Source organism: Vibrio sp. HM8-C, assembly GCF_058630515.1.
On the sequence record NZ_JBMMKS010000002.1, the window covers coordinates 288,358 to 390,301 of the forward strand.

The following is a 101,944-nucleotide window of genomic DNA, read 5'->3' on the forward strand; positions in this document are numbered from 1 at the left end:
TTTCTAAATCCTGCGCAGAAACTTTTGGCTCGTCAGGTTGATGGCGTTCAAAACGCGACGGATCTAAACGTGGTTTACGTTGTTCACGTTTCGCTTCTTCTTCCTCAGCCCAACGGCTCAGCTTAGATTGTTGCGAACTGGTATTTTCACGCTGACGTTGCAATAACGCAGATAAAGAATCTTCGTTTTCTGCTCGGGGATCGTCTTGCTCAGGCATAGTTCCATTACTGTATTGCTTGAGCATATTTGCAAAGCGTTGCGTCATAGAACGACCTTCCGCTGCACTCGCCTGTAAGCTGACACGATCTTCTTCCAGTTCACGACGAGCTGGCTGCCTTGTCAAAGACTGAGAAACCTGAGTGTTACTGAATCTTGGTTGGGAGCTGTAAGGTTGTTGAGTTCTCTGCTGTGATACAGCTGGAGCTGCGGATGGTTCGCCATCCACTGCCGCCACGATTTCGACACCACCAGCGACTTTTTTATTCGACATGATCACCGCATCCGCACCCAACTCTTCTTTCACTTGGAGCAGCGCTGTTTTCATGTCTTTGGCAAAAAATCGTTTTATTTTCAAAGCTGATATCCGTCTTTAACGTGAGGCGAACTAATTATCTACAACAGTTAATTACCCACCGCCTGCACAATTCGAATTTGTTTCTCGTCAGGTATCTCTTGGTACGAGAGGACACGCAAGTTAGGAATGGTATTCTTCACAAACTTAGCCAGTGTCGAGCGGAGAACACCTGAAGTGAGCAATACTGCTGGCTCACCTTTCAATTCTTGTTCTTGTGTTGCGTGGCTTAATGCCATCTGCAACCTTTCTGCAAGTCCCGGTTCAATACCCGCAGACTCGCCACCTGAAGCTTGCATGGTTTGATGCAATAATTGTTCCAATTCAGGTATCAATGTAATAACGGGTAGTTCAGGCTCTATACCATTGATTTCCTGAACGATTAGACGTTTCAACGATATGCGCACCGCGGCTGTAAGGATGTCAGGTTCTTGACTCTTACTTGCGTATTCAGAAAGCGTTTGAACGATAGTTCGAATGTCTCGAATTGGAATGGCTTCATTCAACAGGTTCTGTAGAACTTTAACCACCACACCAAGTGAAAGCTGGTCAGGTACAAATCCTTCCACCAATTTCGGCGTAGAACGTCCCAACATTTCAAGTAGGTTTTGAACTTCTTCGTGTCCAAGAAGCTGGGAAGCATTATTTGTTAACAGCTGACTGAGGTGTGTTGCCAGAACTGTCGATGAGTCAACTACGGTATAGCCCAGAGCCTGAGCATGTTCACGTTGATCCTCACGAATCCAAACAGCTTCTAGACCAAACGCAGGGTCAAACGTGCGCTCACCATCAATCATCCCATAAACCTGCCCTGGGTTTATGGCGAGTTCTTGATCTGGACGAATTTCGGCTTCACCAGCTGCAACACCCATCAGTGTTATACGGTAGCTATTTGGCGTCAGTTCTAGGTTGTCACGAATATGAACGGCTGGGATAAGGAATCCAAAGTCTTGCGACAGTTTCTTACGCACCCCTTTGACTCGCTCAAGCAGCTCGCCACCTTGGTCTCTATCAACCAGTGGAATCAGGCGATAGCCAACTTCTAAACCGATAATGTCGACAGGTTGTACATCATCCCACGAGAGCTCTTTCTGTGAAGGAGTATCACCATCCAATGTCGCTGGAAGATTGGTTTTTTCTTCTTTTGCCACTTTCTGCTTACGCTGAATCCAATACGCAGCGCCACCAGCAATACACGCCAACAGCAAGAACGAAAAATGTGGCATGCCCGGCACGATACCCATAACACCGAGTATCGCAGCAGTAATCATGAGTGCTTTCGGATTATCAAACAGTTGGAAGATAACCTGTTCACCCATATCTTCATCGGTATTTTGACGCGTTACCATAATCGCTGCGCCAATCGATAGTAAGAGCGATGGGATCTGAGCAACCAAGCCGTCACCGATAGTTAATAGGGTATAAATCTCAATGGCATCCCCGAAACTCAAACCATATTGAGCCATACCGATAGATAAACCACCGATGATGTTGATAAATAGGATAAGGATACCAGCGATGGCATCCCCTTTTACGAATTTAGAAGCACCGTCCATAGAACCGTAGAAATCCGCTTCTTTGGTCACTTCAAAACGACGAGTACGAGCTTGTTCTTGGTCGATTAGACCTGCGTTCAAGTCAGCATCAATCGCCATTTGTTTACCCGGCAAAGCATCCAAGGTAAAACGAGCGCTAACTTCTGAAATACGACCCGCACCTTTGGTAACAACCATAAAGTTGATGATCATCAGGATAAGGAACACCACCAAACCGACGGCATAGTTACCACCTATCACAACGCTACCGAAAGCTTCAATCACGTTACCAGCGGCATTTCCACCTTCATGGCCTTTCAGCAAAACCACACGTGTTGAAGCTACGTTCAACGCCAAGCGAAGCAAGGTTGCGATAAGAAGAACCGTTGGAAAAGCTGCGAAATCAAGTGGTCTACGGGTATAGACTGTAACCAATAACACTACCATTGCCAAAGCGATGTTGAAGGTAAAGAACAAGTCCAACAAAAACGCAGGAATGGGTAATACCACCATGCCCAATGTCGCAAGCACCATAATCGGCGCGCCAATCGCTGGCATGCTGCGTTGAGGGATGGAAGGTAATTTATCCGCAAATGGCAGAGTAAACTTCATAGGCCTATAAACTATTCGCTAATACTAAAATTCAGAATTCGGTTTGCAGCATTCAGTGTCTGTTTTACATATTACAAAGCGCTCGTAAAAATCACTAAATGACAATATTTTAGCCTGAGGATGCAATTTTTAGTCCATGCTGATGCGCCAATTTTATGGCTGCACTAACGACTTAAAATGCTAACGCACTGTTTGCACAAAAGAGAAAGAAAATATAGACGGGCGAATACAAAAAAGGCCACCTTGCGGCAGCCTTACAATGTTTCATTTTGTTATGGATGAATATTCCAAACAACTTCACCTTTTCGAGTTGCTGCATCATATTCAATGCAAACCAATCCCGACGTCGGAAACATGGGTGCAACCATGCCCGGAACAAATTCTGACACCAAATATCCCACCAGCGGCAGGTGAGATACTAGCAACACAGATTGCAGATTCTCCGACTCCACACAAGCCGACACGTATTCGAACACTTCTTCTGATTGGCCATAAGGCGTGATGTCCTCACACACTTCAACCATGTCTGCAGAAAAATGGCGAGAAATCTCTTGCCAAGTTTGTTGAGCACGCAAGTACGGGCTGACAAATACTTTGTCTATATGAGAGATATTTTTTTGAGTCACACCGGCTCTTGCAACAGCGACAGACTCATTCCGACCTCTATCCGTCAAGGCTCTCTCTGCATCACTTGCAGCATAATGCTGGGCTTCTCCGTGACGCATAATAAAAATTTTCATCTTTTTTACCTTAGTTTTAAATGCAGTCTGTTGCTGCTTGGCGGCGATTATAATCGTGTTTCACCCAACTTCGCGACCACTTTTGCAGCAATTTGTGAATCCCTTATATAAGGCAACTCTCATGCCACCTATCGGCTCTATATTGCTTTTCTAGCCTTGAGTTTGTTTTTCAAAGTCCGAAAATTAGCGTTAATTTCAAAACTATCAGTCTGTTAAAAAGCTGGTGAAAAGACTAAACTAACGGTGAGTCACAAAATGCTCCTTTTCTAAAAGCTCTCGTTTAAAAATATCTAGTTCATAAAAACCCGATCTCGTATTTGCGGTAAGTAGTATCAGCGCCATACTTAAGATCCCGTGCTACTTCGGAGATTCTCTGTGCACATAAGTCCTAATGATTCAAACCGCTATCGACACTTTACTCTGCCAAATGCGCTGAGAGTTTTGTTGATCCAAGATGAAAGTGCGCAAAAGTCTGCAGCGGCACTGGCGGTCAACGTAGGGCATTTTGACGATCCTATGGATAGGCAAGGTATGGCTCATTATCTTGAGCACATGTTGTTTCTGGGTACAAAGGCTTATCCGAAAGTTGGAGAATTTCAAAGTTTTATTAGCCAACATGGGGGCAGCAATAACGCTTGGACAGGGACAGAGCATACTTGCTATTTCTTCGACGTCACCACCAACGCGTTTGAAAAAGCACTCGACCGATTTAGTCAATTTTTTGCCGCGCCGCTATTTAATGAAGAGGCTTTGGATAAAGAGCGCCAAGCGGTCGATTCTGAATACAAGTTAAAACTGAACGACGACTCCCGCCGTCTCTATCAAGTTCAAAAAGAAACCATCAATCCGAATCATCCGTTTGCGAAGTTTTCCGTTGGCAACATGGACACTCTGGGCGATCGTGGCGGCAAATCAATACGCGATGAAATTATCGCTTTTCACTCCGAGCAATATTCATCTGACATCATGACTCTGACGCTAATGGGGCCGCAAAGTCTGGATGAGATGCAGCAATGGGTTAACGAAAAGTTTTCCAGTATTGAAAACAAGCACAGAAGAGGAAAAACAATTGCTCAGCCTTTTGTTACTCCAGAGCAAACGGGGATAACCATTCGTGTCGAGCCATTAAAAGAAATTCGTAAGCTTGTGATGAACTTTCCAATGCCTAATGTGGATGCTCATTACCCTTACAAACCATTGTCTTATTTCGCGCATTTAATCGGTTATGAAGGCGAAGGTAGCCTGTTACTTGCATTGAAAGACAAGGGATGGATCACTTCTTTATCTGCAGGTGGTGGTGCAAGTGGCAGCAACTATCGTGAGTTTTCCATCAGTTGTGCTCTGACTGCTAAAGGCCTGAAGAAGACCGACGAAATCATTCAGTCGCTATTCCAATATATCCGACTTATTGAAGAGCAAGGGTTGGATGAGTGGCGTTACCTCGAAAAACGAGCAGTTTTGGAATCGGCTTTTCGCTTTCAAGAGACCAATCGCCCAATGGATATTGTGAGCCATTTAGTCGTTAACATGCAGCATTACGCTGCGGAAGATACGATTTATGGTGATTACCTAATGAGAGGTTACGATGAGAGCTTATTAAGAAGTTTTCTCCCTTACCTTTCTCCCGATAATCTTCGAGTCACACTGATTGCTCAAGGGCAAAACTACGACCAAGAAGCTAACTGGTATTTTACGCCTTACTCGGTTGAAAAATTTACGGATGTCCAAGCCAGTATATACCGCGCAAATGATAAAACGTGGCCATTGACACTGCCGCCTAAAAACCCGTTCATTTGCTACGATCTCGACCCAAAACCTGTCGTAGATGCGCAGCCCAAGCCGCAAATTCTTCAAGATTTGCCCGGCTTCCGTTTATGGCATATGCAAGATGCAGAGTTCCGTGTACCAAAAGGGGTTATTTACATAGCTATCGATAGCCCTCATTCCGTAGCGAACGTACAAAACATTGTGAAAACACGCCTCTGTGTTGAAATGTTTTTGGATTCTCTAGCAAAAGAAACCTATCAAGCTGAAATCGCGGGCATGGGTTATAACATGTATGCCCATCAAGGTGGCGTAACCCTTTCCATCTCTGGATTTAGCCAAAAGCAGCCTCAATTAATGGAAATGATTTTGTGCAAATTTGCCGAGCGCAGTTTTAGCCCAAAACGTTTTGAGACCATCAAACAACAATTGTTACGTAATTGGCGTAATGCCGCTCACGATAAACCGATTTCACAATTGTTTAGCAACATGACGGGGTTACTGCAGCCAAATAACCCACCTTATCCGGCTTTGCTTGAAGCCTTAGAAACCATAGAAGTTGATGACTTAGCTGAATTTGTCGATTTAATTCTCGCCAATTTGCATGTCGAAATGTTTGTTTATGGTGACTGGCAAGAACAAGATGCTCATAACATGGCGGAAATGCTCAAAGATGCATTGAGAGTAAAAAACCAGACTTATGAAGAGTCACTAAGACCACTTGTCATGCTCGGTAACAGCGGCACTTTTCAACGCGAACTCAATTGTGACCAAGACGATTCTGCCGTAGTGGTGTATTACCAAAGTGAAGATACTGAGCCTCGCAATATCGCTCTTTTTTCACTGGCGAACCACTTAATGTCAGCGACCTTCTTCCATGAAATCCGTACCAAACAGCAATTGGGTTACATGGTAGGCACGGGCAATATGCCAATGAACCGTCATCCAGGGCTAGTGCTTTATGTACAGTCGCCAAACGCTGCACCAACGGATTTGGTTTACTCTATTGATGAGTTTCTAAATGCTTTCTACATGGTGCTTCTGGAACTTAATGAGTATGAGTGGCACAGCAGTAAAAGAGGTTTGTGGAATCAAATTGCAACGCCCGATCCGACACTCCGAACCAGAGCACAACGCTTATGGGTTGCTATAGGCAACAAAGACTGGAACTTCAATCAGCGAGAAATCGTACTGGACGAACTCAAACAGCTGAGCAGAACAGATATGATTCGTTTTGTAGTTAACACTCTTAAACCAAGAACAGCAAACCGATTGATCATGCATACATTGGGTAATGCTCATCAGGATTGCGAACCGTTGCACTTAGGTCTGGAAATTGGCTCAACCGAAGAATTTCAACTCAGACCAAAAGCGTATGACATCGGTTAATATCAGTAAAAATTAGACAGGAGTTGCTATTCGAATACAGAGTAACAAACTCCTGTCTGTATCTTTATCGGAAATACTGCCGACTAGAACTCTGATTCAATGATCGTTTTCAACGAGTGTGGATGGACTTTAATACACACGCCTTGCCACTTGAACGCTACCGTTGGGTTATTCAAACGTTCACCCTCGCCTTTAGGGCTTGATAGCTTCACTTTTATTCCTTTGTCAGCAAGATCTCCCCAGCTAGATGCTAGGGTTGGGAACAACTGTTTCAAGTACTCTAAATACTCATCCGCAGTTTGTGCTTCAGAAGGAATCACAAACTCAACATGTTCCCAACTTTGCTCAGGATAAATTTTACCTTCTGCAGGATAAGGCAGTTCCAAACACTCAATTTGCCAAGCGTTCGCAACCAAAGGCTCGTTAAACGCGATAACAATAATCGGACGACCGTTAATCTGTGTTTGCGAAATCACTTCACCTTCTTGAGCCCAAGCTTGATGCACCAATTTTGCCAACCCCAACTCGTTAATCCGCATGGCAATATGATCAAGTTGATAGACCGATAAATCTATCTGCAATACAGCCGTTAGTTGCTGTATTTTTTCGATAAAATTTTCTAAGTTTTGTTTCATCTGGTTAGGATGAAGACCTGCATCTAGCAATGGCTGAAGCATTTTACGCGTCCAAAATAATGATTTTTCACCGATACTATCAAAAGCGCGCGGAAAAGTAGTAAATTTCCCAATTTCTTCCCTATAAGCGCGCTAATAAAATTGCTATTATGTGCGCCAATTTATGAACTAGATCAAGATATGCATTCACTACTGTTTGGTATTTGTTAACCTTTTAGTGATTTTTATGCATACGCAACCAATTCCCAGAATTGAAGGACACCCGAGTGAATATTCAAGCACTGATTAATGACAAAGTATCTCAGGCTCTTGAAGCCGCTGGCGCACCAGCAGGAAGCCCTGCTGCCGTTCGCCAATCTGCAAAGGCACAGTTTGGCGATTACCAAGCCAACGGAGTAATGGGCGTTGCTAAACAGTTAGGTACAAATCCGCGAGAATTCGCACAAAAAGTCTTGGATGTTCTCGATCTCGACGGTATCGCAAGCAAAACCGAAATTGCTGGCCCTGGTTTCATCAACATTTTCCTAAGCGAAGAGTTCCTAGCAGCACAAGCTGAAGCGGCACTCGCTGATGAGCGTCTAGGTGTGGCTGTTGAAGCACAACAAACTATCGTTGCAGACTACTCAGCGCCAAACGTTGCAAAAGAAATGCACGTAGGTCACCTACGTTCAACCATCATTGGTGATGCTGTCGTTCGTACTCTTGAATTCTTAGGCCATAAAGTTATCCGTGCTAACCACATCGGTGACTGGGGTACTCAGTTCGGTATGCTTATCGCAAACCTTGAGCGTATCCAACAGGAATCGGGTGAAGTATCAATGGAGCTTTCTGACCTAGAAGGTTTCTACCGTGAATCGAAAAAGCTTTACGACGAAGACGAAGAGTTCGCTGTAAAAGCTCGTGGCTACGTGGTGAAACTTCAAGGTGGCGACCAGTTCTGTCTAGATATGTGGAAGAAACTGGTTGACGTAACTATGGTTCAAAACCAGCGTAACTACGATCGTCTAAACGTCTCTCTTACTCGTAACGATGTAATGGGCGAAAGCATGTACAACGACATGCTGCCAACTATCGTTGCTGACCTGAAAGAAAAAGGTTTGGCACAAGAAGACGACGGCGCTCAAGTTGTGTTCCTAGACGAATACAAAAACAAAGATGGTGAGCCAATGGGCGTTATCATCCAAAAGCGTGACGGCGGTTTCCTTTACACCACAACAGATATCGCATGTGCTAAATACCGTTACGAAACTCTAGGTGCTGACCGTGTGCTGTACTTCATCGATTCACGTCAACATCAACACTTGATGCAAGCTTGGACGATTGTTCGCAAAGCCGGTTACATCCCTGAAGAAGTTTCTTTAGAGCACCACGCATTCGGTATGATGTTAGGTAAAGATGGTCGTCCGTTTAAAACTCGTGCTGGTGGTACAGTGCGTCTTGCTGATCTGCTTGATGAAGCTGAAGAACGTGCAGCAACGTTGATTGATTCTAAGAACCCTGAGCTATCAAGCGAAGAGAAAGCAGAGATCGCGACTACAGTTGCAATGGCAGCGGTTAAATACGCAGACCTATCTAAACACCGTACTACTGACTACGTGTTTGACTGGGACAACATGCTAGCTTTCGAAGGCAACACTGCACCATACATGCAATATGCTTACACTCGTGTTGCTTCTATCTTCGCCAAAGCAGGCTTGTCGATGGATGAACTGAGTGGCGATATCAAAGTTACTGACGAAAAAGAAAAAGCACTGATCGCTAAACTACTTCAATTCGAAGAAGCAGTACAAGCGGTAGCTCGTGAAGGTCAACCACACATCATGTGTAGCTACCTATTCGAGCTTGCAGGTCAGTTCTCTAGTTTCTATGAAGCATGCCCAATCCTAGTGGCTGAAGATGAGCAAGTGAAACAAAGCCGTTTGAAACTGGCTGCACTTACAGCGAAAACCATCAAACAAGGTTTGTCACTGCTAGGTATCAATACTCTAGAGCGCATGTAATACAGCAAGTTAATACAAGCAAATTGAAAAAAGGTTGGCGAGATGCCAACCTTTTTTGTTTTGCTTACCGTATAATCATTTTCAGTTTCTATCATGGATGTTCTATATGAGTTTTCACCTTCACCCACAACTTGCCAAAGATACCGATGTGATTGGCCATTTCCCACTTTGTGTTGCTCTACTCCATAAAGACAATGCTGTCCCATGGGTTATCTTAGTTCCGAAGAAAGCCAATTTAAAAGAACTGCACCACTTACCAATGAAAGAGCAGCAACAGTTTCTTGTTGAATCTCAAGCAGTAAACCAAGCGTTAGAAGCACTGTTTCAACCAACAAAATTGAATCTCGGCGCATTAGGTAATATGGTTCCCCAACTGCATATCCATCATATTGCTCGCTTTGAAGATGACGTAGCTTGGCCAGGGCCAATCTGGGGAAATACCAAAGGCATTTTTCGAGATGAAGAACTGCAAGAAGAGATGTTAGTGAAACTACGTAGCTTACTGTCGATGAGCAAAATTTTTGTCACCGCTTAATACTGTCTAGCTCTACGTTTAGAATCCGTTAATACTCAAAATAAAGCCGCGTAATTACGCGGCTTTATTCTTATTTCGAAGATTACATGGTCACGGTAACTGAAAGGCTATCGGCTCGGTTCATTACATAACGTACTCTTGTTACGTATTGAGCGACATTGGTATCGATTAGACGAGAAATAACTCCCTTCTTAATCCATATTCCAAGCATCGCATCAACCCCATCTTCACTCATCGAAAAACGTTTCGCGAGATCCTTTCGAGTGATGCTACCTTGCTCTTCAATAGCCTGTTTCAGTTCCGTTAAAATCATGCCACTTGAACCTCTAGAATCTGTTGTTTACGCCCTGCTTTCTTAAGCATTTGGAATACAGCGTAGTAGACAGCAATGATAACGACAATCCAACTGATACTTGATACAGGGTGACTTGTAAAGTTCGCAGCTTGATAGAAAATTGCCGAACATCCGTAAGCTAATCCCATTGTCCAAGCAGCAATAAAGTACGAATACTTTTTACCAAATTCGCGAACATATGCACCCATCGCTGCCACACACGGAGTGTACAGAAGGATCATAATCAGGTAAGCAAACGCTGCACTGCCACTTTCAAAGTGTGAGTTTAAGTTACCAAAGATTGAAGAATCTACTTCTTGTTCTTCCGCTACAGCTTCGTTATCAGACAGGTCACCAATTTCAATGCCTAATGGGTCAGAGAAGCTTAATCCCATCAAGTTTTCAGGAATTGACATCACCGCTTCTTCCAAACTTGCCATCAAATCAAATTCAGCTTCTTCCTCATCACCTACAGAGGTGTAAAGGTTGTTCAACGTGCCTACAACAGCCTCTTTGGCGAAGATACCAGTGATGATACCCACCGTCGCAGGCCAGTTATCTTGATTTACACCAATAGGTGCGAATATTGGTGTCACAACTTGCGCTGCTTTCGATAACACCGATGCTTCACTATCTTCATTACCAAATGAACCGTCTGTACCCACAGAGTTCAAGAAGCTCAGAATAGCAACCACCAAAACAATGGTTTTGCCTGCACCAAGAACGAAACGGTTTAGCTTTTGCCAAGTTTTGATCAATACGTTTTGCAACGTTGGTAGCTCGTAGTCTGGCATTTCCATCACTAAACTGTCGCTTGAACCTGGATACAGTGTCTTCTTCAAAACCCAACCAGTGAATACGGCAGCAACGATACCTAGAATATAAAGAGCAAACACGATGTTTTGACCACTTTGCGGGAAGAAGGCCGCCGCAAACAATGCATAAACAGGTAAACGTGCACCGCAAGACATGAACGGAGCCATAGACGCAGCAAGCTTACGTTCGCGCTCTTGGTCTAAGGTACGAGTTGCCATGATAGAAGGTACGTTACAGCCAAAACCAAGCACCAAAGGCACAAATGCTTTACCCGGAAGACCGATTTTTTGCATCACTTTATCAAGCACAAATGCGGCACGGGACATGTAACCAGAGCTTTCCAAGACAGCTAAGAACAAGTACAAACAAGCAATAACAGGAATAAAGGTCGCTACGGTTTGGATACCGCCGCCAATACCATCCACCAGCACTGTCACAAGCCAAACTGGTAGATGATCATCCAGCAAATAGTGTCCACCATCAACCAGAAGAGCTCCAACCCCGATATCAAAGAAATCGATAAATGCGCTACCAATGTTGATGGAGAACATGAACATCAAATACATGACCACAAAGAAGAAGGGCACACCAACCCATTTATTTAAGATGATTTGATCCGCTTTCTCCGTAAAACTATGGCTTAGCTTGCCTTCGCTACAACGAATTTGTTTACATTGCTCATGCAAGAATGTGTATTTGATATCAGCGACATGCAGGTCAATATCCAGACCACACTCATGTTGCTGCTTATGAACCTCAGCACGATCAGCTTCTGACAACCCATTAATCACCATCAAATCGTTTTCAAGCGAACGAATCGCTAATGCGCGAGCCGAAACATCTTGTTCTTTAAACAAAGGCATTAAGTTTTGAATGCAAGCTTCAAAGCTTTCTCCGTAATTCAATTCAATCTCTTTCAGAGCAATGCCCTGAATAAGCTGCTTATGCAGTTTTTCTTTGAAGCGGCGAACTTGATCTCGGTTATTGGCGGAAAGCGTAAATACAGGGCACCCCAACATTTGCGCTAACAGTTTTGTATCGATACGTTGGCGCTCGCGTTTCAAAGCATCCATTTTATTCAGCACAACCACCATCGGACGGCCTAACTCACGCAGTTGTAATGTCATATATAAGCTGCGTTCGAGACTGGTGACATCAACAACGTTAATAATCAGATCTGCCGGATGTGTTAACACCGCTCTAGATGCAATCGATTCATCAATACTGTTACTGTCATTGCCGCTATCTAAAGCGTAAATCCCAGGTAAATCCGTCAGTCTAAAATCATCACCTGAATGCGAATAACGTCCGGTCTTCTTTTCGACAGTAACGCCAGCCCAGTTACCGACTTGTTGTTTTGCACCTGTAAGACCATTAAACAGGGTTGTTTTACCGCTGTTTGGGTTACCAACTGTAAGCACTTGATATTGCATTATGCTCTCTCCACTTCTATGGCCGAAGCAATGCTCTCGCGCACTGCCAAAGATATCCCTCTCACTTCAACCTGAAGCGGATCACCCATAGGTGCTCTACGAATTAGCTTCACTTCTGTATTTGGCAATAACCCCATCACCATAAGCTTCTTCCTAACCTCATTAGACAAACCGTTCATAGTCAGAACAGTGCCTCGGTCGCCATCATTTAAGTCAGATAGTTTCATGATTAATTTCGCCAATCGTAGTGTTAATGAGAAACATTTTTATTTGATGTATTGAATAATACGCCCCAATAACCCAACAAATATTGCGTGAAATCAAACATTGCTAAAATGATAACTCCGTCCAATGGTTCCCCTTTCTCGTTAAAAACGTCAATTTCAGAAATAACACTTTGATTTACATGTCTTAACAGCTTTATTTAAAACAAACAAAATTTCATTTAATTTTTTAAAAATCATAAGTTTAATTAAGTATTTTTTGTTTGTCGGTTTTCTTATGCAAAATTGTCGTTAATTTTATAAGGGTATAAGTACGGTTTGATTATAGTCAGCCCGTCTTCACACATTCTCGAAGACATTTATTCCAGAAGTGATGCTATGTCACTCCGGCAGCAAGCGAAGGTGTCTTTGGCACCCGTGGTATAGTCCCCCGGCTATACCACGGTTTTTTTTATCTGCTAGATTTTCGACTAAAAAACCACCCCACATCTAGAATCTTTTCCCTTAACTACGCATCAGTTAAATAAAGTAAACGTTACGCTCAGTTCTCGCTTTCTATAAACCTATTGAGAAGAATGAGTATGAAATGGCGTGCAGCAAAAAAGCCACTCCGAAATATCATTCAGAATGGCTTAGAAAGTGCGAATTCTTTAGATGACAATCACCATCAACTAATCTTGGTGTTCATCAATGAACTGTGTAGGTGATAAGCCAAAATGATGTTTAAAACGTTGACTGAAGTATGAAGGGTCATTGAAACCACATTCGAAGGCAACTTGGGATACTTTTTCACCACTTAGCAAGCGTTGGCAGGCTTTCTCCAATCGAACTTCGTTTAGATACTCTTTAAAAGTTTTGCCTGTCGCGGTTTTAAATCGTCTCTGGAAACTTCGTTCAGACATGTACAGCACTTTAATAACATTCGCGGTACTAAACTCAGCGTCAGAGAAATTATCCGTAACAAGTTGTTCGACTTTGTTAAGCCAAATAACCTCAGAATCATCCAGAACATTTCCGTTAAACTCTTTAGTAAAAGTGCTTATATCACTATCTAAAGATTCTATTTCTGCCTTTGGCCAAGACATCTGTACTACGTTTTGCTCTTTAGATACATAAACATGTATTTCTCCACCAGCCTGTTCTACAAGATCGCTAAGCTGGTTTAATGCAAATCCCGATGTTGTCGTCATCGTCTGCATTATATTCTTCGCACTGACACCTTGATCAGTCATGGTAACCAAAACACGGTCATTAGCTTCATAGCAGCGCACAAAAAATGTCTGGTTTTTATAAAGTCGCTTAATGGCTTCGGCCAACAGAGCATTGAAAATGACATCGAGGTTAAACTGCTGCAGCTTTACATAGTATCTTCTGCTTTCAATCTGCGAATCCAGATTCATTCCCGCAATTGAAAACTCGTCTTGCCAGCTGGTGACGACAGATTCCAGAACCAAAGATAGATTATGAATGAGTAAAGTCGAGTCGCTATCTGAGCGTACGTTTTTAACTTGTTCGAGTTCGATTCGTGCTTCTTCAGCCAATATTTCCAACTCGGACTGTTCAGCTTGGCGAGCACCAAGCTTTAGCTTTTCTAATCTAGGTTCAATAGTTGACAGTATGTTCTCCAACAGAGCATGGCGAACTTGAATCTGCTTTCTCAATTGCAGGTTGTTGCTAAGCACAATCTTACTCTGGTGTCTAAGTTGGCTGGTTTTTAAGTCAACTTGCTCTTTAAGTAGACGGTTAGCTTTCGTCATCATTCTAGAACGCCACCAGACAATCAATATCAGTAGAGATATCAAACTGCATACGTAGGCAACAAAGGCTGCGATCGTTAAATACCAAGGCTCTATAATGTGAAATACTAAATGACTTTCCAGTTTATTACGCTGCTCTGCTGTCGAACTCCGTAAATGTAGTAAATAGTTACCAGGACGTAACCCTTCAAGTGTAAGTTGAGAACCATCTATCGGCAGCCAAGGACTACTTTCAGACAGCTTATACTCTAAGTTCAAATTTACCGTTTGAGGTAAAGCGCCAAACGTTAAGCTAAGTGATCGCCCATATTCAATACTAAACATTGAAGGACTACCCACGGACAGTAATTTATCATCAACTTTCACTTGGCTGATAATGACCGGAGAGTGAGGCAAATTAGATACTGATAGCTCTTCGGATGATACCTTAACCAAACCAAGGGACGAACCAATGGCTAGCTGCGGATACGGAGAGCTTCGGCTAGACGAACAAATACCGGGTAGAAATTCGTTATTGATCAATCCGTAAGGTTCACCAAAATGCTTCTTTACATCCCCAATGAGGCTGTAAAGTGTTAATCCTCTTGAAGAGGATAACCATATTCCTTCCGATGTTTCCATCAAACATTTAGGGCTGATACTGTCTTCAGCCAACGCTATTGGTTGAAGTTCATTTCTTCCAACTGACTGCTTGTAGACACCATAATCACTAGCGAACCAAACATTACCATCACTGTCTTCTATAACCGAATGGGTTTGCCCATACTCATTACTGGAAATATTAAAGGTAATCCTCTGATCTTTGATTGAATACGTACCATGTTCTGTACCGATAATAATGCCGTTATACCTTGTCGCCTTTAAAAGTGTCACGTTAGCAGGCAAGTAAGCATCAACAATCCAGTCATCACCATATTCAACAAATGCATGACTATTGGGATTATAAGACCACAACTTATTACCAGAAACGCCCCAAAGTTCGCCATTACTATCAATGTCTATTCTATCTACTTTGGCGTGACTTAATAAAAGTGGCAGAGAGACATTTAATATTTTTCGCTTAGCGACGTCAAAACTCACTAAACCTTCATCAGTAGCAAGCCATAAATGATGACCTTGTAAGATGGAATCATTAACCTGACCTTCAAAAATGAGTGTCTGCAGTTTCTGATAACTATTATTAAACTTCGCCACACCGGTATCAGTTGTCAGCAAAAACTCATCACTGTCAGAGAGATAGGCTAGATTTTGAATATCTGAACTCAAAGCATCCTTGTTGAGTTGTTTAGTCAACACGCGGCTAAACTTTTGACCAAACATTGAGTAGTAAAAAACGCCTTTCTCTGAAGCAATCCATATTCCACCTTGCGAGTCGTTCACAAGAGAGAAAATCTTATGACCTTTTAGCGAGTAATTACTATGAACGTTGCTTTTTAACTTGGTCGTACTTTGATTCAACAGTGAATGCACGAACAACCCGTTTTCAGTGCCTATCCAGTATTCATTTTCTGTTTCAGCAATAGACAATACGTGAGACTTAGCTATTTTTTGTGGATCTTTCGTCTTGTTATTCAGGTCAATAAGTAAGACGCCATCTAACTTCCCTACAAGCATCTCCCTGCGTTTTTCAGAAAAAAACAAAGTTTCAACGTAGTCATCCCCCGAGCGAGGAACATGGTTGAAGCTATGATTTTCAGATAAGAAAACACCAGAATTGGTTGCCAATACCCATTTTGAAATACCGAAAGTTGCATCGTTAACAACTACCCTCTTTGATTTATCAAAGTGAGTGAGCATTTTGAGGGAGTAAGATTCAAGCAACTGTGTTTGCGTATTATAGGTATAAAAGTAATCTTGGCTGACTAGCCAAACTGAATTCCCCGAAATACCAATTTTGTCTACCACAGTCCCTGCAGCTAGAGAAATGACAGCATTTTTCTCATCGTTCGTTGATATCTTAGTAAGGCTGCCGTCAATAACCGTCCAGAAAGCGTTATTTAAATAGACCAGTTGTTGGTAATCATTTGATAAGAGTGAACCCTGCCTTGGCAGTACCGCTTTTCCGTCGAAGAAACGTACTTTTCCATGCACATCATGCAGCCATATTCCACCTGCATCTCCAACAAACAGACTTTTCGCTGCATACACCTTACCTTGAGTTTGTGTTGGGAGCGGATAAAAGACAGAGGGGGATTTTTCAATGGCATTTGCTGAAAAAGAGCCAAAATAAACAACAGCGAAGATAATAGACAGTAAGCGATACAAAATAAGCCCTTTCTACGACCGAAGAGGTTTTCGCAAGTTAATTCGCGATGTAAAAGAACGGGTATTGTATAGAAAAAAGACAATAGTTGTAGAAGGAATTGAAATTAAATTTGCTTTCGCAGTCTGTATCACACATGAAAGGCTGCATATCTACGCCTTTCATGGTGTAACGCTCTTTAAACGCCATTCCTAGCAGTCAGGCTTTATAACACTACTTCGATAAACAATTGTAAAAGCTGTCGCTCATGGAATTTAGAAACGCAAAGTAACTGCCTTGCTTAACAGGAATATCCATCCCTAGAGGATCTAACACTCCCGTTTTAGCATCACTGCCTCTAACTACACTTTCAATCACCGCTGGCTGAAATTGTGGTTCAGAGAAAACGCATTTTGCTTCATTGGCAGCTAAAGCTTTACGTATGCCAATAAGGGTTTTCGCACCTGGTTTTCTATCTGGGCTAACTGTAAAGTGACCGATATTATTTAGCCCATAATGGTGCTCAAAGTAATCATACGCGTCATGGAAAACGTAGTATGGCTGTTGTTTTACACTTTCTAATTTCGCTGCGATTTTTTCATCTGTCATATGCAATGAAGCAACGAATTCATTCAAATTCTTGGCATAAATGTCTTTATGCTCTGAATCCATATCAATCAGTTTTTGTACAATCGCGTTTGCTACTTGCTCAACTTGCTCGACACCTAACCAAAAGTGGGGATCATGCGTTCCATGGTCGTGACCATCATCATGGTGATGATCCTCTTCACCATAGGCGCGTAGTTTTAAATTAGGTATCTGGCTCAAGGTCAAAACATGATCTTGCTGGCTTAGTACTTTATCTAGGAATGGTTCAAGATCTTTACCGAACCAAATAACCAAATTGCTGCTTCGAATTGTCTTCACATCTGAAGGTCGAAGAGCATAATCGTGGGGTGAAGCATTTTCTGACAGCAATACCTGTGGCTCAGTGACTCCCAGTGTCAGTTCATGTGTAATCATCTGGATAGGTTTAATACTGGTCAGAATGGTATTTGCCCAACCAGAAATAGGTAAGGCAGCAAGACTCAGTAATAGAAAGATTCTAGAAAACATGGGATGTGGTATATCCTGTAGCGTTAAATTTGGATAAATGTTACATTATAACACCTATCAATTGCAAATGAGTTCCATTAATGTCAGCGCTTATTGAGTTGCAAGATATCTGTGTAGATTTCAACCAACTCCGAGTATTAGATCGCGTCAATCTTGTTCTCTCTAAAGGAAAGATTACGACCCTTATAGGTCCAAACGGAGCTGGGAAATCCACTTTAGTAAAGGTGTTATTAGGCCTTCATGCTCCAAATTCAGGCAAGGTCCTGAAATCCAAAAATATTAAGATTGGCTACGTCCCACAGAAACTCAAACTAAATGATACATTACCGCTGACTGTTGAACGTTTTCTTAAACTTGCAGGCAAATATAGCCGCCAAGAACTGGCTGAAGCGTTGAGATTGGTTGGTGCAGAACATTTGGCAAAAAATGATATGCACAAACTCTCGGGTGGTGAAAACCAGCGTGTGTTACTTGCACGGGCACTGCTACAAAGACCTGACATCCTTGTATTAGACGAACCAGCTCAAGGCGTTGATGTCCAAGGCCAAATTGACCTTTATGACCTTATCAATACCATTCGTCAGCGTTTTGGTTGTGCTGTGTTTATGGTTTCCCATGACCTTCATCTGGTGATGGCAAAAACCGATGAAGTGATCTGTTTGCATCACCATGTATGTTGTTCTGGTACACCAGAGCACATTACTAAACATCCAAGTTATATTGCATTATTTGGTGACCGTAGCCGCGAAACATTGGCGTTTTATCACCATAACCATGAACACCATCATCATGATCTTTCTGGTCAGCCAGTTAAAGGCGATGCTGGTACATGTTCACATCATTCCCATGGTCATCATCAACATGATTGAATTTCTACTTCCATCGATTCTTGCTGGTATTGGTATCGCCATTATTGCAGGACCATTAGGCTCTTTTGTCGTTTGGCGTAAAATGGCCTATTTTGGCGACACTTTGGCCCATGCTTCACTAATGGGGCTAACGCTAGGTTTCTTACTTGATATCAATTTGTATTTTGCTCTTCTTATCTGTTGTCTTGGATTGGCATTTGTTTTGGTTACCCTACAAAAGCAACAACTCGTAGCTACAGACACTCTATTAGGTATTTTGGCCCACAGCTCTTTGTCTCTAGGCTTAATTGCAGTTAGCTTTCTAGACAACGTGCGAATTGACTTAATGAGCTACCTATTCGGTGATTTACTTGCTGTGAACCCTGCAGATTTAGTCTTTATATGGAGTGGTGTTGTAGTTGTAGGTGCAATTCTTTACCTATTTTGGCGACCATTACTTTCAAGTAGCGTCAACGAAGAGCTTGCGTCTGTAGAAGGTATCAATATCGATTTAATGCGTTTGGTTTTGATGTTGCTAGTGGGCTTAGTAATTGCCGTCGGTATGAAATTTGTGGGTGCATTAATCATGACTTCACTGTTGATCATTCCTGCAGCGACTGCTCGTCGACTTTCTAAAACACCAGAACAAATGGCGCTGTTTGCATCGCTTATTGGCATTATCAGTGTACTGTGTGGTTTAACCTTATCATGGCATTTTGATACGCCAGCTGGCCCATCTGTTGTAATTAGTGCAAGCAGTATGTTTATGCTCAGCCATATTGCTAAAAGAAGCTGATACCATCTTTATCTAAAAAATAAAAAACCCAAGCCTAAGCTTGGGTTTTCTTTAACCACAGGTAATGATATTACCAACCTGTTACTTCACGTAGAGCTTTACCGATGTCAGCTAGGCTCTTCACGGTTTTCACGCCTGCTGATTCTAAAGCAGCGAACTTCTCTTCGGCTGTACCTTTACCACCAGAAATGATTGCGCCAGCGTGGCCCATACGTTTACCTGGAGGAGCTGTAACACCAGCAATGTAAGAAACAACCGGTTTAGTTACGTTTGCTTTGATGAATGCTGCAGCTTCTTCTTCAGCTGTACCACCGATTTCACCAATCATTACGATTGCTTCAGTCGCTGGGTCTTCTTGGAACAGTTTAAGAATATCGATGAAGTTTGAACCAGGGATTGGGTCACCACCGATACCAACACACGTAGACTGACCAAAGCCTTCGTCTGTAGTTTGTTTAACTGCTTCATAAGTTAGAGTACCAGAGCGAGATACGATACCTACTTTACCTTTCTTATGAATGTGTCCTGGCATGATACCGATTTTACATTCATCTGGAGTAATAACACCCGGACAGTTCGGACCAATCATACGTACGCCAGTTTCTTCTAGCTTCACTTTCACATCGATCATATCGATGGTTGGAATGCCTTCAGTAATTGTTACGATTAGCTGAATGCCTGCGTCGATAGCTTCTAGAATTGCATCTTTACAGAAAGGTGCTGGAACGTAGATAACTGTTGCTGTAGCGCCAGTTGCTTCTACTGCTTCACGAACAGTGTTGAATACAGGCAGACCTAGGTGAGTTTGACCACCTTTACCTGGAGAAACACCACCTACCATTTGCGTGCCGTAAGCGATCGCTTGCTCAGAGTGGAAAGTACCTTGACCGCCAGTAAAACCTTGGCAGATCACTTTAGTATCTTTGTTAATAAGTACAGACATTATTTGCCCTCCGCAGCAGCAACAACTTTTTGAGCAGCGTCAGTTAGCGACTCAGCTGCAATAATATCAAGACCAGAACTTGCAAGAACTTCACGACCTAGCTCCGCGTTCGTACCTTCTAGACGAACAACAACTGGAACATTTACGCCAACTTCTTTCACTGCTCCGATAATACCTTCTGCGATCATGTCGCAGCGTACGATACCACCAAAGATGTTTACTAGAACGGCTTTCACATTGTCATCAGATAGGATGATCTTAAATGCTTCAGCAACACGTTCTTTCGTAGCGCCGCCACCTACATCTAGGAAGTTAGCAGGCTTGCCACCGTGTAGGTTAACAATATCCATTGTACCCATTGCTAGACCCGCACCGTTAACCATACAGCCAACGTTGCCATCTAGAGCTACGTAGTTTAGTTCCCATTGTGCTGCATGTGCTTCACGCTCGTCTTCTTGAGACGGATCGTGCATTTCACGCAGTTTTGGTTGACGGTACATAGCGTTTGAATCGATGTTAATTTTACCGTCTAGGCACAGTAGGTTGCCTTCGCCGGTAATAACAAGCGGGTTGATCTCAAGTAGAGCTAAGTCGTACTGTGCGAACATTTGGCCAAGACCCATGAAGATCTTAACGAATTGTTTGATTTGGTCACCTTCAAGACCAAGTTTGAACGCAAGTTCACGACCTTGGTAAGCTTGTGGACCGACTAGCGGATCAATCGCAGCTTTGTGAATTAACTCTGGAGTTTCTTCAGCAACTTTTTCAATCTCTACACCGCCTTCTGTTGAAGCCATGAAAACAACTTTACGTGTAGCACGGTCAACAACTGCACCTAAGTACAGTTCATTTGCGATGTTTGATGCTTCTTCAACCAGAATCTTAGCAACTGGCTGACCATTTGCGTCTGTTTGGTATGTAACTAGGTTTTTACCTAGCCATTTTTGAGCGAACTCTTTTACACCTTCTTTAGTATCATGAAGTTCTACACCGCCCGCTTTACCGCGACCACCAGCGTGAACCTGACATTTAACTACTTTTTTCGCTGTGCTAATACGGCCAGCAGCTTCGAAAGCTTCTTGTGGCGTATCACATGCATAACCTTCTGGTACAGGCAAACCGAATTCTGCAAACAGCTGTTTGGCTTGGTATTCATGCAAATTCATTGTGTTATTCCGTTTGTTTATTTTTATCCTATAGAGCTCTTTGTAGCGTCTTGAGGCTGAGCTTTACGTACGTAGGGTCACTCTTGAGCGAGCGGCCAATTGGCCAAAAAGCCAGGCTAGATGTTGAGCGTATCTAGCCCTGTTGCGAAAAGGCTTAGAAAACTAAGCCTTTTACACATTACACGTCTAGCAGTAGACGTGCTGGATCTTCTAGTAGTTCCTTAACGGTTACTAGGAAACCTACTGACTCACGACCATCGATTAAACGGTGATCGTAAGATAGAGCTAGGTACATCATTGGCAGAATTTCAATCTTACCGTCCACTACCATCGCGCGATCTTGAATTTTGTGCATACCCAAAATTGCTGCTTGTGGTGGGTTAATGATTGGCGTAGACATCAGAGAACCAAATACACCACCGTTAGTGATAGTGAAGTTGCCACCCACTAATTCGTCTACTGTCAACTTACCGTCACGACCTTTAAGTGCAAGTTCCTTGATACCTTTTTCTACTTGAGCAAAGCCAAGCGTATCAGCATCTTTAAGAACTGGAGTCACTAAACCACGTGGCGTTGATACAGCGATGCTGATATCAAAGAAGTTGTGGTAAACAATGTCGTCGCCGTCAAGAGAAGCATTCACTTCTGGATAACGTTTTAGAGCTTCTGTCACTGCTTTAACGTAGAAAGACATAAAGCCTAGACGAATACCGTGACGCTTCTCGAACTGGTCTTGATACTGTGCACGAAGATCCATAATTGGCTTCATGTTCACTTCGTTGAACGTTGTCAACATAGCTGTGCTGTTCTTTGCTTCCAACAGACGCTCTGCGATACGCTTACGAAGGCGAGTCATTGGTACACGTTTTTCGCTACGTGCTGCAACCGGAGCAGGTGCTGCTGCTTCAGCAGGTGCTGCTGGTTTAGCCTTGTTCTTAGCTAGATGCGCATCGATATCTTCACGAGTAATACGGCCACCTACACCAGAACCTTTCACATCGCTAGCTTCTAGGTTGTGCTCTGCAAGTAGACGACGAACAGCTGGGCTAAGTGCATCGTTAGTTTCTTCAGTCAACGTCGCTTTGTGGCGTTTATCTGGAGACGCTTCACTTGAATCGGCAGTATCTTTCGTTGGCTCACCAGCTACAACCCCAGGAGTTAGGCGCGCAAGTAATTGCTTAGATAGAACGGTCGCACCTTCTTCTTCTAGAATCGCTTCTAGAACACCTTCTTCTGGTGCTGGTACTTCCAAAACAACTTTATCCGTTTCAATTTCAACAATCACTTCATCACGAGCAACCATGTCACCCGGTTTTTTGTGCCAAGTCGCAACAGTTGCGTCTGCTACTGATTCAGGTAAGTCTGGAACCAGAATTTCAATTGTCATATCTGTGTCTTCCTTTTACTTCTAGTTCTTAAGCTATGTTCAGAGCGTCATCGACCAACGCTTTCTGTTGCTTCAAGTGTACCGACATGTAGCCTACTGCAGGAGATGCAGAAGCAGGACGGCCCGCATATTTCAAATCGGCACCCGCTGGGATTGCCGCACGGAAATTGTGTTGACTACAGTACCAAGCACCTTGGTTTTGTGGCTCTTCTTGACACCAAACGTAATCAACTGCATTTGTGTACTGTTCGATAGCTGCTTGTACTTCATCGATAGGGAATGGGTACAACTGTTCAATACGAACGATAGCAACATCATCTTGTTCGTTACTACGACGTTGCTCTAGCAAGTCGTAGTAAACCTTACCTGAACAGAACACAACGCGTTTAACATTCGCTGGATTCAAGTCGTCAATTTCACCGATAGCTGGCAAGAATGTACCTTGCGCAAGCTCTTCCATGCTTGAAACACACAGTGGGTGACGAAGCAATGATTTAGGTGACATAACAACAAGAGGACGACGCATCTTACGTACGACCTGACGACGCAGCATGTGGTAAACCTGTGCTGGTGTAGACGGTACGATAACTTGCATGTTTTGTTCTGCACATAGCTGCAAGTAACGCTCTAGACGTGCAGAGGAGTGCTCTGGGCCTTGACCTTCATAACCGTGAGGTAACAGCATAGTCAAACCACATAAACGAGCCCATTTCTGTTCACCAGAAGAGATGAACTGGTCAATTACAACCTGTGCACCGTTTGCGAAGTCACCAAACTGAGCTTCCCAAATGGTTAAACCACCTGGTTCGGCCGTTGCGTAACCGTATTCAAACGCCAGTACCGCTTCTTCAGACAGCACTGAGTCCAGAACTTCAAAAGGACCTTGGTTATCATGAATGTTCGCTAGCGGAATATAAGTGCTTGCATCTGTTTGGTTGTGTAGAACCGAATGACGGTGGAAGAAAGTACCACGGCCTGAGTCCTGACCAGAGATACGAATACGCTTACCGTTATCAACCAATGTTGCGTAAGCCAACGTTTCTGCCATACCCCAGTCAAGCATCTTCTCGCCAGTGATCATAGACTTACGGTCGTTGTAGATTTTCTCTACACGGCTTTGAAGTTTATGACTTTCTGGGTGTGCGCACGTACGGTTTGCAAGCTCTTTTAGGCGGTCAAGGTCAATTTGGCTGTCCCAATCTATGTTCCAGTCGTGACCTAGGTAAGGCGACCAGTCAACAGAGTGCATTGCCATAGGGCGCCACTCTTTAACAACCACTTCACCACGATCTAGAGCATCACGATATTCATTTACCAACTGAGTGGCTGTTTCAATATCGCTCTCTTTACGATCGATCAGAACGTCTGCGTAAAGCTTACGAGGCGTTGGGTGTTTTTTGATTTTTTGGTACATCAAAGGCTGAGTTGCATTTGGCTCATCTGCCTCGTTGTGACCATGGCGACGGTAACACACTAGGTCAATCACGACGTCACGTTTGAACTCGTTACGGTAATCCAAAGCAATACGTGTCACGAATGCAACAGCCTCTGGATCGTCAGAGTTTACGTGGAAGATTGGTGCCTGAACCATCTTAGCGATGTCAGTACAGTACATGGTAGAACGTGTATCGCGTGGGTTTGAAGTAGTGAAACCAACTTGGTTGTTCACTACAATACGAACCGTACCACCTACACAGTAACCACGAGCCTGAGACATGTTGAATGTTTCAGCAACAACACCTTGACCAGCAACCGCTGAGTCACCGTGAATAGTGATAGGAAGTACTTTGCTACCATCTTCATCGCCTAGGCGATCTTGACGAGCACGCACTGAACCCATAACTACTGGGTTTACGATCTCGAGGTGAGAAGGGTTAAATGCTAGTGCTAAGTGAACATCGCCACCTGGAGTTGCAAAGTCCGCTGAGAAACCTTGGTGATATTTAACGTCACCCGTACCCCATGTTTCATCGTGTTTGCCCGCAAACTCATCAAACAAGTCTTGAGGCTTTTTACCCAACACGTTGACAAGCATGTTCAAACGACCACGGTGCGCCATTCCAATAACCACTTCACGCATACCGTTTTTACCAGCATGACGGATCAGTTCTTTTGTCATTGGGATTAATGCGTCACCACCTTCCAGTGAGAATCGTTTCGCGCCTGGGAATTTTGCGCCTAAATAGCGCTCAAGGCCTTCCGCTGCGGTTAATTCATCAAGGAAAGTACTCTTCTCTTCAAGAGTAAAAGATGGCTGACCGACAACAGACTCTAGACGTTGTTGGATCCAACGCTTTTGCTCTGTGTCTGTCATGTGCATGTATTCTGCACCGATAGAACCACAATAAGTCTGTTCTAGAGATTTGTAGATATCCTTTAACTTCATTGTTTCTGCGCCTACGGCAAAAGAACCAACGTTAAAGGTTTCTTCCATATCGTCTTCAGTAAGATTGTGGAATGCAGGTTCCAATTCCGCCACTGGTGGGCGTTTCCACAAATTTAGAGGGTCTAGTTTTGCAGCTTCATGTCCGCGGAAACGGTAAGCATTGATAAGCTGTAATACTTTTACTTGTTTTGCATCGACTTCGGGGTCACTAACTTGGACATTGTAATGCTTTGTCTCTTGAGCGAGTCGTCGGAAGTAATCACGGACACGTGAATGCGGCTGTTCAACCACATTTTCAGGTTGAGCAGGCAACCCATCAAAAACACGTTTCCACTCCTCACTTACCAGATCGGGATCACTTAGATACAGTTCGTAGATATCTTCTACGTAAGTTGCATTGGCGCCAGCCAAGTGTGAAGACTCGAGCCATGCCTTCATCACGCCGTTGTGCATTATATTCCCTTAACCAGTAGTTTCACGTTTGCTGCGGTCTACGCCGAGCTACAAAGGCAGGCCCTAAGGCCTGCAATCTTGTGACTATTTTAAACAGAACGATTAATCAGCATAGATTTAATATGGCCGATTGCTTTCGTCGGATTTAACCCTTTAGGACAAACACTTACACAGTTCATGATGCCATGGCAACGAAAAACGCTAAATGCATCATCAAGATTAGATAAGCGTTCATCTGTAGCTGTATCACGGCTATCAATTAACCAGCGGTAAGCGGCTAAAAGACCTGCAGGACCAATAAACTTATCAGGGTTCCACCAGAACGAAGGACATGAGGTTGTACAACATGCACACATGATACATTCGTACAGACCATCTAAATGAGCACGCTCTTCAGGAGACTGTAAGTTTTCACGTGAAGGTGGCAATTCACCTTCAGAGATCAGGAACGGTTTTACTTTTGCGTAGTTGTCGTAGAACTGGGTCATATCAACGATCAAGTCACGAACAACTGGCAAACCAGGCAGTGGACGAATCACAATTTTGCTGCCTTTAAGAGCAGACAATGGAGTGATACAAGCCAGACCATTTTTACCATTCATGTTTAAACCATCGGAACCACAAACACCTTCACGACATGAGCGGCGGAAAGCGATTGTAGGATCTTGTTCTTTCAGCAAAATAAGTGCATCGAGAACCATCATATCCGAGCCATCTTCGACTTCAAGCACATAGTCTTTCATATACGGCTTGTTGTCTACATCTGGATTGTAACGATACAAAGAGAAGTTCAATTTCATTGGTTAATCCTCCCTTAGTACGTACGGATTTTTGGAGGGAACGCTTCGCGATGTACAGGCGTCATGTTTACATCACGCTTGCTCATCTGTTCCGTCTCTGGGTTGTAGATAGAGTGGCATAGCCAGTTAGCATCATCACGATCTGGGAAGTCAAAACGAGCATGTGCGCCACGGCTTTCTGTACGGTAGTTCGCTGCAACTGCTGTAGAGAATGCTGTTTCCATCAAGTTATCTAGCTCTAAACACTCGATACGTTGGGTGTTGAACTCAGAAGACTTATCCGATAGATGTGCATCTTTCAGACGTTCACGAATCACTTTCAGCTCTTCTAGGCCTTGTGCCATTGCATCGCCTTCACGGAATACCGAGAAGCTGTTTTGCATGCAACGTTGTAAATCTTTACGGATTTGGAATGGGTCTTCGCCACCTTTGCTGTTTTCCCAACGCATAGTACGAGCGAGAGATGCTTCGATATCCGATTGCGTTGCTGGACGAGCTTCAGTTTGAGCTGCAAGCGTTTCACCTAAGTGAAGACCTGTTGCGCGACCGAATACCACTAAGTCAAGCAGTGAGTTACCACCTAGACGGTTTGCACCGTGAACGGATACAGACGCAATCTCACCACAAGCAAACAGACCTTGAACTTCCATATCTCGACCAGAAGCATCTTGTTTGATCGCTTGGCCAGAAACTTGAGTTGGTACACCACCCATCATGTAGTGACAAGTTGGGATTACTGGAATTGGCTCTTTCACTGGGTCAACGTGAGCGAAGGTACGAGACAGCTCACAGATACCTGGTAGACGAGACTCAAGCACGTCTTTACCTAGGTGATCCAGTTTCAGTTTAATGTGCGGACCCCATGGACCATCACAGCCACGGCCTTCACGAATTTCAATCATCATTGAACGTGCAACAACGTCACGACCTGCAAGGTCTTTTGCGTTTGGAGCATAACGTTCCATGAAACGTTCGCCGTCTTTGTTTAGAAGGTAACCACCTTCACCACGACAACCTTCAGTAACTAATACCCCTGCACCAGCAATACCGGTTGGATGGAACTGCCACATCTCCATGTCTTGCATAGGAACACCAGCACGTAGTGCCATACCTACGCCATCGCCCGTGTTGATGTGAGCGTTAGTAGTAGAAGCATAAATACGGCCTGCACCACCGGTCGCAAGGATCGTTGCTTTAGATTTGAAGTAACAAATCTCTCCGGTTTCCATGCAAAGAGCAGTACAACCTAAGATAGCGCCATCTTGGTTCTTCACGAGATCCAGTGCGTACCACTCAGAGAAAATCGTAGTCTTGTGCTTAATGTTTTGTTGGTAAAGAGTATGCAAAAGTGCGTGACCAGTACGGTCAGCTGCAGCGGCAGTACGAGCAGCCTGCTCACCGCCAAACTCTTTTGATTGACCACCAAACGGACGTTGGTAGATTGAGCCATTGTCGAAACGAGAGAATGGTAAGCCCATACGCTCTAGTTCAATCACTGACTCAGGACCATTTTTACACATGTACTCGATAGCATTTTGGTCACCGATGTAATCAGAACCTTTAACGGTATCGTACATGTGCCACTGCCAGTCATCTTTGTGTGAGTTACCTAACGCTACGGTAATACCACCTTGCGCAGACACAGTGTGTGAACGAGTTGGGAATACTTTAGACAGCAAAGCACACGATAGGCCTTGCTCTGAAATTTGCAGTGCTGCGCGCATGCCAGCACCACCAGCGCCGATTACTACGGCATCAAACTCACGAACAGGAATAGTCACTTACGCACCCCACAAAACAAACAGGCCAGAGAAGAAGTATCCAAATAGAATTGCAATGACGACTAATTGAAGTCCGCCACGAAGCTTTGAACACTTCACGTAGTCAGTCAGTACTTGCCATAAACCAATCCAGCCATGAATAAGTACAGAAACTAACGCCAACATTGTGAAGACTTTTGTAAACGTACCCCCAAAGAATGCTGTCCATGAGGTGTACGAGATATCAGTGAACGCACAGAAGCTCACTAAATAGATCGTATAAAGAGTCATGATGATCGCGGTAGCGCGAATAAGTAAGAAATCATGAACTCCATTGCGACCGAATGAAGAAACGTTTTTTACCATACCAAAATCCCCGCCAATACAGATAGAACGGCCGTTGCACCAAAGGCAACTTTCGCACTCATTGCCCCAGACTCAAGTTCCTCGAAATGACCTAGATCCATCAATAGATGACGAATACCACCAGCAATGTGGTAGGCCAAAGCGGTTAAAATGCCCCAAAGAATAAACTTGGCAAAGAAACCACCAACAAGATGACTCGCGTCCATGAAGCCTTGTGGCGAAGATAATGATAAGGATAATAACCAAAGCAGGATGCCGACTGCTACAAACGTAATAACCCCAGACACACGGTGAAGGATTGATGCGATTGCGCTAATCGGAAAGCTAATGGTCTGTAAATCTAAATTAACAGGTCTTGACTTTCTTTCTTTCACGGGCTTGCTCACTCAGCTCCATTGAGCATTTATAGTTATGAATGTTTTTTGGTTGCAAAAGCTACAAAACTTAACATTTACTTAACAAATTACCGCTATATTCGACGCTTAAATTGTAAAAAAAATGTTAACACCAAGATTAAAAACGTCTCGTTCTATTTGTTTCTAGCCTTGAATTTATAAGGTTTCCACCAAAAATAACTGCGCCAATATACGGCTGGCAACATTCTAATACAATTGATGTAACAATTTTTGCTACATAGAACAGATTTTTAACTTTATATGTATAAAAAATCAAAGAAAGTGCACACATCAGATGAAGAAAATTGACTTTGATGTGGATCAGACGTAAAAAAAGGCACACAAAACATCCTGGACGGATTAAATAATAAACAAAGGAGATTGTTATGGCAGATAAGAAAGCGACCCTTCATATTGAAGGCAAAGCGCCAATTGAACTGCCGATTATGGACGGGAGTATCGGCCCACAAGTAATCGACGTTCGCAAACTTGGAGCAAATGGTTACTTCACATTTGACCCGGGTTTTCTTGCCACTGCATCCTGTGAATCTCAAATCACTTACATCGACGGCGACAAAGGTGTTCTTCTACACCGCGGTTACCCAATCGATCAATTAGCCAATAACGCCGACTATTTAGAAGTGTGTTACATCCTTCTTTACGGTGAAGCCCCTACTCGTGAAAAATATGAAGAGTTCAAGCAAATCGTAACTCGTCACACTATGGTTCATGAGCAAATTGCGAGCTTCTTCCACGGCTTCCGTCGTGATGCTCACCCGATGGCAGTTATGTGTGGCGTAGTTGGTGCTCTTGCAGCCTTCTACCATGATTCTTTAGACATCAATAATGACCAACACCGTGAAATCGCGGCATACCGTCTACTGTCTAAAATGCCAACCTTGGCAGCAATGTGTTACAAGTACTCTGTAGGTCAACCATTCATTTACCCACGTAATGATCTTGGCTATGCAGAAAACTTCCTACACATGATGTTTGCAACACCATGTGAAGAATATGACGTTAACCCTGTGGTTGCTCGCGCGATGGATAAAATCTTTACCCTTCACGCTGACCACGAGCAAAACGCATCAACTTCAACAGTGCGTCTGGCCGGCTCTTCTGGTGCTAACCCGTTCGCATGTATTGCTGCTGGTATCGCATCTCTATGGGGTCCAGCTCACGGCGGTGCAAACGAAGCATGTTTACGCATGCTTGAAGAAATTGGTTCTGTAGACAAGATTCCTGAGTATGTTGAACGTGCTAAGGATAAGGATGACCCGTTCCGTCTAATGGGCTTCGGTCACCGTGTTTACAAAAACTACGACCCTCGTGCAACTGTTATGCGCGAAGCATGTCACGATGTGCTTAAAGAGCTAAACATCAAAGATCCACTATTGGATGTTGCGATGGAGCTTGAGCGTATCGCGCTGTCTGATGAATACTTCATCGAGAAGAAACTTTACCCTAACGTAGACTTCTACTCAGGTATCATTCTGAAAGCTATCGGCATTCCAGTATCTATGTTCACTGTAATCTTTGCGATGTCTCGTACTATCGGTTGGATTGCACACTGGAACGAAATGCACAGCGACCCACAAAACCGTATCGGCCGACCACGTCAGCTATATACTGGTCTTAAAATGCGTGATTTCGAGCCTCTACACGAGCGCGAGTAACTCCGTATTAATACGTAATAAGAAAAGAGCGAGAATTTATCTCGCTCTTTTCATTTCATCTAAATAGGTTCGTGATCTGTTAGACCGGATTATCAATATCGATAAAAGTCACATCAAATCCGTGTTGTCTTGCTAGCCATTCACCAAGCGCTTTAATGCCATAGCGTTCAGTTGCATGATGACCTGCAGCAAAATAGTGAATGTTAAGCTCTCTTGCTGAATAAGTTGTTCTTTCGGAAATCTCACCAGAAATAAAAGCATCCATTCCTTGCGATGCAGCCAGTTCAATAAAATCTTGACCACCACCAGTGCACCAGCCGACTTGCTTGATTGTTTTATCCGCCAATTCTGGAGAAATATGCATTGGTTCGCGATTAAGTACAGTTGCAATACGCTGCGCGAGTTCAGTACCTGTCATTTCGTTCTTCAACGAACCATACATCGCAACAGATTGCGGATGCCCTTCTAAACCACCTAGAACTTCGATATCTAACAGCTGTGCCAGTTGTGCGTTATTGCCTAACTCAGGGTGAATATCGAGCGGTAAGTGATAGGCAAATAAGTTGATATCTTTTTTTATTAACGAACGAATGCGTTCACCTTTCATGCCTCGAATCGCTTCACTTTCACCTTTCCAGAAATAGCCGTGATGAACCAAAATAGCATCCGCATTAAGCTTTATCGCCTCATCAATTAGCGCTTTCGATGCTGTCACGCCCGTGACTATTTTTTTGATTTCTTTTCGACCTTCCACTTGAAGACCATTAGGACAATAATCTTTAATTAATTGCGGAGAGAGAGTCGCGTTCAATAACGCTTCAAACTGTAAATTATTCATCTCAAATTCCATTGCTTAATGGGTATGACGAGGTTATAACAATTTCAGAATAAATTGTCGAAATATGTGCGGGTAACTATATGGATATAACACCATGGATATAAAACCGTTAATTGATTGGGTAACGACAACTCCGTCAATATTTAAGGCTTCACCACCGATAGCTAGCAAAGTGCCGTTTTCTAAACCGACACAAACAAAATGGTCAGCATATCAAGGCAATCAAAGACTCGGATTTATATACCAACATCTGTGTTCAGAGCTTTTCAAATCAACACCAACTTACAGTGCGATTGCGGAAGAAATACAGCTTGTTCACGAAGGCAAAACTTTAGGCTCTGTTGATTTCATTCTCAAAAACCGCAAAACAGAACAATTTGAACACTGGGAAGTGGCAGTAAAATTTTATTTGCTCCACCAAGGACTTTGGTTCGGTCCGAATGCTGAAGATAGACTGGACTTAAAACTGTCCCATATGCTTAACCATCAGTTGCCGCTATCAAGCACAGAGCAGTTCTCACAGATTCACCCACTGTGGTCGAATGCCTCTCAACATCTGCTTATGCAAGGGCGCTTATATATCAATCCATTTACGCCAGAATCGATACCAAATGAATGCTTAGGATTTACTATCAATCCTGACCAGATTCAAGGTCGTTGGTGTTATCAATCACAAGCTCACTTGATTGAAGAGCCACTTTATTTACTCGATAAAGCTCAGTGGTTAACGGGCAGAAATGAAACCTCAAAACCTTATTCTGATATGCAAGATGGATTCGTACATTGCCAATCAGAGTCCGGAGTATTTTGGTTTATTTTGCCAGAGACTTGGCCAAAACAAGACCAACCCAATTAACGTTCCATTTCTAAATGTAAAAAAGAGAGGCGCACTAGTCGCCTCTCTTTTTTAATCACTATAGAAAAATCACAAACCTGCGGCTTTAAACACCTGATTCACAATTTCTTGTGCTTCTTTTTCAATCTGAGCTAAGTGTTCAGTTCCTTTAAAGCTCTCACAGTAAATCTTATAGATATCTTCTGTACCTGACGGACGAGCCGCGAACCAGCCAAAATCAGTTGTTACTTTCAAACCACCGATTGCCGCACCATTGCCAGGAGCATGAGTAAGACGCGCGGTAATTGGATCGCCAGCCAGTGTTTGCGCAGCAACCATTTCTGCCGACAACTTACTTAATACATCTTTCTGCGGGCCGTTTGCTACGGCCTGAATACGGTTGTAGCTAGATTCACCGTGTTTAGACGCTAACTCATCGTAGTACTGTTGAGGATTCTTACCGGTTACCGCAGTAATTTCAGCAGCTAACAGACACAAGATGATGCCGTCTTTATCTGTTGACCAAGGTGTACCATCTTTACGTAAGAATGAAGCTCCAGCACTTTCTTCGCCACCAAAGCCAAATTTGCCGCTGTATAAGCCATCAACAAACCATTTGAAGCCAACCGGTACTTCACACAGTTCACGACCAAGATCCGCCACCACTTTATCGATAATGGCACTTGATACTAAAGTCTTACCTACCGCAACGTCTTTACCCCAGCCTTCACGGTGACGGTATAGGTAATCAATACATACTGCCAAAAAGTGGTTTGGATTCATTAAACCTTTTGGCGTCACAATACCGTGGCGGTCGTAGTCTGGATCATTACCAAATGCCAGATCATATTCATCTTTAAGTGCAAGCAGACCTGCCATCGCATAAGGAGATGAACAGTCCATACGAACAACGCCGTCTTTATCTAAAGACATAAACTGGAATGTTGGGTCAATCGCTTCACTAACCAGCGTTAGATCTAGATTGTAGGCTTTGCCAATTTGACGCCAGTAATCAATGCCGCTTCCGCCTAATGGATCAACACCTATTTTTAGATTCGCTTTTTGAATCGCTTCCATATCGATAACATTTACAAGGTCATCAATATAAGGTTTAACCAAATCCACTTGCTTAAATAGCGGTGATTGTTTCGCTTCGCTAATTGCTACACGCTTAACGTCAGCCATGCCAGCAGCGATGATTGCGTTTGCGCGATCTTCAATCGCTTTTGTTAACTGACCTTCCGCAGGGCCACCGTGCGTAGGGTTATATTTGATACCGCCATCTTGCGGTGGATTGTGAGAAGGAGTGATCACAATACCGTCTGCTTTCGCATCATGCTTCAAGTTGTAAGTCAGGATTGCGTGGGAAACACCTGGCGTCGGAGTATAACCATTGTTCTCTTGAACAATCACTTCAATGCCATTGGCAATCAAGACTTCAAGCACAGAGCTGAACGCAGGCTCAGAAAGAGCGTGTGTGTCTTTACCAACAAATAATGGACCCGTTGTTCCTTGAGCAGCACGCACTTCAACTACGGCCTGTGCAATCGCTAAAATATGATTTTCATTGAAGGTTGATTTATCCGCCGTACCGCGGTGACCTGATGTACCAAACTCGACCTTGTGGGCAGGATTGCTTGGATCCGGTTGAAGTAGGAAGTAATTTGCGACTAGCGCCGGAATGTTATGTAAATCTTGCTGTTGCGCTTTCTGTCCTGCACGAGGGTGCATAGCCATTGTGACATCCTTTCTAAAATTCAGACAAAATAAAACCTCATAATACGAACTTTGGATTGTGCATTATGAGGTTTAAATCAGACTTTTTTGTTTTTCAAGTTCGAGAAATCGATCGCGCTTTTCTCGTTAAGCAACAACTCGTCTTAAATAGAGTTAGTCACTTTCTCGATAATGTCTGCAGGGAAATTCATCAGCGTCATCACTTGCTCAACCATTTGCTGCTTGCGGCTAGTGTTGTTGTTAGTGATAACCCAGAATGGTGTGTTTGGAATCGCTTTTGGCTTAGTCGTTTGACCATTCGCCAGCAAAGTCTGTTCGTTATCTGCAAAATAAACACGTTTGCGACCTTTCACCGACATCGCATCCGAGAAGCTTGCTGAGTCAATACGGTAAAGTGTAGACAGCACCAACATAAAGCGATCTACCGCTTTCTTCAATTCTGCAAACTCGTCAGAAATAAGTAGAGTGCGCATCTCTTTTACGCTATCCACTTTGGTTTCTTGCACTGCATCTTTACTTACAATTGTACCTTGTTGAACAGGGATACCTTGTTGAGCTGGGATACCTTTCGGTTCAGCAGCCATAACAGGAGCTTCTGGCTTTGCAGAAGATGTACTCTTGCTATTTACATCCAACAGACGGCGCAAAATATCAGACGCGCTCTCACCGATATGAAGGGTTTGACCCGCGATGTAGCGGTATAGATCCTCATCAACCTCTATTGTTTTCATTCGCTTTTCACAATCTCAATGTTTAAACTCTGGGGGATTATAGCGAGATCTTCGCCGAGACTCTACGTTAAACCAATCACTAATAAGATAAAATGTCAGCACTTCTAAATTATAAACTCGAAGGTGAGGGTCACACCGTTGTTTTGATCCACGGCTTGTTCGGTAACTTAGACAACTTGGGGCTACTCGCGCGTGATCTGAAAATCGATCACCAAGTGTTGAGTATTGACTTGAGAAACCATGGACAATCTTTCCATAGTGACGAGCATGACTACTCATTGATGGCTGCCGATGTAAAACAGCTTCTAGAATCACTTAACATCGACAAATCGATTGTCATTGGTCATTCTATGGGTGGCAAAGTGGCTATGAAACTCGCGGATATCTCCCCCGAAAAAGTGGAAAAGCTCATTGTGCTGGATATGTCGCCAGTTAAATATACTAAGCGTAAACATGATGCCGTCATTGCAGGTTTAGATTCCGTTCTTGAGAGCAAACCAACATCTCGCAGTGAAGTGATGGACCTGTTAGCTCAGCACATAGAAGAAGATGGCGTACGTCAGTTTTTGGGTAAGTCTCTCACCAAAAAAGATGATCATATGACTTGGCGGTTCAACGTACCGAGCATCAAGCAAAATTACTGGAATATTATTGGTTGGGAGCCAATTGAACCTTCTGATGTTCCAACACTCTTTATTAAAGGTGGAAATTCGGATTATTTGACGTCCGAGCATCAACCGCAAATTCAAGCGCAATTTAAACAGGCGAAAGCACATGTTATTGCTAACACAGGTCACTGGCTACACGCTGAAAAGCCGGCTGAAGTGCTACGAGCAATTCGTAAGTTTATTGACTAAAGAGCAATTAATAACCAATAAGCAAGGTAAGTGTGAATTCGGTAATGTTGCATCCATTAACTTTGCTTAATAACAGTGGTATAGTGCGCGCAAGCAAATTGGCATAAAGGATACCCATGCTGTACGACTACATGAATGTGCTCGAATCAATCGGGCTCGACTTGCTTTTTGCATCTATATTTTTCTTAATCGGGATGGCGATTAAAGATGTTTTAAAACAAGGCAACGTTCCCGTTTTTGGCCGTCGTATTGTTTGGTTAGTTCTATTTTTAGGTTGTGCCGGATTTATCGCGAAAGGTCTTATCCAACTCAGTTGGGAAGGCACAGGTCTGGGTTAATTCATCCCAGCTTTTCGATTTCCCCGCAACCCATAACAATTTAAAGGTAAAGGCTCTATGGCAAGTGTAGGTATCTTCTTTGGTAGCGATACAGGTAACACCGAAGCGATTGCAAAGATGATTCAAAAACAACTCGGTAAAAATCTGGTTCATGTTCAAGATATTGCTAAAAGCAGCAAAGAGGACATCGATAACTTCGATCTTTTACTTCTAGGTATCCCTACTTGGTACTACGGTGAAGCTCAGTGTGACTGGGATGACTTTTTCCCAGAACTAGAAGCCATTGACTTCTCAACTAAGCTGGTGGCAATTTTTGGCTGTGGTGACCAAGAAGATTACGCAGAATACTTCTGTGATGCGATGGGTACAGTACGTGACATCATTGAAGCTAAAGGTGCAACTATCGTAGGTAACTGGTCTACAGCAGGCTATGAGTTTGAAGCATCAAAAGCACTTGTTGATGAAAACCACTTCGTTGGTTTATGTATCGATGAAGACCGCCAACCTGAATTAACAGAAGAGCGCGTAACCAAGTGGGTACAACAAATTTACGAAGAGATGTGTCTTGCTGAACTTGAAGACTAAGTATTTCGCTTAATGCTTAATGCTTAATATGAAGCCCCTGCATATGCGGGGGCTTTTTATTTTTCCTTTTTAAAACAGTTTTCCGTCAACTACCAAAGCAACTGCCCTATAAAAGGTGCTAGCAATACTGTCACCATTCCAGCAATCATCATCGCAACACTAGAGACAACGCCTTCAGACGATCCCATTTGATACGCTTTCGCAGTTCCGGCACCATGCGCAGAAGCACCTAAACTCGCCCCCTTTCCCATCCGAGTACGAATCGCACATACAGTTAATATCAATTCGCCCATCGCCATGCCGATCAAGCCTGTGATCACCACAAATAATGCCGTTAGATCACTTTGACCACCAATCGACTTTGATGCTTCCACAGCAAAAGGCGTAGTCACAGAGCGCATTGCTAGGCTTCTTTGTAGCAACTCAGAAAGATTAAGCCAGCGAGCCAATAACACGGTTGAACTTACGGCCACAAAAACTGAGACCAAAACACCGACGGATAAAGACAGCCAATGACGCTGAATCAAATATCGGTTGTCATAAATGGGGACAGCGAAGGCAACAGTTGCAGGTCCAAGCATCCACAATAGCCAGTGAGAATCCGTCATGTAATCTTGGTAAGGAATATGGAAACCAATGACGACAGCAACTAACAATAACGGAGCCAGCAAAAGGGGCATCAACAAAATGGTGCGCTTTCGCTTATAGAGCAGCTTACTGGCGTAATAGAAAACAACCGTTAACATCAAGCATAGAACGCCCAATAACGAACTATTCATGAGCATTTACCACGGTGTTAAGGTTGCTTTTTTGACGAGCTCTTTTCAGTTCAAAACGATATAGCTTTTCTACTACCCACGCCGTTGAAGCAATCACTAATACTGTACTGACAACCAGCACAGCCATAATTCTCACCCCTTCTTGCTTTAGCAAATCCTGATAATTGACCACTGCCACGACCGCCGGTACGAAAAACAACAGCATTTCCGCCAACAGCCAAGTTGCACCTTTTCTTAACCATTCAACATTGACGACTTTGCTAAAAATCAAACCAAGCAGTAAAACCAACCCGGTTAAATTAGCTGGTATAGGAAAATGAAACGCTTTCACTAGATAGTCAGAGACTAACCAAACCAAAGCTAATGCAAAGATTTGAAGTAAAGTGAGCAATAAATCGCTTAACTTTTTCATCCGACATTCCTCTACCCTAAAATAACTGTTCTCAGTATATGAAGAGGCAAAACCTTCATAAAATGACTTTTTATTATTAAATTTATGCCATTATGGAATAGTAAAAATCATCGGATAGATATCATGGACATAAAAGCACTGAGATACTTTGTAGAGCTCGTAAATGAAAAAAGCTTTACTCGGGCGTCGGAGAAACTCTTTGTCACTCAACCGACCATCAGCAAAATGATTCGAAGTTTAGAAGAAGAGGTAGATCAACCTCTGCTTCACAGACAGGGAAGGCTCTTCTCTCTTACTGATGCAGGCGAAATTGTTTATCAGCGGGCTCAAGAAGTTCTGGCTCAAATGTCTCAGCTAGACGCGGAGTTGGTCGATCTTAATCAACTAAAACGAGGGCATCTTAAACTCGGCATTCCTCCTATGGTAGGCCATGTCTACGCAGGTTTAATTCGCCAATACCGCCAGCGCTATCCAGAAGTAGAAATGACCATAGTGGAATACGGCGGTAGAAAAATAGAACAAGCTGTCATAAGCGGCGAGCTAGATGTGGCAGTTACTATGCTTTCACTCAATCCAGCTGTAGAGCTCAATGCACTACCACTCGATACCTATCCTATCTGTGCAATATTGCCAGACAGCAAACCTTGGCGCGAATTATCCAGTGTTCACTGGCAGCAAATAAAAAATGAACCCTTTTATCTCTATACCGAAGACTTCACATTAAGCGACTACATAGATCAGATATGCAAAAGTGAAAATATCGTTCCACATATTGCAGCCCGTAGCAGCCAGTGGGACTTTCTTGTAGCGCTTGTTAAGAGTGGTGTTGGCGTTGCCTTCTTACCTGAGCCTTTATGTCATCGCATTCAAGGTGAAGGCATCATAGTTAAAAATATGACGCCGAGTATCGACTGGAAATTAGGTGCTATTTGGCATTCAGAGAGATATGTGTCGCGAACAGCAGAAGCATGGTTGGATCTATGTAGGGAATATTTAACTAAAGTCGGCTCTAATTAGCCGACTCAGTACACGCCTCTTCATCTTCTTCGGAGCGATACTTTGGTTTTTTACGAACATAGAGTTTTCGGTGAACTTCTGACACCACTTCACCTCGAGCGTTCTTCACATGAATGATGAACTCAGGAAAGCATTTATCACCGGTCGCTGTCATTTTAAGAATGGAGTTTAACTGTTCATCGGTAATCATAAATTCCGCAAATAGATCGGAGTGACCCGGTTTTATGAAGTTAATGCTTGCCTCTTTGTCCCACACATAATATTGCTCGCCAAGAATACCCATTAACATCAAAGAATAAACAGGGTCGGTAAGAGAAAAGATACTCCCGCCATACTGGCTACGGTTGGCATTTTTATTCCACCAGCGCAATTTCAAACGCATTTTCGCTTCGCGAAAATCTGCACTGATAGACTCAATTTTTATACCAGCGCCCCAGAAAGGAGGCCAACTATTCAATGCATACTTCACAATATTAGGTTTATATAGCTTCGAGAGTATTTTATTCATGCTATCCGTGCCTTAGACTCTAGATTGCTTTGCGCCTGCGCCCGCAAAAGGAATCGCATACGGCGTCAATAAAAAACAGAATTAATGTTAAATAATTGTAACTGGTCTAATCACTTTTATCAGTGACATAGCACGACTTTAAGAGAAAACACTAGTAACCCTCTGAACTTCGTGGTTTATTGTTCAGTGCGAGTAACCTATAATGTTGAGCAACATTGAATTCTGTTATTTACTGCAGATCATCAACGGGAAGATATATGTCAGACAATAACCAAGCGCTAAAAGATGCTGGTCTTAAAGTAACCCTACCACGGCTAAAAATTTTAGAAGTTTTGCAACAGCCTGAGTGCCAACATATTAGTGCTGAAGAGCTCTACAAAAAGCTGATTGATCTTGGCGAAGAGATCGGTCTTGCAACGGTTTATCGAGTTCTAAACCAATTTGATGATGCAGGTATAGTAACTCGCCATCATTTCGAAGGCGGCAAATCAGTATTTGAATTATCAACTCAACACCATCACGACCATCTTGTATGTCTAGATTGTGGTGAAGTGATTGAATTTTCTGATGAAGTTATTGAACAGCGTCAAAAAGAGATTGCACAGCAATACAACGTTCAATTGACTAACCACAGTTTGTACTTGTACGGAAAATGCGGTGATGGAACTTGTAAAGAGAATCCAGACGCACACAAACTGAAAAAATAATTCCGTTTGTCAGTACAGAAACCTAAACGAGAAAGCCGAGTGAACCAATCACTCGGCTTTTTTATTTCATATTAGATAAAAAATCGCAGATCACTATTAACTTGCAATTCATTTCAGCGACATCATTTCAACTTTGACTTAACTCACATGCCTAATTTGGCAGCATTTTTATGCTGCTCGCTTTAAGTGTGATCCCGTAATTATTTCTCCCAACAATTGATGGTCATTTTGTGATCTCTTGTCGTTTTCAAAACACTAATAATTATTAACTAATAATATTAGCTATATTATTAATCAGAACAAAAATACAACACCCTATAAGAATGAATTCAAAGGACGAACCCATGGCAGCATCGATTGAGATTAAAAATCTAACCAAAGCATATGATGGTTCAATGGTTTTAAATGACATTAGTTTTCACATTAAAGAACGCGAATTTATTGTATTTCTTGGTCCATCAGGCTGTGGTAAATCGACCCTTTTACGAATGATTGCGGGACTAGAAAGCCTTAGTGAAGGCGAAATCTGGATGGATGGAAAACGTCTGGATACCCTTGCTCCAGGTCATCGTAATATCTCTATGGTTTTCCAAAACTACGCGCTTTACCCACACATGAGCGTAGAAGAAAACATGACTTTCGGTTTGAAGAATATCGGCACTGAAAAATCAGTGATCGAACAGCGTCTATCTGAAGCTGCAAGAATTTTAGAAATTGAACACCTTCTCAACCGCAAGCCTGCAGAGCTTTCGGGTGGTCAACGTCAACGCGTAGCAATCGGCCGCGCTATCGTTCGTGAACCAAGCGCATTCTTGTTTGATGAACCGCTATCTAACCTTGATGCTGCGCTTCGCAGCCGCACTCGAATTGAACTTGCCCAGCTGCATCAGCGCGTAAATACCACCATGATTTACGTTACTCACGACCAAGTTGAAGCGATGACCCTTGCTGACCGTATCGTCATTCTCAATAACAAAGGTATTGAGCAGATTGGTACACCTATCGAAATTTACCAGCGCCCAGCGAGCAAGTTTGTTGCAGGCTTTGTTGGCTCTCCAGCTATGAATTTCTTTGATGTCGATAAAGTTGAAGAGACCAATGGGAAAGCGGTTATCTACATTGATAAGTTCGCACCGATTCACTCAACCATTAACACTCAAAGCTTACCTCTGACTCAAAGATTCGAGATGGGCGTAAGAGCGGAAGATATAGTCATTACCGAAGGTGATGAAGCCGCTCACGTAACAGGTAAAGTGACCTTTATCGAACGTTTAGGCGACCGTACTTTAGTTTACGTTTCATTAGAAAACGGCAAGATGTTGATCGCAGAAGCAAGTAGTAAACGTTACTTAAAGACAAATCAACAAGTGGGTTTAAACATCGGCTTCGATTCTGTTCATCTATTTGATGAGAGCGAAAAAGCCTACCACGGGGGTGAGCTATGAGTTTAATGAGCCCCGCAACGAAAGACCGTTGGGGAAACTTCCTCTTCATCACCCCCTACTTGCTAGTGTTCATCTTTATGATCGCACTGCCATTGTTTTGGGGAATTTACTTAAGTTTTCAGAAAGTTGACCTATTTGGTCCAGGAAAATTTGTCGGGTGGAATAACTACATCCGCCTTTTCGACAACAAGATATTCATCCAAACCGTTTGGAACACTTGTTACTTCGTTTTACTTACCGTACCAGCCCTCGTTGTCATTGGGTTAGGTTTGGCAATGGCGCTGAACCAACAAACCAGAACCGCGAATATTCTGCGTGGGGTATTTTTTGCGTCGACTATTCTATCCGTGACAGTGGTAACACTGATCTGGCGCATTATTTTTATTCCGAATGATGGCTTTATGGCCATGGTATTCAAGTGGTTCAATTTAGAAGCGATTCCGTTCTTATCAAGCCCTGATTGGGCATTAAAATCTATCGCTATCGCGACTATCTGGTGGTGCTTGGGTTTACCAATGATTCTGTTCACCGCTGCGCTACAGCAAATCCCAAAAGATTTGTACGAAGCGGCACAGCTGGATAACGCGAGCAAGTGGACAACATTTCGCAAAATTACCCTGCCTTCAATCACGCGCACCATCATTTTGGTCACCATTATCGAAATCGTTATGCAGTTCCAATTATTTGGCCAAGCACTGTTAATGACCAACGGCGGCCCAAATAACACATCACGCTCCATTGTTATGTTTATTTATGATGCTGGATTCCGTCGCTGGGATATAGGTATGGCTGCTGCAGCCTCGCAAATCCTATTCCTGATCATACTAGTGGCCGCTGTCGCGCAATTTATGATTAGCCGTAAGAAAGGATAACTTTGATGAGTGCAACGAAAATGAACCTATCTTCAGAGATTGCCGACTCATCTTCGGCGAAAAAACAGATGACTTATCAACCAAACTCTCAGAAGACTAACCGAGCGATTCTGTGGCTCACATTAGTACTGTCATTAATCATGGTCGCACCATTTTTATGGATGGTTGGTCTGAGTTTAAAGGACAACCAAGAGTTGATGCTGGGTACAGATGCGGTGTTCCGCTTCCCTTATACCGTGCAAAACTACCTCGACATTTTCCGTAACTCGTCGGTTTTCCACTGGCTAATGAACAGCTTGATCGTATCAGGATGCATGACTTTAGGTGTATTGACGCTTTCTTCTCTTGCTGGGTATGCCTTCGCACGCTTGGAGTTCCCGATGAAGAAAACACTGTTTGTCATAGTACTTATGGGATTAGCCGTGCCAGAGCAGGCAGTCATTATTGCTCGACATCAGTTATTTAGTGAGTTCCATCTTCACAATACTTACTTAGGTTTGATCCTTCCTGGCTTATCGGCGCCATTTGGCGTGTTTTTGATGACCCAGTTTTTCAAAGCCATCCCTAAAGAAATTGATGAAGCAGCAATGATGGATAACGCCTCAAAATTCAAGATCTTTTGGAAAGTGTTGCTACCACTCACCATCCCAGCGCAAGCAACCTTGGCGATTCTGACGTTCTTAACCTCGTGGAATGATTACTTCTGGCCGTTGATTTCGGCGACAGACAAGTCGATGTACACCATCACCATTGGTATCGCATCGTCACAAACCAACTTCGCACAAAGTGAAGGTCTAGGCTTCTTGAGTTCGCAAGCCATATTCTCGGCGATACCCATCATCCTAGTTTACATTTTCTTCCAAAAACACATCGTTACCGCTGTAGCTGGTGGTGCGGTTAAGCAGTAATTCCCTGTCTGAAAGAAGAAGATAGAAAAGGTCAAAAAAGAGAAATAAAAGATTCGAATAAGCTTTACCGTTACATAAACCGCCTACTCAATTGAGCCGTATGAATGGGCAAACATTAAACAATAAAATAATAAGGCTTTTAGATATGAAACCCTACATCTCTACATTGTCATTAGCGATCGGCTGCCTTTTGTCTGCCGGCAGTGCTATCGCGAAAACAGAGTTGAACGTTCAACGCTTTTTCGGTGCTTGTGAAGCAGAATACGCAAAATCTGTGGATGTCAGCGCTGCAAATGGCGAATGTGGAATTATGACCACTCTGCTCAACAAATTCGATGCAGAAAACCCAGACATTGATGTACGAGTCACTACCGTTGAATGGCCGGGATATGACCAGCTAACAGCGCAAATGGCTTCTCGCACTCCACCAGATGTTGTGACTATGCATAACTCTGTGATTTCCGACTATCAGTCGCGTAACTTGATCGTTCCTATTGACGACTTCTTGAAAATGGAGAACATCGACAAGTCTAAATTTACGCCAACTGCGGCTGATGGTGTAACACGTGAAGGCGAGTTTTACGGTCTACCAATCGACACATGGACCATGCTCTATCACGTAAACATGAAGCTAATGAAAGAAGCAAAACTGGTAGATGCTGACGGAAAACCTATCATTCCAAACTCTCCAGAAGAACTATTAGCTCAAGCAAGACAATTTAAACAAGCAACAGGTAAACCTTATTTCATTCAGATCCTATCGAATGAAACTGCCGCTTATACGCGCCTTTTCTATACCTACCTGTTCCAACAAAACAGTGACTTCTTTGCTAATCCAGAGAAAGTATCACTGCAAACACCTGAAGCAAAAAACATCGTCAATCTATTTAAAACGATTTACGAAGAAGACTTAACAACCAAAAACATGGACTACCCTGCGACAGTGTCTGCATTTAGCAACGGTCAAGGCGGTATCTTGCTAAACGGTAACTGGTTATTAAGTTCTTATGACGAACAGGCGGCACAAGCGGATAGCCCATTGTACAAGGCTTATGAAGCCGTACCTTACCCATTCCTATACAAGGGTGCGAAAGCTCACTATGTTGATGGACACTCATGGGTAGTGCCAAACAAACGTCGTGATGACGAGAAAGATGCTGCAATCGCAAAACTGTTTAAATTCTTCGCGGAAAATGATGGTCAATGGGCTCGTACCGGCCATCTACCAAGCGTTGCGAGCGTGCTAAAAGATGAGAAATTCTTATCTCTACCACATCGCTCAAACATTTTGTCAGTGACTCAAACGGGGCGCGGCCTTCCAGCTGGCGTTCAGCGTCAATGGGCACTGCAAGACATCATAGGTGAAGAGTTAGCGGCAGCTATCATGGGTTCAAAAGGCGTAGATGAAGCACTCGCTGATGCAGAAGGTCGCATCAATGACGTATTGAGTAATCTATAACGTCTTACCCGTGAACCTTTGGAGTTGAGTTCTTTAACCGAACTCAGCTCCAGAGAACAGTTCAGTAAAGACTCGTTAAAAAACGATAAATGCTCCAATGAACTAAAAATGACTAAAAAGAAGTAGAGCTATGCGAAAGAAGAAAAAAGTCACCATGTTAGATATCGCGACCGCTGTTGGCGTGTCACAACCGACTGTGTCTGTGATTCTTAACGGTTCAGACAACGTGAAAGTATCTGACGAGACCAGAGAAAAAGTGCTTAGTAAGGCGAGAGAGTTGAACTATAAGTTCAAATCCAACGTGTTACACACTCAATCTCATCGTCGCATAGCACTACTGACGAACAGTATGAACATGCATGATCCGTTTATCAACGCGATCACTGCTGCCAAGGTTAGAGCCTGGGAACTCGATGCCATTCTTACGGTGTTCGACTATGAAGATAACGACGAGCTTAAAAACAGTATGCTGACTGTTATCGACAATAGCGGATATGACGCTTTGATTGTTGCTTCTAACACGCCAGCTCAGATTGAAGGCACGATCAACTCTCAGTTACCAATGCTGTTCTTGAACTGTACTAACCCTCTTTACCTTCAAGATGTACCCAGTGTTTTAACCTCAGATTTTTTAGGCGGTTATCGCGCTGCCGAGTATCTCATCAACAAAGGATACAGAGATATCGCCATGATTACGGGTGAAAGCTGGTCTGATTCATCAATCCAGCGCTTGCGAGGTTTTCGTCAAGCACTCACCAATGCGGATATCTTAGTTAATGAAGACTGGATTAAAGCGGGCAACTGGTCTGTAAAACAGAGTTACCGCGAAACTGAACAACTGCTTTCTCAAACTAGCCGTCCTCGCGCTATTTTTTGCGCCAGTGACTTGATGGCGATTGGTGTCTATCAGGCACTTGCTCATCATAATCTCAGCATTCCAGAGGATGTCGCGGTTGTCGGATACGATAACCAGCTCTTGGCTAGTGAACTGACTCCTTCGCTCACATCTGTCGATTTACCTTACGATGAAATGGGGCGAGTTGCGGTGGAAACTCTGCTTTCATCAACCCCTCCAGAGGTTTCGATGATGAAAATAGAGGGCGATTTAATTCCACGAGAGTCGGCATAACCGCTATCCGTTTAACAGCTATCCGTTTAATCGATATCGGTATAACCATCTATTTCGTATAAGCATTCATAAGATTCTAAATTTGTATCGCCATGAGATTCATGGCTAGGAGCCACGATGATTATTAAAAACCCACTGGTTGAGCAAAGAGCCGATCCGTTCGTCTATCTACATACCGACGGCTATTATTACTTTACTGCGTCAGTGCCTGAATATAACCGCCTAGAACTGCGTAGAGCCGAACATATCCATCAATTGGCAACAACGTCTGAAATCGTTGATGTGTGGCATAAACCAGATACTGGCGCTTACTCCGATCTGATATGGGCTCCTGAAATTCACTACATTGATGGCACATGGGCAATATATTTTGCAGCCGCGCCAAACCGTGAAATCGTTAATAATGCGTTTCAGCATCGTATGTATGCCATCACGACTCAGAGTGAGAACCCTTTGACAGGCGAATGGAGCGAACCAACTCAAGTAGATAGCGGTCTTTCAACTTTCTGTCTGGATGCAACCTGCTACAAACACAATGGCCAGTGGTACTACATTTGGGCTCAGAAAGATGCTGTTATTCCTGGCAACTCTTGTCTTTATATCGCGACAATGGATTCACCGACCACCCTTTCAAGCAAGCCAGTTCTTCTGACTAAACCGGAATTTGATTGGGAAGTGCGTGGTTTCTTAGTCAACGAAGGTCCAGCAATTTTGCATCGCCATGGCAAAATCCATCTGACTTATTCTGCCAGTGCGACCGACGAGCGTTACTGCATGGGTGTACTTTCTATTGATGAAAATGCGGATTTGATGGATGCATCGAACTGGGCTAAATCGCCAACACCTATCTTTGAAACGGTAGAAGAAAAAGAAATCTTCGGGCCTGGTCATAACAGCTTTACCACCAGTAAAGACGGCAGCAAAGATTACATGATTTACCATGCTCGTAACTACAAAGGTATTGAAGGCGACCCGCTGTGGGATCCAAACCGCCACGCATGCGTGCAGCCAATTGAGTGGTCTGAAGATGGTTTGCCTATTTGGGGCACACCACAAAAAGAAGTGGAATGGACTGATTAATTACAAATCGAAAACGAAAAGGGAGTGTTTAAACACTCCCTTTACTATTTTCAGAGCTAACAACGCTTAGAAATAATCGCGAATCAATACTTCTGCAATTTGTACTGCGTTAGTTGCTGCGCCTTTACGTACGTTATCAGCAACTACCCATAGGTTGATACCGCTATGGTGGCTAATGTCGTTACGGATACGACCAACCAACACCTCATCAATACCGCCAGCATCACGTACTTGAGTAGGGAAATCATTGCCTTCAAATACACGAACACCTTCGGTTTGTTTCAGCAGTTCAATAACTTGGCTTGCGTCAATCGGTGAACTGGTTTCAATGTGAACCGCTTCGGCATGACCGTAGAATACAGGTACACGAACACATGTCGGGTTAACCATGATAGAAGGGTCGTTGAAGATTTTTTGTGTTTCCCACACCATCTTCATCTCTTCTTTGGTGTAACCGTTATCCATAAATACGTCGATTTGAGGAATACAGTTAAACGCGATTTGCTGACTAAAAGTATCGTTTTCAGCGGGTATACCATTCAACAATTTCGCTGTTTGACCAGCAAGCTCGTCAATACCAGACTTACCCGCACCTGAAACAGACTGATAAGTCGATACGTTGATACGTTCAATACCTACCGCATCGTAAATCGGCTTTAACGCCACCAGCATTTGAATGGTTGAACAGTTCGGGTTCGCAATGATATTGCGGTTACGGAACTCAGCAATGGCTTCTGGGTTCACTTCAGGAACAACCAGCGGTACATCGTAGTCGTAACGGAACTGTGATGTGTTATCGATAACCACAACACCCGCTTCAGCCGCGATAGGCGCCCATTTTGCAGATAAATCACCACCCGCAGAGAAAAGAGCGATGTGCGCTTGAGACCAATCGAAGTTCTCTACGTTTTGAACTTCGATTGACTTACCGTTGAAACGGTAAGTCTTGCCTTCGCTACGCTCACTTGCCAACAAAAACAGTTCATCAACAGGAAACTTACGTTCCTTTAGAACTTCTAACATTGTTTCACCGACTGCGCCTGTCGCGCCGAAGATTGCTACATTAAATTGCTGGCTCATTGGTTACCTCAATTCTAAAACCTAATTTTTCAAGCGGTGCTAAGTTGGACTGTTCATCACCCACTAAGGTGATTGCGCTGTATTCGCGTCTGTCCCAATAATTCTTGCGCATTAAGTCAAACGCACCCGGTTGACCGATTTCACGACGAAACTGCGCATCGTCTTTTCTTACATCGTAGACGAGTTGAATCAAATTAAATAATGTTGCTTCGTCCCAAGCGCGTTCCAGTATCACTTTAGGCACTGGTGCAATAGGAAGCAAAGCTGAAGGATTTGCCCAAGCGCTTGATTCAATATACTCACAGTAACTATTGAAAATCATTGTTGTTCCGCGCGCTTTACCTTCCAAACCATAACCTGCGACGTGCGGTGTGGCGAATGCTAATAGCGGCAGCAGATCCATATCCACTGCTGGCTCAAACTCAAATACGTCCAGAGCTGCGATGAAACCGTCTTGTTTTTGCAGGCGCGCTTTCAGTGCTGCGTTATCCACGATAGGACCACGAGCAGCATTGATCAGGATCTGGTCGCTCGTCAGGTTTTCTAGCACTTGTTCATTAATCAGATGATGCGTTGGCCATTCACCGTCAGTGGTAATCGGCGTATGCAGTGTAATCACATCGGCTTTGGTTAGAAGCTCATCCAATGGCGTAAATTCGCGTGTATCCCCTTCTGCTTGTTTAGGTGGATCGTTAAGTAAAACGTTAATCCCCATTCCCATTAAACATTCAGAAAGGTAAGTACCCACTTGCCCTGCACCGATAATGCCAACGGTCTTTTCAAAAATCGAAAAGCCATGTTGTTGCGACAATACCATCAGCACACTAACTACGTATTCAGCAACGCCAACTTTGTTACAGCCCGGTGCAGCGGTAAAGAAAATACCACGCTGTTCAAGTAACGCTTGATCAACATGGTCCATACCTGCCGTCGCAGTACCAACAAAACGCAACTTGTTTGCTTTGCTTAATAATGCTTCGTCAACTTTAGTCACGGAGCGGATCATTAACGCATCGACATCAACTAAATCATCAGCCGTCAGTGTTCGACCCGGTTTAAGAATCACTTCGCCTAACTGACTGAACAACTCTTCAGCGTATGGCATGTTTTCATCGATTAAGATTTTCATTGCAGAATTTCGCCCGGAAGTTAACCCCGAATAGAATCATTGGGGAGATGTTGACCTTGGTTAGCAGGCATTGTGCTAAAAAGAGCGTAAAGTGTCGAGGATAATAGACATTGGGTTCCAAAATAAAAATACCCAGTGGCCATGATAGCCACTGGGCAATATCCAGAACAAAAGGATCTTGTCCCGCTCTCCATGGGACAAAGTCAGCGTCTGTTTGATTAGGCTAGCTAATCGGTTCTGGAAACCTCTTACCTTACGGTATTCGGGGTCTCTTAAGCTTCGTACTTCTTGATGACTAGAGTGGCGTTAGTACCACCGAATCCAAAGCTGTTTGACATAACTGTTTTCAGCTCTTGCTCACGCATTGCAGTAACGATATCTAGACCAGCAGCAGCTTCGTCTAGGTTATCGATATTAATGCTTGGAGCTATGAAGCCGTGGTGAAGCATAAGCGTTGAGTAAATCGCTTCATGTACACCAGCTGCACCTAGAGCATGACCAGTCATTGCTTTAGTTGCAGAAATTGCTGGACTGTTGCCACCAAACACTTCTTGGATAGCACCAAGTTCTTTCACGTCACCTACAGGCGTTGAAGTACCGTGAGTATTCACGTAATCCACTTTGTCGATGCCTTGCATTGCCATCTTCATACAACGCACAGCACCTTCACCTGATGGAGCAACCATGTCGTAACCGTCAGAAGTCGCGCCGTAACCTACGATCTCGCCGTAAATTTTCGCGCCACGAGCAAGTGCATGTTCAAGTTCTTCGATAACAACCATACCGCCGCCACCAGAGATAACGAAACCATCACGGTCTGCATCGTAAGTACGAGAAGCTTTATCTGGAGTTTCATTGTATTTGGTTGATAGTGCGCCCATTGCATCGAACATCATAGTCAATGACCAATCTAACTCTTCACCACCACCAGCAAATACGATGTCTTGTTTGCCTAGTTGGATAAGTTCCATCGCATGGCCAATACAGTGTGCAGATGTTGCACATGCAGAACTGATTGAGTAGTTCACACCACGAATTTTAAATGGAGTTGCCAAACATGCAGAAACCGTTGAAGACATTGTGCGAGGTACCATGTATGGACCAATACGCTTAACGCCTTTCTCACGCAGAGTATCTACCGCTACTACTTGGTTAAGTGATGATGCACCACCTGAACCTGCAACGATACCAGTACGATCATTAGAAACTTGCTCGTCAGTCAAACCAGCATCAGCAATTGCTTGTTCCATTGACAGGTAAGCAAATGCAGCCGCATCACCCATAAAGCGCATTTGTTTACGGTCGATATGGTCGGCAGGGTTCATTTTTAAGTTACCCCAAACCTGAGAGCGAAGACCTTGCTCTTTGAATTGCTCAGAGCCTGTGATGCCTGATTTGCCAGCTTTAAGAGACGATAAAACTTCTTCGACGTTGTTACCGATACTTGAAACAATACCCATACCGGTGATTACGACTCGTTTCATGTGACATTCCTATTATTCAATATTTCGCTAAATCATAACGAAGATGGACTTCAAAAGTGGTCAGCTTTCCCATAAATCCGTACAATCTCGGCAATATTTCGCCGAATTTGAAAGAATATTCCTAATATGACATCCATTACTAACGCTCAGCTTGGCTGGAACGATGCCGGAACACCCGTTTCTGACCAGTTCGATGATGTTTATTTTTCCAACGTCAATGGACTGGAAGAAACTCGCTATGTGTTTCTAACACAAAATAATCTTCCCCAAAGATGGCAAGATTATGACCAAAAGCGTTTTGTCATTGCCGAGACAGGATTCGGTACTGGATTAAACTTTCTCGCAGTATGGCAGCTGTTTGAACAGTTTAGACAGCAAAACCCTGATGCGATACTCCAATCCTTACATTTCATCAGTTTTGAGAAGTTTCCGTTGAGTAAAACGGATTTGGTCAAAGCACATGAATCGTGGCCAGAACTCGCTCAATATGCACAGCAATTGCATGAGTTCTACCCGATAGCGGTACCCGAATGTCACCGTATTGTGTTGGCAGACGGTTTGATCACACTGGATTTGTGGTTTGGCGATATAAAAGACTGCATGCCTAAAGTCCCTACCCTTGATCATGGAGTGGTTGATGCGTGGTTCTTAGATGGCTTCGCTCCAAGCAAAAACCCAGAAATGTGGAGCCAAGAGCTGTTCAATGGCATGGCAAAACTGGCTAAACAAGATTGTACCTGCGCAACCTTCACCGCAGCGGGCTTCGTGCGCCGTGGGCTGATCGACGCTGGTTTTGATATGAAGAAAGTCAAAGGTTTTGGCACAAAGCGAGAAATGATTGCGGGTAAGCTGAAAGAGAAAGTGGCATACAGCAACATCAAACCTTGGTTTCATATTGAAGCAACGGAAAACTTACACGACGTTGCTATCATCGGTGGTGGCATAGCTAGCGCGACTCTTGCTAAGACCTTGACTGCTAGAGGTATTAACGTCTCTATCTACTGTAAAGATGAAGCACCAGCGAATGGCGCGTCAGGCAATCGACAAGGCGCAGTATATCCACTGCTAAATGGTGAGCACTTCGGCGTATCACGCGTGTTTGCTCCAGCATTTCTGTTTGCCCGTCAGTTTATCGACCAAGCAGCGAAAACAATTTCTTTTGACCATAACTGGTGTGGCGTGACCCAATTAATGTGGGATGACAAATCGGCAAACAAATTAGACGCGATATTTAAAGCTGACTTTTCATCAGAGCTGGTTTGCAAGCAAGGCATTGAACAGACTAACCAGACTGTTGGGTTAACCGTCAATGTTGAAAGTGTTTTCTACCCTTTAGGCGGTTGGCTGTCACCGGCTCAACTCACTCAGGGCTTGATGGATAACTTAGCGCACCAAGGCAAGCTCAATATCCATTACCAACACAAGATTGATGCACTAGAGTGGCAAAGCGAAGATAAGCAATGGCTATTGAGTTATAGCGATAGCTTGTCAGGTGATAGCTGCTCAGATGAAACAAAGCTAAAACACCAAGCAGTAGTGATCGCTACCGGACATTTGTTTGATGGTTTTACTCAGACTCAATATGTACCACTTGGTAAAGTGAAAGGTCAGGTGAGCCATATCCCTACCAATAATGAACTTCAACAGTTAAATACTGTGCTTTGTTATGACGGTTATATGACGCCATGTAACCCGAATAATCAGCATCACTGTATTGGCGCTAGCTACGACAGATCTCATTTAGATCAAGAGTTTGACCCACAAGCACAAATTGAGAACGCTCAGCGTTTGAAAAACTGTTTACCTGAACAAACATGGCCAAACAGTGTTGATGTGAGCGAAAACCAGTCTCGACAGGGAATTCGCTGCGTCAGCCGAGATCATCTGCCGTTTGTGGGAAATGTTGGCAAGTTTGAAGCCATCACTGAGCAATACGCTGAACTTAGTATGCAGGACGAACACAGCGCCCCTACTGTGGCTCAATACCCACAGCTGTATTCATTTATCGGCTTAGGCTCTCGTGGTTTAAGTTCAGCACCGCTAATGGCAGAACTGCTGGCATCTCAAATGGCTGGAGATCCGTTACCTCTACCTAATGATGTGCTTGAAACTCTTCATCCAAGCAGAATGTGGGTAAGAAAGCTGCGTAAAGGCAAAGCATTAACAGAAAAGTAATTCGTTGGTGTTAAGATTTCGCCTGCTCTAAAACGATCACCATCTTCACAGAAGGTGGCTTCGGGATAAAAACAACAAAGCCTCGCAATTGCGAGGCTTTTTAATGGATGCGCTATTTGAGATTAAGCTGCGATTTTCGCAACGGCATCTTTAAGTTGAGCTGCCACTGTTTCGTTTGTTACAACGCCAGCTGCTAAATCAAAGTTATCGTAGAAGCTTGGTACTGAAACCGTTGCTTTCACGTTGCCACCAAAATATGCCGCAGAGCCAGAAGCTGCTGCCAACACAGATGTTGCACCACCAGGGCCCGGTGAAGTTGCTAGATAAACAGCAGGTTTGTTTTTAAACACTTCGCGGTCGATACGAGTCGCCCAGTCGAACAAGTTTTTATATGCTGCTGGATAGTGGCCATTGTGCTCTGCGAAAGAGATAACAAAAGCGTCAGCTTGTGCTAAATCACGTAGAAAACCTAATGCGCCTTCTGCTTGACCAATCTCTTTTTCTAGATCTTCGCTGTACATTGGAACGTGGTAGTTGTTGATATCTAACACTTGCACTTCAGCACCATCAATCAAATTTGCTGTATAAGTTGCCAATGCTTTGTTAATAGACGTTGAGCTAGTGCTTGCTCCGAATGCGATAACTTTCATGATGATAATCCTGTGTGCTGTTTCGATGTAGCTAGATTAATATTTGTACACACCACCAACAAGCAGAATAATTGCATGGGATCATTCAAAAATTTTGAATAAGATTAAATATGAATAACATCTCATAAAAAATTATCACAAAAAAAATAGCAGCGTTATCGCTGCCATTTTTGATCTTTTACTTTCTAATTATTGTTTACGCTTGGTTCGCTAACTCGTTCCATAAGTCTGAAACAATAATACGGTCTGCCGGAGTTAACTCGGTGCGAGCATCTTCTAAGCTTTTCTCAATACGAACTTTTAGCTCAGCGATATCTTCAATACCGTCTTCTTCACACGCAGCAGCAGACAATGAGATATGTCCACGTAAATAGCCACCAGCAAATAATTCATCATCAGACGCCGTCGCAATACGTGCATCAATCAGCTCTAAAAGTTTTTCTTCAAATTCAATAATCATGTCTATGAATGCCTAGTTATCTGGTTTCTCACTGCCGTTTAATTGCGAAATTCTATTTAATCTCAAACTGTTCGGCAGTTAATTCTGGTGTCTGATAAAACGACTGTAGCGCTTGTGAAAGCATTTTCACTCGTTCAGGTAACCCATGTAGCAAAATACTCAACACTTCTTGATGAACTTTCGCCATGAATGCCAGACGGTCTGGTTCAAAATCGCCGCTAAGGTTGTCACAACTCACCGTAAAAGGAAACCCTGCACTGCGCGACAATATCCACTCGTAAGCTTGAGGACGGATCTCAACTTTCTCGAACTCCGCCTGAACTTGCTCTGAGCGGCCATCAGGATGATACCAGTAACCAAAATCCTCGATCAAACGTCGCTCAGGACCTGCTACACACCAATGAGCAATCTCATGCAGAGCAGAAGCATAGAAGCCTCGAGCGAAGATAATTCTATGGTGAGCCACCGTTTCATCTGCTGGTAAATAGATAGGCTCATCTCCGCCTAACTCCAGCTTGGTGTTAAACGACTTAAAAAAGGTCTGGTTAAAGATGTCGATCAAATCAGTGTATTGGTGAGACATAACAACTTTGTCTTATAGGGCCATATGTAAATGGATAAAAGGGTAAATGGGCAATGCTTAATAAATGGATAATATTAAATACATGGATAGCGGGTGCATTTTCGCGGCTTTTTGCCCTGAGGTAAAGTGTAGGAAATCGCGTATTAGTTTTATTTATCTGTAAAACTGATGTCAAAACACCAAAAAGCTGTCGTATTCAGATAATTCTGATACTACACTGCGCACCTTTCTTAGCGCCCTCACTTATCCAACACTCATTTATAGGTCTAAGACTATGCTCCTTAGCGTTTTGTATATTATCGGAATTACCGCAGAAGCCATGACAGGTGCACTCAGTGCGGGTCGTAAAAAAATGGATTGGTTTGGCGTCATGTTGGTATCAAGTGCAACTGCCATCGGTGGTGGCACTGTGCGAGATATTCTATTGGGACACTACCCACTAGGTTGGGTTAAAAATCCTGAGTTTTTAGTCATCACTTGCGTTGCAGGTGTGGTGACAACTGGCATTTATAAATGGGTAATCAAACTTAAAGGGCTTTTCATCCGCTTAGATGCGCTTGGCCTGATTGTGTTTAGCATCATAGGAACAAAAGTAGCGATGAGCATGGGTCTGCATGAAGTGATTTGTGTGGTTTCGGCTTTGGTCACAGGAGTATTCGGAGGTCTATTACGCGATCTTATCTGTCGTCAGCAGCCACTAGTTTTGCATGATGAGTTGTATGCTTCTGTCGCCCTAGTCGCCTCGATACTCTATTTAGCATTATTAAAATTTGGGGTAAACGACGTCACCAGCACAATCATCACTTTGGTCGTTGGTTACGTGCTGCGTATGGCTGCGGTAAGGTTTAAGTGGCGTCTGCCTTCATTCCACCTTGAAACCGAAAGCTCTATTCACTAATTCCTGATAACTCTATTCATAAGTTCTAGATAGCTTTCGAGCGTTAGTTTTATTCGAGACAAAAGAAAACGCCCTCACTTGAGGGCGTTTTTAATTCATAAATCCGAGATTAGATGTGTGGTGTCTCTGTTGTCACACCGTGGTTTTGACCACGATGACGTAACAGATGATCCATCAACACAATCGCTAACATCGCTTCCGCGATTGGTACTGCGCGAATACCAACACATGGGTCGTGGCGACCTTTAGTAATAAGCTGCGTCGGTTCACCAGTGCGGGTAATAGTGTCACCCGGCACAGTAATGCTCGATGTTGGTTTAAGTGCAATATTTGCCACAATATCTTGACCAGTTGAAATACCACCTAAGATACCGCCAGCATGGTTGCTCCTGAAACCTTCAGGAGTCAGTGGATCGCGGTGCTCACTGCCACGTTGATTCACAACATCAAAACCATCACCGATTTCAACACCTTTCACCGCGTTAATGCTCATCAAGGCATGTGCGATGTCTGCATCTAAACGATCAAATACTGGTTCACCTAATCCAACAGGAAGATTGGTTGCTACCACCTGAATTTTGGCACCGATAGAGTCGCCTTCTTTTTTCAGGTCACGGATAAGCTGATCAAACGCATCTACTTTGTCGACATCTGGGCAGAAGAAAGCGTTGTTTTCGATTTCATTCCAATCCACTTTATCAATCGAGATATCACCCATTTGTGACAAGTAAGCTCGGATTTCAACGCCAAACTCTTGTTTTAGGTATTTCTTCGCAATACCACCAGCAGCAACACGCATTGCCGTTTCACGTGCCGATGAACGACCGCCGCCACGATAATCGCGGATACCGTATTTCTGATGGTAGGTATAATCGGCGTGCCCAGGACGGAATTTGTCTTTGATATCGGAATAGTCTTTTGAACGCTGATCGGTGTTTTCAATCAGTAAACCGATAGACGTACCTGTGGTTTTACCTTCAAAAACCCCAGAAAGAATCTTCACTTCATCCGGTTCACGACGCGCAGTGGTATAGCGCGATGTTCCCGGGCGACGACGGTCTAGATCGAGTTGTAAATCCGCCTCGCTAATTTCTAGTCCCGGTGGGCATCCGTCTACGATACATCCTAGTGCGATACCGTGACTTTCTCCGAATGTGGTTACTCGGAAATGTTGTCCGATACTGTTTCCTGCCATTACTTCCTCAAACTCGTGTGGTGAAAATGAGAACGAACCACTTCCAACATACTGATAGCTATTCTTCGTGGATTCATAGTGGCTTTATTACGTTTTGATGTAAAGCCCTTAACTGCATCAATTTGGACAAAAATAATCTGCTAAAAATGAAAACGCCGACACTAAGGTCGGCGCTTTGCGAGTGTTCGAAATTAATCGATATAAAGTGCGAAGTCTTGCGCGCAATCCAGCAATTGCTGACGCGTTAACATGAACACACCATGACCACCATTTTCAAACTCTAACCAAGTGAATGGGATATGTGGATACTGATCTATCATATGAATCATAGAGTTGCCCACTTCACAAATCAGGATGCCGTTTTCTGACAGGTAACGTGGCGCATTAGCAAGAATACGACGAGCCAGTTTCAAACCATCAGTACCAGCAGCAAGGCCTAAAGCAGGTTCATGCTTGAACTCTTCAGGCAGGCTGTCCATATCTTCCTGATCCACATACGGTGGGTTAGTCACGATAATGTCGTATTGCGATTCTGGTAAATCACGGAACAGATCAGAACGAATTGGGAACACTTGTTGCTCCAGACCATGATCCTGAATATTTTGCTCCGCGACTGCTAGTGCGTCCGTTGAAATATCAATCGCATCCACTTCAGCGTCAGGGAAAGCATACGCACAGGCAATCGCAATACAGCCACTACCGGTACACAGATCCATAATGCGAGTTGGTTCTTCAACTAACCAAGGTGAGAATTGCGCTTGAATCAGTTCACCGATTGGTGAACGAGGCACAAGCACACGTTCATCAACGAAAAACTCTAAACCACAGAACCACGCTTTATTGGTTAAATAAGCGGTAGGAGTGCGATCTTTAATACGTGCAATAACACGTTCAACAACACGTAAACGCTCACTAGACGTTAGACGAGAGTTCAGAGCATGAGGAGGCACATCGATTGGTAGATATAGGGTTGGCAGCACAAGTTGCACCGCTTCATCCCACGCATTATCCGTTCCATGACCATAAAATAAATTGGCAGCATTAAAACGGCTAACAGTCCAACGAATCATGTCCTGAAGGGTGTGAAGTTCCGAAACGGCTTCTTCTACAAAAATCTTATCCAAAATTGCCTCCGAAAAGCGCTACAATACTGCGAATATTGATTAGTTACAGATTATCCAATCCTAATGAGCAAAAAAGACACCGATTTCAACGACAATGATTATTTAGACGCTGACGACGATTTTGCAATGTTTCGCGATGCAGTAAAGGGCGTAAAAAAGTTAACGCAGGATACCATAGTCCAGCAGCCAAACAGAAATGCTAAACAAAAAGAAATCATCAGAGGCTCACGTGAGGCAAGCGACAGTAACTTTTATTTCTCTGACGAGTTCGTACCGCTACTCAGCGAAGAAGGTCCAACCCGCTACGCTCGTGATGATGTTTCTAAATATGAAGTGAAAAAACTACGTCGTGGTGTCTATGTGCCGGATGTGTTCTTAGATATGCACGGCATGACTCAGCAAGAAGCCAAACGCGAATTAGGTGCTATGGTCGCTTATTGCGTAAAAGAGAATGTTCATATCGCTTGTGTGCAACATGGCATCGGCAAACACATTTTGAAGCAAAAAGTACCGCTTTGGTTAGCTCAACACCCAGATGTAATGGCCTTCCATCAGGCACCATTAGAGTTTGGTGGTGACGGAGCTCTGTTAGTTTTGATTTCCATCCCTGAGAAATAACTCAAAGAGTGTCAATGGATAAAGTGTAACAGAGAAACGAAGGCAATAATGCCCCGGTTTTAAATCGTATACGACGTCTCGAATGCACTGTTAAGCTTTATCCATTCACTTTCCAGCTCAACTGCTTATCCCGCTAGTAACGCATATCTGGTGGTATTGGCATCTTCTCTTCTTGCAGAATTGGACGCTGCCCACCTTTACGACGATATTGTTTGAGCTGGAAGATGTACGCCAGAACCTGCGCTACAGCGACAAACAATCCGTCTGGAATTTGCTGCTCTAACTCAGTCGTGTGGTAAAGCGCACGGGCTAAAGGCGGAGCAGGAACAATCATAATGTTATGCTCTCTCGCCACTTCACGAATTTTCAGGGCCATATGGTCAACACCTTTAGCGATAACCACTGGCGCTCTATCCGTGTTTTGCTTGTATCGAAGAGCCACTGAGAAGTGATCTGGGTTGGTAATGATAACGTCAGCTTGTGGTACTTCTGCCATCATTCGGCGCTGAGCCGCTTCACGTTGCAGCATCCGAATACGGCCTTTAACTTCCGGTTTACCTTCCGTATCTTTGTATTCATCTTTGACTTCTTGCTTGGTCATTTTTAGCTGGTTCGCGTGTTGCCAAATTTGGAACGGAATATCAATCGCGACAACCACCAACAAAGAACAACTGATCAGCAAAACGAAGTTAAGCAAGATATCTAACGCATGGAATATGTTCTGTGGAAACACATCTAAACTGAGCTGAAATAAATCGTGCTTTGATTTGTTAATCAATGCAAATGCAACGCCCGCGACCAAAGAAACCTTGAGAATGGATTTGATAAGCTCAACCCAGCTTTGCAAACCAAACATTCGCTTGAAGCCACTTAATGGATTCAATTTCGAAAATTTTGGCATTGCAGCTTCCATCGAAAAGTTCATACCGCCGACACCTGCCGCACCAATAAAAGCAGCAATGAACAACGTAATCAGAACCAACAGAAGCGGAAGAAGTAGATTAACTAACGCAGATGAGGCGATATCAAACAGTTTTTCAAGATCGAAAATTTCCTCTCGGCTCAAACTGAAGAGACGGCGCATGGAGGCAAAAAGCCCGCTCGCTAACGCATCTCCGAACCACATCAGAGAAACAGCACCAACGACTAATACGGATACAGAAGCCAGCTCCTTCGAACGCGCAACCTGACCTTTTTCTTTGGCCTGTTGCAGCCTTCGGGGCGTGGCTTCTTCGGTCCTTTCTTGACCGTCTGATTCTGCCAACTCAGCCTCCTACAGCCATAAAGCTAACAATCCAACCGGATGAGGCTGCAAACCTGTTGCTCGCCTTGCAACCAATAGAGTTCATAGTGGGTATATAGACCGCTGATAATAAACCAGCAAAGTAACAAACCAACCATCAATGCAAACGCAAAACCCAGAGAGAAGATGTTTAACTGAGGCGCAGCACGAGTCATAACACCAAACGACAAGTTCACCGTGAGAAGTGCGATGATGCCGGACAGAGACATACTTAGAGCCACTTTAAATATAGTACTGAACCACAGTGCCATTTCACGGAAATCAACATTCGTCAGTCCTTGCCCGCCGATGGGTAAACTTTTAAAACTGAATGCCAATAACTGAATCATCTTTAAATGACCATCACTGGCTAAGAAAAACATCGTCGCCAAGAACATAAATAGCTGACCAAGTAGCGGCGTGTTCTGACCGTTTGCTGGATCAACCATAGAAGCGAAGCCCAAGCTCGACTGCATACCCAATATCTGACCAAGCATTACGAAGGTTTGGATAATGAACTGTGTAACCATTCCCATCGAAACGCCTATGACCAACTGTTCTAAAGTGATGATGAAACCTTGCAGAGATACCAGTTCAATATCTTCTGGCACGGCAGGAATGGCTGGCATCAGCGCTAGGGTTAGCGCTAAACCGAAATAGAGTCGGATACGAGCCGAAACGAATCGAGCACCCGTTACCGTCATCACCATCAGCATGGCTGAGATGCGAGTATACGGCCAAAAATAATTGGCGATAAAATCGAGGACGACGCTAGTTGGGTACTCCATGCTTGCTCCCTAGTACAGAACCTGAGGCAGGCGTTCAATCATGGAATAGAAGAAGTCCATCTGCATTTGCACCATCCAATGGGCAAACGCCATCAGAGCCAGCAGTGTGACAATAAGACGCGGCAAAAAGCTGAGCGTCTGTTCGTTGATGGACGTAGCGGCTTGGAAAATCGCAACAATCAAACCCACCAGCAAACTTGGAATAATGATGGCACACACCATGATGAGTACCATCCACAATGCATCGCGGAAGAGTTCAACGAATACTTCTGGAGTCATGATTCTCCCCCGCTACAACGCAAAGCTGCCGGCGAGCGTGGACAGAATCAAGTTCCATCCATCAACTAACACAAACAACATCAATTTAAATGGCAGCGATACAATCATCGGTGACAACATCATCATACCCATTGCCATCAATACTGATGCCACAACAAGGTCGATAATCAAAAACGGTAAAAACAGCATGAAACCGATTTGGAAGGCTGTCTTCAATTCAGAAGTAATAAACGCGGGTATGAGCACCGCCATTGAAACATCTTCTGGGTTCTGAGCATCAGAACCTGAGATATTAACGAACGTTTCCAAATCTTTGACTCGTGTTTGCTTGAGCATAAAGTCCTTCATTGGAATTTGCGCCGTATCAAACGCCTCTCTCGCCGTCATCTGTTCGTTAAGATAAGGCTGCACCGCTTCTTCATTAATCTTATTAATCACAGGTGACATGATAAAGAAGGTCAAAAATATCGCGATACCAATAATAACTTGGTTTGATGGCGTTTGTTGTAAGCCCATCGCTTGTCGAAGTATCGACATCACAACCACTATTCGGGTAAATGACGTCATCAAAATAACCATGGCAGGCAAAAAGCCCAGCATGGTCATTAAGGCTAAAATCTGTAAGTTTATTGAGTAATCTTCACTGCCGTCCGGATTGGTCGTCATGGTAAAAGCAGGAATGCCCGCACCACCACTGCTGCTACCCATAGCAACGGTACGCGATGCACCTTGGTCTTTTTGCATCGCGGTCACAGTGACATTCTGCGCTCCGGTAGCATTTGAAGGGATAGGGGTTTCCAGCTCTTGTTGCGCGTAAGCTAGTGGCGTAAAGACTAATGCACTCACCCAGACAATGAGCGCTAGGCGAGTCCATACATTGCGCAAAACATCAAACAGGTGTGTTTTTATCATTCTTTTTTAACAGCTGAGTCAAAGTGTTAGAAAATGGTACCGACTCTAGCTCCTCCTGAGTCAATGGAGTTTCCAATTTAGAGATCAAATTTACTGACTGAGCGGTAACGCCAATCAGAAACTGCTCCTCTCCCGCTTGTACTATCATCAAACGCTCTTTAGTGCCAATCGGTAATTGGCGCACAACGCTCAAGCCTTTTTGCTGACCAAATGCAGGAACTCGCATTCGTTTAAGTAACCAAGCCATACCAATGATGATGGCTATAACGAACAATAGCGACCCTAATGTAGTCGCTATATCGAATTGGTCGCTTTGAGCTGCCAGCGCTGGGCTGGCAACCAAAGATAACATTATGAAATGACGCATAATGTTATCTCAATTTCTTAATACGTTCTGTTTGGCTGATAACGTCAGTTAAACGAATACCAAATTTATCGTTGACCACAACCACTTCACCGTGAGCGATCAAAGTACCGTTAACCATCACATCCAATGACTCGCCCGCAATACGGTCAAGCTCAACGACCGAACCTTGGTTAAGTTGCAATAAGTTACGGATACTGATTTTTGAACGCCCTACTTCCATTGAGATGGTCACAGGAATGTCCATGATGGTATCAAGCTTACGACGTTCATCATCTGTGATTGGTGAAGTAGTGTCTTTTAACTCATCCAAAGGTGCTGCTAAAATTTCATCAACATCAATATCTGGCGCATTTGGATCTTCGCCAAGGGCTGCTGCCCACTCATCTGCAAGCTTTTGATCATCTGTTTTTGACATCTAGGCTACCTATTTCCTTAATCAATCAACTCTTCGTCGTCTTCATCTTCCTCATCATCAATCTCAGCAATTATGTCTTTGCCAAGGAATGCGAGGTCGGTTTTGACCACATCAGGACGTCTAATTTTCTCTGAAATCTGAACTGCCATTTTCTCACCGGAACGTCCCATTTTGACGCGGTAGGTTGGCAATTCTTCAACAAACATAATGGCGTGTTCAGGCATTTTAATTGGGATGATGTCCCCTGCTTGAAGCTCCATGAGATCGCGCAGCGCGATATCTTGTTCTAATAAGTTAACGCGGAAGTTAACCGGCACATCCATGATCTCTTCACGTAGTGCTGAGCTCCAACGAACGTCGGTTTCCATCTTGTCAGACTGAACACCGGCATCCAACAGTTCACGAATAGGTTCAACCATTGAGTAAGGCATAACGACGTGGAAATCACCGCCACCGCCATCAACTTCAATATGGAACGAACTCACGACAATCACTTCAGTCGGGCTCACAATGTTCGCCATACTTGGGTTCACTTCAGAGTCCAAATATTCAAACTCAACCCCCATCACTGGAGACCATGCTTCTTTGTAGTCTCCAAAGACGATTTTCAGTAGTAGTTGAGTAACACGACGCTCAGTCGGCGTAAACTCACGACCTTCGATACGCGCATGATAACGGCCATCGCCACCAAAGAAGTTTTCTACCAAGATGAAAACAAGGCGAGCTTCCATGGTTACCAAGGCCGTTCCTTTTAAAGGACGGAAGCGAACCATGTTCAAGCTGGTTGGAACATAAAGTGTGTTTTGATATTCGCCGAACTTCATCATCTGCACGCCGTTAATCGATACTTCGGCGGTTTTTCGCAACATGTTGAACAAGCTAATACGCATATGACGAGCAAAACGTTCGTTGATCAGCTCAAGCGTTGGCATTCGACCACGGACAATACGATCTTGTGACGAGAAGTCGAACGAGATCGCACTCTCATCCGAAGAATCGAGATTTTCTTCTACTTCGTCAACGCTATCTACCCCGTGGAGTAGCGCATCAATTTCGTCTTGGCTTAATAGATCGGTCACACTTCACCTACTGCATTACAAAATCTGTAAACAACACGCGTTCAATGACAGGCTTTCCGACCACCTTTGTCATCGCAGCTTTTATGTCGTCGGTCGCTTTATCACGTAATTCAATACGCCCTGTTGCTTCTCGTAATTGCTCCACCGTTGCCGAAGCAAAGGTTGCAAGCAACGTACTTTCAATTAAAGGTGAGTGGTAACGAGCCAAACTGTCGTTGTCACTGCCTCTCACCATTAACTGTACTTTAATCTGCACAACGCGATTACGGGTGTCACCAGTCACGTTAAATACGAATGGCTGAGCAATATTCACGTAAGAAACCGGCTCAACCTGAGTTGGTGCTTGGTTAGCACTCACTTCACTATCTTGAGCTGAATCGTCTGACCCCATGAAAAAGAAGGCTGCACCACCGCCAATTAATAACACGACGACGGCAATAATGATGATCAGTAGTTTCTTCTTTCCTTTTGGTTCTTCTGCTGGGAGTTCTTCAACAGCCATAACGTTCTCTATGTTGTTATTTTTTAATTAAGATTTACTTAGTTTAAGCGTAATAACTGATTCCATCACGCTTTGCTGCCACATTCAAATCAAGTTTGACGTTTGTATCAAGGTTTTCTTCACTTTGACGCTGATCACCGCTCGCAGATTGACCACCTGAACCATCGCCGCTTGCTGCATAACGTTGTTGCTGACCTGAACTTTGTTGCTGAACCGAGGTGTCGCCAAGTTGTACACCTTGGTTATTCAACATTTCACGCAGTCTCGGCATTGATTGTTCAAGTGCATCACGAGCTTGTTGGTTCGCAACAGTAAAATGAACGGTTGCGCCATCGCCATTCATATTCATACGAATATGCATACGTCCGAGCTCTGGTGGATCGAGACGAATATCGATGTTTTTCAAGTTTTTAGATAGCATCACTTGAACACGTTCAGCCATCTGCTCTGCTGCCATATCTCCGCGAGATAGCTGCAAAGGCATATTTTGTTGAGCTGCTTGTAATGGCTCGCTGCGCAAAGCTTGAGGACCATTAAGACCTTGCTGACCTGCCGCGGCTGAAAGTTGTTGCGCTAGATGAGCGTCTGCTGAACCTTCCGTTCGTTTATTGCCATCCATCAACGAACTCAGTGCTTTCGCGCCAATTCCGGCTTTGAGTGCCGCTTGATTCACCATAGGGTCAATCTGGTTTGCCATACTACCCGCTAACATAGGGTTAGCTTGAGCATTAGTAACTTGCTGTAACTGTGCTTGCGCTTCGGCATGTTGAGGTAATTGCGACTGCGCCAGCATCGCTTTATCCGCTTGATTCAGCGTTGCTTGAGGTACCTGTGCACCTTGAGGAAGCTGTTGAGATGTAGCTACGTGCGCCGCTGCTTTCGGTTGTACTTTGCCGTCTAAGCTATTTACTGCGTTATTGGCTTCAGCTACTAGCGACTCACCCATTACAGCTGCTTTTTCAGCATTTGCATTTCCCCATGGAATAGCTGCAGGCGTCATTGACGCTAGCGCTTCTTGGCTTGCGTCTTGACTCTGTGCGCTTGCTTCTGGGAACTTAGGCTGTTTAGCTAGGATTGCAGCCTGTTCACTTTCACTTAACGCTTGTAAGTCTTTTGCGTTTTTCACTGATGCCGTTAGTGGGTCAATGCTCTCACTCGACTGATTCAATGCTGCCTGATTCAGCGGTTGCAATTGCGCTTTATCTTGCTGATGTGGCTCTTGCTCAAGGGCTAGCTTCTGCTGCTCGGAGTGCATTGGTTTCACTTGAGACTGTTGAGACTGCTGAGACACGTTGAGATGCGCAACTTGCTCTTGTGCAAGCTCGTCATCACTACTAATCTCTTTCCCAACCTGAACCTTTTCCGCTTTGATCGGTTTTACGGGAAGGTCACTCTCTTTCTCATGTGGCAAAGCTTTGCCATCAGTTTTAACCAGTGTCTGATTAGCCTCTTGCAAACGGCCTAAAATCTTATCGCCATCATCCATTGCTTTCGCTGTTTTGGCTTTTAACTCAGCATGTTCAGCCTCTTCTGACGCAACAAAGCGTTTAAGTGTATCTGGAATTTCTACACTCTCTTCTTCGGCAACCACTTTCGCTTTTGATGAAATGTCAGCGTCTGACTCAGCTTTTACGCTTGAGTCTTCCCCTTCATCGCTCTGGCTAAGAAGTTCATCTGTACTGGTCGCTTTCACTTCTGAGTTTTCTACAGACTTGCCATCTTTGGCAGCACTAGAATCACCAGTGCTCGTGGAAGCATCGTTTTTACCAAGCAGCAGTGAAGCCAGTCTGTCCAAAAAGCCTTTGGACTCTCCGCTTTCACCACTCACTAAGTCTTGCGAAGACGCAGACTTAGTCACGTTGGTGACTTTCGAAGTCTCTATTGAAGGAGTTAAATTGACATTCATAAACAGCACACTCGCCTTTGTCACTGCAAACCTTTGCCGCTTAGGACTGAAATTGTCCTGCTACAAAGGGCTGCACATCTATTCGCGTTAAAATTGTATAGAGAATTGCAAAAAGCGAGCCAACCGCAGAAGGGATATATCGAGGAATTAAAGTGAATTCGTTCGACGTCGATTAAAGCTCAGAGTTGAAAACTCATCCATCATCTTTTGGTCGCGTTTCTCTTGTAATCGTTGACGCTCAGTCTGTTTTTTCTCAATTAGCCACTCATAAGAACGACGCTGCTTACGAACATCCATCCAATAAGATTCACAGCTATCAACCTGAGATTTAAAGTGCTGCTCTGCCTGACGCTGCTTAGATAACGTTTCATCAAGTTGGGTCAAGAAACGGTTTAAGTGTCCGTACTGACTAGCCGTGAGCCCCGACTGTCCTCTAGATACAAGTTGTTGACAGTAGTCGAGCCGATACTGCTCAATCTGTCTAAGCTGATGATAATAGCCTTCTAACTCACTGCGAGCTTTGCCAAGCGCCATTAGCGCTTTATCTTCTTTGCTTTTTGCCTGTTCAAGCAGGAATTCAAGAGCGTTATCCATTTAGCCATTACCCCACATTGAGTACATTTTTCAGCATGCTAATACACATGTCATAAGGTACTGACTCTTTCATGGTTTGCTGCAAGAAGCTGTCAAGTTTCGGTTTAAGGGTAAATGCACTATCAATCGCTGGATCGGTACCTGGCTTATAAGCGCCGATAGAAACAAGATCTTGGTTTTTACGACAGGTCGACAATATCTGACGAACCGCTTTGGACATCAGTACATGTTCATCAGTGGTGATTTGCGGCATAACACGACTGACGGATTTCTCAACGTCAATCGCAGGATAGTGTCCAGCATCAGCCATTTCACGAGACAGTACAATGTGACCATCGAGAATCGCTCGCGAAGCGTCTGCGATAGGGTCTTGCAAATCATCCCCTTCGGTTAATACCGTAAAGAATGCTGTGATTGATCCTTGATGTGGACCACCGTTACCAGCGCGCTCCACCAATGCCGGTAATTTAGCAAAAACAGAAGGTGGATAGCCTTTTGTTGCAGGCGGCTCACCCACAGATAGCGCAATTTCACGCTGTGCCTGAGCAAAACGAGTTAACGAATCCATGAGCAGTAACACATCGAGACCTTGATCTCGGAAATACTCTGCGATGGTTAGCGCAGTTTGACACCCTTTGAGACGCATCAGAGGTGATGCATCCGCAGGTGCTGCGACCACAACGGAACGTTGTCTGCCATCAACACCCAAAATCTCTTCAATGAATTCTTTTACTTCGCGTCCACGCTCACCGATAAGACCAACCACAACAACTTGAGCTGTGGTGCCTCGGGTCATCATGCCCAAAGTGACAGATTTACCAACACCTGAACCGGCAAACAGGCCGATACGTTGACCTTTACCAACCGTCAACAAACCATTGATAGCTTTGATGCCTACATCCAATGGCTCACTAATTGGCTTACGCGCTAACGGGTTGATAGGGTCTGCATTGAATGAAGCTTTTTGATCGGTATAGATTGGCCCTAAACCATCCAACGGTGTTCCCACACCATCGATGACTCGTCCAAGTAGCTCCATACCAACGGGTAAACCCGCTTCTTCTGTAAGAGGAGTAACTTTCGCTCCCGGAAGAACGCCAGTAATTTGTTCACTCGGCATAAGAAACAGACGATCGCCTGAGAAACCAACTACCTCAGCTTCCATCGAACCTGACATGGTTTCTACACTACACAAACTGCCAATAGGCGCACGACAGCCCGTAGCTTCCAATGTAAGCCCAACCACTCTCACCAATTTGCCAGATGCAATTGGACGACTAGTGAGTCCGTGGACTTTGTATTGTGAGAGTCTATCAGCGAGTTGTAGCATTATTCGTTGCCTTGGTGATGGCGGTTAGTACCGCAGAAGCTGTGCAGCACATTACGTATTCTGTCTTCCATTCGGTAATTTACACTGGATTCGCCCGCTTCGATTTGTACATCACCACGGCTTAAAGCTGGCTCGCTGATCAATGTCCAATTGCGAGCATCCAACTCATTTTCACCATAGGCATGCTTTATGACTTCACAGTCTTCAGGATGCAGCTTCAACGTAATAGCATGACCAGCTATAGGCAGGGCTTCAACCGATGCTTTGACAGTATCAAGAATCACTTGTGAGTTTGTGCTAACTTCAACACGCACAACTTCTTTGACCAGAGAAAGCACCATATCCACCAGCTGCTTTTCAACTTGTGCATTCATCAATTCAAGTGGCTGAGCGAATTGGTTCGCCAGATTCATGAATACTTGGACATGTTCCTGAATAATTTGCTGCCCAGCTTCTAAGCCTTCAGCGCTTCCCGCTTGAAAGCCCTCTTCATGACCGACTTTGTGCCCCGCATCCTGACCTAACTGAAAGCCTTCTTGATAGCCTTCTGCTTTGCCTTGCTCGATACCTTCTTGATAAGCCGCTTGTTTAATTAATTCAATTTCTTCTTCAGTAAGAACGACAGGCTCTTCTGCTTCAGGCTCATCGAAACTCGGAATCCAGCTAGGATCATAATTGAACGCAGTTTCCTTCGCCCTTTTATGAGTTTCAGAAGTGTAGTCTGGAAGACCCCACTTCTTTGCCTTATCAATAGTTTCATCAGAATCGAGACGGATAAAACCGCGTTTTCTTTCACCTGACATCTCATTTCCTATCTAAAGATAAAAAGGCCGGCTGGTTAGGCTGGCCTTATGGGCTGTTGTTTTGTTTGAACAACAGTCCCGATTAAAAAGACCTGTTTTTACAAAACCAATGATTAACTTGGTAAGCGCAATCGCTTAAAAAACTCGCGATCTATCTAAGCTTAATGTTTTATAAGAACTCGTCTGCGCCACCACCAAGTATTAACTCACCGTTGTCAGCCATACGTCGTGCAATAGCAAGAATCTCTTTCTGTGCCGTTTCAACATCCGAAACTTTGATTGGTGGCATCGCCTCCAAGTCATCTTTCATCAGTTCAGCAGCACGTTTAGACATGTTCTTGAAGATCTTCTCACGTAACGTATCGTCAGCACCTTTAAGTGCTTTTTGCAGAACATCTTGCGGTACGTCACGCAGCAATTTCTGAATACCTTGATCGTCCACTTCCACCAAGTTTTCGAAGACAAACATAAGGTCTTGAATTTGTGTGGCCAAATCTTCGTCTTGGTCGCGCATTTGATCCATAAGTGCTCCCTCGATGTTGTTGTCGAGGTAGTTCATGATATCTGCCGCCGCTTTCAGGCCGCCAATCTTCGCAGCTTGTGCTCCCGCTTGACCTGCGAACTGTTTCTCCATGATTTCATTCAGTTCAGCCAGTGCTGAAGGTTGAACTTCTTCAAGGTTAGCAATACGCATCATTAAGTCTAGACGGTCACGCTCAGCAAACTGAGCAAGAATCTCAGCAGACTGGTCTGGATCTAAGTAAGACAATACGATGGTCTGAATTTGCGGGTGCTCGTTGACGATGATGCTCGCTACCTGACGAGGATCCATCCATTTCAATGAATCCAGACCTTTCGAACCGGTACCCAATAGAATCTGGTCAACAAGGTTATTAGCCTTATCTTCACCCAGTGCAGCAACCAGCGCTTTACGCATGAAGTCTTCGCTACCCATACCAATGTTGGTGTATTTCTGGATGTCTTCTAAGAATGCTCGGTGTACCGCAGTTACCTTACCTTGGCTCAGGTCTTTTGCTCGAGCCATTGCACTACCTACACGTTGAACCTGCTTAGGTTCAAGGTGACGGATAATCGCTGCTGCGTCCGCTTCATTGAGACTTAATAGCAAAATTGCCGCACGTTCCTCACCGGGAATTTCCGCAATTTCTTTCTCTAACTCAGTCATATCGCGGTTTTGTTTTGCAATTTCATTAGGCATCGTTAGCCACCCAGTTCTTCACTACCTGAGCTGCAAGCTCTGGCTCGTTAGCCACTAGAGCACGTACTGCTTTCAGTACATCCTCATCTTTATGTAAGTTAGGTAAATCAATGCCAGAGCCAAACTCAAACAATTCACCACCTTCAATATCACTACCAATTAGGCTGGTTTCACCATCGATACCAATCGGTAAACCATCTGGGCCGTATAGTTGATCGTCGTCATCCGCTGCAGGGTTGAGTAGTTTCTTCATTGCAGGACGAACAAGCACTAGTACGATAACCATGATAACCAAGGCACTTGCTAGCCAGCGAATCCAATCGTTGAAGTTCGGATGCTCCCAAATTGGCACATCGGCAATGGCTTCAACTTCAGGTTCAGCAAAGTTCATACTCAATACGTTCAGTAGGTCACCACGGCTTTCGCTGTAACCCACAGCGCCAACAAGAATTTGTCGAATCGCTTGTAGTTCACTGTCACTTACAGGGGTATACGTCACTTCACCTGTTTCAGGGTTCACTTGGCTACGGTTTTTCACTGCAACCGCTACCGTTTGACGATTAACGACACCCGTTTGGCGGCGTTCATGACTGATAGTTGTATCTAACTCAAAGTTACGTGTCGCTTCTTTGTGAACAGAACCCTGTCCCATGAGCGAACCATCTTTCATTTGAGCCACATCTTGTGGAATTGACGCATCCGCAGGAGGCTGGTTACTCAACGCTCCAGGAACGCCAGCAATCACATTACCGTTGTTGTAATCTTCTAACGTGTACTCACTACGCGTTGACGGTGTATTTGGGTCAAAACGTTTACGAGTCTGCTCAACTGCACTGAAATCTAATTCAACGTCCACTTGAGCTGTGTAGTTCCCCAAACCTAAAATCGGAATCAGTACTGAGTCAATTTTTTCACGCAAGCCCTGCTCTTTCTTACGCTCAGCTTCTTGCTCTTTACGACGAGCTGCAGTAACTGGGTCTTGAGAACCAGAACTTAGAAGACGACCATGTTGGTCTGTCACAGTTACACGGGTCGGTTTCATACCAGGAACTGCGCTAGCTACCATGTCGACAATAGAATCAACTTCTTCTTGTTTTAGATCGGTGCCAGTGCGAAGCGTCAAAAATACCGAAGCGGAAGCCTCTTGATTTTGGCGTACAAACACACTTTGTTTTGGTAGAGCGAGAAGAACACGCGCTTTGTTCACTTGGCGCATCTCTTCAATACCTTTGGCAAGCTGACGCTCACGGCTGAGTTTCAAACGCTCTTGTTCAAGACGTTGTGAAACACCAAAGCCCATATCTTGCAGTAAGATATCGTCGCCTGCCTGACGTTCTTGATTTAGACCAGCGCGAACCATATTCAGTTTAAGGCTGTTGTAGTCAGATGTCGGAACTAAGATAGTATTTCCATCTAACTTGTAGTCTTGTTTTTGTTGGTCGAGGTAATCAAGAACAGGAATAAGTTCTTGTGTGTCGTATGCTCCTAACGGACGCATTTCTGGCTCTTTTACCCAGAAAAATAGCATCACGATTAAAGCCACACAGATTGAGATAGAGAGAACTAGGACAACTTGGCGTAGTAAGTCCAAGTCACCCATAGAGAAGTCCATTTTTGAGGAGCTTTTTTCTTCAGCATCTAGGTTTTGGGTCCCCATATCGATGTCAGAACTCGACATCAATGCATGGTCACCGCTGCCATTGCTTAAAGTAAGATCGGTTGTTTGCTTATTATCAGCCACAATTCACACCTTTCTTAAACTGGCATGTTCATCAGTTCTTTGTACGCATCAACAAGCTTGTTGCGTACCTGAATAGTGGCCTCAAATGCCACGCTCGATTTGTTACGAGCGATCATGACGTCAGAAAGAGACACATCTTCATCACCACGATCAAAGCGCATTTGTAGGTCGCTTGAGGTTTTCTGTAAACCATTTACGTTGTTGATAGCTTGTGAAAGCATATCGCCAAAATCAGCGCCAATTTTTTGTCCTGTTGGTGCTGGGCGTGAGTTGGCAGCTTCTACCATCATCGCCTGCATTTCGCTTTGTAAACCGTTTATATTCATTACTACCTCAAAAGCCAGAACTTTGACTAAACTTCATCTCTGTTCAGTAATGCAGCAATTTATGTGCCACTCTGAAATAGGACTGAATTAGCCCGGGATATCCATCCCTGCATCACGCATTTTCGCTAGCTTATAGCGCAGTGTTCTCGGGCTAATACCCAGCTTTTCAGCCATCTCTTTACGACGACCATTACACTCGATCAACGTCTCCATGATGATAGCGAACTCTTGATCACGCAGCTCACCACCAAGGCCGGCACTGCTATTTGCAATTTTAGCCACATCAACCTGAGCAATTGGCTTGATTTCAGGAGTTGCGATGGTTTCGCCACCTTCAACCAATTTCTGCAAACTAGAAGCATCTTGCCAATCCAGCCCTTCAAGCAAGATATGCTCTTGGTCGATATGACCATGTTCGCTAAGAATCAGAGCACGCTGCACAACGTTATCCAGTTCGCGCACGTTACCCGGCCATGAATAAGCATTTAGCTTAGTCACTGCGGAAGCAGATAGTTTAGGCACTGGCATACCTAACTTCTTACAGTTGCGTTCCACTAAATGATTCGCTAACGGTTCGATATCGGCTTTACGATCTTTCAGTGCTGGCCATGAAATTGGGAAAACATTAAGGCGGTAATATAAGTCTTCACGGAAGTTGCCTTCTTGAACGTATTGCTTTAAATCTCGGTTACTTGTCGCTAGCACACGAACGTCAAGCTTGATTGGTTTACGGCTGCCTAAGCGCTCTACTTCGCGCTCTTGTAGAACACGCAATAACTTAGCTTGAAGGTTTAAATCCATCTCACTGATTTCATCAAGCAAGATAGTACCGCCTTGAGCCTGTTCAAATTTACCCGGACACGCCTGAACCGCACCGGTAAATGCGCCTTTCTCATAACCAAAAAGCGTCGCTTCTAACATGTTATCTGGAATGGCAGCACAGTTGATGGCAATGAAAGGGCCATCTTTGCGCAATGAAGAGTTATGGATATAACGAGACATTACCTCTTTGCCTGATCCGCTTGGCCCCAAAACCATCACGTTGGCATCGGTTTTCGCTACTTTGTCAGCCAGAGCAAGCAGTTTAAGGCTTTTCTCATCAGCCACGACAGCATCACCGTTGTCGTCCGATTTTACCGGAGCATAGCGGCTCACCATGTTCAGCAAAACTTCTGGCGCGAATGGCTTAGCCATGTAGTCAATTGCACCGTCTTTCATTGCAGAAACGGCATCTTCGATGTTGGCGTAGGCAGTCATTAGCAGCACAGGCAGATTTGGCCAATGTTGTTTAATGTTGCGCAGCAGAGCAAGACCACCCATACCGCCCATTTGTACATCCGAAACCACTATATCCACAGAGTTGTTTTTGAGTTTCACCAAAGCATCTTCAGCACTATCAGCTTCCAACCATTCGTATCCGGCTAGTGCTAAGGTGTCTACTAAGGCTTCGCGTAGGCCTTCATCATCTTCAACGATTAAGACTTTGCTTTGTGCCATCATCATTCTCCAGTTTCTGTGTGAGTGGATTCAGTGTGATTTTGCAAAGGAATACATACGGTAAAACAAGCACCGTCGCCTTCTTCAGAAATCAATTCTAATCGCCCGTCATGTGCACGACAGACCATTTGTACTACCGCTAGACCTAAGCCCGTGCCTTGAGAACGAGTGGTAAAGAAAGGTTCCATGATCTTACTTTGTAACTCTAAAGGCACACCGGGGCCATTGTCCTGAACGGATATTTTTAGCTCTCCATTCACTGGTCGGAAGAAAACATCGATTTGAGCTTCTTTGCCAGCTATCTGGATCGCATTCATCACTAAATTACTTAATGCTGAAGCTATCGCATTTGCGTTGCCCAGCAACATCGTCTCTTGTTCTTCTACTTCGAGACAAAAATCAATTTGGTTATTTTTCAGCGCAGTCTCAACCATCGGAGAAAACTCTCCAACCAGTTCAGCAATGGAAAATGGTTTGACGACTTTGTTGTCACCGCCTTTAGCAAACAACAACATATCATTGACCTGTTTTTCCAAGTCATACAAACGATCCATCAATTTACTTTGAAAGCGCTCACGGGTTGTCGTGGGTAAATTGGGTGCTCCTAGATTAGAAGCATAGAGCATGGCACTGGATAGTGGTGTTCTCACTTGATGAGCAAGCGAGGCGACCATTCGACCTAGCGACGACAGCCGTTGTAAATCACTAACACGAGCCTGCAGCAAACGCGTCTCTGTTAAATCTGTAATCAAAATGAGCTGACCAGTATTGGACGCAGAAATAGCCAAGCGTACTTTACGACCATTGCGTAGTGAGATTTCATGACCGTCATCTTCACGTGGAGCAAAGGCAATTTGGATGATGGCATACCAACGTTCGCCCAATAAGGGAACATCCAATATTCGCTGCGCTTCTGGGTTAGCTTCACGCACAACCCCTTGGGTATCGAGCAAAATCACGCCCGCAGGCATGACATCAAGAACCTGTTTATAGCGTTCTACTTGGTCTTCGAGTGAGTCTAAATGTGAATGCTGCTCTTGCACTTGGTCTACCATCGTCGAGAATCTGCCTTCCAATACAACAATAGCCTGTCACGCAAAATGCATGCCAGGCTATTTTATATATTTTTCAACACGTTAATGCAATGACAATAAATTGACTCACATGTTTAACGGCTTTTTAGCGCTGCATATTGTACTTACGCATCTTCTCAACCAAAGTAGTTCGGCGCATGCCTAACATATCTGCCGCACGTGCCACTACGCCGCCCTGAGCTTCCAAAGCTTGATTAATCAGGCTAACTTCCAAATCAGCTAAAAGCTCTTTCAAGTTCACGCCTTCTGGTGGAAGTGCTTGCGGTACATCAACATCAGTAAAGCTGTCTGAATCGTCCATGTTGAAGTCTTCAGAGAAGATGCTATCAAGCGCATCTCGCTCCTGATCTTCCACTGAACTAAACCGGCTTGGCTCTGGTTGAAATTCTGGAATATCACTGTAACGATATTTAGTTGGTAGATGGTTTACGTCAACCAAGCTATTTGGGTACAGGATAACCATACGCTCAACTAGGTTTGCCAACTCACGCACGTTACCTGGCCAATCATGTTCCATCAAAGAGTTGATGGCTCTTGGGGTATAGCAGATAGGCTGAGCCCCTTCTGCTTCCATACGAGTCATCAGTTCACGCAATAGCAGAGGAATGTCTTCTTTGCGCTCTTTAAGTGAAGGCATCTCAATTGGAAAAACATTCAGACGATAATACAAGTCTTCGCGGAAGCGCTGATCTTCGATCATGCTTTCTAGGTTTCGATGTGTTGCAGCGATTATGCGTACATTTGCTTTAATGGTGGCGTTTCCGCCGACTCTCTCAAAACAGCGCTCTTGCAATACACGCAGCAACTTGACTTGCATGGTCATCGGCATATCACCGATTTCATCGAGAAACAGAGTGCCACCTTCAGCCAATTCAAAACGGCCTTTACGAGCAGTAATCGCTCCAGTAAATGCACCTTTTTCATGACCAAATAATTCACTTTCCAATAAATCCGCTGGAATCGCACCACAGTTAATCGGCACAAACGGCCCACTTCTGCGCGGGGAATGGTAGTGAATATTTCTTGCGACAACCTCTTTGCCAGTACCAGATTCACCTAAGATCAATACGTTAGCTTCTGTACCAGAAACTTGTTCAATCAGATGGCGAACCTCTTGGATACCATTACTTTGCCCCACCAAACTGCGAAATAGAGTGTTCTTACGGTCAGAGGCAACAACATTGATACCTTGACGACCTAAAAATGCTTTGCAGTGACGAAGCGCTTCACTCAGTTGTTGATAGTTAAGAGGGAACTCTAACTCACCAACAAATTGAGAAAATTCTTCCAAAGAGTACGGCTGCTTATCCGCCATTAAAAGAGGGATATGGTTTGCGTTAGCTAGTGCTGAGGCTAATGATTCTGGCAGTTTATGATCTTTCAACGATCCAATAATGCATCCTGTCCACGTTGCCGACCAATTGATTTGATCAGCCAGCGAAGACTCTATTACCTCACACTGCTCTCCTACAAATTCTAATATGATACTGAGATTAAGACGAACGGACGGATCATCTTCAATCACAAGCAATTTTGCTAAACCTTGCATAGGTGAGATTATTTGCCTTCAATCTGGAAAGTTGGATGTATTTGCACGATGAGTATCGCTAATCGGCTGAATTAGTCTTTTAAGTAGCACTAAATAAACGATAGTCAATTTGTGAAAATCAGCAACAAAAAAAGCCATTAGGCTATCTAATGGCTTCTATTCTATGTGATAAAAAAAATAAGGCAACCAAGCAATTAGCTGGTGTGAGCTCTGTTAAAACTTTCAGAGATAACTTACAAACCTACGTCATTTGAGGTCAGATTGTGGTATTCCGCCGGAATCTGATCCCATGCTGATTTAATTTCACGAATAATATCGATCACGTCGTCCACAATCTGTGGATCGTTTTGATGGTTTGCAGCTGCAATTTGCGTGATCATAAACTCATAAAGCTGGTCTAGGTTCTGCGCAATTTCACCACCATCATCCATAGATAAACAGCTACGTAAGCTAATAATGATGTCCAAAGCTTTACCAAAGCGTTCGCCTTTCACAGGAATATTTCCCTGTAGCATTGCTGCTTTACCTTGAATCAAACGTTCAATAGCACCAGCCATCAACATCTGTACAATCTTATGCGGTGAGGCCGCACTTAGCTGGCTATCCACTGATACTTTTTTGTACGCCTGCAAAGAACCACGCATAGTCTTCCTCTTTATAAAAACTTTTTGTATTGCTGAACTGATTTATTACCGTGACGGAACTTTTGTAAGTCTTTACCAATTAACACGGTTTTTGACTGCATCAACTCAACAAGTTGTTGTGTATCTCGAACTGCATCTCGCCAATGTTGGGATTTGCCAAATGCTGGGTTTTCTGACACTTGAGTCAATAACACCTGCAATAACTGTTCCCTTATATCGACAAGTTGAATAATTTCTTCAACATTTATATCGTCAGCTGCCAATAAATCTTTAATCTGATTATCGACATCACTCAACTCTTTCAGTTGATCATCCATCATATTAGCCTAGCGCGTTCATCATGCCGGCTAACTGAGATTGCATTTTGCCTGTCGCATCCTGCATGGCCGAAAACTTATCGAAAGTACGTTTTTCTAAACTGTCCATACGGCGATCAAGCGCTGCTTGGTCATCGTTGAGACGGTAATTTCGCTCAGTGAGTGTCTTTTCACGATTACGAATAACACCTGTCACACCGGTCATACCCTGAATGGCATCTTCGACTTTCTTCGCAAAGCCCTGATTACCACCAAAAAAATCTCCCAGCTTGGTGAAGTTGTTATTTAATTGACGGTCGAGCATATCATAATTGATTTCCATCGTCCCTTGACGAGTGGTCGTGATCCCAAATTCCGTCAAGCTTTGAAGCTTCTCTGGTGCTTGTTCAATTTTAGTCGAGAAGACTGATTTTAGTCGGGAGTCTGCACTGCGAACCACACTATCACCAGCTAAAGGTCCTGCTTGCCCCGTACGAGGGTCGACACCCGATAGCTCTTTAGATACTTGATAAAACTGGTTATAGGCGTTGACGAACTGCTCTATGTCTTCACGAACACTGTTACGGTCGTATTCAATATCAATTTCAGTAGGCTGCTGATTTCGGTCAGTCTTACCTTTTAAAGTTAAGTCGACACCTTCAATCGCATTTTCAATCACATTGTTCTTACTTGATAGCTTAGCAACACCGTCGAGCACAACTAATGAGTCTTGTGCCGATTGCACCTCTGTCATGCCTGTATAGGCATCGAATGAATCTTGCGCCGCTTTCAGTTGGTCGTTCACCGATTCAACTTTCTCAAGTAACTCACGTTCTTCTGGCGTCAGTTTGGCGCGAGCGATAGCTTTCGCTTCATCCGGTGACATATCACCGTTTTGCACCGCAGAACGAATATCCGCTTTCTCTTGCGCTAATCTTCGTTCAAGTGCTTGTTGGGCTTCTTTTGGTGTGACATAGGAGTCAACAAGCGTGCCTGACGCAGTGTTTGTCCACCCCGGAACGTCTTGAGATTTATCTATCGCTTTATCATCAAGCTCTGGTTCAGGCTCATAGTAAGAATCTAACAAAGTACCAGATGCCGTTTCAGTCCAACCAGGTATACGCTCTTCAGGCTTTAAGTACTTATTTACATCTGAACCAGCTTTGGCCGCTGCTTTCACTGCAGAATCGGAAAGCTCATTACTATCGCCAACGGCTTCATTGTTGTTTTGGGCTACTTGCTGAACTTGCGCTGCGACTGATTCATCAATTTCTCGTGCCGCATTTCCAATTTTTTCTGCCACTTTAGCGGCAATCTTTTGCTGCTCTGGTGTTAGAGGGGCAATGAGCTGCTGAGCTAAAGCTCGCGCTTTTTCAAGATCTTTTACGCGGTCTTCTAATGTTTTGTATTCAAGAGATTTGAGCGGGTCACCTGCCTGCGCTTGTGCAGCAATGGTGACTCGATTTTCTTCACCAGAAAGGTTCGACGCAACGATTAAACGAGGCCCGTCAACGTCGTTGATTACCGACGCTCGCACACCTGGGTTACTTTTTTCACCGTTGATGCCGCGAACAATATCGATAAGTTTAGATTGGGGTTTTACTTCTATGTTGAAGCTTTTGGTACCTAGTGAAATTTGCAGCTTACCCGGGCCAAATTTCGCGTCTTGTGGAAGCACATTTGACGCAATTTTATGGCTCTGAGCAAGCTGCAACACATCTACTGAGTATTTACCAGCAATGGCATCAGTGGTTGCGGTCGCGACGACAGATTTTTCATCAGAGGTATCCACAGAACGAACTGCAAACGCCTTTTCCTGACGAAAACTTGCCATTAGATTTTTCATCGTATCCAGCGACTCTCTGAGTCGGCCATAGGCACTAATACTGGTATCAATACCAACGCGCTCATTGTCAATTCGTTGCTGTTTAGGAACACGCTCCGAATTAACAATTTTGCTGACCATTGAATTAATATCAAAGCCAGTGTTCATCCCCATTGGGCCTAAACTCATTCAACCACCTCAAAAATATATTTACACCTTAGCCGACAATAAGCCCGATTTATGGTCCTGCTGTCGGGAAAGACGTCGTAATACTTCAAGCATTTCTTCTTCAGGAATTTGTCGGATAATGTCGCCCGTAGAGGCTTCATACACCGTTACAACATCCCGACCGGATTCTTCATCAATTCTGAAAGATAGCCCCTTGTTGATAGATTTAACAAAATCGCTAACTTGTTCTACCATTTTAGCTCGTCGTTCTTCATTCAGCTTATCTCGTTCGCGAGAACGTTCAATTGCTGCGTCAACCGACTGCTGCTTGGACTTTTCCAGTTGATCCGAAATATGCTCATAAATCTTACTTGAGCTTTCTACCGGTCGATCTTCCCTTTTCGAAGTCGAAATGTTACTTACGCTTTCATTTTCTGAAGCAAATTTGATGCCACTTTGTGAGCCGAAAGGCTGGACGTTCGATGTGTATAATGGTACTTCCATAACAATCTCCCTTCCACCTTAGAGGTAACTTATCTCCAACTATGCTACCCTATAAAGCTCAATTAACTTAACAGGTTAACCTAGTAAGCTAAGAGCTGCAGATGGTGACTGCTTCGCTTGCGCCAATACAGACGTACTCGCTTGTTGTAGTATTTGCGATTTCGTCATTGCAGTGGTTTCGCGCGCGTAATCCGTATCTTTAATACGGCTACGTGATGCATTCACGTTCTCGTTGATGTTCTCTAGGTTGCTGATCGCATGACCAAAACGGTTTTGGAATGCACCTAGTGAAGCACGTTGGCTATCAACCGCTTTAAGTGCACCGTCGATAACAGAGATAGCTTCTTGAGAGCCACCTATTGTTGATACGTCGATGTCTTTTACAGTCATAGCTTGAGCTTCGCCAAAGCCAATCTCAGCACCAAGATCACCACCGATAGTCACATCACCTTGAACTTTTTGAGTCGCTGCGAAAAGTTGTAGCTTACCACTTTCACCTACTGACGCTTTAATGTCGTCATTTTGGCCGTTAATGTAAGTTGCTACTTCTTCTAAGTCATCGCCTGCTTTTGCAGAGATAGTGACTTCACGAGCTTCACCCTGTTTGTTGGTGTAGTTCAGTGTAAGATCTTTCGCTTCGCCTACTTTCCAATCAGACGCTTTGCCTTCTTGAGCACGGTACGCTTTACCACCCATGTCGGTAGTATCAGAACGCATGTTACCCATAGATAAAGCAACAGCTTCACCAGAATCAGCACCGATTTGGAAAGATTTACTGCCAAAGGAACCGTTCAGTAGTTTGTTACCACCGAAGGATGTTGTTTCAGCAATACGGTTTAATTCGTCGTTAAGTGCAGACACTTCTTCTTGAATCGCTAGACGCTCAGAACGTGAGTTCGAACCGTTAGAAGATTGTAAAGAAAGGTCACGCATACGTTGAAGGATGTTGGTAGTTTCATTCATTGCACCTTCAGCAGTTTGTGCAATAGAGATACCATCGTTCGCATTTCTTACCGCCATGTCTAAACCACGGCTTTGAGAAGTTAAACGGTTTGAAATTTGTAGACCTGCAGCATCATCTTTTGCGCTGTTGATTCGGTAACCCGAAGACAAACGCTCCATAGATTTTTGCGTGCCGTCCGCCGCGTTGTTCAAATAGCGCTGAGCAGTCATCCCCGCGACATTCGTATTCACACTTATTGCCATATTGATCTCCTTAGGCAGATTGTTGACGTGCCTTCGAGTCTCTCACCTCTCTCCGGCACACCTCATTTCTCTCGTATTCTGTAACGGCGGAGAATTAATAACCTTTAGAGAAAAAATATAACTTTTTCTTAAAATGATTGAACAAATGAATATTTAATAACCAAATCAACAAATTAAATGCAAAAAAAATCCAGCCGAAGCTGGATTTTTTCATCTCGAAGCAGATTAACCTAGTAGGCTAAGTGCTGCGTTTGGAGCCTGTTTAGCTTGAGCCAATACAGTGCTTGATGCTTGAGAAAGAATTTGAGACTTAGTTAGTGCAGTCGTTTCTTTCGCGAAGTCAGTGTCTTTGATACGGCTCTTAGAAGCATTCACGTTTTCGTTAATGTTGTCTAAGTTGCTGATCGCGTGGTTGAAACGGTTTTGGAAAGCACCTAGTTCTGCACGGTGGCTGTCCACAAATTTCAACGCTGAGTCAATGATAGCTACAGATTCTTGAGCGCCACCTACTGATGTTACGTCGATAGCATTAACTGTTACCGCTTTACCTTCAGCAGAGCCTAGGCCTAATTCACCAGCTAGAGCACCACCAAACGCTACTTGACCGTCTAGTTTGTCAGTACCAGCGAATACTTGTAGTTTGCCATCTTCGCTTACAGACGCTTTAACTGTGTCTGTTTGACCGTTGATGTAAGTTGCAAGCTCTTCGATATCATCACCAGTTTTTGCAGTGATGCTGATAGTTTGCTCTTGACCAGCTTTGTCTGTGTAAGACATGGTTAGGTCATTTGCATCTGATTTAACAGACCAGCTCTTGTCTTTGCCTTCAGCTGCTTGGTAGCTAACACCACCCATTTTTGAGTTGTCGCTACGCATGTTGTTTAGGCTTAACATTACCGCTTCACCTGAGTCAGCACCGATTTGGAATGACTTAGTTGCGAATGTGCCGTTAAGTAGCTTGTTACCACCGAAAGATGTTGTTTCTGCAATACGGTTTAGTTCGTCATTTAGTGCAGATACTTCTTCTTGAATCGCTACGCGCTCAGACTTAGAGTTTGAACCGTTAGTAGATTGTAGTGACAAGTCACGCATACGTTGCAGAATGTTAGTTGTTTCATTCATCGCACCTTCAGCGGTTTGAGCGATTGAAATACCATCATTTGCGTTACGAACTGCTACGTCTAGGCCGCGGCTTTGAACGTTCAAACGGTTCGAGATTTGTAGACCAGCTGCATCATCTTTTGCGCTGTTGATTTTTGAACCAGACGATAGGCGCTCCATAGACGTTTGTTGTGCGTTAGTTGCGCTGTTTAGGTAACGTTGAGCTGTCATCGCTGATACGTTTGTGTTTACATTCACTGCCATGGTGATTTCTCCAATTGATTTTCCGGTAGTTCAGGTTTCCGACGTCTCGGAAAACCAAGTAGTTCTCTCAAAGTTACTTTCTATAACGGCCCCTATTCGGGAACCTTTAGAATTTTTTTTCGATTTTTTAAAAAAAACTTCGTTTAGTGGTTTAAACGTGACGAAAGCATTAAAAGTTTTAAAAAGTCGATTTATTCACTAAAGGTTTACCAAACTACGTCGATACACCTTGTTTTTCTTTTTACTAAAACCAGCGAGTTATCCAAGTAACACTAAAGCCATATTCGGCTGTTTCTTGGCTTGAGCTAGAACAGATGTACTCACCTGTTGCAGAATTTGTTGCTTGATCATTTGCGTTGTTTCTTTCGCATAATCTGCATCTTTTATACGGCTGTTAGACGCCGCTAGGTTTTCATGCACGTTGTCTAGATTATTAATCGCGTGAGTAAAGCGGTTCTGTAGAGCACCTAACTCCGCACGATGGCTATCAACATATTGCAGTGCAGTATCTAAAACGGAAACAGCCCGTTGTGCGCCACCAGCACTGCCAATATCCAAATCATTGACTGATTCATAGCCTTTGAGACCCATTTGAAGCTCATCAGCTAAATTGCCACTGAAAGACAAAGTTCCTGACGTCTCTTTACCCGCCATGAAAATCTGCAGTTGACCATCTTCATTAACAGATGCTGAAACAGCATCCGTCTGACCATTAATGTATGTCGCCAGCTCTTCAACATCGTCACCTTCTTTAGCATGAAGTTGGATAGACGATTCTTTTCCAGACACATCGACATAATGAATAATGAGTTGATTGTTACCTTTCGACACTTGCCATTGTTCATCCAACGAGCGGCGAGCGATATAGCTAAACCCACCCATATCAATGCTGTCAGAACGCATGTTTTTCAGCGATAACTGAACCGCTTCGCCTGAGCTTGCGCCTATCTGGAATGATGATTGCCCAAAACTGCCATTGAGCAATTTTCGCCCACCAAAAGAGGTAGTTTCGGCAATTCTATTCAATTCATCGTTCAAAGCGCTCATTTCTTCCTGCAAAGCCTTTCTCTCTGCTTTACTGTTAGAACCATTCGCCGATTGAAGTGATAAATCACGCATACGTTGCAGTAAGTTAGTGCTTTCTTGCATCGCACCTTCCGCCGTTTGCATGATAGAAATACCATCGTTTGCATTACGCACAGCAACATCAAGCCCACGCATCTGCGTTTCTAAACGATTCGAGATTTGCAGACCCGCAGCATCATCTTTGGCACTATTTATCTTCTTTCCCGAAGATAAGCGTTCCAAAGATTGATTGAGCATATCTGCAGCTGTGCTCAAATGGCGCTGTGCCACAAGAGCAGAAACATTGGTATTTACCGTTACCGCCATACAGACGTCATCACCTTTACTGGTTAATTCTGTTAGCTATATCGGTGGAGTGAGGTTTTTCTTTAGAAACAGTTTCACGCGATACAAAAAAGCCGAGCATCTTAGCCCGGCTTTAGCGTTCGAATTACTTGTTTTTTATGCTTTTAGAGACAAGCTCGCCAGCATTTCCAGAGAAGGAGCAAAGAAGTATGCCCCCGTCACTGCATGAGTAAAACGAAGCAGTTGGTCTGTTTTACCATCCGTCACACCGTACATGCTCTCTAACATCACTTTCATGTTATGTAGCGTATGGCAGTATGAGATAAACAGTAAACCGTGCTCACCACTCGCAGTACCATACGGCAAGCTGTGACGAAGGATCTTCAACCCTTTGCCTTCTTCTTTAATATCAACACGACCTACGTGAGAGGCAGCAGGAACATCATCTAGTTCAATAGAATCTGGCTTGGTACGGCCAACCACTTTTTCTTGCGCTGAAATATTGAGTCGGTTCCAAGCAGGCAGATCATGCACGAAACGCTGTAGCAATACGTAGCTACCACCAGCGAACTCGCTGTCAGCAATCACCGCCACATCTTTACGCTTTTCATCTTTAGGGTTTTCTGTACCGTCAACAAATCCTGTCATATCACGAGCATCTAAATAGCGGAAACCGTATGTTTCATCGACAACAGTTACATCTTGAGCAGTTTCAGCTAAGAAAGTACGTAATACATAAAACAGTAAATCGTGACGAGTTGAATGACAGTGGATTAAAACATCGACATCAGTGCTAGGCGCAACAACTTTACCTTCACCCAAAGTTTGGAAATCGATTAGCTCTTCTGGCATTGCTACATCAAGCTGTTGCCAAAATGCTTTGGTAAAAGAGACAGATACCGTTAGGGCAGCCCCCGGTTGATTCGCATTGATATCCGCAATTTTTGCTGGCAACGCTTGAAGCTGTTCTAAAACGTGAGCGTGGTTCTGGCGAATTTTCAAAAGGCTATAGAGTGCAAATGGGCCTGCTTCAGGCAAAATTGCAGTCTGTGACATTGACATAAAAAATCCTCACTATTCATTTATGCTCAGTGGCTATGGACTTAGTGTAATTAAAAATAATTTCTCTATGTTGACCATGATCATGTGTTTCCAACGATCATGTCCGATACAAAACAGGGACTTGAAAGCAATCTTTAACGCTACGGCTGTTATAAACATATAAGGTAAACCACAGCAATAGCAACAAACTTAAGGCTGAAATCCAGCTAAAAGAGCCGTGCTGCAAATAGACGTGATATCCGGTTTGAATAAACTGCGCGAGTGCAGTGAACAAGGTCACCTCTCTGCCCCATTTCACCAGTGATATCGCCCATCGCCTCTCAGGGTGTCTTAATCCGACCAACCACATCATAGTAATACTCGGCACACCCATGGCTAATCCTAGGTATAACATCGAGTGGTCTAGATAAATCAAACCCAAAATCTTTGGCCCACTGTCACGACTGGCGCCAGCCATTACAAACACAATCCATGCTTTCGACAAAAAAAACCAACCTAGCCATAACCATTTAGGTGCCTTTAAAAAGCCGTTCGCATCGTATTGTTCTATTGAATAACGCACAGTGTTCCATCTGAATTTGCTACTTTTGTTACACGTCCACTTTAACTGAATGGTTTCAAATAGCTATACGTAATGTCTGATTCATAACGTAGAGATAAGATTAAGTATGTAAGAAACGGCTCAAAAAAGTGCTCAATACTTCAAAAAGCGTTCACCCCAACTTTTTGAACAGAGATTCTCCTCAAGACGCTTCAAGATACATGTAACTTCATGTTAGGGTTGAACCCTATTCAATATCCAAATCACATTCTGCATGACTATGAATAAAAAAATTGTTCCTTCAGAACAAACACAACAAGAAGCGATGGCAGTAGCCCGTGCGACGCAAAAGCCAGGGCAAACAAAAGAACAAACTAAATTGATTGCTCAAGGAATAGAGAAAGGCATCGCGCTATACAAAAAACAGCAGAAAGAAAAGAGTCGCCAAGCGGATAGAGCTCGCAAGAAAGCCCTAAAAACAAAGCAGTCCAATACAGAAAATCATGACATTGAAGAATTTCATGACTTAGAAACCTCGCCTTCTTCAAATTTATTACCATGGGTACTATTGGCAATAAGTTGGATAGGCTTCATCGCTTACTGGTTTACACAAAACCAGTAATAAAGAAAAAGCCAGCAAACGCTGGCTTTAAGCAGAATATCCCAAGCTCGCCGCAATATCACTTTTGCGGTCAAAAACCCACTGACTATCAAATGGTCCCCAGTCTGATAACTGGTAGTAACCATCGTTGTGGCGTCTACCATCCTGCACAAACATGAGTTCAATGCCTATTCCCGGAAGCGCTTTTATCACATCCTGAATAGTACGACGAGGCCACCCCGTTTTCTCAATAAGTTTTGGCACATTTGGCCGCTCAAGGCTTTCCACTAAAAGTGCTAAATACAAGCGCCTTGCAAAAACAGGACTCAATTCCATTGATACCTCCTCATCAATACAAGACTCATTATTTCTTTTTTGCCTTGAAACGTGTTGCGTTTGATCAATAACTTTTCAATACAATCCAAATCAAACCGTATTTTCTCGTAACGAACCCTTTTGTCACGAGAGAGGCTTCCTGTTAGGATTTGGCAAACAACAATAATTCAGCCTCTCCCCTAAACTTGAAGTGTTGGTCATCGCAATGGCAACTTCCAGCAATAGGGAAAATAAAGGAATACAGTAATGACAATTATGTATGGCATCCCAAACTGCGACACCATAAAGAAAGCTCGCAAATGGTTGGAAGCAGAAGGTGTCGACTACCAATTTCATGATTACCGTAAACAAGGTATTGATGAAGAATTGGTTAAAGAATTTTGCCTCTCTCTAGGTTGGGAAAACGTCTTAAACAAACGTGGCACTACCTATCGTCAACTTAGCCAAGAGCAGAAAGACAGTTTGAATGAAGAAAACGCAATCGCTTTGTTGGTTGAACAGCCATCGATGATAAAGCGCCCTATCGTTCGTCATAATGACAAGCTAGAACTTGGCTTTAGTGCAGCAAGCTACGCTACCGCTTTTAGCAAATAAATTATCAATTAATAATCAGTTTCTTATTTAACAAGGATTTCAAGGATGACAGATAGCCCTGTTTTGGCTCTCGCAAAAGACTTAATTAGCCGCCAATCGGTAACCCCAGTAGATGCAGGTTGCCAAGATTTGATGATTCAGCGCTTGAAAGCACTCGGTTTTGAAATCGAATCTATGGTGTTTGAAGACACAACCAACTTCTGGGCTCGTAAAGGCACTGAAGCGCCGTTATTTACCTTCGCTGGCCACACAGATGTGGTTCCAGCAGGCAAATTGGAGCAATGGCATACACCACCTTTTGAACCCACTGTTATCGATGATCATCTGCATGGTCGTGGTGCGGCTGACATGAAAGGCTCTCTAGCTTGTATGATTGTTGCTGTTGAACGATTTCTAACTGAAAATCCAAATCACAAAGGTTCAATCAGCTTTTTAATCACTTCCGATGAAGAAGGCCCGTTCATTAATGGAACCACTCGCGTTGTAGATACGTTAGTAGAACGCAATGAAATGATTGATATGTGTATTGTTGGCGAACCCTCAAGCACATTGAAAGTGGGCGATGTAGTGAAAAACGGCCGTCGAGGCTCTATTACTGGTGACATCACGATTAAGGGGACTCAAGGCCATGTGGCATATCCTCATCTCGCGAATAACCCAGTTCATCAATCACTTGCTGCTCTCTCTGAACTTGCATCGATGAAATGGGATGACGGTAATGACTACTTCCCGCCGACCAGTTTCCAAATTCCAAATGTACATGCTGGCACAGGCGCATCGAATGTGATTCCGGGTGAGTTTAACGTTCAGTTCAACCTGCGTTTTAGTACTGAGCTAACAGCCGAAGAGATTCAACGCCGAGTTCACTCGACCCTTGATGCCCATGGTCTAAATTACGATTTACACTGGACGCTAAATGGTCTGCCATTTTTAACCGACACCGGTGAGCTACTTGAAGCCGTAGTTAAAGCGGTAAATGAAGTTAATCATCAAGAGCCACAGCTACTGACAACTGGCGGTACTTCTGATGGCCGATTTATTGCTCAAATGGGCGCACAAGTGGTTGAACTTGGTCCTGTAAACGCAACGATTCACAAAGTGAACGAATGTGTGAGCATCCATGATCTTGAGCTATTGACCGATATGTACCAAAAAACGCTAGAGAATCTATTAGCATGATGGAGAACCTATTCGCGTGAGCATGACCGCTGAGCAACTAACAGGAAAAAATGAATCCCACTTAACGGAAGTGTTGATTGGACAGAAAACATTTTTTGTCCACCCTGACGTTAGGGCTGATCTGCTGTCACTAAAAGAGGCAGCAGATACAGCGGGTTTTAACTTGAACATTGCCAGCGGCTTTCGTTCCTTTGAGCGCCAGCTAAACATTTGGAACAAAAAAATGTCAGGTGAAGCTGCAATTCTTGATGAAAACAGCCAACCAATCCTGGCTCACACTCTGAGTGACGAACAAAAAGTAACGGCTATTTTGCGCTGGTCGGCTCTGCCTGGTGCAAGCCGTCATCATTGGGGAACAGATTTCGATGTGTTTGATAGAAACTCATTACCCAGCGAGGGCGGTTTGAAGCTTGAACCTTGGGAATATTTGCAAGACCACCAGCATAATTTCTATCTTTGGCTAAAAGAACATTTAGCTAAGTTTGGTTTCTTCTTTCCATACCAAGAAAATGGCTCTGGCGTGGCTTTTGAGCCTTGGCATATCAGCCATCGAAGCACCGCTGATACTTGCCTGAAAACGCTAACTTTAGAGCAGTTGGCTGCACAACTGGATTCTGCGCCCATTTTGGGTAAAGAATGCGTGCGCCAACAGCTGGCAAAGATTTACAATCAGTACGTCACCAACATCAGTACACGCTAACGGCAATCAGCATGATAGAGTTTCTTTTTAACCCGTGGGTTATCTCAATCGTTATTATCAGTGTCGTGATCGGCAATATTGCTGCGTTGAAATACACAGCGAATTTGAAATACGGTCAAGAAAAGCAGAAAAGCGATTTAGATAAGCTGAATGAGCTTGATAAACAGCAACACGGCGACGAAAACCACAAACAATAAAGGACGCATTAGCGTCCTTTATTTTTATTGCTCAGAACCAACGTTATTTTTTATCTACAACCGCAGCAATAACGGGAACCATGTCTTTCAACAGTTGTTCTTCGACAGGTTTACCTGAAGAGTCAGTAACGTTAATAGATGTACGGTTACCTAAATCACCAAATAGGAAGGTGTAAGTCCCTGATTTAAGTTCAATTGGTTTTACGCCAATTTCTTGCCAGAAATCGTCATCTGGTGACGCGTATTTCGCTTTTACTGTACCCTGAGACTGGCTACGTTCTTCAATAGTGAAGCCCATATGAGGCAAGATATTCGGCAATCGTGGCCAAAGCACATCGTATGGAGAGCGAGCAATGATAACTGGCAGACCGCTGCGGTCTGCACCCATAGAGATTGGGATCTGTTTAACCAGCTCCTGAGCTTTACGAGCCGCTTCTTCACGAAGCTCTAAATCGTAACGAGTTGTCACGAGGTTAGTCATCAAAGCGTTGTAGCGTTCTTTATTGGTTGTTGAAACAGGCATTTGTTTGCCATCTTCACGCCAATCAATCAGCGATACTTTAAATCCATAACGATTATTTGCTTCAACGCGCGTCACTTCATAACGGGCGCCTAATTCAACATCTTCGTCTTCTGAAACCCAAGAAACCCAATCAGTTTCAATTCGAGAGTCGGTTTGAACGATCGTTTTGATATTGCGTTCAGCAATCACTTTTAAGACGGTATCCCAGACCTTATCAACCTCTTCTTTGCGGATCATCCAAAGTGATACTTCACCTTTCTGACGTTCTGCACGAGCACCCGGAATTAATTCAAGAACTTGTTGAGGTGGACGAATATCAACAGCTGTGCCTACGCCGCCATGATAGTTGCCCTGTGGGATTTCAAAATTAGGGTAAAACTCTGGAGCCGCTCCTTCTGGTAGCTGCCACTCACTGAAGCTTTTCGTCTCTAGGTAGGTAAAATCATCTTTGGCTTGACGGCGATGAGTCGAATTTGAACATGCACTTAAAACCAAAACAGCTAGTGAACTAATAACTAGCTGACACGTAAACTTCATTGAAACTCCTAAAATGCACCGAGGTGTAAAAACACCTCGGCATTGTATGGAAAGCGCCTTAAAAAATACAGGCTTCAGTCATTGCTTGGGCAACAACAGGGCGAGCTTGTTCAGAAAGAGGTGTTAAAGGTAGACGTAGATCACCAAAAGAAATCAAACCAAGTTTATGCGCAGCCCATTTCACTGGGATTGGGCTTGATTCAACAAATAAATTTTTATGCAAAGGCATTAAGCGCTGGTTAATTTCTTCAGCTTCGTCAAATTTGCCTTCTAACGCTAGGTGAGTCATGTTCGCCATATCAGCAGCTGCGATGTTATTGGTTACAGAAATAACACCTTTACCGCCAAGTTTAATGAACTCAAGACCGGTCGCATCATCGCCACTTAAAAGAATAAAGTCATCACCACAAAGTTCACGGTGAAGAGCTACACGGCTTAAATCACCAGTTGCATCTTTAAGTGCAACGATGTTGTCCAACTTAGCTAGACGAGCAACCGTTTCAGGTTTCAAATCAACCGCAGTACGACCTGGTACGTTGTACAGAATGATTGGCACTTCAGTCTGTTCAGAAATCGCTTTGTAATGCTGGTACAAACCTTCTTGAGTAGGTTTGTTGTAGTATGGAGTCACACTTAAAACACCTGCAATACCAGTATTGTTTAGAAGACGGCTGAAGGTAATTGACTCGTGAGTTGCATTCGCTCCAGTACCTGCGATAACAGGAATACGTCCAGCTGAGTACTCCACTGCCTTTTCAACAACCTTGACATGCTCTTCGATAGTCAGTGTGGATGATTCACCTGTCGTACCTACTGCAACGATAGCATCGGTACCAGCGTCAACATGGTAGTCAACAAGCTTCTTCAGACTTACAAAGTCGACTTCGCCATCTTGGGTAAAAGGTGTAATTAACGCTACGATACTTCCTGAAAACATGTCTATCTCCATAATTAAATGCTTTCTGCATGGTACTGCATGGGAGTTGAAAAACACAAGAGGCTGAGAATGCCTAAATGCCCCTTATCAGTGAATATTTATCACATGTTGGACCTTTCGCCCACTCTATGTCTTATCGACTATTGTATATAAGCAATCCTTCCTCTTGTTAGAGGTCGGTCATATTTAATTAGCCTGTATCTTGAGTGCTTGTTTCTATAATTAATTTATGGAGTGGCTATCGCAAAATGGTTCACCAGAGTGATCGTGTCCTATGCAAAACCTTCATCACTAAAGAAGTTCACTAAAGCGATGCCACCACTGAACTTAATAAGGGGAAAGTAACCACAACATTAGGGTTACTTAATGAAAAGTTGTGCTAACATGCCAAAAAATAACAAAGCGAAATATCAATATGACTCAACATCTTGTGATCACCGCAGTAGGAACTGACCGACCTGGCATTTGTAACCAAGTCGCGAAATTAGTTACGCAATCCGGCTGTAATATCGTAGACAGTCGCATTGCTTTATTTGGAAAGGAATTCACCTTGATTATGCTGTTATCAGGCAACGCCAACAGCATTACCCGAGTAGAGACAACGCTACCGCTACTTGGGCAAGAACAAGATTTGATCACCATTATGAAGAGAACTTCACCCCATGATCACCAATCAAACGATTATGTGGTGGAAGTTTATGTGGAATCTGACGACCGCCTTGGGTTAACAGAACAGTTCACTCAGTTTTTTGCCGACCGCAACATCGGTATGGCATCACTCAGCGCTCAAACCATCAACAAAGATAAACTGCAGCGTAAGAAAGATCAGTTCCATATCGCTATTACCGCTCATGTAGATTCAGAATATAACCTAATGCAACTTCAAGAAGAGTTTGATGCACTATGCACAACACTTGATGTACAAGGTTCTCTTAATTTTATAAAAAGCAGTCAATAAGGAAGAACAATGAATACTTTACAAGCAGGATCTCCAGCTCCGGCGTTTTCACTTTTAGACCAAGATGGCAACCAAGTTACCCTATCTGACTTTGCTGGCAAAAAAATCCTGTTTTATTTTTACCCAAAAGCAATGACTCCGGGTTGTACGGTTCAAGCGCAAGGTATGCGTGATGTGAAAGCTGAGCTTGATGCTCTGAATGTAGTGGTATTGGGTGTGAGTATTGACCCGGTTACTCGCCTTGGAAAGTTCATCGAACGCGACAACTTAAACTTCACTTTGCTTTCTGATGAAGATCATCAGGTAGCGGAGCAATTTGGGGTTTGGGGTACTAAAAAATTTATGGGTAAAGTGTATGACGGTCTACACCGTATCAGTTTTCTTATTGATGAAAATGGGCTGATTGAACACGTCTTTGATAAGTTCAAAACCAAAGATCACCACGAAGTTGTGCTGAACTATTTAAAAGAAAAACAGGCGTAACTCGTACTGTTTAACAAACATTTGATAAAAGAAAGGCCAGCGAACGCTGGCCTTTTTGTTCAATATCTGAATAAAGACTACACGATGAACTTACCAAGAATGGCATCTTGCTCGCGCACGTTTTCAGTTTGCACTTGCATTGCAATGTTAGCTTCTTCTGCAGATTCAGATACCTGAGTCGACAAGTCTTTAATCTTCACAGTGTTGTTATTGATTTCCTCAGCAACAAGGCTTTGCTCTTCTGCTGCGGCTGCAATCTGCATGTTCATATCACTGATATGCTGAATCGCACCATGTATTTTCTGTAACGCCGCATCCGCTAGCTGAGCTTTACCTACTGCCTCCACTGCGGTTGCTTTACTCTCATTCATAGCAACAGACACTGAAGTCGCACCTGCTTGAAGCTGCTCAATCATACTTCGAATTTCAGTCGTAGATTGCTGTGTACGTTGCGCCAACGTACGAACCTCATCCGCAACCACAGCAAAGCCTCGACCGGAATCCCCCGCCCTCGCAGCTTCAATTGCCGCGTTCAATGCTAGCAAGTTCGTTTGGTCTGCAATGTCATTAATAACTTTAAGAATGGTTTCAATATTTGCTGTTGCCGATTCAAGACCTTGAACCTCTTCTACCGCCTGTTCAATTCGAGCTGACAGCATGTCGATAGATGAAGTGGTATCACCCACAACTTTTGAACCTTCTTTGGTTGCATCGTCCGCATCTTTTGCCGCAGAAGCAGCGCCTTGAGCATTATTGGCAACTTCCATAGCCGTTGCCGCCATTTCATTCATAGCCGTAGCAAGCTGCTCAAGTTCTTGAAGTTGTGAACGCATTGCTTCAGAAGATGAATGGACACTACTCATTGTTTGTTCAGCGCCGCGTTTGATCTCTTCGCCAATTGCTTTGGACTGCTTGATCTGACTCTGAAGCGTTTCGGTAAAGGTGTTGAAATCGACCGCAAGTTCAGCAAATTCTTTGTCTGTATCTGTGCTCAAACGCTTAGTCAAATCCCCCTGACCAGAAGCCACATCTTTAATGGCATGGTTAAGAGTATTTAGAGGTCGCATCAGAACTTTAATCAGCACTGTCAAAATTATGATACTTAATACCACACCAATAATGGTGTAGATAATGGCACTGTTTCTTAACTTAGCTACGGTTGAGAAAGCCTTTTCATTATCAATTAAGGCACCAACATACCAGTGTTCAGTCGGCATATACGTCAAACCGATGAGGAACTCCTTACCATCAATTTCGATAGTTTGAGCACCTTCTTTTACGTCGAACTTAGGTAGATAAGTAGAAATGTTTTTGCCGTTATTTTCAGCATTTGGGTGTGCGATAGTCATACCGTCAGAAGTAATAATGAACAGTTTACCGGCATCAAATAAGTTGACCTTATTAACCATCTCCGCAAGTTTGTTCAGACGCATGTCATAGAACATTGCCCCTGTAAACTTACCTTCGTTATAAACAGGCGTAGCGATAGAGATGATCATCTGCTTAGTCGAAACGTCAATGTATGGCTCAGTAACAGTTAACTTGCCATCTCTTTTGGCATCAACATACCAAGGACGCTTACGCGGGTCATAACTGCTGTCTGGTTCCCAGCCATCATCGTTTTCAACGACTTTTCCGTCAACATCATAACCAAAGCCCACAGCGAGAAAACTTCCCTTGAGCTTTTTGGTTTCCAGAACATTTTTCACGTAGTCGCGGTTTTCTGGGTCTAACTGAAGAATATCAGTTGTGGATTGAGCTAATGCTTTTTTGCTTTCCATTTCGGCGGCTACTGTATCAGCAACCCCTTCGGCCATCCCCTTTAAACTACCACCAATTAAATTCGACACTTCCTTGCGAACAGTGCTTACTTGCTGAATAGACAGCAAAGAGGCCGTCACCAACAACAATACCGATGATGCAGCCACAATCTTTTGACTAAATCTCATACGTCCCTCATTGCACACTTGTGGTTTTTGTTATGTTCATCACTTTATCGACAGTAAAAATGATAACTTAAGCAATATCTTTATTAGTTTTATGTATTGCAACCGACGCATGTTTAATACTAATCACAAATAACAAAAAAGCCCAAAAATATTAAACTTTTGGGCTTACAAAATTTACAACTTATTGATGAACTACTGAGTTTGAGCCGGTGGATGCTCTTCATTACTTGGTAACGCGTTCCAAACCGCTTTCACCAAAGTTGCCAGTGGTATCGCAAAGAATACTCCCCAGAATCCCCACAAACCACCGAATACCAATACCGCAACTATGATGGCAACTGGGTGGAGGTTAACCGCTTCAGAGAACAAAATCGGTACCAATACGTTGCCATCAAGGGCCTGAATAATACCGTAAGCAATCAGTAGATAATAAAACTGCGGAGTCAGTTCCCACTGGAATAACCCAACAATTGCAATCGGCACGGTGACAGCAGCCGCTCCGATATAAGGAATAAGAACAGAGAAACCGACCGCCACAGAAAGCAGCACGGAATAACGCAAATCTAAAATCGCAAATGTGACGTAACTTACTGTACCGACAATGATGATTTCCAGAACTTTACCGCGAATATAATTTGAGATTTGTTGGTTCATCTCGACCCAAACTTTGTTCGCTAAATTACGGTTGCGCGGCATGACACCACTCGCCATTTTTAGCATTTCACGTTTGTCTTTGAGTAAGAAAAACACCAACAGCGGTACTAGAATCAGATAAACACCGAGTGTTGCCAAACTCACTAGAGAAGCCAGAGAACCTTTAACCAACGACTCTCCCATACCAATCGCTTTATCTTTCGCATTATTCATAATCGATTCAACGATTTGTAAATTTGCGAGTTCAGGAAAGCGTTCAGGAATCGTTGCGATGAGTTTTTGCAGGCCGTTGTACATCTTAGGAATATCGGCCACTAAATTTGCAACCTGTTGCCAGATAGTTGGAACTAAACCAAACACAGCCAACAGCATCACGCCAACAAAAAGCAAAATAACGAGAATGACTGCTAGAGTTCGTGGCACTTTCCAGCGACAAAGTTGAGCAACAGGCCACTCAAGCAGATATGCCAAAACAATAGCCACCAACAAAGGAGCTATTAGATGTCCGAAAAAGTAGATGATGATAAAACCGAAGAAAAGAATGGCGACCAAACTTACGGCATGCGGGTCAGAGAAACGTCGTTGATACCAACGACTAACCATTTCGAACATGTAACGATGTCTCCTTTACAACTGTGAGTGAGTTATAACCATCACATTTAACGCTTTGGCACAGATAATCCTGCTTAAGCATGAAGCTTTCTATATCTTTGAATGAACTTGAATCACTAATCAGGATGGTTACCGAATCACCAGCATTGAGCTGGGCAGTGTGACGTTTAGCAAGTAATAATGCCATTGGACATCGCTGTTGACGTAAATCGAGAATATTCGGTTCCATTCTTCGGCTCAATCCTTAATATATGGCAGACATTGTATCGGCTTTTCTACTGTGTGCCACTCTTAATATCCGAACTTGCTGGGTCACAAAGTGTTCGGTATTTATCTATGAGATAAAAGGGTAATGAGCTACGGACATCAGTTTGATGTTGTTGGTTCAAGCCAGAGATTAGGAAACCATTTCCAGCTGACAATGTCCTAATGGAAAATGATATTGGAGTATCAAGAAAGAACATGATGTTAAAACGTACTCGTTCATTCGTTTGCCTATGTATATCAACGGCCTTATGCGCACCTTCGCTGTCTTATGCCAATAATATAGAGCTTCCAGACATTGGTACCGTTGCAGGTTCCACTCTGACCATAGATCAAGAGTTGATTTATGGTGATGCTTATATGCGCATGCTGAGAAACAGCAAACCGATTGTGAATGACCCAGTGATCAATGAATACATTGACACACTTGGTCACAAATTAGTTGCAAACGCCGACGACGTAAAAACACCGTTCACCTTCTTTATGATCCGAGATCGTAATATCAACGCATTCGCATTTTTTGGCGGATATGTTGCTCTGCATTCCGGTCTGTTTCTGCACGCTCAATCAGAAAGCGAACTTGCGTCAGTTATTGCTCACGAAATTGCTCACGTTACTCAGCGCCATTTAGCGCGCAGTATGGAAGATCAAGCTCGTCGTACTCCTGCAACAATGGCAGCATTGGCGGGTTCATTGCTGCTCGCAATAGCCGCACCGGAAGCGGGGATTGCAGCAATTACAGCCACCACTGCCGGTAATATGCAAAGTCAAATCAACTACACACGTAGTAATGAAAAAGAAGCCGACCGATTTGGTATCTCAACTCTGGCAAAAGCAGGGTTTGATGTCAGAGCAATGCCGCGATTTTTTGGCCGCTTAGCGGATGAATATCGCTATGCAAGTACACCACCGCCAATGCTGTTAACTCACCCATTGCCAGAAGACCGTATTACCGACAGTCGCGAGCGCGCTCAGAGTTACCCTGTAGTTAACGTTGCTCCCGATCTCGATTACCACCTTACTCGCGCTCGAATAGTCGCTCGTTATGCGGGAATTGATAGTGAAGCAGCTTTAGATTGGTTTACCCGCACGCAGAAAAAAACCACCATTCCCGCACTTGATGTGTCGTTTGAGTATGGCAAAGCCTTGGTGTATCTCGACTCGAAACAATATGACAAAGCAGAAGCCATTCTCACCAAACTTCTGAAATCGGATGCCAATAATCGCTTCTACATTGATGCCATGACCGATCTATATATCGAAACCGATCGCCTCAACGATGCTCAAGCTTTATTGGAAACGGCACTTAAGCAAACACCTAACAACTCCGTGCTGATGGTGAACTATGCCAACGTCTTGCTAAAACAACAGAAATTTGGCGAATCCGTTCGCGTGTTGCAACGTTATACGCATGACAACCCTAATGACACTAACGGTTGGCATCTGCTTTCTGAAGCCAACAACCGTAATGGCAATCAGGCTGAAGATCTAGCCGCTCAAGCCGAGTTACTTGCACTGCAGGCAAACTGGAGTAAAGCCATTCAGCTTTATACTCAAGCCAGTCAACTCGCCAAACTAGGCAGTTTAGAACAAGCGCGATATGACGCTCGTATCGATCAATTAATGGAACAAAGAGAACGATTCTTATCGCTTCAATAATAAAAAGAGAAAGTAAGGAAAAACTATGTCTGTCGTGATTTATCACAACCCTAAATGCTCAAAAAGCCGTGAAACACTGGCATTACTTGAAGAAAATAGTGTTCAACCAGAAGTGGTGAAATATCTAGAAGCCCCTTTAAGTGTCGATCTTTTGAAAACACTGTATACGCAACTTGGCCTAGACAACGTTCGAGCAATGATGCGCACAAAAGAAGATATCTATAAAGAGCTAGGCTTAAGTGATGCAGCTCTTTCTGACGACCAACTATTTTCAGCAATGGTTGCTAATCCGAAATTAATTGAACGCCCGATCGTTGTGGCAAATGGCAAAGCTCGCTTAGGTCGTCCACCAGAACAAGTTCTCGAAATTCTATGATGACCAAAGTGGTTGTACTCTATTACAGCCGACACGGCAGCACTCAGTCATTGGCTAGGCAGATAGCACGGGGGATAAACAGCATCCCAGATTGTGAAGCCGTTCTGCGAACTGTTCCAGAAATTAGCACTAGCGAACATATGGCAGAAGACCCGTTTATCACGCTAGATGAACTGAAAAGCTGTGATGGTTTGGCTTTAGGCAGCCCGGCTTGGTTTGGCAATATGGCAGCGCCGCTAAAGTACTTTTGGGATCAAACCACCCCATTATGGCTAAACGGTGATTTGATAGATAAACCCGCGTGTGTGTTTACCTCTTCCTCCACTTTGCATGGTGGGCAAGAAAGTACCCAGCAAACCATGATGCTTCCTTTGCTTCATCATGGGATGGTGGTTATGGGCATACCTTACTCTGAACCGAAACTGCACACTTCAGAAACCGGTGGCACTCCTTACGGAGCCAGTCATGTTTCTCAAATGAACAGCAAACTCTCTGATGATGAAAGTGAGCTAGCGCGTCAACTTGGAAAACGTCTCGCTAAAATTGCGCGACAACTAAAAGACGTATCCCTTTAAAGGATAAGTCTCTTAAGACATTTCTCATTGAAGGAAATTGAATGAGCGTTGAAATGACCTCAAAAACCAAACAGTTCCGCTGGTTAGCTCTAACGAGCAACATAGCTTTAATTGTTTGGATTGCTTTATGGCAATTGGAACTATCACCACACCCGCACCTTAACTCACTAGCATTAACGGTAGCATGGCTGATACCACTCTTGCTGCCTTTGCCGGGCATATTATCAGGCAAACCGTATACTCACGCATGGGCGAACTTTATTCTCATGCTGTACTTTCTGCACGCATTCACCATTTTATATGTAGACGATGGAGAACGCTGGCTTGCAGCAGTAGAACTGCTCCTCACTTTCTCGGCGTTTATGGGCAATGTTCTCTACGCAAGGCATCGTGGTAAAGAGTTAGGTTTGAAATTGACGAAGCTATCAGTGGTTGAAAAGCAAGAGAAACAAAGATTCAATCAAGAGTAACATTCTTCTTAAGAGTGAATAAAAAGCCCCGAATGCTAATCGCAGTCGGGGCTTTTTCATTGTCCAAATTTTACTACTCTGATTAATCTAACCAAGTAAATCGTAGCGTTTTTGCCACTGGCACTTGTTCAGTAATGACAGGCTGTTCACTTGGCTGACTCATTCCATCCCCAACTACCGCATTTACATCTGAAGGTTGTACTGTTTCAACTGCTGGGTTTTGAGGCTCTGTCACCGACAACTCAGGCTCAACGATATCTTCTTCTACTGAAGGCTGAGGCACTTCCTCTTTCCCTTTTTGAACCTGAGCAATACGCAGCACTTCTTGTTCAAAATCGTCTTCAGTCGCTAACAGATGGACATTAAAAATGACCTCTTGCCCTTGGATTTTAAGAATATCTAGTGAAGCCACTGAACTTAATGCTTTTAAACGCTTTTCCAATGAGAAGAAGTCGTCAGCATTTTTGATTGAATCGAAGGCAGCTAAAACTGTTTGCGACGATTCTGAACCAATCAATACTGAGTTTTTATTTGCGTAGTAATCACTAATTTGATCAATCATGTCTGCTGCTGAGTTAGCGCCAGATGCTCTACCCGTCATGGGAGCTTTCTGTGATTGAAGCATGTTATAGGCACTTTGGTCGTACAAAGTCCAACGTAAATCATCGCCTTGAGCTTTTACGACCAACACCGCGTCCGTTGGATAACGATCACTTGCCAAACTAATTGGTTTAATGAAACCGCCCCACAGATCAGAAATTTCTAGTCCAGTAATATCATCGAAATCACCCACAGGGACGGTAATAGGAAGGCCACGAGCCAAAGATTCAGCTTTTAATTGACGCAAAATCTTTGAATCAGAGTGTTCCCAACTGATCGCACGCTCGTAAGGCGTTTCTTCTACCAGCCACACTAATATGTTGGAACGACTTTCTGGCCAGAATGGCAACTGAGCTTGCGTAATCAGCGAACGGATTTGAGGCGCGCTAAATTGCATCGTGATAGTAGAAACGTCATTTGTCTGACCGTAGCTAAACTGGTTGAGGTATTGATTGTACTTATTCAACGCTTTCTGAATAACTTCGTTATCTGCGGCGTTTTTGTCGCCCGTTGCGCGAACAATAACGTTTTGCATACCCAGCGATCGTGCTTTGGCATCTGCATCATCTTGTGTTTGGTCAATAACAACATCTGTTTTGTACAGATTTACCGTGGTGAGTGCAGAAGCTGGAAGTGACGTTAATCCCATCAGCAAAAAAGCTAAATAGCGCATATTGTTCCTACGTTCTAAGTTTCTGAAAGTTGATGATAAGCAACTATCGTTTATGGGGCAAGGCAAGTACTCGTAGCGGCTAATAAAAGTTTCCAAACTTTTACTTTTGCTCTCGATTGCAAATGACAAAAGTAACAAAAATTGATCTAGTTTAAATGGCAATCGTTTGCAAAAGTGATAGAATCCCGCGAATTTTGTTTAGCTACAGGGAAAATACCATGAAAAATGCCATTTTAGGCACTCAGATGCTCTTTGTTGCATTTGGGGCGTTAGTGCTAGTTCCTCTCCTGACAGGACTCGACCCTAACGTTGCTTTATTCGGTGCTGGTGCCGGCACATTACTCTTCCAACTGATTACCCGTCGTTCTGTTCCTATCTTCCTTGCTTCTTCTTTTGCCTTTATTGCTCCTATTATGTTTGGTGTTCAAACATGGGGTGTTGCTGCAACTATGGGCGGCTTAGTGGCAGCGGGTGCAGTTTATATTGTTCTTGGCGGCTTTATTAAGATTCGTGGTGTAGAGTTTATTCATAAAATTCTTCCACCTGTCGTTGTTGGCCCTGTAATCATGGTTATCGGCCTAGGTCTAGCACCTGCTGCTGTAAACATGGCATTAGGTAAAAGTGGCGATGGCGCTTTCCAATTAGTTGATGGCGACGCTTCACTTTGGATTTCTTGTGTATCACTACTTGTGACTATCGTTGCAAGCGTATTTGCAAAAGGCTACTTCAAGCTAATCCCTATCGTGTGCGGTATTATTGCGGGTTACGCTCTGTCTCTATTCTTTGGCGTTGTTGACTTCACACCTGTACGTGAAGCGTCTTGGCTAGCGATGCCTAACTTCACTTTCCCAGAGTTCAACATCAACGCAATTCTATTCATGATCCCTGTTGCGATTGCTCCTGCGGTTGAACACGTGGGTGACATGTTGGCGATTTCTAATGTAACAGGCAAAGACTACATTAAGAAACCTGGTCTTCACCGTACTATCGCCGGTGACGGAGCGGCAACAATGCTTGCGGCTTTCCTAGGTGCGCCACCAAATACGACATACTCAGAAGTAACAGGTGCGGTAATGCTTACAAAAGCATTTAACCCAGTGATCATGACTTGGGCAGCTATTACAGCTATCGTTCTTGCTCTTGTTGGTAAGCTAGGCGCTCTACTACAAACAATCCCTGTACCAGTTATGGGCGGTATCATGATTCTTCTGTTTGGTTCTATCGCTACAGTAGGTCTAAACACGTTAATCAAGAACCATGTTGATCTACACAAGTCACGTAACCTAGTGATTGTGGCGGTAACATTGGTATTTGGTATCGGCGGCATGGCTTTCGGCGTGGGCGACTTCAGCCTACAAGGCGTAAGCTTGTGTGGTATCGTTGCTATCCTATTAAACCTTCTGCTACCAAAAGATTTGGGTGAAAACCACATCGTGGACAACGCTCAAATGGAAGAAGAAGCGCAAAATTCTTAATAGAGAATTCTTCATCTCTAGTAAAACGGCCTCATTAGAGGCCGTTTTTATTTCGAATCCTATTTATGCTTCAAGGCACAAATCGACGAATTGAGCTCGAGTCAGTGTCGCCAAGTCTTGCGGTGCGAGTTCTATCTCTAGACCTCTTTTTCCCGCACTCACGCACATGGTCGGTAGCTCAGTGGCACTGTTATGAATAAACGTCGGCAGAGCTTTTTTTTGCCCTAAAGGACTGATACCACCAACCACATAACCAGTCGTCTTCTGAGCAATATCAGGATTAGCCATATCCGCTTTCTTAGCTTTTGCTGCTTTCGCCGCCAATTTTAGATTCAGTTTCTGGTCAACAGGAATAATCGCCACGGCGAGGTTCTTCTCTTCACCGTTTAAGCAAAACAATAGTGTTTTAAAGACCGTTTTAGGATCTTGACCTAATGCTTCCGCTGCTTCCAAACCGTAGCTAGCATTACTTGGATCGTGTTCATATTGATGAATGGTGTGAACGACTTTTTTTTTCTTCGCTAACTGAATCGCTGGGGTCATTATTTTTCCTTACCACATCTAGCCGACTTCCTCAGGTGGGATAGCTTATCTCTTATCGTTACCATTTACATT

General features: G+C 43.8%; 99 protein-coding genes and 1 pseudogene (1 of these 100 cut by a window edge). 34 read left to right on the forward strand and 66 right to left on the reverse strand.

Features of this window, described 5'->3' with window-relative positions; translation table 11 throughout:
• From flhF to sixA, 3 genes are all read right to left on the reverse strand, one after another.
• Positions 1-574: the beginning of a flagellar biosynthesis GTPase FlhF gene (gene flhF, locus ACOSVQ_RS04305; protein ID WP_491981339.1), read on the reverse strand. It extends 905 nt beyond the left edge of the window; only the first 574 of its 1,479 coding nucleotides appear in the window; the start codon lies at positions 572-574; its stop codon lies beyond the left edge, outside the window.
• Between the two features lie 47 nt (positions 575-621).
• On the reverse strand, positions 622-2,718 hold the full coding sequence (gene flhA, locus ACOSVQ_RS04310; RefSeq protein ID WP_491981340.1) for a flagellar biosynthesis protein FlhA: 2,097 nt from the start codon (positions 2,716-2,718) through the stop codon (positions 622-624).
• A 272-nt stretch (positions 2,719-2,990) separates the two neighbouring features.
• A complete protein-coding gene (sixA, locus tag ACOSVQ_RS04315) occupies positions 2,991-3,458 on the reverse strand; it encodes a phosphohistidine phosphatase SixA (protein ID WP_491981341.1) in 468 nt (155 codons plus the stop codon).
• Between the two features lie 375 nt (positions 3,459-3,833).
• Here sixA and ACOSVQ_RS04320 point away from each other — a divergent pair, with 375 nt between their 5' ends.
• Positions 3,834-6,611 (forward strand): insulinase family protein, encoded by a 2,778-nt coding sequence (locus ACOSVQ_RS04320; protein ID WP_491981342.1) that lies wholly within the window; start codon positions 3,834-3,836, stop codon positions 6,609-6,611.
• An 83-nt stretch (positions 6,612-6,694) separates the two neighbouring features.
• On the opposite strand, the gene ACOSVQ_RS04325 is transcribed toward ACOSVQ_RS04320, so the two are convergent.
• Positions 6,695-7,288, reverse strand: a complete 594-nt coding sequence (locus ACOSVQ_RS04325; protein WP_491981343.1) for a VOC family protein — start codon at positions 7,286-7,288, stop codon at positions 6,695-6,697.
• Positions 7,289-7,512: 224 nt separating this feature from the next.
• On the opposite strand from ACOSVQ_RS04325, the gene argS reads away from it, so the two are divergent.
• Together argS and ACOSVQ_RS04335 are read left to right on the forward strand one after the other, a co-directional pair.
• A complete protein-coding gene (argS, locus tag ACOSVQ_RS04330; RefSeq protein ID WP_491981344.1) occupies positions 7,513-9,246 on the forward strand; it encodes an arginine--tRNA ligase in 1,734 nt (577 codons plus the stop codon).
• 106 nt (positions 9,247-9,352) lie between these two features.
• Complete coding sequence (locus ACOSVQ_RS04335; RefSeq protein WP_491981345.1) at positions 9,353-9,781, forward strand: HIT domain-containing protein; 429 nt, start codon at positions 9,353-9,355, stop codon at positions 9,779-9,781.
• Positions 9,782-9,863: 82 nt separating this feature from the next.
• On the opposite strand, the gene ACOSVQ_RS04340 is transcribed toward ACOSVQ_RS04335, so the two are convergent.
• The 5 genes from ACOSVQ_RS04340 to znuA form a co-directional block, all read right to left on the reverse strand.
• Complete coding sequence (locus ACOSVQ_RS04340) at positions 9,864-10,094, reverse strand: FeoC-like transcriptional regulator (protein ID WP_491981346.1); 231 nt, start codon at positions 10,092-10,094, stop codon at positions 9,864-9,866.
• Positions 10,091-12,364: a Fe(2+) transporter permease subunit FeoB gene (feoB, locus tag ACOSVQ_RS04345; RefSeq protein ID WP_491981347.1), complete on the reverse strand. Its 2,274-nt coding sequence runs from the start codon at positions 12,362-12,364 to the stop codon at positions 10,091-10,093. Before feoB ends, ACOSVQ_RS04340 begins: the two co-directional genes overlap by 4 nt.
• On the reverse strand, positions 12,364-12,591 hold the full coding sequence (locus ACOSVQ_RS04350) for a FeoA family protein (protein ID WP_491981348.1): 228 nt from the start codon (positions 12,589-12,591) through the stop codon (positions 12,364-12,366). Before ACOSVQ_RS04350 ends, feoB begins: the two co-directional genes overlap by 1 nt.
• Before the next feature lie 668 nt (positions 12,592-13,259).
• Positions 13,260-16,610 carry a helix-turn-helix domain-containing protein gene (locus tag ACOSVQ_RS04355; RefSeq protein WP_491981349.1) on the reverse strand — a complete coding sequence of 1,117 codons (3,351 nt, stop codon included), beginning with the start codon at positions 16,608-16,610 and terminating at the stop codon, positions 13,260-13,262.
• Positions 16,611-16,821: 211 nt separating this feature from the next.
• Positions 16,822-17,703, reverse strand: coding sequence for a zinc ABC transporter substrate-binding protein ZnuA (gene znuA / locus ACOSVQ_RS04360; RefSeq protein ID WP_491981350.1), 882 nt, complete (start codon positions 17,701-17,703; stop codon positions 16,822-16,824).
• Between the two features lie 80 nt (positions 17,704-17,783).
• On the opposite strand from znuA, the gene znuC reads away from it, so the two are divergent.
• Entirely contained in the window at positions 17,784-18,572 is a 789-nt protein-coding gene (gene znuC / locus ACOSVQ_RS04365; protein ID WP_491981351.1) for a zinc ABC transporter ATP-binding protein ZnuC, read from the forward strand.
• Complete coding sequence (znuB, locus tag ACOSVQ_RS04370) at positions 18,565-19,347, forward strand: zinc ABC transporter permease subunit ZnuB (RefSeq protein ID WP_491981352.1); 783 nt, start codon at positions 18,565-18,567, stop codon at positions 19,345-19,347. Before znuC ends, znuB begins: the two co-directional genes overlap by 8 nt.
• A gap of 70 nt (positions 19,348-19,417) precedes the next feature.
• Here znuB and sucD read toward each other — a convergent pair whose 3' ends face one another.
• The 8 genes from sucD to sdhC form a co-directional block, all read right to left on the reverse strand.
• Positions 19,418-20,290: a succinate--CoA ligase subunit alpha gene (sucD, locus tag ACOSVQ_RS04375; RefSeq protein ID WP_491981353.1), complete on the reverse strand. Its 873-nt coding sequence runs from the start codon at positions 20,288-20,290 to the stop codon at positions 19,418-19,420.
• Positions 20,290-21,456 carry an ADP-forming succinate--CoA ligase subunit beta gene (gene sucC / locus ACOSVQ_RS04380; RefSeq protein ID WP_491981354.1) on the reverse strand — a complete coding sequence of 389 codons (1,167 nt, stop codon included), beginning with the start codon at positions 21,454-21,456 and terminating at the stop codon, positions 20,290-20,292. The genes sucD and sucC overlap by 1 nt, the downstream gene beginning before the upstream one ends.
• 178 nt (positions 21,457-21,634) lie before the next feature.
• Complete coding sequence (gene odhB / locus ACOSVQ_RS04385) at positions 21,635-22,843, reverse strand: 2-oxoglutarate dehydrogenase complex dihydrolipoyllysine-residue succinyltransferase (protein ID WP_491981355.1); 1,209 nt, start codon at positions 22,841-22,843, stop codon at positions 21,635-21,637.
• A gap of 28 nt (positions 22,844-22,871) precedes the next feature.
• Positions 22,872-25,682: a 2-oxoglutarate dehydrogenase E1 component gene (sucA, locus tag ACOSVQ_RS04390; protein WP_491981356.1), complete on the reverse strand. Its 2,811-nt coding sequence runs from the start codon at positions 25,680-25,682 to the stop codon at positions 22,872-22,874.
• Positions 25,683-25,771: 89 nt separating this feature from the next.
• Positions 25,772-26,482 (reverse strand): succinate dehydrogenase iron-sulfur subunit, encoded by a 711-nt coding sequence (locus ACOSVQ_RS04395; RefSeq protein ID WP_491981357.1) that lies wholly within the window; start codon positions 26,480-26,482, stop codon positions 25,772-25,774.
• A gap of 14 nt (positions 26,483-26,496) precedes the next feature.
• Positions 26,497-28,263, reverse strand: coding sequence for a succinate dehydrogenase flavoprotein subunit (gene sdhA, locus ACOSVQ_RS04400; protein ID WP_491981358.1), 1,767 nt, complete (start codon positions 28,261-28,263; stop codon positions 26,497-26,499).
• The gene (gene sdhD, locus ACOSVQ_RS04405) at positions 28,264-28,608 is read right to left on the reverse strand and encodes a succinate dehydrogenase, hydrophobic membrane anchor protein (protein WP_491981359.1); all 345 of its coding nucleotides are present in this window, start codon (positions 28,606-28,608) and stop codon (positions 28,264-28,266) included.
• Positions 28,602-28,994: a succinate dehydrogenase cytochrome b556 subunit gene (gene sdhC, locus ACOSVQ_RS04410; RefSeq protein ID WP_042483914.1), complete on the reverse strand. Its 393-nt coding sequence runs from the start codon at positions 28,992-28,994 to the stop codon at positions 28,602-28,604. The genes sdhD and sdhC overlap by 7 nt, the downstream gene beginning before the upstream one ends.
• A gap of 395 nt (positions 28,995-29,389) precedes the next feature.
• On the opposite strand from sdhC, the gene ACOSVQ_RS04415 reads away from it, so the two are divergent.
• Positions 29,390-30,679 carry a citrate synthase gene (locus ACOSVQ_RS04415; RefSeq protein WP_491981360.1) on the forward strand — a complete coding sequence of 430 codons (1,290 nt, stop codon included), beginning with the start codon at positions 29,390-29,392 and terminating at the stop codon, positions 30,677-30,679.
• Positions 30,618-30,746, forward strand: a pseudogene (locus ACOSVQ_RS04420) (hypothetical protein); the annotation flags it as partial. The gene ACOSVQ_RS04415 and the pseudogene ACOSVQ_RS04420, both read left to right, overlap by 62 nt.
• A 12-nt stretch (positions 30,747-30,758) precedes the next feature.
• Here ACOSVQ_RS04420 and ACOSVQ_RS04425 read toward each other — a convergent pair.
• Positions 30,759-31,517, reverse strand: coding sequence for a Nif3-like dinuclear metal center hexameric protein (locus ACOSVQ_RS04425; protein ID WP_491981361.1), 759 nt, complete (start codon positions 31,515-31,517; stop codon positions 30,759-30,761).
• A 94-nt stretch (positions 31,518-31,611) separates the two neighbouring features.
• Between ACOSVQ_RS04425 and ACOSVQ_RS04430 the strand changes: the two genes are divergently transcribed.
• A complete protein-coding gene (locus ACOSVQ_RS04430; RefSeq protein ID WP_491981362.1) occupies positions 31,612-32,373 on the forward strand; it encodes a DUF1853 family protein in 762 nt (253 codons plus the stop codon).
• A gap of 69 nt (positions 32,374-32,442) precedes the next feature.
• Here ACOSVQ_RS04430 and pgm read toward each other — a convergent pair whose 3' ends face one another.
• The gene (pgm, locus tag ACOSVQ_RS04435; RefSeq protein WP_491981363.1) at positions 32,443-34,089 is read right to left on the reverse strand and encodes a phosphoglucomutase (alpha-D-glucose-1,6-bisphosphate-dependent); all 1,647 of its coding nucleotides are present in this window, start codon (positions 34,087-34,089) and stop codon (positions 32,443-32,445) included.
• 143 nt (positions 34,090-34,232) lie between these two features.
• Positions 34,233-34,820, reverse strand: coding sequence for a replication initiation negative regulator SeqA (gene seqA, locus ACOSVQ_RS04440; protein ID WP_491981364.1), 588 nt, complete (start codon positions 34,818-34,820; stop codon positions 34,233-34,235).
• A 92-nt stretch (positions 34,821-34,912) separates the two neighbouring features.
• Between seqA and ACOSVQ_RS04445 the strand changes: the two genes are divergently transcribed.
• The 3 genes from ACOSVQ_RS04445 (at position 34,913) to fldA (ending at position 36,600) form a co-directional block, all read left to right on the forward strand.
• The gene (locus ACOSVQ_RS04445) at positions 34,913-35,677 is read left to right on the forward strand and encodes an alpha/beta fold hydrolase (RefSeq protein WP_491981365.1); all 765 of its coding nucleotides are present in this window, start codon (positions 34,913-34,915) and stop codon (positions 35,675-35,677) included.
• Between the two features lie 116 nt (positions 35,678-35,793).
• Entirely contained in the window at positions 35,794-36,015 is a 222-nt protein-coding gene (locus tag ACOSVQ_RS04450) for a DUF2788 domain-containing protein (protein WP_117233393.1), read from the forward strand.
• 57 nt (positions 36,016-36,072) lie between these two features.
• Positions 36,073-36,600 carry a flavodoxin FldA gene (gene fldA / locus ACOSVQ_RS04455; RefSeq protein ID WP_491981366.1) on the forward strand — a complete coding sequence of 176 codons (528 nt, stop codon included), beginning with the start codon at positions 36,073-36,075 and terminating at the stop codon, positions 36,598-36,600.
• Positions 36,601-36,689: 89 nt separating this feature from the next.
• On the opposite strand, the gene ACOSVQ_RS04460 is transcribed toward fldA, so the two are convergent.
• Together ACOSVQ_RS04460 and ACOSVQ_RS04465 are read right to left on the reverse strand one after the other, a co-directional pair.
• A complete protein-coding gene (locus ACOSVQ_RS04460) occupies positions 36,690-37,379 on the reverse strand; it encodes an LrgB family protein (RefSeq protein WP_491981367.1) in 690 nt (229 codons plus the stop codon).
• Positions 37,372-37,791 (reverse strand): CidA/LrgA family protein, encoded by a 420-nt coding sequence (locus tag ACOSVQ_RS04465; RefSeq protein ID WP_491981368.1) that lies wholly within the window; start codon positions 37,789-37,791, stop codon positions 37,372-37,374. Before ACOSVQ_RS04465 ends, ACOSVQ_RS04460 begins: the two co-directional genes overlap by 8 nt.
• Positions 37,792-37,914: 123 nt before the next feature.
• Between ACOSVQ_RS04465 and ACOSVQ_RS04470 the strand changes: the two genes are divergently transcribed.
• Positions 37,915-38,808, forward strand: coding sequence for a LysR family transcriptional regulator (locus ACOSVQ_RS04470; RefSeq protein WP_491981369.1), 894 nt, complete (start codon positions 37,915-37,917; stop codon positions 38,806-38,808).
• Here the strand turns inward: ACOSVQ_RS04470 and ACOSVQ_RS04475 are convergent.
• Entirely contained in the window at positions 38,801-39,316 is a 516-nt protein-coding gene (locus ACOSVQ_RS04475) for a DUF4442 domain-containing protein (protein WP_491981370.1), read from the reverse strand. The two genes, ACOSVQ_RS04470 and ACOSVQ_RS04475, sit on opposite strands and share 8 nt — an antisense overlap.
• Before the next feature lie 257 nt (positions 39,317-39,573).
• Here ACOSVQ_RS04475 and fcrX point away from each other — a divergent pair, with 257 nt between their 5' ends.
• The 7 genes from fcrX to ACOSVQ_RS04510 all read left to right on the forward strand — a co-directional run bounded on the left by fcrX (position 39,574) and on the right by ACOSVQ_RS04510 (position 46,916).
• Positions 39,574-40,023: a ferric iron uptake transcriptional regulator FcrX gene (gene fcrX, locus ACOSVQ_RS04480; RefSeq protein ID WP_491981371.1), complete on the forward strand. Its 450-nt coding sequence runs from the start codon at positions 39,574-39,576 to the stop codon at positions 40,021-40,023.
• A 344-nt stretch (positions 40,024-40,367) separates the two neighbouring features.
• On the forward strand, positions 40,368-41,468 hold the full coding sequence (locus tag ACOSVQ_RS04485) for an ABC transporter ATP-binding protein (protein WP_491981372.1): 1,101 nt from the start codon (positions 40,368-40,370) through the stop codon (positions 41,466-41,468).
• Positions 41,465-42,340 (forward strand): carbohydrate ABC transporter permease, encoded by an 876-nt coding sequence (locus ACOSVQ_RS04490; protein WP_491981373.1) that lies wholly within the window; start codon positions 41,465-41,467, stop codon positions 42,338-42,340. Before ACOSVQ_RS04485 ends, ACOSVQ_RS04490 begins: the two co-directional genes overlap by 4 nt.
• Positions 42,341-42,345: 5 nt before the next feature.
• Positions 42,346-43,248: a carbohydrate ABC transporter permease gene (locus ACOSVQ_RS04495; RefSeq protein ID WP_491981374.1), complete on the forward strand. Its 903-nt coding sequence runs from the start codon at positions 42,346-42,348 to the stop codon at positions 43,246-43,248.
• Between the two features lie 145 nt (positions 43,249-43,393).
• Positions 43,394-44,707, forward strand: a complete 1,314-nt coding sequence (locus tag ACOSVQ_RS04500; RefSeq protein WP_491981375.1) for an ABC transporter substrate-binding protein — start codon at positions 43,394-43,396, stop codon at positions 44,705-44,707.
• Positions 44,708-44,837: 130 nt separating this feature from the next.
• Positions 44,838-45,836 (forward strand): LacI family DNA-binding transcriptional regulator, encoded by a 999-nt coding sequence (locus ACOSVQ_RS04505; protein WP_491981376.1) that lies wholly within the window; start codon positions 44,838-44,840, stop codon positions 45,834-45,836.
• Between the two features lie 117 nt (positions 45,837-45,953).
• Positions 45,954-46,916, forward strand: coding sequence for a glycoside hydrolase family 43 protein (locus tag ACOSVQ_RS04510; RefSeq protein WP_491981377.1), 963 nt, complete (start codon positions 45,954-45,956; stop codon positions 46,914-46,916).
• A 66-nt stretch (positions 46,917-46,982) separates the two neighbouring features.
• Here ACOSVQ_RS04510 and ACOSVQ_RS04515 read toward each other — a convergent pair whose 3' ends face one another.
• From ACOSVQ_RS04515 to fabB, 3 genes are all read right to left on the reverse strand, one after another.
• Positions 46,983-47,996, reverse strand: a complete 1,014-nt coding sequence (locus ACOSVQ_RS04515) for an aspartate-semialdehyde dehydrogenase (RefSeq protein WP_491981378.1) — start codon at positions 47,994-47,996, stop codon at positions 46,983-46,985.
• Positions 47,980-49,125 (reverse strand): 4-phosphoerythronate dehydrogenase, encoded by a 1,146-nt coding sequence (locus ACOSVQ_RS04520; protein ID WP_491981379.1) that lies wholly within the window; start codon positions 49,123-49,125, stop codon positions 47,980-47,982. The genes ACOSVQ_RS04515 and ACOSVQ_RS04520 overlap by 17 nt, the downstream gene beginning before the upstream one ends.
• Before the next feature lie 272 nt (positions 49,126-49,397).
• Positions 49,398-50,609 carry a beta-ketoacyl-ACP synthase I gene (gene fabB, locus ACOSVQ_RS04525; protein WP_491981380.1) on the reverse strand — a complete coding sequence of 404 codons (1,212 nt, stop codon included), beginning with the start codon at positions 50,607-50,609 and terminating at the stop codon, positions 49,398-49,400.
• Between the two features lie 126 nt (positions 50,610-50,735).
• On the opposite strand from fabB, the gene mnmC reads away from it, so the two are divergent.
• Positions 50,736-52,784: a bifunctional tRNA (5-methylaminomethyl-2-thiouridine)(34)-methyltransferase MnmC2/FAD-dependent 5-carboxymethylaminomethyl-2-thiouridine(34) oxidoreductase MnmC1 gene (gene mnmC, locus ACOSVQ_RS04530; protein ID WP_491981381.1), complete on the forward strand. Its 2,049-nt coding sequence runs from the start codon at positions 50,736-50,738 to the stop codon at positions 52,782-52,784.
• Positions 52,785-52,906: 122 nt separating this feature from the next.
• On the opposite strand, the gene ACOSVQ_RS04535 is transcribed toward mnmC, so the two are convergent.
• The 3 genes from ACOSVQ_RS04535 to ACOSVQ_RS04545 form a co-directional block, all read right to left on the reverse strand.
• Complete coding sequence (locus tag ACOSVQ_RS04535) at positions 52,907-53,434, reverse strand: NADPH-dependent FMN reductase (RefSeq protein WP_165311973.1); 528 nt, start codon at positions 53,432-53,434, stop codon at positions 52,907-52,909.
• A gap of 196 nt (positions 53,435-53,630) precedes the next feature.
• Positions 53,631-53,894, reverse strand: coding sequence for a YfcL family protein (locus ACOSVQ_RS04540; protein ID WP_165311974.1), 264 nt, complete (start codon positions 53,892-53,894; stop codon positions 53,631-53,633).
• Between the two features lie 52 nt (positions 53,895-53,946).
• On the reverse strand, positions 53,947-54,477 hold the full coding sequence (locus ACOSVQ_RS04545) for an elongation factor P hydroxylase (protein ID WP_491981382.1): 531 nt from the start codon (positions 54,475-54,477) through the stop codon (positions 53,947-53,949).
• A gap of 274 nt (positions 54,478-54,751) precedes the next feature.
• Between ACOSVQ_RS04545 and ACOSVQ_RS04550 the strand changes: the two genes are divergently transcribed.
• Positions 54,752-55,375, forward strand: coding sequence for a trimeric intracellular cation channel family protein (locus ACOSVQ_RS04550; RefSeq protein WP_491981383.1), 624 nt, complete (start codon positions 54,752-54,754; stop codon positions 55,373-55,375).
• A 109-nt stretch (positions 55,376-55,484) separates the two neighbouring features.
• On the opposite strand, the gene aroC is transcribed toward ACOSVQ_RS04550, so the two are convergent.
• Positions 55,485-56,570, reverse strand: a complete 1,086-nt coding sequence (gene aroC / locus ACOSVQ_RS04555) for a chorismate synthase (RefSeq protein WP_491981384.1) — start codon at positions 56,568-56,570, stop codon at positions 55,485-55,487.
• Between the two features lie 191 nt (positions 56,571-56,761).
• Positions 56,762-57,694 carry a 50S ribosomal protein L3 N(5)-glutamine methyltransferase gene (prmB, locus tag ACOSVQ_RS04560; RefSeq protein ID WP_491981385.1) on the reverse strand — a complete coding sequence of 311 codons (933 nt, stop codon included), beginning with the start codon at positions 57,692-57,694 and terminating at the stop codon, positions 56,762-56,764.
• A gap of 63 nt (positions 57,695-57,757) precedes the next feature.
• Between prmB and smrB the strand changes: the two genes are divergently transcribed.
• Positions 57,758-58,312: an endonuclease SmrB gene (gene smrB / locus ACOSVQ_RS04565; protein WP_491981386.1), complete on the forward strand. Its 555-nt coding sequence runs from the start codon at positions 57,758-57,760 to the stop codon at positions 58,310-58,312.
• A gap of 133 nt (positions 58,313-58,445) precedes the next feature.
• On the opposite strand, the gene flhB is transcribed toward smrB, so the two are convergent.
• The 27 genes from flhB to ACOSVQ_RS04700 all read right to left on the reverse strand — a co-directional run bounded on the left by flhB (position 58,446) and on the right by ACOSVQ_RS04700 (position 84,998).
• Entirely contained in the window at positions 58,446-59,576 is a 1,131-nt protein-coding gene (gene flhB, locus ACOSVQ_RS04570) for a flagellar biosynthesis protein FlhB (RefSeq protein ID WP_491981387.1), read from the reverse strand.
• A gap of 23 nt (positions 59,577-59,599) precedes the next feature.
• The gene (gene fliR / locus ACOSVQ_RS04575; RefSeq protein ID WP_491981388.1) at positions 59,600-60,382 is read right to left on the reverse strand and encodes a flagellar biosynthetic protein FliR; all 783 of its coding nucleotides are present in this window, start codon (positions 60,380-60,382) and stop codon (positions 59,600-59,602) included.
• Positions 60,383-60,391: 9 nt separating this feature from the next.
• Positions 60,392-60,661: a flagellar biosynthesis protein FliQ gene (fliQ, locus tag ACOSVQ_RS04580; RefSeq protein ID WP_416922908.1), complete on the reverse strand. Its 270-nt coding sequence runs from the start codon at positions 60,659-60,661 to the stop codon at positions 60,392-60,394.
• Positions 60,662-60,673: 12 nt separating this feature from the next.
• A complete protein-coding gene (gene fliP, locus ACOSVQ_RS04585; RefSeq protein WP_491981389.1) occupies positions 60,674-61,573 on the reverse strand; it encodes a flagellar type III secretion system pore protein FliP in 900 nt (299 codons plus the stop codon).
• On the reverse strand, positions 61,551-61,940 hold the full coding sequence (gene fliO, locus ACOSVQ_RS04590) for a flagellar biosynthetic protein FliO (RefSeq protein ID WP_491981390.1): 390 nt from the start codon (positions 61,938-61,940) through the stop codon (positions 61,551-61,553). The genes fliP and fliO overlap by 23 nt, the downstream gene beginning before the upstream one ends.
• A 4-nt stretch (positions 61,941-61,944) precedes the next feature.
• Entirely contained in the window at positions 61,945-62,355 is a 411-nt protein-coding gene (gene fliN, locus ACOSVQ_RS04595) for a flagellar motor switch protein FliN (protein WP_102940848.1), read from the reverse strand.
• Between the two features lie 17 nt (positions 62,356-62,372).
• A complete protein-coding gene (gene fliM, locus ACOSVQ_RS04600; RefSeq protein WP_491981391.1) occupies positions 62,373-63,434 on the reverse strand; it encodes a flagellar motor switch protein FliM in 1,062 nt (353 codons plus the stop codon).
• Between the two features lie 7 nt (positions 63,435-63,441).
• The gene (fliL, locus tag ACOSVQ_RS04605) at positions 63,442-63,936 is read right to left on the reverse strand and encodes a flagellar basal body-associated protein FliL (protein WP_491981392.1); all 495 of its coding nucleotides are present in this window, start codon (positions 63,934-63,936) and stop codon (positions 63,442-63,444) included.
• Between the two features lie 43 nt (positions 63,937-63,979).
• Positions 63,980-65,842, reverse strand: coding sequence for a flagellar hook-length control protein FliK (locus ACOSVQ_RS04610; RefSeq protein ID WP_491981393.1), 1,863 nt, complete (start codon positions 65,840-65,842; stop codon positions 63,980-63,982).
• A gap of 147 nt (positions 65,843-65,989) precedes the next feature.
• Complete coding sequence (gene fliJ / locus ACOSVQ_RS04615; RefSeq protein WP_491981394.1) at positions 65,990-66,436, reverse strand: flagellar export protein FliJ; 447 nt, start codon at positions 66,434-66,436, stop codon at positions 65,990-65,992.
• Positions 66,437-66,443: 7 nt separating this feature from the next.
• Positions 66,444-67,766, reverse strand: a complete 1,323-nt coding sequence (gene fliI / locus ACOSVQ_RS04620) for a flagellar protein export ATPase FliI (RefSeq protein ID WP_491981395.1) — start codon at positions 67,764-67,766, stop codon at positions 66,444-66,446.
• Entirely contained in the window at positions 67,766-68,569 is an 804-nt protein-coding gene (fliH, locus tag ACOSVQ_RS04625) for a flagellar assembly protein FliH (protein ID WP_491981396.1), read from the reverse strand. The genes fliI and fliH overlap by 1 nt, the downstream gene beginning before the upstream one ends.
• A 169-nt stretch (positions 68,570-68,738) precedes the next feature.
• Entirely contained in the window at positions 68,739-69,788 is a 1,050-nt protein-coding gene (gene fliG, locus ACOSVQ_RS04630) for a flagellar motor switch protein FliG (RefSeq protein WP_491981397.1), read from the reverse strand.
• Positions 69,781-71,529 carry a flagellar basal-body MS-ring/collar protein FliF gene (fliF, locus tag ACOSVQ_RS04635; protein WP_491981398.1) on the reverse strand — a complete coding sequence of 583 codons (1,749 nt, stop codon included), beginning with the start codon at positions 71,527-71,529 and terminating at the stop codon, positions 69,781-69,783. The genes fliG and fliF overlap by 8 nt, the downstream gene beginning before the upstream one ends.
• A 14-nt stretch (positions 71,530-71,543) precedes the next feature.
• A complete protein-coding gene (gene fliE / locus ACOSVQ_RS04640; protein WP_165311993.1) occupies positions 71,544-71,855 on the reverse strand; it encodes a flagellar hook-basal body complex protein FliE in 312 nt (103 codons plus the stop codon).
• 87 nt (positions 71,856-71,942) lie between these two features.
• The gene (locus ACOSVQ_RS04645; protein ID WP_491981399.1) at positions 71,943-73,352 is read right to left on the reverse strand and encodes a sigma-54-dependent transcriptional regulator; all 1,410 of its coding nucleotides are present in this window, start codon (positions 73,350-73,352) and stop codon (positions 71,943-71,945) included.
• Between the two features lie 2 nt (positions 73,353-73,354).
• Positions 73,355-74,407, reverse strand: a complete 1,053-nt coding sequence (locus ACOSVQ_RS04650) for a sensor histidine kinase (protein ID WP_491981400.1) — start codon at positions 74,405-74,407, stop codon at positions 73,355-73,357.
• 124 nt (positions 74,408-74,531) lie between these two features.
• Entirely contained in the window at positions 74,532-75,995 is a 1,464-nt protein-coding gene (locus tag ACOSVQ_RS04655; RefSeq protein ID WP_491981401.1) for a sigma-54 dependent transcriptional regulator, read from the reverse strand.
• A 233-nt stretch (positions 75,996-76,228) separates the two neighbouring features.
• Positions 76,229-76,639: a flagellar export chaperone FliS gene (gene fliS / locus ACOSVQ_RS04660; protein ID WP_491981402.1), complete on the reverse strand. Its 411-nt coding sequence runs from the start codon at positions 76,637-76,639 to the stop codon at positions 76,229-76,231.
• 11 nt (positions 76,640-76,650) lie between these two features.
• Entirely contained in the window at positions 76,651-76,956 is a 306-nt protein-coding gene (gene fliT / locus ACOSVQ_RS04665) for a flagellar protein FliT (protein WP_491981431.1), read from the reverse strand.
• A 4-nt stretch (positions 76,957-76,960) separates the two neighbouring features.
• The gene (gene fliD, locus ACOSVQ_RS04670) at positions 76,961-78,949 is read right to left on the reverse strand and encodes a flagellar filament capping protein FliD (RefSeq protein ID WP_491981403.1); all 1,989 of its coding nucleotides are present in this window, start codon (positions 78,947-78,949) and stop codon (positions 76,961-76,963) included.
• A 21-nt stretch (positions 78,950-78,970) separates the two neighbouring features.
• The gene (gene flaG, locus ACOSVQ_RS04675) at positions 78,971-79,432 is read right to left on the reverse strand and encodes a flagellar protein FlaG (RefSeq protein ID WP_491981404.1); all 462 of its coding nucleotides are present in this window, start codon (positions 79,430-79,432) and stop codon (positions 78,971-78,973) included.
• Positions 79,433-79,507: 75 nt separating this feature from the next.
• Positions 79,508-80,638: a flagellin gene (locus ACOSVQ_RS04680; protein ID WP_491981405.1), complete on the reverse strand. Its 1,131-nt coding sequence runs from the start codon at positions 80,636-80,638 to the stop codon at positions 79,508-79,510.
• Positions 80,639-80,863: 225 nt separating this feature from the next.
• A complete protein-coding gene (locus tag ACOSVQ_RS04685; protein ID WP_491981406.1) occupies positions 80,864-82,003 on the reverse strand; it encodes a flagellin in 1,140 nt (379 codons plus the stop codon).
• Between the two features lie 258 nt (positions 82,004-82,261).
• Positions 82,262-83,395, reverse strand: coding sequence for a flagellin (locus ACOSVQ_RS04690; protein ID WP_491981407.1), 1,134 nt, complete (start codon positions 83,393-83,395; stop codon positions 82,262-82,264).
• A 135-nt stretch (positions 83,396-83,530) separates the two neighbouring features.
• Positions 83,531-84,436 carry a Dyp-type peroxidase gene (locus ACOSVQ_RS04695; protein WP_491981408.1) on the reverse strand — a complete coding sequence of 302 codons (906 nt, stop codon included), beginning with the start codon at positions 84,434-84,436 and terminating at the stop codon, positions 83,531-83,533.
• 97 nt (positions 84,437-84,533) lie between these two features.
• Positions 84,534-84,998: a DUF2919 domain-containing protein gene (locus ACOSVQ_RS04700; protein ID WP_491981409.1), complete on the reverse strand. Its 465-nt coding sequence runs from the start codon at positions 84,996-84,998 to the stop codon at positions 84,534-84,536.
• 259 nt (positions 84,999-85,257) lie between these two features.
• On the opposite strand from ACOSVQ_RS04700, the gene ACOSVQ_RS04705 reads away from it, so the two are divergent.
• Positions 85,258-85,599, forward strand: a complete 342-nt coding sequence (locus ACOSVQ_RS04705; RefSeq protein WP_491981410.1) for a DUF2956 domain-containing protein — start codon at positions 85,258-85,260, stop codon at positions 85,597-85,599.
• A gap of 27 nt (positions 85,600-85,626) precedes the next feature.
• Here ACOSVQ_RS04705 and ACOSVQ_RS04710 read toward each other — a convergent pair whose 3' ends face one another.
• Positions 85,627-85,914 carry a winged helix-turn-helix domain-containing protein gene (locus tag ACOSVQ_RS04710; protein WP_491981411.1) on the reverse strand — a complete coding sequence of 96 codons (288 nt, stop codon included), beginning with the start codon at positions 85,912-85,914 and terminating at the stop codon, positions 85,627-85,629.
• 246 nt (positions 85,915-86,160) lie between these two features.
• Between ACOSVQ_RS04710 and ACOSVQ_RS04715 the strand changes: the two genes are divergently transcribed.
• Genes ACOSVQ_RS04715 through ACOSVQ_RS04730 form a run of 4 tightly spaced genes read left to right on the forward strand, consistent with a single transcriptional unit; the run spans position 86,161 to position 88,584 of the window.
• Positions 86,161-86,508 (forward strand): ArsC family reductase, encoded by a 348-nt coding sequence (locus ACOSVQ_RS04715; protein ID WP_491981412.1) that lies wholly within the window; start codon positions 86,161-86,163, stop codon positions 86,506-86,508.
• 45 nt (positions 86,509-86,553) lie between these two features.
• Entirely contained in the window at positions 86,554-87,687 is a 1,134-nt protein-coding gene (gene dapE / locus ACOSVQ_RS04720) for a succinyl-diaminopimelate desuccinylase (RefSeq protein ID WP_491981413.1), read from the forward strand.
• A gap of 22 nt (positions 87,688-87,709) precedes the next feature.
• Complete coding sequence (locus ACOSVQ_RS04725) at positions 87,710-88,387, forward strand: M15 family metallopeptidase (RefSeq protein WP_491981432.1); 678 nt, start codon at positions 87,710-87,712, stop codon at positions 88,385-88,387.
• A gap of 11 nt (positions 88,388-88,398) precedes the next feature.
• On the forward strand, positions 88,399-88,584 hold the full coding sequence (locus ACOSVQ_RS04730) for a DUF2897 family protein (protein WP_491981414.1): 186 nt from the start codon (positions 88,399-88,401) through the stop codon (positions 88,582-88,584).
• A gap of 43 nt (positions 88,585-88,627) precedes the next feature.
• On the opposite strand, the gene bamC is transcribed toward ACOSVQ_RS04730, so the two are convergent.
• Positions 88,628-89,644 carry an outer membrane protein assembly factor BamC gene (gene bamC / locus ACOSVQ_RS04735; protein ID WP_491981415.1) on the reverse strand — a complete coding sequence of 339 codons (1,017 nt, stop codon included), beginning with the start codon at positions 89,642-89,644 and terminating at the stop codon, positions 88,628-88,630.
• Between the two features lie 58 nt (positions 89,645-89,702).
• Complete coding sequence (gene dapA / locus ACOSVQ_RS04740) at positions 89,703-90,581, reverse strand: 4-hydroxy-tetrahydrodipicolinate synthase (protein WP_491981416.1); 879 nt, start codon at positions 90,579-90,581, stop codon at positions 89,703-89,705.
• A 415-nt stretch (positions 90,582-90,996) separates the two neighbouring features.
• Here dapA and ACOSVQ_RS04745 point away from each other — a divergent pair, with 415 nt between their 5' ends.
• Positions 90,997-91,539 carry a glycine cleavage system transcriptional repressor gene (locus ACOSVQ_RS04745; RefSeq protein WP_491981417.1) on the forward strand — a complete coding sequence of 181 codons (543 nt, stop codon included), beginning with the start codon at positions 90,997-90,999 and terminating at the stop codon, positions 91,537-91,539.
• A gap of 9 nt (positions 91,540-91,548) precedes the next feature.
• On the forward strand, positions 91,549-92,022 hold the full coding sequence (gene bcp, locus ACOSVQ_RS04750; RefSeq protein ID WP_491981418.1) for a thioredoxin-dependent thiol peroxidase: 474 nt from the start codon (positions 91,549-91,551) through the stop codon (positions 92,020-92,022).
• Between the two features lie 77 nt (positions 92,023-92,099).
• On the opposite strand, the gene ACOSVQ_RS04755 is transcribed toward bcp, so the two are convergent.
• From ACOSVQ_RS04755 to ACOSVQ_RS04765, 3 genes are all read right to left on the reverse strand, one after another.
• The gene (locus ACOSVQ_RS04755) at positions 92,100-93,971 is read right to left on the reverse strand and encodes a methyl-accepting chemotaxis protein (protein ID WP_491981419.1); all 1,872 of its coding nucleotides are present in this window, start codon (positions 93,969-93,971) and stop codon (positions 92,100-92,102) included.
• A 192-nt stretch (positions 93,972-94,163) separates the two neighbouring features.
• Positions 94,164-95,237, reverse strand: a complete 1,074-nt coding sequence (locus ACOSVQ_RS04760) for an AI-2E family transporter (protein ID WP_491981420.1) — start codon at positions 95,235-95,237, stop codon at positions 94,164-94,166.
• On the reverse strand, positions 95,221-95,466 hold the full coding sequence (locus tag ACOSVQ_RS04765; protein ID WP_491981421.1) for a sulfurtransferase TusA family protein: 246 nt from the start codon (positions 95,464-95,466) through the stop codon (positions 95,221-95,223). The genes ACOSVQ_RS04760 and ACOSVQ_RS04765 overlap by 17 nt, the downstream gene beginning before the upstream one ends.
• 236 nt (positions 95,467-95,702) lie before the next feature.
• Here ACOSVQ_RS04765 and bepA point away from each other — a divergent pair, with 236 nt between their 5' ends.
• From bepA to ACOSVQ_RS04785, 4 genes are read left to right on the forward strand one after another with little or no spacing between them, the layout of a single operon-like run.
• Positions 95,703-97,160 (forward strand): beta-barrel assembly-enhancing protease, encoded by a 1,458-nt coding sequence (bepA, locus tag ACOSVQ_RS04770; protein WP_491981433.1) that lies wholly within the window; start codon positions 95,703-95,705, stop codon positions 97,158-97,160.
• 25 nt (positions 97,161-97,185) lie between these two features.
• Positions 97,186-97,536, forward strand: a complete 351-nt coding sequence (arsC, locus tag ACOSVQ_RS04775) for an arsenate reductase (glutaredoxin) (RefSeq protein WP_491981422.1) — start codon at positions 97,186-97,188, stop codon at positions 97,534-97,536.
• Positions 97,536-98,111 (forward strand): NAD(P)H:quinone oxidoreductase, encoded by a 576-nt coding sequence (wrbA, locus tag ACOSVQ_RS04780; protein WP_491981434.1) that lies wholly within the window; start codon positions 97,536-97,538, stop codon positions 98,109-98,111. The genes arsC and wrbA overlap by 1 nt, the downstream gene beginning before the upstream one ends.
• Positions 98,112-98,152: 41 nt before the next feature.
• The gene (locus ACOSVQ_RS04785; protein ID WP_491981423.1) at positions 98,153-98,581 is read left to right on the forward strand and encodes a DUF2069 domain-containing protein; all 429 of its coding nucleotides are present in this window, start codon (positions 98,153-98,155) and stop codon (positions 98,579-98,581) included.
• Positions 98,582-98,663: 82 nt separating this feature from the next.
• Here the strand turns inward: ACOSVQ_RS04785 and ACOSVQ_RS04790 are convergent, their stop codons facing one another.
• A complete protein-coding gene (locus ACOSVQ_RS04790) occupies positions 98,664-99,854 on the reverse strand; it encodes a DUF8605 domain-containing protein (protein WP_491981424.1) in 1,191 nt (396 codons plus the stop codon).
• 218 nt (positions 99,855-100,072) lie between these two features.
• Here ACOSVQ_RS04790 and ACOSVQ_RS04795 point away from each other — a divergent pair, with 218 nt between their 5' ends.
• Entirely contained in the window at positions 100,073-101,329 is a 1,257-nt protein-coding gene (locus ACOSVQ_RS04795) for a uracil-xanthine permease family protein (protein WP_165312019.1), read from the forward strand.
• 63 nt (positions 101,330-101,392) lie between these two features.
• Here ACOSVQ_RS04795 and ybaK read toward each other — a convergent pair whose 3' ends face one another.
• On the reverse strand, positions 101,393-101,872 hold the full coding sequence (ybaK, locus tag ACOSVQ_RS04800; protein WP_491981425.1) for a Cys-tRNA(Pro) deacylase: 480 nt from the start codon (positions 101,870-101,872) through the stop codon (positions 101,393-101,395).
• Positions 101,873-101,944: the final 72 nt, after the last annotated feature.

Bases quoted from the DNA above. Each gene is read 5' to 3' on its own strand.
- flhA (WP_491981340.1), bottom strand. From the start codon at position 2,718: ATGAAGTTTACTCTGCCATTTGCGGATAAATTACCTTCCATCCCTCAA.
- sixA (WP_491981341.1), bottom strand. From the start codon at position 3,458: ATGAAAATTTTTATTATGCGTCACGGAGAAGCCCAGCATTATGCTGCA.
- ACOSVQ_RS04325 (WP_491981343.1), bottom strand. From the start codon at position 7,288: ATGCTTCAGCCATTGCTAGATGCAGGTCTTCATCCTAACCAGATGAAA.
- ACOSVQ_RS04335 (WP_491981345.1), top strand. From the start codon at position 9,353: ATGAGTTTTCACCTTCACCCACAACTTGCCAAAGATACCGATGTGATT.
- ACOSVQ_RS04340 (WP_491981346.1), bottom strand. From the start codon at position 10,094: ATGATTTTAACGGAACTGAAACAGGCTATTGAAGAGCAAGGTAGCATC.
- feoB (WP_491981347.1), bottom strand. From the start codon at position 12,364: ATGCAATATCAAGTGCTTACAGTTGGTAACCCAAACAGCGGTAAAACA.
- ACOSVQ_RS04350 (WP_491981348.1), bottom strand. From the start codon at position 12,591: ATGAAACTATCTGACTTAAATGATGGCGACCGAGGCACTGTTCTGACT.
- znuA (WP_491981350.1), bottom strand. From the start codon at position 17,703: ATGTTTTCTAGAATCTTTCTATTACTGAGTCTTGCTGCCTTACCTATT.
- znuC (WP_491981351.1), top strand. From the start codon at position 17,784: ATGTCAGCGCTTATTGAGTTGCAAGATATCTGTGTAGATTTCAACCAA.
- znuB (WP_491981352.1), top strand. From the start codon at position 18,565: ATGATTGAATTTCTACTTCCATCGATTCTTGCTGGTATTGGTATCGCC.
- sucD (WP_491981353.1), bottom strand. From the start codon at position 20,290: ATGTCTGTACTTATTAACAAAGATACTAAAGTGATCTGCCAAGGTTTT.
- sucC (WP_491981354.1), bottom strand. From the start codon at position 21,456: ATGAATTTGCATGAATACCAAGCCAAACAGCTGTTTGCAGAATTCGGT.
- odhB (WP_491981355.1), bottom strand. From the start codon at position 22,843: ATGACAATTGAAATTCTGGTTCCAGACTTACCTGAATCAGTAGCAGAC.
- sucA (WP_491981356.1), bottom strand. From the start codon at position 25,682: ATGCACAACGGCGTGATGAAGGCATGGCTCGAGTCTTCACACTTGGCT.
- ACOSVQ_RS04395 (WP_491981357.1), bottom strand. From the start codon at position 26,482: ATGAAATTGAACTTCTCTTTGTATCGTTACAATCCAGATGTAGACAAC.
- sdhD (WP_491981359.1), bottom strand. From the start codon at position 28,608: ATGGTAAAAAACGTTTCTTCATTCGGTCGCAATGGAGTTCATGATTTC.
- ACOSVQ_RS04415 (WP_491981360.1), top strand. From the start codon at position 29,390: ATGGCAGATAAGAAAGCGACCCTTCATATTGAAGGCAAAGCGCCAATT.
- ACOSVQ_RS04425 (WP_491981361.1), bottom strand. From the start codon at position 31,517: ATGAATAATTTACAGTTTGAAGCGTTATTGAACGCGACTCTCTCTCCG.
- ACOSVQ_RS04430 (WP_491981362.1), top strand. From the start codon at position 31,612: ATGGATATAAAACCGTTAATTGATTGGGTAACGACAACTCCGTCAATA.
- pgm (WP_491981363.1), bottom strand. From the start codon at position 34,089: ATGGCTATGCACCCTCGTGCAGGACAGAAAGCGCAACAGCAAGATTTA.
- seqA (WP_491981364.1), bottom strand. From the start codon at position 34,820: ATGAAAACAATAGAGGTTGATGAGGATCTATACCGCTACATCGCGGGT.
- ACOSVQ_RS04445 (WP_491981365.1), top strand. From the start codon at position 34,913: ATGTCAGCACTTCTAAATTATAAACTCGAAGGTGAGGGTCACACCGTT.
- ACOSVQ_RS04450 (WP_117233393.1), top strand. From the start codon at position 35,794: ATGCTGTACGACTACATGAATGTGCTCGAATCAATCGGGCTCGACTTG.
- fldA (WP_491981366.1), top strand. From the start codon at position 36,073: ATGGCAAGTGTAGGTATCTTCTTTGGTAGCGATACAGGTAACACCGAA.
- ACOSVQ_RS04460 (WP_491981367.1), bottom strand. From the start codon at position 37,379: ATGAATAGTTCGTTATTGGGCGTTCTATGCTTGATGTTAACGGTTGTT.
- ACOSVQ_RS04465 (WP_491981368.1), bottom strand. From the start codon at position 37,791: ATGAAAAAGTTAAGCGATTTATTGCTCACTTTACTTCAAATCTTTGCA.
- ACOSVQ_RS04470 (WP_491981369.1), top strand. From the start codon at position 37,915: ATGGACATAAAAGCACTGAGATACTTTGTAGAGCTCGTAAATGAAAAA.
- ACOSVQ_RS04475 (WP_491981370.1), bottom strand. From the start codon at position 39,316: ATGAATAAAATACTCTCGAAGCTATATAAACCTAATATTGTGAAGTAT.
- fcrX (WP_491981371.1), top strand. From the start codon at position 39,574: ATGTCAGACAATAACCAAGCGCTAAAAGATGCTGGTCTTAAAGTAACC.
- ACOSVQ_RS04485 (WP_491981372.1), top strand. From the start codon at position 40,368: ATGGCAGCATCGATTGAGATTAAAAATCTAACCAAAGCATATGATGGT.
- ACOSVQ_RS04490 (WP_491981373.1), top strand. From the start codon at position 41,465: ATGAGTTTAATGAGCCCCGCAACGAAAGACCGTTGGGGAAACTTCCTC.
- ACOSVQ_RS04495 (WP_491981374.1), top strand. From the start codon at position 42,346: ATGAGTGCAACGAAAATGAACCTATCTTCAGAGATTGCCGACTCATCT.
- ACOSVQ_RS04500 (WP_491981375.1), top strand. From the start codon at position 43,394: ATGAAACCCTACATCTCTACATTGTCATTAGCGATCGGCTGCCTTTTG.
- ACOSVQ_RS04505 (WP_491981376.1), top strand. From the start codon at position 44,838: ATGCGAAAGAAGAAAAAAGTCACCATGTTAGATATCGCGACCGCTGTT.
- ACOSVQ_RS04510 (WP_491981377.1), top strand. From the start codon at position 45,954: ATGATTATTAAAAACCCACTGGTTGAGCAAAGAGCCGATCCGTTCGTC.
- ACOSVQ_RS04515 (WP_491981378.1), bottom strand. From the start codon at position 47,996: ATGAGCCAGCAATTTAATGTAGCAATCTTCGGCGCGACAGGCGCAGTC.
- ACOSVQ_RS04520 (WP_491981379.1), bottom strand. From the start codon at position 49,125: ATGAAAATCTTAATCGATGAAAACATGCCATACGCTGAAGAGTTGTTC.
- fabB (WP_491981380.1), bottom strand. From the start codon at position 50,609: ATGAAACGAGTCGTAATCACCGGTATGGGTATTGTTTCAAGTATCGGT.
- mnmC (WP_491981381.1), top strand. From the start codon at position 50,736: ATGACATCCATTACTAACGCTCAGCTTGGCTGGAACGATGCCGGAACA.
- ACOSVQ_RS04535 (WP_165311973.1), bottom strand. From the start codon at position 53,434: ATGAAAGTTATCGCATTCGGAGCAAGCACTAGCTCAACGTCTATTAAC.
- ACOSVQ_RS04540 (WP_165311974.1), bottom strand. From the start codon at position 53,894: ATGATTATTGAATTTGAAGAAAAACTTTTAGAGCTGATTGATGCACGT.
- ACOSVQ_RS04545 (WP_491981382.1), bottom strand. From the start codon at position 54,477: ATGTCTCACCAATACACTGATTTGATCGACATCTTTAACCAGACCTTT.
- ACOSVQ_RS04550 (WP_491981383.1), top strand. From the start codon at position 54,752: ATGCTCCTTAGCGTTTTGTATATTATCGGAATTACCGCAGAAGCCATG.
- aroC (WP_491981384.1), bottom strand. From the start codon at position 56,570: ATGGCAGGAAACAGTATCGGACAACATTTCCGAGTAACCACATTCGGA.
- smrB (WP_491981386.1), top strand. From the start codon at position 57,758: ATGAGCAAAAAAGACACCGATTTCAACGACAATGATTATTTAGACGCT.
- fliR (WP_491981388.1), bottom strand. From the start codon at position 60,382: ATGGAGTACCCAACTAGCGTCGTCCTCGATTTTATCGCCAATTATTTT.
- fliQ (WP_416922908.1), bottom strand. From the start codon at position 60,661: ATGACTCCAGAAGTATTCGTTGAACTCTTCCGCGATGCATTGTGGATG.
- fliP (WP_491981389.1), bottom strand. From the start codon at position 61,573: ATGATAAAAACACACCTGTTTGATGTTTTGCGCAATGTATGGACTCGC.
- fliO (WP_491981390.1), bottom strand. From the start codon at position 61,940: ATGCGTCATTTCATAATGTTATCTTTGGTTGCCAGCCCAGCGCTGGCA.
- fliN (WP_102940848.1), bottom strand. From the start codon at position 62,355: ATGTCAAAAACAGATGATCAAAAGCTTGCAGATGAGTGGGCAGCAGCC.
- fliL (WP_491981392.1), bottom strand. From the start codon at position 63,936: ATGGCTGTTGAAGAACTCCCAGCAGAAGAACCAAAAGGAAAGAAGAAA.
- ACOSVQ_RS04610 (WP_491981393.1), bottom strand. From the start codon at position 65,842: ATGAATGTCAATTTAACTCCTTCAATAGAGACTTCGAAAGTCACCAAC.
- fliJ (WP_491981394.1), bottom strand. From the start codon at position 66,436: ATGGATAACGCTCTTGAATTCCTGCTTGAACAGGCAAAAAGCAAAGAA.
- fliI (WP_491981395.1), bottom strand. From the start codon at position 67,766: ATGCTACAACTCGCTGATAGACTCTCACAATACAAAGTCCACGGACTC.
- fliH (WP_491981396.1), bottom strand. From the start codon at position 68,569: ATGTCAGGTGAAAGAAAACGCGGTTTTATCCGTCTCGATTCTGATGAA.
- fliG (WP_491981397.1), bottom strand. From the start codon at position 69,788: ATGCCTAATGAAATTGCAAAACAAAACCGCGATATGACTGAGTTAGAG.
- fliE (WP_165311993.1), bottom strand. From the start codon at position 71,855: ATGAATATAAACGGTTTACAAAGCGAAATGCAGGCGATGATGGTAGAA.
- ACOSVQ_RS04645 (WP_491981399.1), bottom strand. From the start codon at position 73,352: ATGGCACAAAGCAAAGTCTTAATCGTTGAAGATGATGAAGGCCTACGC.
- ACOSVQ_RS04650 (WP_491981400.1), bottom strand. From the start codon at position 74,407: ATGGTAGACCAAGTGCAAGAGCAGCATTCACATTTAGACTCACTCGAA.
- ACOSVQ_RS04655 (WP_491981401.1), bottom strand. From the start codon at position 75,995: ATGCAAGGTTTAGCAAAATTGCTTGTGATTGAAGATGATCCGTCCGTT.
- fliS (WP_491981402.1), bottom strand. From the start codon at position 76,639: ATGCGTGGTTCTTTGCAGGCGTACAAAAAAGTATCAGTGGATAGCCAG.
- fliT (WP_491981431.1), bottom strand. From the start codon at position 76,956: ATGGATGATCAACTGAAAGAGTTGAGTGATGTCGATAATCAGATTAAA.
- fliD (WP_491981403.1), bottom strand. From the start codon at position 78,949: ATGAGTTTAGGCCCAATGGGGATGAACACTGGCTTTGATATTAATTCA.
- flaG (WP_491981404.1), bottom strand. From the start codon at position 79,432: ATGGAAGTACCATTATACACATCGAACGTCCAGCCTTTCGGCTCACAA.
- ACOSVQ_RS04680 (WP_491981405.1), bottom strand. From the start codon at position 80,638: ATGGCAATAAGTGTGAATACGAATGTCGCGGGGATGACTGCTCAGCGC.
- ACOSVQ_RS04685 (WP_491981406.1), bottom strand. From the start codon at position 82,003: ATGGCAGTGAATGTAAACACAAACGTATCAGCGATGACAGCTCAACGT.
- ACOSVQ_RS04690 (WP_491981407.1), bottom strand. From the start codon at position 83,395: ATGGCGGTAACGGTAAATACCAATGTTTCTGCTCTTGTGGCACAGCGC.
- ACOSVQ_RS04695 (WP_491981408.1), bottom strand. From the start codon at position 84,436: ATGTCAATGTCACAGACTGCAATTTTGCCTGAAGCAGGCCCATTTGCA.
- ACOSVQ_RS04705 (WP_491981410.1), top strand. From the start codon at position 85,258: ATGAATAAAAAAATTGTTCCTTCAGAACAAACACAACAAGAAGCGATG.
- ACOSVQ_RS04710 (WP_491981411.1), bottom strand. From the start codon at position 85,914: ATGGAATTGAGTCCTGTTTTTGCAAGGCGCTTGTATTTAGCACTTTTA.
- ACOSVQ_RS04715 (WP_491981412.1), top strand. From the start codon at position 86,161: ATGACAATTATGTATGGCATCCCAAACTGCGACACCATAAAGAAAGCT.
- dapE (WP_491981413.1), top strand. From the start codon at position 86,554: ATGACAGATAGCCCTGTTTTGGCTCTCGCAAAAGACTTAATTAGCCGC.
- ACOSVQ_RS04725 (WP_491981432.1), top strand. From the start codon at position 87,710: ATGACCGCTGAGCAACTAACAGGAAAAAATGAATCCCACTTAACGGAA.
- ACOSVQ_RS04730 (WP_491981414.1), top strand. From the start codon at position 88,399: ATGATAGAGTTTCTTTTTAACCCGTGGGTTATCTCAATCGTTATTATC.
- bamC (WP_491981415.1), bottom strand. From the start codon at position 89,644: ATGAAGTTTACGTGTCAGCTAGTTATTAGTTCACTAGCTGTTTTGGTT.
- dapA (WP_491981416.1), bottom strand. From the start codon at position 90,581: ATGTTTTCAGGAAGTATCGTAGCGTTAATTACACCTTTTACCCAAGAT.
- ACOSVQ_RS04745 (WP_491981417.1), top strand. From the start codon at position 90,997: ATGACTCAACATCTTGTGATCACCGCAGTAGGAACTGACCGACCTGGC.
- bcp (WP_491981418.1), top strand. From the start codon at position 91,549: ATGAATACTTTACAAGCAGGATCTCCAGCTCCGGCGTTTTCACTTTTA.
- ACOSVQ_RS04755 (WP_491981419.1), bottom strand. From the start codon at position 93,971: ATGAGATTTAGTCAAAAGATTGTGGCTGCATCATCGGTATTGTTGTTG.
- ACOSVQ_RS04760 (WP_491981420.1), bottom strand. From the start codon at position 95,237: ATGTTCGAAATGGTTAGTCGTTGGTATCAACGACGTTTCTCTGACCCG.
- ACOSVQ_RS04765 (WP_491981421.1), bottom strand. From the start codon at position 95,466: ATGGAACCGAATATTCTCGATTTACGTCAACAGCGATGTCCAATGGCA.
- bepA (WP_491981433.1), top strand. From the start codon at position 95,703: ATGTTAAAACGTACTCGTTCATTCGTTTGCCTATGTATATCAACGGCC.
- arsC (WP_491981422.1), top strand. From the start codon at position 97,186: ATGTCTGTCGTGATTTATCACAACCCTAAATGCTCAAAAAGCCGTGAA.
- wrbA (WP_491981434.1), top strand. From the start codon at position 97,536: ATGACCAAAGTGGTTGTACTCTATTACAGCCGACACGGCAGCACTCAG.
- ACOSVQ_RS04785 (WP_491981423.1), top strand. From the start codon at position 98,153: ATGAGCGTTGAAATGACCTCAAAAACCAAACAGTTCCGCTGGTTAGCT.
- ACOSVQ_RS04790 (WP_491981424.1), bottom strand. From the start codon at position 99,854: ATGCGCTATTTAGCTTTTTTGCTGATGGGATTAACGTCACTTCCAGCT.
- ACOSVQ_RS04795 (WP_165312019.1), top strand. From the start codon at position 100,073: ATGAAAAATGCCATTTTAGGCACTCAGATGCTCTTTGTTGCATTTGGG.
- ybaK (WP_491981425.1), bottom strand. From the start codon at position 101,872: ATGACCCCAGCGATTCAGTTAGCGAAGAAAAAAAAAGTCGTTCACACC.